Consider the following 115343-nt stretch of genomic DNA (forward strand, 5'->3'; position numbering starts at 1 on the left):
TGCGCGACAGCGTGGTGTCAGGGGCACCTGGGCGACTCCTACAAATCACTCATCTACTGCTCAGTGTCAGGGGCACGAGATGAACCCAGGTCGCTTTCACCCGCCACGTAAAGCCGGTAATGTCGGCGGGTTTTCCACCATTCGGAGGCTGCCATGCCTGCTCCCGCTCTCTCGGGCCCGCAATATCTGCGTGAAGGCCTGAAACTGGTGCTCAGCCCAGGCCTGCGTCTTTTTGTGCTGCTGCCGCTGACCATCAACTTGTTGCTGTTCGGTGGCCTTATCTATCTGGCCATGCATCAGTTCAGCATGTGGGTCGATACGCTCATGCCCGAACTGCCAGGCTGGCTGAGCTTCCTCAGCTATATTCTCTGGCCACTGTTCGTCGCCCTGGTGATATTCATGGTGTTCTTCACCTTCACCATGCTCGCCAACATCATTGCCGCACCATTCAACGGCTTCCTCTCGGAGAAGGTGGAAGTGGTCGTGCGCGGCACTGATGACTTTCCACCCTTCAGTTGGGGTGAACTGATTGCCATGGTGCCACGCACCTTCGGCCGGGAAATGCGCAAGCTGGGCTACTTCCTGCCTCGCGCCCTCGCCCTTTTCATTCTGTCGTTCATCCCCGTGGTCAACCTGATTGCCGCGCCATTGTGGCTGCTGTTCGGGGTCTGGATGATGGCGATCCAGTACATCGACTATCCGGCAGACAACCATAAGCTGGGCTGGAACGAAATGCTCGCCTGGCTGCGCGCCAAACGCTGGCAGAGCCTGAGCTTCGGCGGCATCGTTTATGTCGCGCTGCTGATCCCGGTAGTCAACATCCTGATGATGCCCGCGGCTGTCGCTGGCGCGACTTTATTCTGGGTCAGGGAACGAGGCGAAGAAGCGTTACTGACGCATAAATCCTGAAACTAATAAAAAGGCCCTTGATTGGGCCTTTTTATTATCGCCCCCAGAAGTCAAGCCCAACCAAACTTATCGGTAATTAATATAAAAAGAAACATCCCACACATCTATCCAACACTTCCTACAAACACCAAAAACGCCATTAAAACTTGACCGGCAAACCATTGCCTTTTAATGGCAAACGCCTGCCGACGCCCTACAAAACTCTTTCTGTAGGAAGTTTACGTAGGAGCATAATTCCGTTTTCCATCTCGCCCTTTTTCATTAGCTTTTATCACTGCTCTATTTCCTACACGAAAGAATCTGGCACTCCTGTTGCTAAGACAGTTATAAAACAAGGAGTGAGCAAAACATGGAAATCAAGGCAAATCCCGTCCACCCCAATGCTGCAACCGCGCCGAAGAAAAACCCACAGGAAGACTCCTCAGGGTTCGCGAAAATCCTGAATAACGTGACCCAATCAAAACCCGCTCAAAAAATCGAAGCACAGCCCGCCGCATTGTGCCGCCAGATCAAACCGCGTTCACACCTGCAACTGACCAGTCTCAACCCAGTAGGCACCCTGCACAAACCAAAGCCTGCGGCTCTGGAAACAATCGGCGAGTCGCGGATTTTACCGTTTGTTTTATCGACTACACGCTAGACATGCGGATCAGGAGCAGTAATGAACATCAACAATCCAGGATATATCGAACGGCGGCCTGTCTCTGACAGACTTAATGAAAGTATCAAACCAACCAACAGGTTTTCACAACGAAACAAACACAGTCTTGAAGAACCTCCATTCGCAAGAACACTTAAAGAAAAAACAGGCTCAGTGGAAACCCCGGTCTACGCCCGGAGCGTCTCAACAAAAACGGAATGCAATCGCTTAATGAATGAAATTTTGTCAAATCCTGAAGTCGCCGACATGCGGGTAAGGGATTACGCCCATGAATCACTCGGCGTAGTAGCCTACAGCATCGCGGAATACCCCATTCTCAGGCTTGTAACTACAGGAGAAATTTATACGCCAGAAGTACAAGCAGAATACGATAGCACTTGGAAAGAATGGCAATACGGCCGACTATCACTTTATGAAACTGAGCTTTCCAAAGGTACTCCAGCGGCGGAAATACTCAAAAAACTATGGCAGTACAATGACACGATGCCTGCTGATTTTCTAAAGCGTGCGGGCTGGTGACAGGACCATAAGAGACAGGGCTGAGATAATCATCAGCTAACGGTGGTGACATTTTTGAGCGGCTGCACCTCCCGGTCACAAATCCATCACCCCCCCGCCACATAACCGAAATCATTGCAGCCGACACTGGCTGTCATGAGCCAAATTCTTCACATCACGTTAATTACTGAAACCTTCGCCCCCGAGATCAATGGCGTTGCCAATACCCTGGGCCGTTTGTGCGATGGGCTGCGGCTGCGTGGGCACCGGGTCGAGCTGGTGCGGCCTCGTCAGTCTGGCGATGTCGGGCTGGCTGCAGATGATTTGATGCTGTGCCGCGGCTGGCCGATTCCGGGTTATCCGGGGCTGCAATGGGGGCAGTCGTCAATGCACAAGCTGTTGCGCCGTTGGCAGCGGCAGCGTCCGGATGTGCTGTATATCGCCACTGAGGGTCCGCTGGGGCTGTCGGCCTTGCGGGCGGCGCGACGTTTGGGAATTACCGTGATCAGCGGTTTCCACACCAACTTTGCCCAGTACACCCAGCAATACGGTATGGGCTTCATGAACCGCCTGCTGACTCATTACCTGCGCTGGTTTCACAATCGCTCCAAGATGACCCTGGTACCCAGTGTCAGTCAGAAAATAGCGCTTGAAAGACGGGGCTTCGAACGTATCGAGCTCTTGTCACGCGGGGTGGACAGCGCGCTGTTCCATCCTTCGAAACGCTCGCAGCCACTGCGCGAAAGCTGGGGGCTGAACACCGGTGATATCGCCGTATTGCATGTCGGAAGACTTGCGACCGAAAAAAACCTCTGCCTGCTCAAGTCCACCTTTGAAGCGCTGCGCAACAAATACCCGCAACGCCAGTTGAAACTGGTGATTGTCGGTGACGGCCCGCAACGCGCAGCGCTGCAACAGCAACTTCCGGAGGCTATTTTCTGCGGCACCCAGCGCGGAGAAACACTGGCTGAACACTACGCATCAGGGGATGTTTTTTTGTTCCCGAGCCTGACCGAGACCTTCGGTAACGTTGTGCTGGAGGCCCTGGCGTCGGGGCTGGGTGTCGTGGCTTATGACGAAGCCGCGGCAGGGCAGCATATTCGCCACGGCCATAATGGCGCGCTGGCCATGCCGGGCGACGAGGCCGCTTTCATTGATGCAGCCTGCTGGTTGCTGGAGGACAGCGAAACCTTGCGTCGCGTGCGCCTTAATGCGCGGCAACACGCCAGTCGCCAGGGTTGGGGAGCAATCATTGATCTGTTCGAGCGCAAAATGCTCAGTGCCTGCCCGACACCAGAACCGGCAAAGCCTGAACCGGTCCATGGTGCCGAGCTGAAGCTCAAACGCTAGACCAGCGTGGTCAGCGCGTCGCGACTGAAGGGCAGGATGTCCTGCTCGCGGCCTTCGCGGACTTTCACGGCCCAATCCGGATCCACCAGCAACGCACGTCCGACGGCGACCAGATCAAACTCTTCATCGCCAAGACGCTTGAGCAGGTTCTCCAGGCTGGCGGGCTGAGCGATCTTGTCGGTGTTGACCATGAACTGCAAGAACTCGCCATCCAGCCCGACACTGCCCACGGTAATGGTCGGTTTGCCGGTCAGTTTCCTCGTCCAGCCGGCCAGATTAAGGTCCGAGCCTTCGAACTCCGGCTCCCAGAAACGCCGCGTAGAGCAGTGGAAAATATCGATGCCAGCGTCAGACAATGGCTTTAGAAACTCATCAAGCGCCTCAGGCGTTTGCACGAGACGCGCGCTGTAATCCTGCTGCTTCCACTGTGAAAAACGAAAGATGATCGGGTAATCAGGGCCGACCGCGGCTCTGACGGCTTCAATCAATTCGATAGCGAAGCGCGATCTGTTGGCCAGGCTGCCGCCGTACTCGTCGTCACGTTGATTACTGCCCTCCCAAAAGAACTGATCCACCAGGTAGCCGTGGGCCCCATGGATCTCCACGCCGTCCATGCCGATGGTTTGAGCATCCTTGGCAGCCTGGGCAAATGCGGCGATGACTTCATCAATGTCCTGCTGGCTCATGCCATGCACGACGACCTGACCATCCTTGAGCTTTTCCATCGGACCGTAGGCCGGAACGCTGGCATCCGGCTCCGTTCCCAGACGGCGCACGGCACCCACATGCCACAGCTGCGGGACGATCTTGCCGCCCTCGGCATGAACCGCCTCGACCACTTTCTTCCAGCCAGCCAATGGCGCATCACCGAAGAACTGGGGCACATTCGGGTAACCGTTGGAGGCTTTGTGATTGACGGTGGTGCCTTCAGTGATGATCAGGCCGACACCTGCTGCAGCGCGGCGTCGGTAGTACTCGATCACTTTCGAATTGGGGACATGTCCGGGCGAGAAGGAGCGGGTCATTGGCGCCATGACCACCCGTGACGACAGCTCAAGGCTGCCCAGGTGGAAAGGTTTGAACAGGGCTTTGACCGGCATGCGAGGCTCCTTGGTGATCATTTCGAATCATCAAGGATAGGGCGCGGTTTCAGGCGGGTGACAGCACTATTGATTTGGGTGATCTGGATTGAGAAGCAACACGGAGGATGTAGGCAATTCAACTGTGCTGTAGGAGCGCACGGAGGTTAAGACGGCCGCGAAGCGGTGTATCAGGCAACCCCGCTATCGCTGCCTCGCTATGCTCGTAAGCGATTACAGGAGATGTGTGCCAAATGGAATGCTATCGCAGCCTTCGGCAGCTCTCATCAGACATGAAATAACTATCCGGACTGGACTGGAATGCTTTTCAACTGTAGGAGCGCGCTTGCCCGCGATTGCATCGGGTCAGGCAACACATTTTCGCTGACGCATCGCATCGACCCAGACCAAGCACGCTCCAGGGCCCCGTTTGCTGCGCGACAGCGCTCTGTCAGGGATACCGGGCGATCTCCTACAAGGATTAAATCAACTCAACGCTTTCTCAATCGCCAGAATCACAGCCGGATCATCCGGTGCTGTACGAGGAGAGAAACGCGCGAGCACTGCGCCATTCTTGCCCACCAGAAACTTTTCGAAATTCCAGGTGATGTCGCCTGGAAACTCTGCGCCTTCACCGGCCAGCAAGCGGTAAAGCTGGTGACGATGAGGATCATTCACCTCAAGCTTCTCGCCCAAAGGGAACGTCACGCCATAGTTGAGACTGCAGAACTCCTGGATTTCCTGCGCAGAACCTGGCTCCTGCCCGGCAAACTGGTTGCACGGCAGGCCCAGCACGCTGAAGCCCTGGTCCTTGTATTTCTGATAGAGATTCTCGAGCGCCGCGTACTGAGGCGTCAGCCCGCACTTTGAAGCGACATTGACGACCAGAACCACTCGCCCCTTGAAGGTCGCCAGCGACAACTCCTGACCATCCAGATCCTTCAATTTAATGTCGTGAAACGCACTCATGACCCACTCTCCCCTCAAATCCCGCGGACAAAAAAGGCGCCTGCCAGACTGCTTGAACCAAGTTGTTCGCGCAGAACCTGCCTGGGCGCCTTTTCAGCTACCTGAGCTTAGCAGCTCAAATCAATGGTGGTGACCACCTTCGCCATGCACGTGACCGTGGGCGATTTCTTCCTGGCTGGCATCACGAATATCAACGATCTTCACTTCGAAGTTCAAGCGCTGACCGGCCAACGGGTGGTTGCCGTCAACGGTAACGTCGTCGCCGTCCAGGTCGCGGATAGTCACGATCTGCATGCTGCCGTCCGGGCCGGAAGCGTGGAACTGCATGCCCACTTCCAGTTCGTCGACACCTTCGAACATGCTGCGGCTCAGGGTGCTGACCAGTTCGGCGGAGTATTCGCCGTAGGCGTCTTCCGGCTCGATAGCGACTTTCAGTTCGTCACCAACATTCTTGCCGTCCAGAGCCTTTTCCAGGCCAGGGATGATGTTACCTGCGCCTTGCAGGTAAACCAGCGGCGCGCCGCCAGCGGAACTGTCGATGACCTCACCAGCGTCATTGGTCAGGGTATAGTCAATGGAGACAGCCTTATTGGCGGCGATCGGCATGGGTCAAGACCTTTTGCTTAAGATTGAAGAACGAGCAAGTTTAACCAAGCCATCGCTCGAAAGCGAACGCAACACGGACAGACGCAGACAGACGGGCCCTATTGGATAACGCGACGGTTACAGATTTTCGGCAGGACGAAGAGGGCCATTGGGTGGTCATACTCTCGTGCGGACACACTCAGCACCTGCGTCATCAACCACCCTGGCAATCACGTGCCTGGGTACTTGATCCAAAACAACGGCTGCAAAAAATAGCTAAAGGCTTTCGCTGTGGCTGGTGTGCGCAGCCTACGGATAACGATAACCTTAGCCACCTCTGAGACGCTGCAATTCGACAGCGCCCTGTTTCCGGTCAGTTGGCTGTCCATCGCCGCCATGGCCCTTGTACTGCTCAAGCGAGAACCCTGAATGCAGACTTTCTTTATTGCCCCCACAGACTTTGGTGTGGGTCTGACATCCATCAGCCTTGGTCTGGTGCGCACCCTGGAGCGTGCCGGGCTGAAAGTCGGCTTCTTCAAACCCATCGCCCAGCCGCACCCCGGCGATCTGGGCCCGGAGCGCTCTACCGAGCTGGTCGCTCGCACTCATGGCCTCAATCCGCCACGACCACTGGCCTTGTCCCACGTAGAGCGGATGCTCGGCGATGGTCAGCTGGATGAGTTGCTGGAAGAAATCATCAGCCTCTATCAACAGGCCGCAGTCGGCAAAGACGTGTTGATCGTTGAAGGCATGGTGCCGACCCGACACGCTAGCTATGCGGCCCGGGTTAACCTGCACCTGGCCAAGAGTCTGGATGCCGATGTGATTCTGGTGTCCGCGCCGGAGAACGAAGTGCTGGCCGAACTCTCGGGCCGGGTCGAATTGCAGGCTCAACTATTCGGCGGCCCTAAAGACCCGAAAGTCCTGGGGGTGATTCTCAATAAAGTCCGCACCGATGAAAGCATGGAAGCCTTCGCCGCACGGCTCAAAGACCATTCGCCTTTGTTGCGCAGCGGTGACTTCCGGTTGCTGGGCTGCATTCCCTATCAGGCTGAACTGAACGCGCCGCGTACTCGTGATGTGGCCGAACTGCTCGGCGCGCAGGTTATCAATGCCGGCGATTACGATCAGCGGCGCATGTCGAAAATCATTATCTGCGCCCGCACCGTGCTCAATACCGTGCAGTTGCTCAAACCGGGCGTGCTGGTGGTAACGCCCGGTGATCGTGACGACATCATTCTTGCCGTCAGCCTTGCGGCCATGAACGGCGTGCCACTCGCAGGCTTGCTGCTGACCAGCGACACCGTGCCGGACCCACGCATCATGGAGCTGTGTCGCGGCGCCTTGCAGGCTGGCCTGCCGGTTCTGTCGGTCAGTACCGGTTCTTACGACACCGCCACCCAGCTCAATCAATTGAACAAGGAAATCCCTATTGATGACCGCGAGCGTGCCGAGATCATCACTGATTTCGTCGCCAGTCATCTGGACGCCAACTGGCTGCACCAACGCTGTGGGACCCCGCGAGAACTGCGCCTGTCCCCGGCGGTGTTCCGTTATCAATTGATCCAGCGCGCTCAGGCCGCCAACAAACGCATCGTGTTGCCGGAAGGCAGCGAGCCGCTGACCATTCAGGCCGCTGCGATCTGCCACGCACGCGGGATCGCCCGGTGCGTGCTACTCGCCAAGCCCGAAGAAGTCCATTCGGTAGCCAAGGCACAGGGCATCGAACTGCCGCCGGGCCTTGAGATTCTCGATCCGGATCTGATTCGCGAGCGTTACATCGCGCCCATGGTCGAGTTGCGTAAAAGCAAAAGCCTCAATGCGCCGATGGCTGAACAGCAGCTGGAAGACACGGTGGTGATCGGCACCATGATGTTGGCGCTGGACGAGGTCGACGGGCTGGTTTCCGGGGTCATCCACTCCACCGCCAATACCATTCGCCCAGCCTTGCAACTGATCAAGACCGCACCGGGCTGCACGCTGGTGTCATCGGTCTTTTTCATGCTGTTTCCGGATCAGGTACTGGTCTATGGCGACTGCATCATGAACCCGCACCCAAGCGCCAGCGAGCTGGCGGAAATTGCCCTGCAAAGTGCCGACTCCGCAGTGGCCTTCGGCATTACGCCCCGGGTCGCGATGATCAGTTACTCCAGCGGCAATTCGGCCAGTGGCGAAGAAGTGGAAAAGGTTCGTGAAGCGACCCAACTCGCCCAGGAAACGCAACGCGACCTGCTGATCGACGGGCCGCTGCAATATGATGCTGCCGCCAACGAGAACGTCGCCCGGCAACTGGCACCTGACAGCGCCGTAGCCGGTCGCGCCAATGTGTTCGTATTCCCCGATCTGAACACCGGCAATACCACCTACAAAGCCGTACAACGCAGCGCTGATTGCGTGAGCATCGGCCCTATGCTGCAAGGCCTGCGCAAGCCGGTAAACGATTTGCCACGTGGAGCACAGGTGGATGACATCGTCTATACCATCGCGTTGACCGCGATTCAGGCAGCCACTCTTTCCTGACACACTGCTGCGTCATACTTACACGATGCTGTCGCCTGCCAGGCGACAGCATCCGAATTCTCTTCTGGAGCCCTTCCGGTATGGATTTTCTGCCTGCCCCATTGCGCGGTTTCATCGCCTCGCTGCTGTTGGCGCTGAACACCATTGTTTGTTGTACGCCGCTGTTCGTCGTCGCCATCTTCAAGCTGTGCCTGCCCTTCCCTGCCGCTCAACGCGTGACGGACTGGCTGATGAGCCACATTCACGAAGCGTGGATCGCCAACAACAACCGCTGGATGAATCTGCTTGGGCATACCCGCTGGCATTTGAGCGGTCTGGAAGGCCTGGATTACGAACACTCGTATCTGGTCACTAGCAACCACCAGAGCTGGGTCGACATCATGGTGTTGCAGTACGTCTTGAACCGCCGGATTCGTCCGTTGAAGTTTTTCCTCAAACAAGAGTTGATCTGGGTGCCGGTCATAGGTCTGGCATGGTGGGCACTGGGTTTCCCGTTCATGAAGCGCTACTCCAAAGCGTATCTGGCGAAACACCCGGAGAAGCAAGGCAAGGACCTGGCGACCACACGCCGTACTTGCGCCAAATTCCGCAACAACCCGGTGGGTATTTTCAACTTCGCTGAAGGCACCCGTTTCACCAGCGGCAAACAGGCCGCGCAGTCATCACCGTTCCGCTACCTGCTCAAGCCCAAGGCAGGCGGAATCGCGTTTGTACTGGATGCGATGGGTGAACAGCTGGAGTCAATCATCAACGTCACGATTCATTACCCGCAGGGTCGGCCAGGTTACTGGGATCTGCTATGCGGCAATGTTCGCGAAGTGGTCGCGCATTTCGAAGAGATCAAGATTCCGCAGCACTTCATCGGCAAGAACTACGATCAGGACGGCGAATACCGCCTGGAATTCCAGCAGTGGATCAATAAGCTGTGGGAAGAGAAGGATCAACTGTTGGCCCGGCTGCATGCCGAATATCCGGGTAACGTAAGGCCGTGAAGCCCTGTAGGAGTGAGCTTGCTCGCGACAGCGGTCTGTCAGCTATATACCCAGTGACTGACAAACCGCTATCGCGAGCAAGCTCACTCCTACAGATCTAACGTATGCCCCGCGACAGCGCGGTGCCATTGGCACCGCAGCCCCTCGAATTACTGCTGATACTGCTCGTACTGCTGACCAGGAATCGGTTTGAGGTTGACCTCAACCCGACGGTTTTGAGCGCGGCCATTCACATCGGCGTTGCTGGCAATCGGCTGATCAGGACCTGCACCCCGCACCGACAGGCGGGCAGGATCAACGCCTTGAGACGTCAGATAGGTGCTCACGCTCTGCGCGCGTTGTTGGGACAGGTCCATATTGTGCTGACGCGAACCGGTACTGTCGGTGTAACCAACAATCTCGATGTTGTTCTGATTGAACTGTTTCAACGAACCGGCAAGGTTGTTCAGCGGTGAGTAGAAGCTGCTGGCGATAGCTGAGGAATCGGTCGCGAAGGTGATATTGCCCGGCATGATCAGCTTGATCTGATCGCCTTGACGCTGCACTTCGACGCCGGTGTTGGCCATGCTTTCGCGCAGCGCCTTTTCCTGTTTGTCAGCGTAGTAGCCGTAGCCGGCGGAAGCCGCACCCACTACCGCAGCACCAATCAAAGCCCCTTTGCCGCGATTATTGTGATCGATCGCTGCACCAGCCAAAGCCCCCGCCAGCGCACCCAGCCCGCCGTATTTGGCCGTTTTGCTGACACCGCCAGCGCTCTGCGCCTGGCCCTGATTGTCGTAAGGGTTTGGTGACGCACACCCGGAAAGCATAGCCACGGCAGTAGCGGCAATAATCAAACGACGCGAGGTAAACATGCAGATGCTCCTGAATTCTATGAACATCAAGTCCTCAGACTTGTGACGAAATTAGAGCATGGCAGCCCTGTTAAATTCCTTAACCCTGCCTGAACAGCGCTCAAGCCCGAACGAACGGATTATCACGCATTTCATCGCCCAGTCGGGTGTCAGGACCATGCCCTGTGACAACCGTAGCCTCTTCATCCAGTGTGTACAAACGCTGCTTGATGGAACGCACGATGGTCGGCTGGTCCCCGCCCCACAAATCCGTACGACCGATACCTCGACGAAATAAGGTGTCCCCGGCAATCAACAATCCTGCATCGGCAAACCAGAAGCTCATTGAGCCGGGCGTATGACCCGGTGTATGCAGCGCCACGCCACAGCCGCAAGTCAGTTCCTCATCATCGGCCAACCAACGGTCTGGCGGCGGCACCGGCGTATAAGGCACGCGAAAAACCTGACATTGCGTCTCAAGGTTGTCCCACAGGAACTGATCCTCTTTATGCAGGTGCAACGTCGCCCCGGTCTTCTCTTTCAAGAGCCCCGATGCCAGAAAATGATCGAGATGCGCATGGGTATGGATGATGCTCACGACCTTCAGATCCAGTGCTGCCAGGCGAGCCAGAATCAACTCATGGTTGCCACCCGGATCCACCACGATGGCTTTTCGGGTAATCGGATCGCCAATGATCGTGCAGTTGCACTGCAATGGGCCAACGGGGAATGTTTCTCGTATCAGCGTGGGCTTTGCCGCTTGCATAAGTGTTCCTGTGAATGTTTTTCCATAGCCATTTGCACTGGCTGAGATCACCGGTCTCTGCATCATAAAGCTGACCGCCCAAACAGCAAAATCCTCGCCAGTCAAACCACGAATGACCGCTCATCGGCCAGTTGATGGCTTATAGCCATAACCAGTAATGTTTTTGATACATATCCAGATACAAGCTGGATAGAATGTGCGCTTTTCTGGCGTCAGAAATCAGCAACCGCATTTGAGAGATGAGTTCCGGCTGGAATCACTCGATGTAGCGGTCACATTGGACAGACCGCGATTCATTCAGGAAGCAACAATGCCTACTCCAACGGGTTACACCATGAGCTATTCGGCCTATGCGAGCAGCAATTCTCAGCTCAATAGCTTGCTTTACGGCACCTCATGGAGTTGGAGCAGTGGGTTCACAGTCACCAATCTGACGTACAGCTTTTTCGAAGAGGGCACTTCGAAATACGCCCTCTCGTACAGCGCAAGTCAGGAATATCTAGACGCCTACGAGCTGGCCCCTGCACAGCAAACAGCAATCATCGACAGCCTCGCCAAGTGGTCCGCTGTATCCAATGTCAAATTCACCCAGGTGACTGACACCGATACCACTGTTGGCGATCTGCGTTTCGGTGGCTACGCCGGGATGGATGACAACACCGCGGCCTGGGCCTACCTCCCCGACAATACCCCTGTGGCGGGCGATGTATGGATAGGCCCCCAAACCAATGAACCTGCACCCGCTGAGGGCAGTTACGACTACATGACGTTCATGCATGAAATTGGTCATGCGCTGGGTCTCAAGCACCCATTCGAGCAGAGCTTTTACAACAGCACCACGTTGTCCCCGATGCTGGATGACGTGCGCTACACCATCATGAGCTACACCAACGGTTATTCTTACGAACCCACCACCCCCATGCTTTTAGACATCCTCGCCATCCAGAAGCTGTACGGGGCGAATGCACTCTGGGAAGCAGGCAACACAACCTACAGCTGGGGTGCCGATCAGTCAGTTTTCGAAACCATCTGGGACGGCGGCGGCGTCGATACCATCGACGCCAGCAATCAGGCCAGCAGCGTGTTCCTTAATCTCAATGAGGGCGAATTCAGCAATATTGGCAAAACCTTTTACGACTACCAGCAACAGAAATACATCAATGACGGCCTGGCCATCGCGTTCGGTGCAAAGATCGAAAACGCGACTGGCTCGGCCTTCAACGACACACTGGTTGGCAACGACCTGGCCAACGTACTTGATGGGCGCGCGGGTGCCGATTTCATGCTGGGCGGGGCGGGTAACGATACGTACATCGTCGACAACGTTGCCGATCTAGTGATTGAAACCAGTGTCCGGCCAAGCGAAATCGATACGGTCATCGCCTCGGTCAGCTACACCCTGGGTGCCAACCTGGAGAACCTGACCCTCACAGGTACTGCCAATCTGAGGGGTACTGGCAACACCCGTGACAATCTGCTGGTCGGTAATGATGGCGACAACAACCTCAATGGGGGCGCGGGCAGCGATGAACTGCGCGCAGGTGCAGGCAATGACGTGCTCGATGGTGGGGCAGGCATCGACAAACTGATTGGCGGAACCGGTGATGATACTTATATCGTCGACAACGTCAGCGACACGATCACAGAGCTGGACGGCGAAGGCTATGACGTCGTCAAAGCCTCGATCAGCTATACCCTCGCCGCCTTTGTCGAAGAAGGCCGACTGCAGGGCACCGAAGCTCTAAACCTGACGGGTAATAGCCAGGCCAACACCTTGATCGGCAACAACGGCGCCAACGTTCTCGACGGCAAAGCCGGTGCCGACAGCATGAGCGGTGGCCTGGGCAATGACACTTACATCGTGGATAACGTTGACGACGTGGTAGTTGAAACCAGCGCACTGCTCAGCGAAATCGATACCGTTCAGGCGTCGGTAAGCTACACCTTGGGTGCCAACCTGGAAGTGCTCACGCTCACCGGTCCTGACGCCATCAACGGCACGGGCAATACACTCAATAACCGGATCAACGGTAACGCTGTCGACAACACTCTCGACGGTGGTGCTGGTGCCGATATCATGACCGGCGGCCTCGGCAACGACACCTATGTGGTCGACAACACCCTCGACGTGATTGTTGAAACCAGCAACCTGATAACAGAAATCGACACAGTCAGAGCCTCCATAAACTGGACTCTGGGCGCCAATCTGGAAAACCTGACCCTCACCGGCAGCGCCAACCTGAGCGGCACCGGTAATGCGCTGAAAAATCTGCTGATCGGCAACGCAGGCAATAACGTTCTCAGCGGTGGCCTGGGTAATGATGAATTGCAAGGCGGTGCGGGCGATGATCGTCTCGATGGCGGTGCGGGCCTGGACGTGCTGATAGGCGGAACAGGCAACGATACGTACATCGTCGACAATGTTGCCGACCTCATCACCGAATTCGACGGCGAAGGCCGTGACTTGGTGCAAGCCTCGGTCAGCTACACCCTCAGCGATTTTGTCGAAGACGGACAAGCGCTGGGCACAGCAGCGATAAACCTCACCGGCAATGACGAAGCCAACACGCTGACCGGCAACAACGCCGCCAACATCCTTGATGGCAAGGCGGGAGCCGACACCTTGATCGGCGGACTGGGCAATGACACTTACATCGTGGATAACGTAGGCGACGTGGTCGTCGAAACCAGCGCACTGCTCAACGAGATCGATACCGTACAGGCCTCTATCAGCTACACGCTGGGCGCCAATGTCGAAAACCTGACCCTCACCGGCAGTGACAGCCTCGACGGCACCGGCAACGCACTGAACAACCGCATCACCGGTAACAGCGGCAACAACCGCCTCGATGGCGGTATAGGCATCGACACCCTGGTCGGCGGACTGGGCAATGACACCTATGTGGTAGACAACCTCCGTGACGTGGTCCTGGAGACCAGTACCCTGCCAGGCGAAATAGATACGGTTGAGTCGTCAATCAACTGGACCCTGGGCGCCAACCTGGAAAATCTGACCCTTACCGGAAGCGCCAACCTAAATGGCATCGGCAATGCCTTGGCTAACACCCTGACGGGTAATGATGGCGCCAACAGCCTGAGCGGCGCAGCGGGTGACGATATTCTGCGCGGCGGCGCGGGCAACGACCGTCTTGATGGCGGGCTTGGTATAGACACGCTGGTCGGTGGCACCGGGGATGATTTTTACATCGTCGATAACTCCGGCGACATCATCACCGAACTCGATAACGAAGGTTACGACGTGGTGCAGACCTCGGTCAGCTATACGCTCGGCAATTTCGTGGAAGAAGGCAGGTTACTCGGCAACGCTGCGCTAAGACTCACCGGCAATGACCAAGACAACCTGCTGCTTGGCAACGCATTGGCCAACACTCTTGAAGGCGGTGCAGGCGACGACACCCTTAACGGTGGCGCGGGCATCGATACCCTGATCGGTGGCACCGGCAACGATACGTACCTCGTCGATAACATCGGCGACAAGATTACCGAACTCGACGGCGAAGGCCACGACACCGTGCAAACCACGGTCAGCTACACCCTTAGCGATTTTGTTGAAGACGGTGTCTTGCTGGGCGCTGCGGCACTCAACCTGACCGGTAATAGCGAAGAGAACACCCTGACCGGTAATAACGCCGCCAATATCCTGGATGGCAAAGCGGGTGCCGACACCCTGATCGGTGGCCTGGGTAATGACACCTACATCGTCGACAACATCGGCGACGTGGTCGTCGAAACCAGCGCACTGCTCACGGAGATCGATACCGTACAGGCGTCCATCAGTTACGCTTTGGGCAACAACCTTGAGAACCTGACCCTCACCGGCAGTGACAGCCTCGACGGCACCGGCAACGCACTGAACAACCGCATTACCGGCAACAGCGGCAGCAACCGTCTGGACGGCGGCGCGGGCATCGACACCATGACCGGCGGCCTCGGTAACGACACCTACGTGGTCGATAACCTCAAAGACGTGATCGTGGAAACCACCACCCTGCCCGGCGAAATCGACACCGTCGAATCATCAGTCAACTGGGCTCTGGGTGCCAACCTGGAGAACCTGACCCTCACCGGCAGCGATAACCTCAACGGCACCGGCAACGCCCTGACCAACGTGTTGATTGGCAACGCCGGGAATAACATCCTCAACGGCGGTGCAGGCATCGACACTCTGAAAGGCGGCGATGGCAACGACACTTTCGTGCTCGACCAGTTTGCCGAACTGGCACTGCTCGAAGAGTTGAGCAATCAGGGCTCCGACACCCTGAACATCAGTTTCGCCGCCACAGCGATCAACAACACCGTGGACCTGAGCAATACCAACCTGCGTAACGTGGAAAATGTCACGCTGCTGGGTGCGGGCTTGTTCAGTGTGATCGGTAACGATCAGAACAACATCCTCGTCGGCAATGCCTTCGCCAACACCCTCAATGGCGGTGCAGACGACGACACTCTTAACGGTGGCGCGGGCGTTGATACCCTGATCGGCGGCACCGGCAACGATACGTACGTCGTCGATAACCTCGGCGACAAGATTACCGAACTCGACGGCGAAGGCCGTGACACCGTGCAAACCACGGTCAGCTACACCCTTAGCGATTTTGTAGAAGACGGTGTCTTGCTGGGCGCTGCGGCGATCAACCTGACTGGCAGCAATCAGGACAACACCCTCACCGGCAACAACGCCGCCAACATACTCGATGGCAAAACCGGTGCCGACACCTTGATCGGTGGGCTGGGCAACGACACCTACATCGTCGACAACATCGGCGATGTGGTCGTTGAAACCAGCGCACTGCTCAACGAGATCGATACCGTACAGGCATCTATCAGCTACACGCTGGGCGCTAATGTCGAAAACCTGACCCTCACCGGCAGTGCCAGCCTCGACGGCATTGGTAACGCACTGAACAACCGCATTACCGGTAACAGCGGCAGTAACCGTCTGGACGGTGGCCTTGGCATCGACACCTTGACCGGCGGCCTCGGTAACGACACCTACGTGGTCGACAACCTCAAGGACGTGGTCGTCGAAACAAGCACCCTGCCCACTGAAATCGACACTGTCGAGTCGTCGGTCAACTGGGCCCTGGGTGCCAACCTGGAAAACCTGACCCTCACCGGCAGCGATAACCTCAACGGCACTGGCAACGCTCTGGCCAACGTGTTGATCGGCAACGCCGGGAATAACGTCCTCAACGGCGGTGCAGGTATCGACACTCTGAAAGGCGGCGATGGCAACGACACTTTCGTGCTCGACCAGTTTGCCGAACTGGCACTGCTCGAAGAGTTGAGCAATCAGGGCTCCGACACCCTGAACATCAGTTTCGCCGCCACAGCGATCAACAACACTGTGGACCTGAGCAATACCAACCTGCGAAACGTGGAAAACGTCACGTTACTGGGTGCGGGGTTGTTCGGTGTGATCGGTAACGATCAGAACAACATCCTCGTCGGCAATGCCTTCGCCAACACCCTCAACGGCGGTGCAGGCGATGACACTCTTAACGGCGGCGCCGGGATCGACACGCTGATCGGTGGCACCGGCAACGATACGTACCTCGTCGATAACATCGGCGACAAGATTACCGAACTTGACGGCGAAGGCCACGACACCGTGCAAACCACGGTCAGCTACACACTAAGCGATTTTGTTGAAGACGGTGTCTTGCTGGGAGCTGCGGCGATCAACCTGACTGGCAGCAATCAGGACAACACCCTCACCGGCAACAACGCCGCCAATATCCTGGATGGCAAAGCCGGTGCCGACACCCTGATCGGTGGGCTGGGTAATGACACTTATATAGTCGACAACATCGGCGACGTAGTAGTTGAAAACAGCGCACTTGCAGCTGAAATCGACACCGTACAGGCATCTATCAGCTACACGCTGGGCGCTAATGTCGAAAACCTGACCCTCACCGGCAGCGACAGCCTCGAAGGCACCGGCAATGCACTGAACAACCGCATTACCGGCAACAGCGGTAGCAACCGTCTGGACGGCGGCGCGGGCATCGACACCATGACCGGCGGCCTCGGTAACGACACCTACGTGGTCGATAACCTCAAGGACGTGGTCGTTGAAACAAGCACCCTGCCCACTGAAATCGACACTGTCGAGTCGTCGGTCAACTGGGCCCTGGGTGCCAACCTGGAAAACCTGACCCTCACCGGCAGCGATAACCTCAACGGCACTGGCAACGCTCTTGCCAACGTCTTGATTGGCAACGCCGGGAATAACGTCCTCAACGGCGGTGCAGGTATCGACACTCTGAAAGGCGGCGATGGCAACGACACTTTCGTGCTCGACCAGTTTGCCGAACTGGCACTGCTCGAAGAGTTGAGCAATCAGGGCTCCGACACCCTGAACATCAGTTTCGCCGCCACAGCGATCAACAACACTGTGGACCTGAGCAATACCAACCTGCGAAACGTGGAAAACGTCACGTTACTGGGTGCGGGGTTGTTCGGTGTGATCGGTAACGATCAGAACAACATCCTCGTCGGCAATGCCTTCGCCAACACCCTCAACGGCGGTGCAGGCGATGACACTCTTAACGGCGGCGCCGGGATCGACACGCTGATCGGTGGCACCGGCAACGATACGTACCTCGTCGATAACATCGGCGACAAGATTACCGAACTTGACGGCGAAGGCCACGACACCGTGCAAACCACGGTCAGCTACACACTAAGCGATTTTGTTGAAGACGGTGTCTTGCTGGGAGCTGCGGCGATCAACCTGACTGGCAGCAATCAGGACAACACCCTCACCGGCAACAACGCCGCCAATATCCTGGATGGCAAAGCCGGTGCCGACACCCTGATCGGTGGGCTGGGTAATGACACTTATATAGTCGACAACATCGGCGACGTAGTAGTTGAAAACAGCGCACTTGCAGCTGAAATCGACACCGTACAGGCATCTATCAGCTACACGCTGGGCGCTAATGTCGAAAACCTGACCCTCACCGGCAGCGACAGCCTCGAAGGCACCGGCAATGCACTGAACAACCGCATTACCGGCAACAGCGGTAGCAACCGTCTGGACGGCGGCGCGGGCATCGACACCATGACCGGCGGCCTCGGTAACGACACCTACGTGGTCGATAACCTCAAGGACGTGGTCGTTGAAACAAGCACCCTGCCCACTGAAATCGACACTGTCGAGTCGTCGGTCAACTGGGCCCTGGGTGCCAACCTGGAAAACCTGACCCTCACCGGCAGCGATAACCTCAACGGCACTGGCAACGCTCTTGCCAACGTCTTGATTGGCAACGCCGGGAATAACGTCCTCAACGGCGGTGCAGGCATCGACACTCTGAAAGGCGGCGATGGCAACGACACTTTCGTGCTCGACCAGTTTGCCGAACTGGCACTGCTCGAAGAGTTGAGCAATCAGGGCTCCGACACCCTGAACATCAGCTTCGCCGCCACAGCGATCAACAACACCGTGGACCTGAGCAATACCAACCTGCGTAACGTGGAAAATGTCACGCTGCTGGGTGCGGGCTTGTTCAGTGTGATCGGTAACGATCAGAACAACATCCTTGTCGGCAATGCCTTCGCCAACACCCTCAATGGTGGTGCAGGCGATGACACCCTTAACGGCGGCGCCGGGATCGACACGCTGATCGGTGGCACTGGCAACGATACGTACCTCGTCGATAACATCGGCGACAAGATTACCGAGCTCGACGGTGAAGGCCGCGATACCGTGCAAACCACGGTCACCTATACCCTCAGCAATTTTGTCGAAGACGGACAGGCGCTAGGCGCGGCCGCCATCAACCTCACGGGTAATGACGAAGCCAACACACTCACCGGCAACAACGCCGCCAACGTTCTTGATGGTAAAGCGGGGGCCGACACCCTGATCGGTGGCCTGGGCAATGACACTTATATAGTCGACAACATCGGTGACGTGGTAGTTGAAACCAGCGCACTACTCACCGAGATCGACACCGTTCAGGCATCAATCAGCTACACGCTAGGCGCTAATGTCGAAAACCTGACCCTCACCGGCAGTGACAGCCTCGACGGCACCGGCAACGCACTGAACAACCGCATTACCGGCAACAGCGGTAGCAACCGTCTGGAGGGTGGCCTTGGCATCGACACCTTGACCGGCGGCTTGGGCAACGACACTTATGTGGTCGACAACCTCAAGGACGTGGTCGTCGAAACCAGCACCCTGGTCACTGAAATCGACACCGTCGAATCCTCGGTCAACTGGACTCTGGGCGCCAATCTGGAAAACCTGACCCTCACCGGCAGCGATAACCTGAACGGCACCGGCAACGCCCTGATCAACACCATGACCGGCAACTCGGGGAATAACATCCTCAACGGTGGCGCGGGCAACGACATGCTGGATGGAGGCGATGGCAACGATCATCTGATCGGCGGCCTGGGCACTGATACGCTCACGGGCGGATCAGGTGCAGACACATTCGTCTTCAATCTGTTGAGTGAGCTTGGATTGGGTGACAAACGTGACGCCATCACCGACTTCAACAGTGCTCAGGGGGACAAGATCGATCTGAGCAAACTGGACGCCAATGTCCTCTTGGGAGGTATCAACCCGTTTACCTTTATTGGTGCGGCAGAATTCACCGGCGCCGGGCAACTGCGTTTTGTCGATGAAGTGCTGTCAGGCAACATCAACGGCAACCTGAACAATGATTTTGAGATCCATCTGGTGGGCGTCACTGCCCTCGCGGCGAACGATTTCGTCTGATCCAGGCGCTCAGGAGCCCACACTGATCAATCCGGAGTAATCCTCAGGAACACGATACCCTCCTGAAAGTGAAAGCTCCGGATAGCACATTGATGAGTTGTGTATGAGTTACAGGATCGGAGCGTCGTCTAAACCTTAGCTCAACAGGCCAAGTTCCTGTGCCCGGGCTACGGCCTGGGTTCGGCGCTCGACCCTAAGTTTGCCATTGATGTGGCTGGCGTGGGTCTTGACGGTGTGCAGCGAAATAAAGAGCTGATCACTGATCTCCTGATTCGAGCAACCCTGGGCGATCAACTGCAGGACGCTTAACTCCCGTGCGCTCAGGGTGTCCCTGGCAGACAAGGTCTCAGTGCTTTCTTTGAGCTGGGTGCAGGCCAACATAGGCAGCCTTTCCAGGAGTGCATCGCGCACCGCACAAGGGGCGAACTGCAGCAGTTGCTCGCGTAACCAGCCAGGGTGATGCTCAATCAGCTCATGAAACGGCAACAACGCCCCGCCCGTTGCGGCGCGCAAACTCTGATCCAGTAAAGCGCGGGCCTTAGCCTCGTCGCCGGTGCCAATAAACAACAACATCTGCTGGATCAATGCCGTCAGGTTCAGAAGTTGACCATCGACGCTACGAGCATGAATCTCCAGTTGATTGAGGCGTTGCGCGCAAGCGTCGACCTTCCCCTGAACTCGCTCAAGTGCAGCGCACTGCAACTCGACATAATGCGGAAGTTGCGGATGGCACTCAGGTGAGGACGCTGGCGTATCGCCGCTGTAGGTCTGGGTCAACCGCAGCAACCAGGCTTCTGCCAGATCGAATCGGCCTTGCGCCAACCACAGCTCGCACTTGACCAGCGTGATCATCGCCAGATAGTAAATCGATGGCACATCCCAGATATGCATCAGCCGCTCAGCTTCGGAAAGCTCCGCAAATGCCTCGGCAAAACGCCCTTCTCGCCCCAACAACCCCGCAACCGCGCAATGGCCGATCAACACGCTGATGTCTCGACATGCCCGCGCTTCGGCAAGACCGGCCAGTAGCTGCACGCGTCCGGTCTCATCCTGCATGCGCAGGGTCAATAAATAACCTTCATAAAGCGTGAGTCGCGCACGAACGGCGTACAAGCGTTGCGCAGACAATCCCCTCAGACGGTGTAGCCCGTGGCGAACCTCATCAAGCGCACGCAAAATTTCACCCCGAGCCTGCAACGCACGGGCGCGATCATAATGGGCGAGGGCTTCGAACAGCGGATTGGCGACCCGCTGCGCCAGCTCAAGCGCGTCACGATTCAAGGCTCGAGCACGCCACAAGTCACCTTCGGCAATTGCCAGATTGGCCAGGGTCGACAAGCACATCAAGCGTTGGCCATAACGTTTGCGCGGCAGGCTGAGCAATGCCTCGCTGCAATAACGCTGAGTCTTTTCAGTATCACCTCGCCCGCGAGCAATGATCCCGCTCAGGGCCAGCCACTGCGCGAGCATTGATTCTTGCGCCGTGGCAGAAGGTGCCGGCAGAAAACGACTGAGATGTTCGGCCAATTCTTCGGCGGCATCAAGTTGACACGCCAGCCCCAGCGCCCAGGCGTACAACACAATCAGTCTCGGCGTACTGATCAGCAGGCTGTCGGGCAAATCCATCTTCCAGCGTAACAACATGCCGACGTTCTGCTCAGCCAGCAGTTGCTCTTCGGAAAGGTTCTGGACCAGATTGGCGGCGACGTCCAGGTGCCCGGCCCGCAGCGCCTGCTCGACAGCTTCATCCAATAAGCCCTGTTCGCTGAACCAGCGGCAGGCATTAAGGTGCAGACGGTTTTGTTGGGGGCCGTCCTGAGCCTTGGCGCGTAGCAAATCGGAAAACAGGTGGTGATAACGGTACCAACGACCGTGCTCATCCAGCGGTACCAGAAATACCTGATGCGCCTGCAAATAACCCAGCAATTGAGCGCTGTCATGGCTGTCCCTGACGGCGTCGCACAGCTCGACGCAAAAACGCTCCAGGCATGCAGTGTCATACAGAAAAGCCTGCACATCGTCGGGCAAGCTATCGATGACTTCTTCAAGCAAATAGTCGCGTATCAGCCCTTCACCGCCATGCAGCGCTTGTGACAACTCGTTATCAGTCCCCTCTCCAGATGCCGCCAGCAACCAGAAGCGCAGCCCGGCCACCCACCCCTCGCTGCGCTCGATGAGGCTCTGCAGCGCATCGGCCCCGAGCGAGTGGCTACGCGCACCCAACAGGGATAAAGATTCAGAATGCGTCAGACGCAAGTCGTGTTCGTTAAGCTCTACTAATTGCCGCGACAGCCGCAGACGCGCCAGATGCCACTCGGGGCGCTGGCGACTGGTGACCATGATGATCAATCCGGCAGGCAGGTGATTGAGGAAAAACTGCAGACAGCGATCCAGCACGGGCCCTTGGGCCAAATGGTAATCGTCCAGCACCAGCAATACTGGCTTGCCCAGCATCAGGTGCATCGACAGCTCATCAAGCAGACCATCGAGCCACTCTTCAAAAGCGAAGGGCTGATGACGCTGACGCATCTTCAATAAACCCAGGGCCTGAGCGCCCAGCTGTGGGAAGAACTGTTGCAGCGCTGCCAGCAAACGCTCCAGAAAACGCCCCGGATCGCTGTCACGCGGACTCAAACCCAACCATGCACTTTGCCAGTCCTCGGGTAGATTCTGGCAGAACTCGATAGCCACTGAGCTCTTGCCGAAACCGGCAGGCGCACTGATCAAGAGCAGCCGTCCGGATAAACCGGCAGCCAATCGTGTACAGAGACGGTTACGAGGTACGTAGCCGTCAGGCAAGGGTGGCCGGAAGAGTCGTCCTTCCAGCGCGGGGACCACGTTGCCTGCGAACGCTTGCAAACGGGACAAATCAGTCATGGCCGGCTCTTGATCGGCTAGGCGAATGCTCTGGAGACTAGCCGGTAAGTCAGCTGTTTTGAAGGTTGCGCAGGAAAAGACTGTAACAATTTCCCTACAATCATTGACTCGAATACACAGCCATAAAAAAGCCCCGGTGAAGGGGCTTCAGGTGCAAATGATCGGTGGGAGTTTGCCCGGTGTATGGACGCTGCGCTGTGGCACAGCAAATACCATCCCTGTAGGAGTGAGCTTGCTCGCGATAGCGTCAGGCCGGATGATAATTTCTCAACAGTTCGACCGCTATCGCGAGCAAGCTCACTCCTACAGGTCCAATATTGCGCTGTGCCAGAAAGAATACCTTCGCAGCCTTCAGCAGTTACTCGAAAAGATGGTAACTGAAGTTACCGAACACCCTCCTGACGCAACGCATTTGGTGTGAACTCACTGGTAGTCGCAGTAAAGCCGAAGTCGTAGGCCCTCTTCTCTTCGTTCTTCATGCCCAGCGCCAGATAGCGGCCCGATTGCAGGTCGTATATGGCTTCCAGGGCATACCACGGCACTTGCTTGTCGTAGTAGTTCTCGGCATGAGCTTCAGCAACACGCCACAGTTGACCACGACCGTCGTAGTGGTCAATGACCGCGGCTTGCCAGGTATCTTCATCAATGAAGAAATCACGCTTGGCGTAGATGTGACGCTGCCCTTCCTTCAGGGTTGCGGTGATGTGCCAGACGCGGCGCAACTCGTAGCGTGTCAGGTCCTGATTGATATGCCCTGCCTTGATGATGTCAGCGTACTTGAGCTTCGGATCGTCCAGTTTGTAGCTGTTGGCAGCGATGTACATTTCCTGCTTGCCGACCAGCTTCCAGTCATAGCGATCCGGTGCGCCGTTGAACATGTCCAGATTGTCGGATGTGCGCAAGCCATCAGCGGCGGTGCCCGGTCCGTCATAAGAAACCTGCGGAGCTCGGCGGACCCGACGTTGCCCTGCGTTATAGAGCCAGGCAGAACGCGGTTCGGCTACCTGATTGAGGGTTTCGTGGACCAGCAGCACGCTACCGGCCAGACGCGCTGGCGCAGTGACTTCCTGCTTGAAATAGAACAATACGTTGCCGGGATTCTTCGGATCGTAGTCCTTCATTTTGTCGCGGAATACAAACTGATCACTGAAATATACCAGGCTGTATGAACCGTTCGGCTGCGGCGTTGCCTGTGTCACCAGACGCTTCACGCTACCGCCACGATAACGCCCAATGTGGTTCCAGATGACTTCGGTAGCACTCTGAGGAATCGGGAACGGTACCGCTGTATCGAAGTTTTCCACACCATTGCCACCCCCTACGAGCTTGGCATTGGTGGCATTTCTCTTGATGGCAGCCGACACGTCATCCGGAACCGCCGCGCCGCGATGGGACGGGTAGACCGGCATTTTGAAGGTTTCCGGGTAACGTTTGAACATCGCATACTGGCCCGGCGCAAGGTTGGCCTTGTACTGCTCAACGTTAGCGGCGGTGATGGTGAACAGAGGTTTCTCGCTGGCATAGGGGTTGGCCAGGAAGCCTTTGCTGTCCACCGCCCCGGCATTCTTCGGCATCGGGCTCCAGGCAGGAATAGTGTTGCTGGCATTTCCGGCCTTTTCCGCGCCCATTGGCGTCAGCGTAGTGCCCAGCTTTGCAGCTTCGGATTCAGATACAGCAGCCATCACACCAGTCGCCAACAGCGACAAACCCAGCACACCGACCTGCAACAGATTTTTTGTTATTTTCATATTCATCGTCGTCCTGAAAATACCGGGCTCTTAGAAGTTCATGCCAAAGCTGAGCGACACAAAATCGCGATCATCAACCGTGGTGTACTTGCCATCAAAGAAGTTGGTGTACGCGAGAGCCGCTGTGTAAGTGTTCTGATACTCGGCATCCAGTCCCAGACTCACAGCTTTGCGGCCTTCCTCGAAGTTGCCGCCAGGCCCTGGCGAATAGCCTTTGACGTCATGAGACCAGGCGACGTTTGGACGCAGGTTTACTCCGGCAAATACGCTGTTGTAGTCCCAGATGGCGCGAGCGCGATAGCCCCAGGAGTTGGAGGTGGTGAAGCCGTCATCCTCGCAATAGCGGGTAAGGTTGTTTTGTGCTGCGCCAGTGAGCGTACCGGCGTTAAGTGAGGCGCAACGACCATTCGCCAGCGGCCCTGGCCCGTAACTTGGATCACGGCCATAACGAATTTTTGATGTGCTTTCCAGCCCACCGACGTGCGTCCAGCCAACTTCACCCACCAAAGTCAGACGCTCGGCGCCCATGACTTGGTCGAAGAACTGAGTGAATGTGGTCTGCAACTGAGTAATTTCTTTCCGGCGATAACCTTTTTGATCGGTATCGGCACTGCCCTGCAGCGGCGATACGGTAGGGTCCAGAGGGGTGATGCCCGAATACAGGATGTCCGTGGTGTTGATTTGCACCGGAGCATTTGGCCGGTAGCTGAGTTCTCCGCTCCATGCGGTGCCGGTAGGCAGCGTGGTGGAGAAGCTCAAGCCATAGAGATGAATGTCTTCGGGGTATTCGACGTAGTAGCTGGAGTTGGCAGCAACCACGAGCGGCATCAGTTGCTGGACCAGGCCAGGAACCCCGGCCAAAGGCCCAAGTGCAGCGATGAGCCTCGAAGGATCATATGCACCAGCCGGGGCGCCCCTCCCACTGAAAATGGGCGCACGGCTGTGGTAATTCATGAAGTAGGCACCAAACTCAGTGTCCAGAGGCTCGAAGTTATAGTGCATTGCAACGCCGAACTGCCCGCTATCGCGGGCATCGCGATCAGGGCCCCGTCGTACGACTGCACCTTCATCGGGGTTACCCCAGTTCACACCCTGTGAGGCCAATGCATTAAAGACCCCGGCACGCGGACCGGCGGGTAGACCTGCGTTTGCAAGCGAACTGTTCAGCCCGGCCTGACTGCGTAATACCGCAAGATTTCCGGAACATCCATCCGAAATCACATCCGGCTGCGAGAAGAACGTGCCGCAGTTATCGGTAACGGTCTGGTCCCACTCAAGCTGGTAGAAACCTTCTGCCGAGAGGTTCTCAGTGATGCTCTGCGACAGGTAAAACATGTTGACCGGAATCAGGCCTTCCTTGATTTCGGCGCCTGGACGACGGAACGCGGACACGTCGACCGGGTTGATGCTGTTGATGCCGCCCTGGATGAAAGTACTTTCACCCCAACTGACCACTTGCTTACCGAAACGCACCGAACCTGGCTCATCGCCGATGCTGTAGTTGTGATAAACGAAAGCGTCGAGAATCTGCCCACCGGAAGACTTGGCGCCTTCCTTGCGGTTGGAATCGCTGATGTCCTTGAACTCCCGGTTCTCATCTTTGAGTTCAAAGTCATACCAGTATTTGCCGCGCACAAACACGCCGGTGTCGCCGTACTTCAACTCAAGATCGTGAATGCCCTTGAAGATTTTCGAGAACGTTTCACCGCGTTTGAAGTTCAAGTGGCCGTCATCGGATGTCTGCGACAGACCATGCCCGCCGTTGTTCGAACCGATGAGATTCTTGTTGGCATTTTCGGTAGACCAACTGGCGCCCACGGAGAGCGAAGAGTCGAACTTGCCTTCGATTTCGCCGATGTTGAAGCTGACGCCGAAAGCAGGACCGGCGAGCGTAGAAGCGAGACTGACGGCCAAAGGCAGTTTTGCCCGGCGCCAGAACTGGTTTGCTGATGTCATCAACGCTACTCCATGTGTTTTTTATTGTTTTGGCAGTGGTACTGCTAAAAACGGGCAGCCGATCTTTCGAAAGACAGCCCAGCGCTCATCGGGTAACCCGGAAGGTTACAACGATTCGCCTTGTTATTGGTTTTTACGCAGCCCCTGTATCGACTATAGCCAGCCCAACGCACTGCTTGATCCCTCTAAAGTGTGATTTGTACCTTCAAACGCTCTGGGAAGCACTTGTCGGAGGATTCTTTATTGGCCTGCAAGCACTTGCCGATTCCTTGCTCTTGCAGGACCGGCGTTAGCCGGGAGGGCGGCATTGCTGACGGAAGAAATGTAGCGCCCCCATGTCCTCCCGGCTAAAGCCGGTCCTGCAGGATTGCGTAGAAGTTGTCAGAGCGTCGACAAAAAGGCGCTATTGGTACTCTGCCATTCGGCGATGTCCAGGCGCATTCGCTTCTTGTCGAGCTTGCCGACGCTGGTCTTGGGAATTTCAGTAACAACCGCAATCTGATGCGGGATTGCCCACTTGTTGATGTGCCCCAGTTCAACGAAAGGCTTGAGATGCTCTTTCAAATCCCTGGCCTCAACGCTATGCCCTTCACGCAATACCAGCAATGCAAAGGGTCGCTCCCCCCACTGCGGATCCGCGATGCCCACTACCGCGACTTCGCGAACCCCCGGATGGCGACTGCACAAATCCTCCAGCGCCAAAGATGAAATCCATTCACCACCGGTCTTGATCACATCCTTGATTCGGTCGCGGATGTCGATGACACCCATGCTGTCGAGCGTCGCCACATCACCTGTGTGCAACCAGCCGCCGGCCCACATCTCGGCGCCTTTCTGCGGCTCCCGGCAATAACCCTCACTCAACCAGGGCGCACGCAGCACCAACTCACCCATGGTTTCACCGTCAGCCGGGAGGAAATTGCCGTCTTCGTCAACGATTGCTGCGTCTACCAATACGCCAGGCACGCCGGCCTTGATGCGGTAGGTGATGCGCTCGTCTTCGCTACCCGCACGCAATTCGTCATTCAAATGAGCAACCGAAATCAGCGGGCCTGTTTCCGACATGCCATAAGCAGCCGTCAATTGAATACCCCGCGCTTTGGCCGCCTCATAGAGTGTCCGGTTCAGTGAGCTGCCGCCGATGATGATTTTCCAGCCAGCAAAGTCGACGCCCTGCGCGCTTTTCGCGTTGAGTACCATCTGCATGATGGTCGGCACGCAGTGGGAAAAAGTCACCTTCTCCTTGCGCCACAACTCGACCAGAAACTCCGGGTCGTAACGGCCAGGATAAACCTGCTTGACCCCCAGCATGGTCGCCGCATAAGGCATGCCCCAGGCGTGAACGTGAAACATTGGCGTGATAGGCATGTAAACGTCACCGGTATTCAGCAATCCCTCGATGCTGCCTAAACCGGTGGCAAGTCCCAAGGTATGCAGCACCAACTGACGATGGCTGAAGTACACGCCTTTGGGGTTGCCCGTAGTGCCGGTGGTGTAAAAAGTGGTGGCGACAGAGTTTTCGTCAAAGTCTTCGAATTCATACTGGTCGCTCGCCTGGGCCAGCAGCGTCTCGTACTCGCCGATCAGGTTCGGCAACTCGGCGGTCTTCTCGGGCAAGTCCGTCAGCAGCAGGGTTTTCTCGACCGTGGTCAGATGCCCGGCCATTGCTTGATACAGGCCGACGAACTCACTGTTGACCAGCACAAACTTATCGTCGGCGTGGTTCATGGTGTAGGCGATTTGATCAGGCGAGAGCCGCACGTTGATGGTGTGAACCACCGCACCAATCATCGGAATGGCGAACATGCACTCAAGGTAACGGTGGCTGTCCCAGTCCATTACAGCAACTGTATCTCCGGCTTTCACCCCCGCCGCGCTGAGTACGTTTGCCAGCCGACAGACGCGCTCAATCAACACTGGATAGGTGTAGCGGACTGAGTCGCGGTAGACAATTTCCCGGGTTTTTTCGTATCGACTGCCTGACATCAATAGCCGCTTGATCAACAGAGGATATTGGTAGGCACCGTCGGCTGGCGGAATAACGCGGGTCTGTAGCATAAGAGTTCCTTTTCAAAGTACACAGGCGTGGCTTGAAATATGGACTCTAGAGCGGTACCTCGCCAGTCAAATCAGCCGAAGGGATGATTTGCGACCCGGATACTGCCTGCTCCGATCTGTAAGAGGGACGGTATTTCTGACACCACGCTGTCTGGCAGCAAACATTGGATCTGTAGGAGCTGCCGAAGGCTGCGATGGCGGTGTGTCAGCATAAATGCCTCGCAGCCTTAGGCAGCTCCTACCGTTGTATCGCATAGGGCAAGAATTTGTATCAATGACTTTCAGTCAGCGCCAGCTTCACCCCCAACGCCACCAGCACACCGCCCATCGCCCGATCAAACCAGTGGCCCATGCGTGCAAAGCCTGCGCGTACGCGCTCCTGACTGAACAGCCGCGCGACCAGGCAGAACCAGAGGCCTGTTGCAACCGCCAGATAAACGCCATAACCGGCTTGTACCCACATCGGTGTGTGCGGGTTGATCACCACGGTAAACAACGAGAGGAAAAATAGCGTTGCCTTGGGGTTCAAGCCATTGGTGATGAACCCACTGGTGAATGCACCACGGGCCGTGCGCTCGCCTGCAACAACATTGACCGGCGCATCACCGGCGCTGGCAGGTTTGGCCCGGAGCGCTTTGATGCCGATGTACAGCAAATAAGCCGCAGCAGCCCACTTGAGGGCGTTGAACAATACGATGGACTGCGACACGATCAAGCCAATCCCAAGCAATGAATAGCCGACGTGCAGAAAGATCGCCGTACCCACACCCATGGCGGTATAGGTGCCGGCCTTGCGTCCATGGGCAACGCTTTCACGTACAACCACAGCAAAATCGGGGCCGGGGCTTGCGACAGCGAGCAAGTGAATCAAGGCAACGGTAAGAAACTCAGGCCAGTACATGGGGACACTCCGAAAAATAATCTGGCCAAAAGGCAAACTGGCCAGGAATGTAAGCAGACGTTTCGCTCTGGTAGGCTAGCCACATTAAGGCTTCGATACGTCCATTAACAGGTACAGCTGATGAACAATCACGTTAAGGCAGTTTTTCTCGATTACACGTCGTTGGATCTTGGCGATCTGGACTTCAGCGAGCTGCGTGAATGCTTCAGTGAACTGACGCTGCACGCCAGCACCAGCGCAGATGAGGTAATCGAGCGCCTGCAAGGCGCACAAGTGGCAATCAGTAACAAGATCGTGATCGATTCCAACACGTTCGCAGCATGCCCTGAGCTGAAGCTGGTACTGGTGACGGCCACCGGGACCAATAACATTGATCTTGTGGCGGCCCGTCATCACGGAGTTACCGTATGCAATTGCCATGGTTACGGCACGCCGTCAGTGGCGCAGCACACCTTGATGCTGCTGTTGGCCCTGGCGACCAGCCTGCCCGATTATCAGAAAGCGGTGCAGCAAGGCCTGTGGCAAAAGTCGAAACAGTTCTGCCTGCTGGACTTTCCCATCGTCGAACTGGAAGGCAAAACCCTGGGTTTGCTGGGGCATGGCGAACTGGGTAGCGCCGTCGCGAAACTGGCCGAAGCTTTTGGCATGCGCGTACTGCTGGGACAAATCCCTGGTCGCCCTGCCCGCCCGGATCGTTTACCGCTGGAAGAACTGTTGCCGCGGGTCGACGCGCTCACGCTGCACTGCCCGCTCAACGACGACACCCGCGACATGCTGGGGGCTCACGAGCTCAGCTTGCTCAAGCCTCACGCCTATGTGATCAATACCGCCCGCGGCGGACTGATCAACGAGCAGGCACTGGCTGATGCCCTGCGTGAGGGTCACCTGGGCGGCGCCGCCACCGACGTGCTCACGGTCGAACCGCCTACCGCGGATAATCCGCTGCTGTCAGGTGACATTCCCCGCCTGATCATCACGCCTCACAGTGCCTGGGGCGCTCATGAGGCACGGCAGCGGATCGTCAGTCAGGTGACTGAGAATGCGCTGGGGTTCTTCGCTGGCAAGCCGGTTCGGGTGGTGAGTTGATGTCACGATAAAGCCCTGCCATGTGGGAGTGATCGGGGTGGCGCTCCACTTCATTCGCGAATACGGTGCTTCAGCCGACGGGCATACATTGGATGCACCGGCCCTTTCGCGAATGAATTCGCTCCCACAGGTTTGTGTTTGCAGGCCAACATAGAATCTCCACAATTCTTAACAACTCCGACTGGCAACCCAAACTGTTAGACTCCGCGCTTTTTCGAGGAGCCCACCATGGACCCGCGCAGTGAAGTGTTACTCCGTCAGGCCGAATTGTTTCAGGGCTCCCTGCTGCTGGCGGGCCTGCCTGCAGACGATTTGCTGGGTCGCCTGCCAAACGCGCAGGGATGGTGCTGGCATGCGGGCGATCAAGCCGCGCTGGACGCTCGCTTCGAAGGTCGCAGCCATTTCGGAGTAACAGCCCCCGAGCAGCCATTCGAGGCCGCCGTAGTGTTTTTGCCCAAGGCGCGAGAACTGACCAACTACTTGCTCAATGCCCTCGCCTCGCGTCTGGCGGGACGTGAATTGTTTCTGGTCGGTGAAAAACGCAGCGGTATCGAAGCTGCGGCCAAACAGCTGAGTCCGTTTGGCCGAGCCCGCAAACTCGACAGCGCCCGCCATTGTCAGCTGTGGCAAGTCACCGTTGAAGATGCTCCGAAAGCGGCAACGCTGGAAAGCCTCGCCCAGCACTACGAAGTCGAAATGGAGGATGGCCCACTCAAGGTTGTCAGCCTGCCGGGCGTTTTCAGTCAGGGTCGACTGGATCGTGGCTCGGCATTGTTGCTGCAGAATATCGACAAGCTGCCCAGCGGCAATTTGCTCGACTTCGGCTGCGGCGCAGGCGTGCTGGGCGCTGCGGTAAAACGTCGCTACCCGCACAACAACGTGATCATGCTTGATGTGGACGCCTTCGCCACTGCCAGTACGCGTCTGACCCTTGCTGCAAACGGCCTTGAGGCCGAAGTCCTGACGGGCGATGGTATCGATGCAGCTCCCATGGGTTTGAGCACGATTCTGAGCAATCCGCCGTTCCACGTCGGGGTTCATACCGACTATAAAGCGACCGAGAATCTGCTGAGAAAAGCACGCCAACATCTGAAATCAGGCGGCGAACTGCGGCTAGTTGCCAATAGCTTCCTGAAGTACCAACCGATCATTGAGGAGCATTTTGGCGTGTGTGCGATCAAGGCTGAGGGCAACGGCTTCCGGATCTATCGTGCCAAGCGGGCTTGAAAATAAGCACTTGCCGAAAGCGAAAGCTGAAGGCAGAATCCGCTCCGTCCTAGGGGAGTAGTCTCCCACGAGCGCCATGCTCGTCCGGTACGCATCAACATACTTGGTCCTCAGACCATGGTGCGTACGACCCCGAATCCGCTCAGACGGATCGGTGGTTTGACAAGACCTATGACACGAACACCTTACCCGGGGCGGGGAGGCTGTACGTGTCATAGCCGTGTCGACCCGCCCCTTAGGAAAACCTGATGCTGGAATCCCTGTTGGTCCCCACCGCTGTTGTCGCGCTTGCCGAAATAGGTGACAAGACCCAACTTCTTGCCCTTATTCTGGCAGCTCGCTTTCGCAAGCCATGGCCAATCATCGCTGGCATCGTTGCCGCAACCCTGGCTAACCACGCCGCCGCCGGTGCCGTTGGCGCCTGGTTTGGCAGCTTCTTCTCCGACGCCACCCTGCACTGGATTCTCGCCGCGAGCTTCACGGCGACGGCGCTATGGACGCTGGTTCCAGACAAAATGGATGACGACGAGGCCAATACCGCACGCAAGTTTGGCCCGTTCATGACCACGCTAATCGCGTTCTTCATCGCCGAGATCGGCGACAAGACGCAAATCGCCACGGTCATGCTCGCCGCGCAATATTCCTACCTGTGGCTGGTCATTCTGGGTACGACGCTGGGTATGTTGCTGGCCAACGTGCCAGTGGTACTGGCAGGTAATTTCGCGGCCGAAAAACTCCCGCTGACCTTGATCCGCCGTCTGGCGGCTGGCGCCTTCTTCGTGCTCGCGCTGGTTGCGGTTTACAAGGCAATGCAGGTGAGTGGCTGGGTTTAGAAACTGCAAAGCGTTGTTCGTTGAACCCGTAGGACCGGCTTCAGCCGGGAGGACATTCTTCCAGATAACAATATGCAACGAGTGTACTGGCATCCTCCCGGCTAAAGCCGGTCCTACAGAAAGCGCTTCAACTCAGGATTTTGGGGCAGCGTTATACAACGGCATCACCTTGGGAATTGCGGCTTGCAACGAAGCAATACGGCTTTCCGAAGCCGGGTGAGTGCTCATGAATTCAGGTTGTGAACCGCCTGAGTTCTGGGTCATTTTCTGCCAAAGGGTGATAGCGGCATTCGGGTTGTAACCCGCACGGGCTGCCAGCTCCAGGCCGAGCAGATCTGCTTCATTTTCGTTACCGCGACTGTTAGGCAGCGTCAGACTGTAATTCACCACGGTATCGGCCAGCGCCATGCTGTCCTGCCCCAGGCCCAGAATGGCACCCGCCCCTTGCTTGGCCATCGCAACGCCGTAGGCCTTGGACATCGACTCGCGTCCATGCTCGCGCAGGGCGTGGGCGATTTCGTGGCCCATCACGGCCGCGATCTCATCGTCAGTCAGCTTCAACTTGTCGATCAGACCGGTGTAGAAAATGATCTTGCCGCCGGGTCCGCAGTTGGCATTCAACTCATCACTTTTGATCAGATTCACTTCCCACTGCCACTGCGCAGAATCCGGGCGCAACTTGGGTGCCTGACCGATCAGGCGGTCGGCAATGGCATGCACGCGCTTGGCATTGGCGCTGGTCGTGTCCAGCACGCCTTTGGTCGACGCCTCGCCAACGGTTTCTTTATAGGACTGGGCATACATCTGATTGACCTCATCGGTCGAGAGCATGCTGAACATGTATTGCTTGCGCTCTACACCGACCGAATCGCCACTGGTGGTATTCACGGCCTGACACCCGCCAAGCAGCAAGGCGGCACTCAAGGCACATAGAGCAAATTTCTGACGCATGATGGATCTCCCTTTGAACATGGCGCTCATCCTAGGCGGTGAACGACGGATGCGCCAGATGCTGGCTGACAGCGGCTTTGTCCGCGCGGACCCATTATGGTTCCCGCTTGCCTCATACCCGTAAACGACACATCGGCACGATCCACGCCATTTGTCGGACCGTTACTCATGAATCCAGAAATAAATGCCGATAGCGATAGATAGCGTTAAGCCATGCATGGAGCTCTCATGAAGTTCAAATCGATCCAGTCTTCCATCGCAGCGCTGGCGGGTGCGATTGTCCTTTCTGTCGTCGCCGCCCTGGTGCTCTACTCGGTTTTCGCTAACGAACGCACTCAGGAACTGATGGATGAGCGAACTCAGTCCCTCTTCGAACATGTCATGGAACAGCGTCTCAGCGCACTGGTTCAAACCCAGGCCAGCGAGATAAAACGCGAGCTGGAAGCGCCGTTGCTGATCACCGCAGGCCTGGCCCAAGTCAACGCATTGCTGGGCGTTACCGACAAAGCAGGCGAACCACAGCTGAAAGCCAGCCGTGAGCAACTGCTCAACATGCTGCGCCACACCGTAGAACAGAATCCGAAAGTGCTGGGTGCTTACATCGGCTGGGAGCCGAAAGCGCTAAATAATGATGATGCTGCCTACGTTGGCTCATCCACCACCGGCGCCGACCCGGCAACCGGTCGCTTCATGCCATGGTGGTATCGCAATACCGATGGATCGCTGGCCCTGGAAAAACTGGCCAGCCTGGAAGACACCAAATTGCTCTCCACCGGTGTGCGCGCCAGCGAGTACTACATGTGCTCGCGCGATACCAAAAAGCCCTGCGTCATTGACCCTGCGCCCTACAAAGTCGGTGACAAGATGGTGATGCTGTCCTCTTTCATTGAACCCATCATGGTCAACGGAACATTTCAAGGCATCGTCGGCGCGGACCTGTCGGTCAACTTCATCCAGGACATGCTGACTACCGCTGACAAAAAACTGTACGACGGCGCAGGTGAGATGGCATTGATCTCCACTGGCGGTTCGCTGGTGGCTTACACCAAAGACGCCAGCAAGCTGGGAGATAAAGCGACGACCATCCTTGATGCCAACGAAGTCGAGAACCTGAAGAAGATTGCTGCAGGCGAGGTGCTTTACGACATCGACCGGGACCACGGCCACATTGAGGTCTACATGCCCTTCAGTATCGGCACGACCGAGGCGCGCTGGACCTTGATGATTCAGGTGCCTCTTGAGGCCGTCATGACGGACGTGAAGAAGCTTCACGATGACCTGGAAGAGCAACGCAAAGACGACGTGTTCGGTATGGCCTTGGTCGGTCTTCTTATTGCTGCACTGGGACTGGTGGTGATTTGGCTGGTGTCCCGCGGTATCGCGAAACCGCTCAAACAAATGGTGCTGATGCTGGACGATATCGCCCAGGGCGAAGGCGATCTGACCCGCCGTCTGAAAAGTGACCGGGTGGATGAAGTCGGCCAGATCGCGATTCGCTTCAATACGTTCCTGAGCAAGCTGCAGGCCATGATCACTCAGGTGGTCGCCTCTGTGCAGAAGGTCAGCGACTCCTCGGAACACACTGCCGACATCGCCATACGCACCAATCAGGGCGTGCATAAGCAAATGTCGGAAATCGAACTGGTTGCCACCGCTGTTCACCAGATGACAGCCACCGCGCAGGACGTCGCCCGTAACGCTACCCAGGCGGCGCAAGCGGCGAGCCATGCCGACGGCGCTGCCAGCCAGGGGATGAAAATCGTACAGAACACCTCGAACTCCATCAGCGCCCTTGCGTCGGAGATCGGCCGCGCTGTAGGGGTGGTTCAGACACTCGCTGCCGACAGTGAAAACATCAACGCGATCCTGACTACCATTCGCGGCATTGCCGAGCAGACCAACCTGCTGGCTCTGAACGCCGCCATCGAAGCCGCGCGCGCAGGTGAGCAGGGTCGAGGCTTTGCCGTGGTTGCCGATGAAGTGCGCAATCTGGCGCAGAAGACGCAGCAGGCGACTCAGGAAATCCAGTCCATGATCCAGCAACTGCAAAACGGCACTCGCCAGGTGGTGCAGGTGATGGAGCAAAGCCAGGGCAAGACAGAAGAAAGTGTCGGCCATGCGGCTGAAGCCGCGCAGGCACTGGAAACCATCACCAAAGCGGTCTCGGTCATCAACGACATGAACACCCAGATCGCCAGCGCCGCCGAAGAGCAGAGCTCGGTCGCCGAGGACATCAACCGTAACGTGACAAACATTGGCGAGGTGGCCAACGAAGTTGCGAGCGGCGCGGACGAATCCAGCCAGGCCAGTGCGGAACTGACCAAACTGGCCGAGCAACAGCGGCGGTTAATCAACCAGTTCAAGGTGTAAGGGCCCGCGCGGCAAATGGCTTTAATCTTCCGGATTGAACCCAATCCTGTAACCTCGGTGAGCGCCCGCAAGTCCTGTGTTTGTTCCTGCAGCAACCATCACAACGGCGTCAAACACTCCGGCGCGTTTAACTTCGGGTCGTTGACAAGATTTGCCAACGGGCGCTCGCGCAGAGAGGTTTGCGGGGCGGCGAGCAAGGCTTGCAAGGTCGGCAGCGGCGTGTCGGCCGCCAGCCAGTCCTTCTGCCCTTGCGCGTCCAGAATCAACGGACGCCGCTGACTCGCGGCCAGTTGCGTAACCACCGCGACACTCAGGTACGTATGGCCCTGCACCGGATAAGCTTCCCAGATCGCTGCAAAAAACAGCGCTGAGCCCTCCCCCGGCGTCAACCAGAATGGGCGTTTGCGCGTCGTGCCGCGCCATTCATAAAAGCCATTGGCGGGCAGCAGGCAGCGGCGCAAGCGAAAGGCCTCGCGAAACATGGGTTGCTCGGCAATGGTTTCAGCACGGGCATGGGCCGGGGTTCGCGATAGATCAGTCAGCCAGGGTGGCGTCAGACCCCAACGCGCCCGGGCCAGTTCCAGATCGCCGTCAGTTCCAGCGATGGCGCGCAACATGAGCACCGAATCCGCTGGTGAGATATTCCATTGCGCCTGTTGGTCAACCGGAAAACCGGGCAAGGCCGCGAAAGCGGGCGTCCAACGAAACAGCGCATAACGTCCACACATGGGGCAACAAAACTCGTTTGGACGTGCCGAGCGGTGAAGAAAAGGCGCTTACGCCACTCAACACACCAGCACATCAGGGAAATTGTCCGGCTCATCACCGGGCTCGCCTCCAGAGAAGGGCAGCGCCGCATTGTACTCAGTGATCAACTGCCGCGCCCGCTCGACCTCATCGTTATCCACCAGCAGGCCCAATAGCCCGAGGGCCGGCAACTCGCCAAGGGCACCCAGCAAGTGCCCACCGGTCAGGTGCGCTTCAATTCCCTCGCTGGCGAGCATGCCTTGCAACAGCTCGCCTTCCATCAGATTTTCAGGCTCGTAGACTTTCTGCATCACTCGTTCTCGCTGCGAACATCCAGATTCCAGTCTTCACCATCGGTTTGCAGGTCGAATACGATGGGCCGACAGCATACCGGGCAATCCTCAATGTACTGCTGATCACCGCCGGACAGATCCAGCACGGCCTCAACAGGCTCACCGCAGTAAGGGCAGTCGTAACTCTGAATTTCCTGCATCGAGGTCTCCGGGTTCAGTTGTGCGTATAATCGCGCTCTTTGAAGGCTCCGATAGAGTCTGGACGCAATTTCCAGACCCGGCCTCCCCTATTTTTGTCACCCTTAACAAGAGAGCATGATGGGCGAATTTGATGCCATCCGACCTTACAACGACGCTGAAGTCTCAGCGGTACTTGAGCGTTTGCTCAGCGACAAAGAATTTCTATCGATCCTGACCCGCTTCCGCTTCCCTAAACTGGCGGGCGCTTTGGGCTGGGCATTACAACCGATCATTGCCCGCAAACTGCGCCGTCAGTTCGTTGGTATCAATTCGGTCGCTACTTTGCAGGACAAGGTCGAGTACTACGTCGATCACACCATTGAGCGCGCTACCGACGGTGTGACCTACACCGGTGTCGAGCAGTTCAAATCCGGCAGCGCCTATCTGTTTCTGGCCAACCACCGCGACATCGTGATGGACCCGGCCTTCGTCAATTACGCGGTTTACCACGCTGGCCTGCCAACACCGCGCATCGCGATTGGCGACAACCTGCTGCAAAAACCGTTTGTCAGCGACCTGATGCGCCTGAACAAAAGCTTCATCGTGCATCGCTCTATCGCCGGGCGTCGGGAAAAGATGGCGGCTTATCAGTTGTTATCGGCTTACATCAACCACTCGATTCGCAATGACTGCCAGTCGATCTGGATTGCCCAGGCCGAAGGCCGTGCCAAGGACGGTGATGACCGTACCGAGTCGGCGATCCTCAAGATGTTCCATATGAGCCGCAAGGACGAGCCGTTCGCCGAGGTGATCAAGTCACTGAACCTGACGCCAGTGTCGATCAGCTATGAGTACGATCCTTGCGACCAGGCCAAGGCCCGGGAGCTTTACATTCGCGCGACGACCGGCAGTTACACCAAAGTGCCGGGCGAAGATGATGTCAGCATCGCCTTGGGTATTACCGGCTATAAAGGCCGTGTCCACGTGAACTTCGCACCGCCCATTACCGAGCTGTTCGAAGACACCAAGGCGCTGGCGACGGAAATGGACCGGCAGATTCTCGGCGGATACCGCCTGTTCCCGGTGCATTACCTGGCGTATGCACAATGGGCCGATGCGGATTCGTCGCTCAACGTGCCATTGGCCAAGGATGTATTTGCCGCGCCGGAGCTGGCAAAGGCTCAGGAAGAATGGCAACGCCGTCTCGACGAGTGCCCGGCAGAGCATCGTCCTTACCTTATCCAGCAATACGCGACGCCGGTGCGCAATCAGTATCGCGTCAAGGCTGGTATCCCGCTCTGATCCTGCTGATGGTAAAAGGCGCTGATATTCAGCGCCTTTTTTATGCCCGAAACTTGTCAGACAATTTTCATTATCGTCATGTGAACGTAACCTGATCCGGGCACTGTATGGCTCCTTCGAGGAAGAACTTCGACCCAATGGAGCTTCACATGCTGCACGCCAAAAACCAGGACCGCCTTTATCTGATTGCCCCTAGCGATGAACAGGAAGCCCTGATCGATGCCTGGTCCTTCAATGTTCAGGATCGTCACTGGCTCGTGTATTGCGCCCTTGGTGGTCACCAGCACCACGACCTGCCAGACATGGATCTGCAGACGGGATTCAGCTTTCTGGATTTTTATCAGCAGGCGGCTTGAGCCTGAACGAAGATCATAGAAAGGAAAAACTCTAACTGCGGGAGCCGAGCTTGCTCGCGATAAGGCTGGACGCGGTTTACGTTAAATCGTGTACAGCTTTATCGCGAGCAAGCTCGGCTCCTACTGAAGACTGAGTTCAGACATGCAAAAAAAGCCCGGCATCTCGCGAGAGAGCCGGGCTTTTTTACAACAGCGCAGGTTTTACTGAGCCAGCGTGTTGCCGATGGTCTGATCCTGGAACAGACGCGTCAGGGCATCGCTCAACACGTCACTGACCAGACGGGTATTGGTTTCCTGATTCGGCGCCATGCCGAAACGCTGATCAAGCGAAGCGGCATAACGACCGGCGTAAGCGCGGCCATTGTTCTTCACTTCGGCACGGAATGTAGTGCTGATAGTCGCTTCAGTCACATACAGGCCTTCTTTCGGCGATTGGTACTTAAGATCCGCCAGAGTAATAGTCAGCTGTGGACCGCCGCCGTTAGGCGACGGGGTGAAGCCCAGCAACCGCACGGCAGCTTCTGCCTGAGCCTGCAACTTGGGCAAGACGTCAGCACTGGATACGCTAACGGCGCTGGTTTCCGGATACATACCACCGCGAGTACCCAGGGTCGGGCTTGGACGACCATCGACCACACGCACCATCACAGGCTGACCACGACCTACCGGCGCTAGCTGGGCGTTCAGCTTGGGCTGCGGGCTAAGTTGTTGCGGGCTGTGGGCACAGCCAACCAGAGTCAGACTCGTTACAGCAAGCAAACCAAACAAAATGCGACGCAGCATGCTCATCTCTCCAATGGGCCAGGCACTAAATGTGCCGCAGTATAGCGGCCTCCCAGCACCGCCAACCAGTGAAAATCGGACCGCGCCAGACATGCAATGGTTCAGCAACACCTACGTCACGATGGTGTCATGTGCGGTGTGCAGAATTGCGCCTAAACCAATCGGGAGCCGCCCCATGGACTTTATCTGGTCACTCTTCACTACTCGCCCCAAGTACCGCAACTACGCGCGCATCGATCAACGTGGCGTTTGCTGCGCTTTCAAGCAGTGCACCCAGCCACCAGCCGGTCAGGACTGGGTCGAAGTCACCGAGCAGAATTTGTCCTGGCTGAACAAGCCACTGCCCCTCAATGCCCGCATCACCCGCCGCGCCGGACAACCTGCAGCCCGCCAGTTGCGCATGGCCTGACTGCAAACCGAATAAAAGTCACTTAATACGATCAATTCCTGTCGTTTCATCGCTATAATCTTCCCCCGATTATAAGGACGTCTCCTGATCGGGCCTCGCAGCATGGCTAATCTCCGGATTAGCGCCTTCGTAATGCCCACAGAGAGCCGCCCACACAGGTCACGATTACGCAGATGCGCGTGTTGATCGGTGCTGACGGGGTCGAATATTTTGAATCCGTATCGCTCGCCAACACGCCGGAACGTACGTCTCTGACCTGCCGGTGCTGCCATCGCGCAGCCCTTTTGAGGTTGAGGTTCGCGTCTCCAAAAGAGCGCGGAAAAACGGGTTTCACTACTTCACAAGAGTGTGGCGAGCAAATGAACAGGTACGCGTTTGTAAATGCACCATTAGCATCTGACCCAGCCATTTTGAACAGGATCGATTGCTGCTGCGCAGCCTCCACGACTGGAGTCTGAAGCCTGTCCGCTACGGATTTGGTTGCACAACGGATGCCTTGACGATAGTCGAATGGCTGACCGGGCTGAAAAATGCGTTCATGCTGACTTGATGAATTCAAGCCCGTTTGGTGGCCTCCGTTGATGATGCGAAGAATTGCGAAGAATCGGACATGCAGATCCTGGCCAGGATTATCGGGACACAACTTTGAACAAAGTCCCGCTACCAGGCATCTGACCTCAGGATCGTATGCCGTCAATTTGGTGCTGCAGATTTTGGAGACGCGTTAATGGCGCATAACGAAGCAGTCGATGTGGTATTGGTTGGGGCGGGCATCATGAGTGCCACCCTCGCCGTGCTGCTCAAGGAGCTCGACCCCGGCCTCAAGCTGGAAGTCGTTGAGCTGATGGACTCTGGCGCTGCGGAGAGTTCCAACCCGTGGAATAACGCCGGTACCGGCCATGCGGGTCTGTGCGAACTCAATTACACCCCGCCGGCAGCTGATGGCTCCATCGACATCAAGAAAGCCGTGCAAATCAATACCCAGTTCGAGGTTTCCAAACAGTTCTGGGCTTACCTGACGCAAAAAGGCACCTTCGGCTCCTCGAAGAGCTTCATCAGTGCAGTGCCGCACCTGAGCTTCGTGCAGGGCGAGAAAGGCATCGCTTTCCTCAAGACCCGTTTTGAAGCCATGCGCACGCACCATGCGTTCTCGTCCATGGAGTACACCGAAGACAAGGCGACCCTGGCCGAGTGGATGCCGCTGATGATGCCCGGCCGCCCTGCCGATGAGCAGATCGCCGCAACGCGAGTCATGAACGGTACTGACGTCAACTTCGGCAACCTGACCAATCAACTGCTCAAGCACCTGAGCAGCGGTCCGGATGCACAGGTCAAGTACAGCAAGCGGGTCACCGGCCTGAGCCGCAAAGGCGCGGGCTGGAGCGTCAGCATCAAGGACGTGAACAGCGGCAGTACCCGTGATATCGACGCGAAATTCGTGTTCCTGGGCGCAGGTGGCGCGGCGTTGCCGTTGCTGCAGATGTCAGGCATCGAAGAAAGCAAAGGTTTCGGCGGCTTCCCGGTCAGCGGCCAGTGGCTGCGCTGCGACAATCCTGAAGTGGTCAAACACCACCAGGCCAAGGTATACAGCCAGGCAGCGGTTGGCTCGCCGCCAATGTCTGTGCCGCACCTGGACACCCGCGTCGTCGACGGCAAGAAATCCCTGCTGTTCGGACCTTACGCCGGTTTCACCACCAAATTCCTCAAACACGGCTCGTTCCTCGACCTGCCGCTGTCGGTACGTCTCGCCAACATCAAACCGATGCTGGCCGTGGCCCGCGACAACATGGACCTGACTAAATACCTGGTCAGCGAAGTCATGCAGTCCATGGAGCAGCGTCTTGAATCCCTGCGCCGCTTTTATCCCGAGGCGAAAGCCGAAGACTGGCGCCTGGAAATCGCAGGCCAGCGCGTGCAGATCATCAAGAAAGACCCCAAGAAAGGCGGCGTTCTGCAATTCGGTACCGAACTGGTCTCGGCCAAGGACGGTTCCCTTGCCGCACTGCTGGGTGCTTCGCCAGGGGCTTCGGTCACCGTTTCGATCATGCTGGACCTGATCGAGCGCTGCTTCCCGGAAAAAGCCCGCGGTGAGTGGGCAAGCAAACTGAATGAGATCTTCCCGGCCCGGGAAAAAGCTCTGGAAACCGACGCGCAGCTTTATGAGCGCGTGAGCACCCAGAACAACGAGCGCCTGGAACTGGTCGAGAAGCACAGCGAAGCACACAGCATCGCCTGATTCTGCCGGTAAAAAAGAAACGCCCCTCGGGGCGTTTTTTTTTACCGAAAAAAAACCTCAACCGCGAGCTTTTTCGATCAGCTCAATGTACTCGTCGGCGTTACGCTGGTCCTTGATCGTCGCAATGAAATCATTGCCGTGCTCGTCCTTGCCGTCCAGGTCGTAACCGGCTTCAAGGAAGAACACCAGAAAGCGCTCGAAATCATTGACCCGCAAACCGCGGTAAGCCTTGATCAGCTTGTGCAAGGATGGCGAAGTAGCGTCAACCGGTTCGAAGAGCAGGAACGCTTTAACCTGCTCGTCACCGATCTCATCACCAATCAACTGCTTTTTATCTTTACGCATTGCGTACTCCAACTGGATCGCTGACTTGTTAACCGGCGGGCAGTTTACCCCTCGCCCGGCAAAAGCCTCAACGAGTACGCACCGCACCGGTGTGCAGGTCGGCCCAGATGTGGCCGTTGGCATAGCTCAGGAACTGGCAGTAAAGCTTCTCGTTGCGCAGCAGATCCATCAGCGTTCGATATTGCGCGACCGGGTAATAGAGATTCAGCACCCGGCTCTTGTCATCAAAGACCGGTTTCTTCAGGCTTTTGCTCTCGCCATCGAAATGAATCAGCACCTCATTAATCGTAGCGCCCTTGTTCATTGGCTTGCCTTTGAGACGCAGCAGTACCGGGGCTGTTACGGGGATCGGTGTTTGATTGGACTGACGTTGATTACCCACCACGACCGAGTATTCGGTGATCTGCAGCAATTGCTGCTGCTCGGGCTCCCCTTCACGCAGATTCAGGTCGTCTGGCGGCAGGTATTGGGCGTGCATGGGTTCAGCTGAAACAGGCGCTGCAACTGGCAGGCAGCACAACAGCGCGAGTGTTGCGCTACGGATCAAAAGCTTCATTTCGACTTCCCGCAAGGACAGGGCTGGCACTTTAGCATGCGGAAAGTCTGATCTCCGCGGGCAGGAGATCCTGTGGGAGCGAATTCATTCGCGAATGCGTTATCAAAGCCGGCCACTGTGCGTTGAATGTACCGGCCTCTTCGCGAATGAATTCGCTCCCACAAAAACACGTCCGCTATTACATCCCTTTAACCGCATAAATCCCGGCAGCATTGCGCCAGTAACCCTTGTAATCCATGCCATAACCGAAGATGTAACGGTCAATGCATGGCAAGCCTACGAAATCGGCTTTCAGGTCAGGACGCGCTTTGCGGTCATGGTCTTTGTCGATCAAAACGGCGGTGTGCACCGCTCGGGCACCGGCATGTTTGCAGAAGTCGATGATCGCGCCCAAGGTGTGACCTTCGTCGAGGATGTCGTCGATGATCAGCACGTCGCGGTCGATGAACGAAACTTCGGGCTTGGCCTTCCAGAACAGATCGCCGCCGCTGGTTTCATTGCGGTAGCGGGTAGCGTGCAGGTAGGACGCTTCCAGCGGGAAGTTCAGGTGCGTCAGCAGCTTGCCGGAGAAAATCAGGCCGCCATTCATCACGCAGAATACGACCGGATTGCGGTCAGCTAGCTCGGCATTGATATGCGCACCGACGCGAGCAATGGCCGCCTCGACTTCAGCTTCTGTGTACAGGCAGTCGGCTTCGCGCATGATTTGACGGATATGCTCGAGATCAGCGGACATGACGCTCTCCTGGGGGGCAGTGTAAGAAAAGCGGGCAAAGGTACGCATCCGCTCCAGTCAGGGCAAGCAATTCTGGACTAACGTGTCAGGAATTGTCTGAAAACACCGCAAGGCACGTAGGACAGTAACAGCTGAATAGATTAACCTAGGCCGTTTTTTTGCCCACGCCGGAGCTTTTTCCTATGCCTATTCGTGAGATCCGCCATCCGCTGATCCGCCACAAGCTCGGCCTGATGCGCCGCGCCGATATCAGCACCAAGAACTTCCGTGAGCTGGCTCAGGAAGTCGGTGCCCTGCTCACCTATGAAGCCACCTCCGATCTGCCGCTGGAGACCTACGATATCCAGGGTTGGGCCGGTACTGTCCCGGTCGAGAAGATCGCGGGCAAGAAGATCACCGTAGTGCCGATTCTGCGTGCTGGCATCGGTATGCTCGACGGCGTGCTCAGCCTGATTCCGGGCGCCAAAGTCAGCGCCGTGGGTGTCGCACGCAACGAGGAAACCCTCGAAGCCCATACTTATCTGGAGAAACTGGTTCCGGAAATCGACGAACGTCTGGCCATGATCATTGACCCGATGCTCGCTACCGGCGGATCGATGGTTGCCACGATCAACCTGTTGAAAAAAGCCGGCTGCAAGGAAATCCGTGCGATGGTGCTGGTTGCTGCGCCGGAAGGTATTGCAGTGGTTGAAGCCGCTCACCCGGACGTCATGATCTACACCGCCTCCATTGACGAACGACTCAATGAACACGGCTACATCATCCCGGGCCTTGGCGATGCCGGTGACAAGATTTTCGGCACCAAGCAAAAGGACGCGTGATGAGGCAGGACGAGTTCAACGATCCACTGTGGCGCACCGTGCTGTCCGGTGCGCAGATGCTCTTCGTGGCATTCGGCGCGCTGGTATTGATGCCGCTGATCACAGGGCTGGATCCTAACGTCGCGTTGTTCACCGCTGGACTGGGTACATTGCTGTTTCAAATCGTCACTGGCCGTCAGGTGCCAGTGTTCCTGGCGTCGAGCTTCGCGTTCATCACCCCTATTATTCTTGCCAAAGGCCAGTTCGGTCTTGCGGCAACCATGGGTGGGGTCATGGCGGCAGGTTTCGTTTATACCTTCCTCGGCCTGGCCGTGAAGATCAAAGGCACTGGCTTCATTGACCGACTGCTGCCGCCGGTGGTTATCGGTCCGGTGATCATCTCCATCGGCCTGGCGATGGCACCGATTGCCGCGAATATGGCCATGGGTAAAAGTGGCGACGGCGCCGAGTTGATCCCGTACAGCACGGCGATGCTGATCTCGATGCCTGCGCTGCTGACCACGTTGATCGTGGCCGTGTTCGGCAAGGGCATTTTCCGTCTGGTGCCGATTATCTCCGGCGTACTGGTGGGCTTTGCCCTGTCGTTCTACTTTGGCGTCGTCGACACAGCAAAGATCGCCGGCGCGCCATGGCTGGCGTTGCCTGCGTTCACCGCTCCGGAGTTCAACTGGCAGGCGATTCTGTTCATCGTCCCTGTGGCGCTGGCGCCCGCCATTGAGCACATCGGCGGTGTGATCGCAGTGGGCAGCGTGACGGGCCGTGATTACCTGAAGAAGCCTGGCCTGCATCGCACGCTGTTCGGGGACGGCATTGCTACCACCGCGGCGGGCCTGTTTGGCGGCCCACCCAACACCACCTACGCCGAAGTCACGGGCGCAGTGATGCTGACCAAGAACTACAACCCGAAGATCATGACCTGGGCGGCTGTGTTTGCGATCACTCTGGCATTCATCGGCAAGTTCGGTGCGCTGCTGCAAAGCATTCCGGTGCCGGTGATGGGCGGGATTCTCTGCCTGCTGTTCGGTTCGATTGCGGCGGTGGGCATGAACACCCTGATACGCCACAAGGTCGACCTGGCCGAAGCCCGCAACCTGGTGATCGTATCGGTGACGCTGGTGTTTGGTATCGGCGGCGTGTTGATCGGAACGGGCAACGGCCCGGACGATTTCGGCCTGAAGGGTATTGCCCTCTGTGCGGTAACAGCTATCGCGCTGAACCTGCTGTTGCCGGGCAATGACGGGTGGAAGAACAAGCATCTGGATGATCAGTTGCCATAACGATCCGGTTACCTGCGGGATGTGGTCAGGTGGGAGCGAATTCATTCGCGAGTGCGGCAGAACAGACGATAGAAATATGTCGAATGTACCGGCCTCTTCGCGAATGAATTCGCTCCCACAATTGGGCACCGCATTTCAGGTCCCGAAATCCTCTTACAACATCAATGGCGCCCGCTCGCACAGTTTGTTCAATGCCGCGGCCCAGTTCGGGTCATCGTTCAGGCACGGTATCAAGGTCAACTCCTCTCCCCCGGCAGCCTTGAACTGCTCCGCACCGCGATCACCGATTTCTTCCAGCGTTTCGATGCAGTCCGCAACAAATGCCGGGCACATCACCAGCAACTTCTTCACGCCCTGAGCAGCCAGTTCTTCCAGCCGCGCCTCGGTGTAAGGTTCGATCCACTTGGCCCGGCCCAGTCGCGACTGGAACGACACCGACCACTTGCCATCGGCAATGCCCATCTGCTTCGCAAACACGGCTGCCGAACGCAGACATTGTGCGCGATAGCAGGTAGCAAGTACTTCTGGTGAAGCGTTCTTGCAGCAGTCGGCATCCTTGAAGCAGTGATTGCCGGTTGGATCAAGTTTGGTCAGGTGTCGCTCGGGCAAACCGTGGAAGCTCAGCAGCAGGTGATCATGGGGCTGCTCAAGATGAGGTTTTACGCTTGCAACCAAAGCGTCGATATATTCCGGCTGATCATAAAACGCCTGCAGTACAGAGAACTTCACGTTCAGTGACTTGGCCTTCACAACCCGTTTGGCCTCCTCGATCACCGTAGTCACCGTACTGTCGGCAAACTGCGGGTAAAGCGGAGCCAGGGTGATTTTGCTGATGCCCTGAGCTGCCAATCGGGTCAGCACGGTTTCAATGGACGGCTCACCGTAACGCATGGCCAGCTCAACCGGGCCTTGTGTCCATTCTTTAGTCATGGTCTGGTGCAAACGCTTGCTCAGTACCACCAGCGGTGAGCCTTCGTCCCACCAGATAGAGGCATAGGCATGGGCGGACTGCTCAGGTCGCTTGATCAGAATCAGCGACACCAGCAGCCGACGAACCGGCCACGGCAAATCAATGACGTAGGGGTCCATCAGGAACTGGTTGAGATAACGGCGAACATCAGCCACAGACGTGGAGGCTGGTGAACCCAGATTGACCAGCAACAGCGCGTGATCGGTCATGCAACATCCTATTTCAGTGGCGGCCGAGGAAATCGTCCAGGGCGGCGTGCAGTTCAGTAAATTTGAATGTGAAACCGGCTTCTTCCAGTCGGGCAGGTCGAGCGCGTTGACCGCCCAATAGCAAAACAGACAATTCGCCTAACAGGATTTTCAAGGCCAGTGCAGGCAACGGCATGAAAGCAGGACGGTGCAGGACACCGGCAAGTGTTTTGGCAAACTCATGATTGCGGACCGGGTGGGGAGCGCAAAGATTATAGGGGCCCTGCGCGTCACTCTTGTGCAACAGAAAATCAATCGCGGCGATTTGGTCTTTGATGTGTATCCACGGCATCCACTGCCGACCGTTGCCGATGGGCCCGCCCATGCCGAATTTGAAGGGCGGCAGCAGCCGCTGCAACATACCGCCATCACTGGAGAGCACAAGGCCGGTCCGAATGATCACCACTCGCACGCCCAGGGCCTCGGCTCGCTGCGCGGTTTCCTCCCAGGCGTCGCACAGATGACTGGCGAAATCTTCTTTCACCGGCAGAGAAGTTTCGTCCAGCTCACGCTCGCCACCGTCGCCGTACCAACCCACTGCCGAGCCACTGATCAGCAGCTGTGGCTTCTGCGAACGTTGCTCCATCCAGCTCAGCAATTGCTCGGTCAAACCAATACGGCTGTCCCACAATTGGGTTCTGCGCTTGCGCGTCCAGGGCCGGTCAGCAATGGGCGCGCCTGCAAGATTGACCACCGCGTCCAGCGGTTGATCATTCAACTCACTGAGTTGGGCGATACCTCGCACTCCGCTGCCACACAATCGCGGTACTTCATCAGGCCTGCGGCTCCAGACCGTGATCTGATGACCCTGTTGAGTCCAGAACTGGCAGAGTTGTCGTCCTATCAGACCTGTACCGCCGGTCAGCAATATGTGCATGGCAGGTTTCCTTGCGTGGCGTTCACGAGCTTTCGGTAGTCTATTTTTTTATGCGTCAACAGATGGCTTATGAACCATAGGCCAAACATTGCCATGAAGCGTCCGGACTGTCCGTATGGATAGTTGCCTGTCGCCTTCAAGTATCAGATTTTAGATCTCGAGCCGTACGAGACAGGCTATGCAGGCCCCAGGCTGTAATCGAAGCAAGTTATACCAAAAAACAATATTGTACAGGTTTTAACTACGGCGTAGTCTGTGCAGACAAGGTAACGAGGCCCCTATGACTGTACCTATCGCAATCATCGGTACCGGCATCGCCGGACTCTCCGCAGCCCAAGCGCTCCATGCTGCCGGGCACTCGGTTCATCTTTTCGACAAAAGCCGCGGCAGTGGCGGAAGGATGTCCAGCAAACGCAGTGATGCAGGCTCGCTCGATATGGGCGCGCAATATTTCACTGCTCGCGACCGGCGCTTCATGGCCGCGGTGCAGCAGTGGCAACTTCAGGGTTGCGCGGCTCAATGGACGCCATCACTTTACAACTCCCACGTTGGACAGCTCAGCCCGTCACCCGACGAACAGGTTCGCTGGGTCGGCCAACCCGGCATGAGCGCCATCACTCGCGCCATGCTGGGCGACTTGCCGGTGTCGTTCTCCTGCCGGATCACCGAAGTCTTTCGTGGCGAGCAGCACTGGAGTCTGCAAGACGCAGAGGGCCAGAGTCACGGCCCATTCAGTCATGTGATCATCGCCACGCCCGCTCCCCAGGCAACGGCATTACTGGCCAGCGCGCCAAAGCTTGCGGGTGCTGCCGCCAGCGTGAAAATGGACCCTACCTGGGCCGTGGCGCTGGGGTTCAACAGCCCGTTGCAAACGCCTTTGGAAGGCTGCTTCGTACAGGACAGCCCCATTGACTGGCTTGCTCGAAATCGCAGCAAACCCGGGCGCGATACCACTCTGGACACTTGGGTGCTGCACGCTACCAGCGCCTGGAGCCGACAGCACATCGACATGCCCAAGGAAGAAGTCATCGAGCATTTACACGGCGCGTTTGCCGAACTGATTGGCTGCGCAGTGCCTGCACCGACATTCAGCCTGACGCACCGCTGGCTCTATGCCCGCCCTGCCACGGCTCACGAATGGGGTGCGCTTTCAGATCCTGATCAAGGCATTTATGTGTGCGGCGACTGGTGCTTGTCAGGCCGCGTCGAAGGTGCCTGGCTCAGCGGCCAGGAGGCAGCGCGTCGCTTGCTGGAACACCTCAATTGAACCGCCTCAATCCGCGCAAGCTGCTGCTGTCGAAATGGACAGCCGCTCAACCGGTCAACCGCGAAAAGCATTTTCTGGTCACGGAGTTGTTTCGCGACGACGAAGGCACAGTCCTCGAGATCGAGCTGCAAGCGGTGCTGACACAACGCAGTGAACGCTTGCCCTGGCAGACGTTGCAGGACGCTGACACCTGGAAGATGGGTTGGAAGTAATGCAACTCGGGGAGCCGGTGCGGAGAAACAGGCACTCCGCGTTATCGTTCATCGCGAGCAAGCTCGGCTCCCACAGGTTCTGCACCATCCAGTGAAACCGCATGCCCCCGTACAAACCCTATACAAAATATTTGACTTGTACAGCATTGAACCTATGATGAACCGAAGTTGTACAGCGAATAACCTCTGTACAATTATGTTCCGAGGTTTGCATGCTTTCTCCTGCAGTCCATAAACCGAAACTCGGCATCAGTGCCTGCCTCATGGGCGACGAGGTACGGTTCAATGGTGGTCATAAAGAATCCCATTTGTGCACCCGCGAGCTGAGTCAATATTTCGAGTTCGTCACCGCCTGCCCGGAAGTGGCCATCGGCATGGGGATCCCCCGCGAGCCCATCCGTCTGGTAGGCGACGCGCAAAGCCCTCAAGCTGTCGGAACGGTGAACAAAGCGCTGAACGTTACCCAGCCTCTGGCCGACTACGGGGTAAAGATGGCCGAGGAGCTGGGGGATATCTGCGGCTATATCTTCATGCAGAAGTCTCCGTCCTGTGGGCTTGAGCGAGTCAAGGTCTACACGGAAAACGGCGCTCCCGTTGAGGGAGGTGGACGCGGGATTTATGCTCAGGCGTTTTGCGAACTGCACCCCAATCTCCCGGTAGAAGAAGACGGCCGCCTCAACGACGCGGTGTTGCGCGAAAACTTCATCACCCGCGTGTTTGCCTATGCCGCGTGGCAAGATTTGCTTAAGGCAGGTATCACCCGCCGCAGTCTGACCGAATTTCACTCGCGTTATAAATATCAGCTCATGGCCAACGACCCGGTGCAGTACAAAGTACTGGGCAATTTTCTGGGCAGCATGGGCCGCAGCGATCCCAACGAGATCGCACCGCGCTATTTCAGCGACTTGATGGCGGCCCTGAAAAAACCCGCTACCCGCCGCACCCATACCAATGTCCTGCAGCACATCAGCGGCTATCTGAAACAGACCCTGAGCGCGGCGGACAAGCAGGAAATGCAGCAAATCATCGCCCAATACCATCAAGGCATCGTGCCGTTGATCGTGCCCTTGACGCTGCTCAAACACCACTTCCGCCAACATCCTGATCCTTACGTGGCCTTGCAGGTTTACATGCAGCCGCACCCGGAAAACCTCAGCCTGCGGAATGCGATCTGAACATGAACAACACACTGCATGTGATCCCTGCGCCCGAGCCAACCGATGAAGACCCGGGGGTTGAAGGCGGCTGGTTGCCGATACGGGAAGTCGCCCGTCAGACCGGAGTCAACGCAGTCACGTTGCGTGCGTGGGAACGTCGCTATGGGCTGATCGTGCCGCACCGTACGCCGAAAGGGCATCGACTGTATTCCGGCGAGCATGTCCAACGGGTGATGAACATTCTCACCTGGCTCAATCGTGGCGTATCGGTCAGCCAGGTAAAAAACCTCATCGACAGCCGCCAACCGGACACCAGCGTCGCCGGTAACGATTGGGACGATTTGCGTCACAACCTGATCAAGGCCATCAGCGAACTGGCAGAGCGCAGGGTTGACGACCTGTTCAACCAGGCCATGTCGCTTTACCCACCGCGAACTGTCTGCGAACAACTGTTGATGCCGTTGCTGACAGAGCTTGAATTTCGCTGGCAGGGACACTTCGGCGGGCAAATGGAGCAGGTGTTCTTCTACTCCTGGCTGCGCAGCAAATTCGGTGCCCGGATTTACCACAATAACCGTCAGCTCAGCGGTAAGCCGTTATTGCTGGTCAACCATTCTGATTCACCGCTGGAGCCGCACCTGTGGCTCAGCGCGTGGCTGATCAGCAGCGCCGATTGCCCGGTTGAGGTTTTCGATTGGCCGCTGCCCAACGGTGAACTTTCGCTGGCTGCCGAGTTGCTTAAACCGCGAGCGGTATTGCTGTATTCCAGCAAAGCATTGAATCCCGGCCAGCTCCCAAAATTGCTCAGTAACGTTCAGTGCCCCACCGTACTTGCCGGTGCCTGTGTCCGTATACATTGCGACGACCTCGCCATGACGATCAACAAGATAGAAGGCCTGCACCTGGCCGAAGACCCGCTAGGCGCCCTCGCTGCTTTGCAGCTACTGGATCTTATCTAAGGAATAAACATGCAACTGCTATGGCTGCGCAGCGATTTGCGCATTCACGACAATACCGCCCTGACCGCTGCCATAGAGCAGGGTCCGGTGGTGGCTGTTTACCTGATCAGCCCCACGCAATGGCGCAGCCACGACGACGCCCCCTGCAAAGTAGATTTCTGGCTGCGCAATCTGGTCGAGCTGCAAAAAGCCTTGGGCGAATTGAACGTGCCATTGCTGATCCGCGAGGCCGACAGCTGGGATGAAGCACCACGAGTGCTGCTGGAACTGTGTCGCGAGCACAATATCCAGTCCGTACATGCCAACGAAGAATACGGTATCAACGAAACCCGCCGGGACGCCGCCGTCGCCGATGCGCTTGAGGACGCCGACATTCAGTGGCGCAGCTATCTGGATCAGCTGTTTTTCAAACCTGGCACGGTGCTGACCAAGACCGGCACCTACTTCCAGGTGTTCAGCCAGTTCCGCAAAGTCTGCTACGCCCGCATGCACCAAGCCATGCCGCCGCTGATTCACTTGCCGAAACCTCAGGCAGCGCTGGATATAAAAAGTGATCGCGTCCCCGAACAGGTAGAGGGATTCGCCACGCCTCCTCAGGCACTGCAAGCCTTGTGGCCTGCTGGTGAGGACGAAGCGCGTCGGCGACTGGCCGCCTTCAGCGATGAGCAGATTGATTACTATCGCTCCGAGCGTGACTTTCCGGCCAAACCCGGCACCAGTCAGTTGTCGGCTTACCTGGCTGCTGGCGTGATATCGCCGCGCCAATGTCTGCATGCGGCCTTGAGCAGCAATCAGGGTGAGTTCGAGACAGGTAGCGTCGGCGCAGTCACCTGGATCAACGAGTTGCTCTGGCGTGAATTCTATAAACACATTCTGGTGGGCTTCCCTCGAGTATCGCGGTATCGCGCTTTTCGCCCGGAAACCGAAGCCCTGAAATGGCGTGATGCCCCCGAGGAGCTGGCCGCCTGGAAAGAAGCGCGCACAGGCCTGCCGATCATTGACGCCGCCATGCGCCAGTTGCTGGAAACCGGCTGGATGCATAACCGCCTGCGCATGGTCGTGGCGATGTTCCTGACCAAGAATCTGCTGATTGACTGGCGCGAAGGCGAACGCTTTTTCATGCAGCACCTGATCGACGGCGATCTGGCCGCCAATAACGGTGGCTGGCAGTGGAGTTCGTCGACGGGTACCGATTCATCGCCGTATTTCCGGATATTCAATCCGTTGTCGCAATCCGAGAAGTTCGACCCCGAAGGTCTGTTCCTGAAGAAGTGGTTGCCCGAACTGGCCGACCTCAACAAAAAGGAAGTGCATAACCCGGCGGCGTCTGGCGGCCTGTTTGGTGTGGCTAGTTATCCCAAACCGATTGTCGACCTGAGTAGCAGCCGCGCCCGCGCGTTGGCTGCGTTCAAGGCTTTGCCTCATCGCCAGCCCGCGGCAGAGGTTACCGATGACTGATTTCCTGCGGCGCTTTGCTCATGAATTTGCAGCTCTGGACAAGAACAGTCTGGACCGCCTCGGCGACCTGTACAGCGACGATGTGCAGTTCACCGACCCGTTGCACCAGATTCATGGGCTGCCGCAGATGCGTCGTTATTTCGCCGAGTTGTACGCCAATGTCAGTGATCTGCGTTTCGACTTTCATGGGTTTGACCAAGTCAGCGAGGGCAACGGTTATCTGCGCTGGACAATGAGCTACTCCCATCCGCGCCTTGTCAGAGGAAAGACGATCCGGGTTGAGGGCTGCTCGCATCTGCTCTGGCGCGACAAGGTTTATCAACATCGTGACTATTTCGATGCAGGCGCTTTGCTGTACGAGCACTTGCCGATCATGGGCCAGCTGATTGCCTGGCTGAAAAGGAGATTGGGATGAGTGATTCGAACGTGCGACGTATCTGGTTGACCGGTGCCAGCAGCGGCATTGGCCTGGCGCTCGCCGAAGAGCTGCTCGTCGCCGGTCACAAGCTGGCGCTGACGGCTCGAACTCTGGGCCCGCTCGAAGAGCTGGACCGACGTTTTCCCGGGCAAGTCCTGCTCGTACCAGGGGATTTGACCGATGGCGAACAAATCACCGCAATCGGTGATCGCATTGGCCAGACGTGGGGGGCCCTGGACAGCGCGATCATCAACGCTGGCACGTGCGAATACATTGACACCAACCATTTCGATGCAGCGCTGCTTGAGCGAGTGGTTCGTACCAATCTGCTGGCCAGTTCCTACTGCGTGCAAGAAGCATTATTGCTGCTGCGCAAAGGCAACAAGCCGCATCTGGTGGGCGTGTGCAGTTCGGTGACCTATCTGCCGCTCACCCGCAGTGAGGCTTACGGCGCATCCAAGGCTGGCATGCGTTATTTGTTCGAATCCCTGCGAATCGATCTGGCCCACGAAAATATCGACGTCACCGTCGTCAGCCCAGGCTTTGTCGATACCCCGCTGACCGCTAAAAACGACTTCGCCATGCCCATGCGCTGGCCGGTCAAAAAAGCCGCGAAATACATCTCCGAGCGCTTGCAGCGGACGCGTCGCCCGATGGAAATCGCATTCCCCGGGCTGTTCATCCTGACCCTGCGGTTATTGGCGCTGCTTCCTACCCGTGTGCAGCTTGCGTTAGGCAAACGCATGGCCCGCTCAGCGGCTCAACACAAGGACGCCCAATGAAGATCGCCATCATCGGCAGTGGTATCGCGGGCCTGACCAGCGCTTATCTGCTCAACCGTTCTCACGACATCACGGTGTTCGAGGCGGCAGACTGGATTGGCGGGCATACCCATACCGTTGATGTAAACGTGAATGGCCGCGATTACGCCATTGATACCGGCTTTATCGTGTTCAACGACTGGACCTATCCAAATTTCATCCGCTTGCTCGGCCAACTGGGCGTTACCTTCAAGCCCACCGAAATGAGCTTCTCCGTCACCGATCCTAAGACCCGGACCGAATACAACGGTAATAACCTCAACAGCCTGTTTGCCCAGCGCAGCAACCTCTTGTCTCTGAGTTTCTGGGGAATGCTGCGCGACATTCTGCGTTTTAACCGCGAAGCGCTGGCCGATCTGGAAAGCCAGCGGATCGCTCAAGACACCACCCTGGGTGAGTACCTGCGCAGCCGCGGTTACGGCGAGCGCTTTATTGATCACTACATCGTGCCCATGGGCGCGGCGATCTGGTCCATGTCCCTGGCAGACATGCTCGCCTTCCCGCTGCAATTCTTCGTGCGGTTCTTCAAGAATCATGGCTTGTTATCCGTCAGCAATCGGCCGCAATGGTGCGTCATCGAAGGCGGTTCCAGCCGTTACATCGAGCCGTTGACAGCGTCGTTTGCCGAGCGGATTCGTTTGTCGTGCCCGGTCAATCGCGTTGAGCGGGATGCAGAAGGCGTGACCGTTCACAGCGCCGCAGGCAGTGAGCGCTTTGACAAAGTCGTGTTTGCCTGCCACAGCGATCAGGCCCTGAAAATGCTTGCGCAGCCGAGCGCCGCCGAGCAGGAAATCCTGGGTGCCCTGCCCTACGCCGAAAATGACGTGGTGCTACACACAGACACCCGCCTGTTGCCCAAGCGACCGCTGGCCTGGGCCAGCTGGAACTATCGACTCGGCGGCGGCAAGCAACAATTGGCCGCTGTGACCTATGACATGAACATCCTGCAGGGCATCGACAGCGACACGACCTTTTGCGTCAGCCTCAATCAGACCGAAGCCATCGACCCGAACAAAATTCTTGCCCGCTATACCTACTCCCATCCGCAGTACAGCCTGGCAGGCGTAGACGCTCAGGCGCGCTGGCCTGAACTGGATGGCGTTAACCATACCTGGTTTTGCGGCGCTTACTGGGCCAATGGCTTTCATGAAGACGGCGTGGTCAGCGGCCTTCGGGTTGCCTCGGCGTTGGGCGAATCATTGTGAACAGCGCCCTGTACAGCGGCTGGATAGCCCACCGGCGCTTTGCGCCGCGGGCTCATGACTTTCGTTATCGGATCGGCCTGCTGTATCTGGATCTGGATGAACAGCGCGAGGTATTGAAAGCCTCTCCCCTCGCAGGCAAAAGTCGCTGGTCGCCGTTTTCATTCCGGGAGACGGATTACCTGCGTGAATTTACGCGCAAAGGCATACCGCTGACAGACGCCGTCCGTGAACGCGTCGGCCAAGCCATAGGTCATGTTCCGCAGGGCAAAATCTGCCTGCTGACTCAAGCGCGCAGTTGGGGCCTGGCCTTTAATCCAGTGAGTTTTTTTTATTGCTTTGAAGAGGATGGCGCGCTGGCGGCTATTCTCTGTGAAGTCAGCAATACACCGTGGCGCGAGCGCTACCACTATGTATTGCCTGCCGACGGTGAAGGTCATCAGCACTTCGCCGTAGCCAAGGCCTTCCACGTTTCGCCGTTCCTGCCCCGCGATCTTGAATACCGGATGAGTTTCAGTCCGCCCGGCGAGCGTCTCGGCGTTCACATGGCAGACTGGCAAGGCGATCTGAAAATGTTCGACGCCACGCTTAACCTGCAACGCCGGGACCTGACAAGAAGCAATCTGCATCGTTATTTACTGGCTTTTCCATGGATGACCGCCAAGACCTGCCTGGCGATTTACTGGCAAGCATTACGTCTATTTTTGAAACGTGTTCCACTTTTTTCTCATCAGGCCGCTGACGGCGACTACCGCACTGCCGCCACGCAATTGAAGGGTAAACCCCATGAAAAGCAGTAGCAGTTTTTCGGCCAATCTGGGCACCAACAGCCTGACTGCCAACATCCTGCGGCGCGGCGTGCTACGCCAGCTTGCCCGGTTGCGCAGCGGCCAACTGGTCGTCAATGAAGGCGATGAGCGCCATGTATTCGGCGTGGCAGGGGCCGTTGTCCAGGGCGAGATCCAGATTCTCGACTCAGCCACCTGGGGCATGGTCGCCAGTAATGGCTCCATTGGCGCAGGCGAAGCCTACATCCATGGCTACTGGACCTCGCCGGACCTGACTGCCGTCATCAGGGTTTTCGTCAGCAACCTGGATGTGCTGGACGCGATGGAAGGCGGAATAGCACGGCTGGGCCGCCCCTTCATTCAGGCGTTGCACTGGCTGAATCGCAATACCCGTGAAGGCTCGCAGAAAAATATCGCCGCCCATTACGATCTGGGCAACGAGCTGTTCAAGCAGTTTCTTGACCCCACCATGATGTATTCGGCGGCGCAGTTCCTGACGCCTGAAGACACCCTGGAACAGGCGCAGTTGAACAAGCTGGAACGAATTTGTCAGAAGCTGGCGTTGAAACCCGAGGACCACCTGCTGGAAATCGGTACCGGCTGGGGCAGCATGGCGATTTACGCTGCGCAGCACTATGGCTGCAAAGTCACAACGACGACGCTGTCCCAAGAGCAGTTCGCCTACACCGAGGAGCGAATTGCGACGCTGGGCCTGAAAGATCAGATCACCCTGCTGCTCAAGGACTATCGGGACCTTACGGGACAGTTCGACAAGCTGGTCTCGATTGAAATGATTGAAGCGGTCGGCCACCGGTTTCTGCCGACTTACTTCAAGCAATGCGCCCACCTGCTCAAGGACGACGGCCTGATGTTGCTGCAAGCCATCACCATCCGCGAGCAGCGTTACGAGCAGGCCAAAGGCAGTGTCGACTTCATCCAGCGCTATATTTTTCCCGGTGGTGCGCTGCCGTCGGTGCACAAAATGCTGGAAATTGTCGGTCGCGACACTGACATGAACCTGCTGCACATGGAGGATTTTGGCCTGCATTACGCGCGCACCCTGCGCATCTGGCATGACAACTTTCGACACGCTCATGGTTACCTCGCAGAGCTGGGCTACGACGATTACTTCCTGCGGCTGTGGGAGTTTTACCTGTGCTACTGCGAGGGTGGTTTCCTGGAACGTACCATCGGCACCGCGCAGTTGCTGCTGGCCAAACCCTGCGCATCGCCACAGCCGCTGTTGGGCCGTTTCAATGCTTAAGCAGATCGCCAATGCTGTGCTATTCCAGCTCGGCTGGTTTGCCTGCGTGCTGGGCGGTAATAGTTATTGGCTGTTGATTCCGGTTGGCGTCCTGCTCATTCATCTGCTGTGGATAAGTTCGTGGACGGCCGAAGGTAAATTATTGCTGTGGATAACCGGTCTGGGCACCTTGCTGGACAGCGGACTGATGCTGCTCGGCGTCTTCGACTTCGGCAGCAACGGCTTGCTGATCCCGCTGTGGCTGATTCTGCTGTGGGCAGTATTGGGCACTACGCTCAGGCATTGCCTGGCCTGGACTGCAAAACCGTGGTGGCGCGCAAGTATCCTTGGAGCGATTGGCGGGCCGATGTCGTATTACGCAGGCTCGCAACTCGCTGGGGTGCAGTTGCCTCTGGGTTTGTGGCCGAGCATGGCACTGCTGGCGATGCTATGGGCCGTAGTGTTTGCGCTGCTGCAATGGCTGTCCGGTCGATTGCTCGCCGGTCATTCAGTCAACATGCCCGCCTCGCGCTGACATACACTGCGCGCCTATGACTGCCACCCTGATCCCGACCCGCCCGATTCCCACCGAAACCGCCATCACCTGCTCAACCTGCGCAGCCTGTTGCTGCCAGCTTGAAGTGATGCTGATTACGGATACCGGCGTACCTGAACGCTTTATCGATACCGACGACTGGGGCGGCGAAGTCATGCTGCGTCTCGACGACGGCTGGTGCGCCGCGCTGGATCGCAACACGATGATGTGCACCATCTATGAGAAACGTCCCCTGATCTGCCGGGAGTTCGAGACCGGTTCAGAGGAGTGCATGCATGAAAGGCTGGGGATTGAAGGGGCTTATTTGTAGCGGTATTGCCAAGGCCGTATTTGCGGCGCTCTTATCGCGAGCAAGCTCAGCTCCCACAGGGGAACACGGTTAGCTGTAGGAGCCGAGCTTGCTCACGATGGCGTCAGAGCGGCATCGTGTAATGCAATGCGTAGCTCTCAATACCGTCGTTTGGCTCTTTGATACCAGCGTTCGAGTAGTGGGTCGCACGGATGCCAATTTCATGACCGCCGTTGAACCGCACGCCGAAGCCGATACGGTCTTCAAAGTTGAAAGCCGACCCCAGCTTGTTGTCTTCGATTTGCGTATTGGAGAATACAGCGACACCGATACCGGCTTCGATGTAAGGCTTCACGTTCTGGCCAGCGAATTCGTAAACGAATACCGGGGAAAACGAAAGGCTGTTGTTGCTGGAACGCTTGTCGCCATCCCAGTAAGTGTAAGCGCCATCCCAGTAGCCGGTCAGGCGACCTACGTCGCTCTGTAACCAGCTTTTATCCCAATCAAACTTCATGCCCAGGCGGTAAGTCTGGGTCGTCTGGCCCGTCTGACCGACCGAAAACTCAACGCCAGCGGCTTGAGTAAGTGAAGTTTGCCCCATCAACGCAGCCGCAATCGCAGCCAAGCACAACAGACGCTTCATCAGAAACTTCCTATTTCGAATGCATTATTAAGTGTATTTGCAGATAACCGACTTGCTATAGAAATCTGGCGTGGAACGTTAGTTCCAATGCCAAGCAAAGCTTTTCACGATTTTTTTACAAATCGAAGAATCGCACATTGTCAGATTTTTTCCATAGTGTAGGTAGGATGTTTCCGAAATTATACAAATCAGCGCTGGTCCAGAACTGCGTTTCCTGGGCGTGTCCATCGTGCAGAAGGCCGTGCTGAGTCAATAATCGCTGGAGCTGGCGAGCCACGGCGTGACCGGTGTCGATCAAAATGACCGATTCCGGAATCATTTCCCGCAGCAGAGGTTTGAGGAAGGGATAGTGGGTACAGCCGAGGATGATCGTGTCACAGCCCTCGGCGAGAAGCGGTTCGACATAGCCCCGCAGCAAGGCACGAATGGTCGGGCTGAACAGGTCGCCCGCTTCGATCAGTTCCACCAGGCCGGGGCACGGCTGCGTCACGACCCGTACATCACCCGCGAAACGGTCGAGCAAGGCGGCGAACTTCGCGCTTTGCAAAGTACCGGTGGTAGCGAGCACCCCAACCACACCACTGCGGGTCGCAGCCGCCGCCGGTTTGACCGCAGGCTCCATACCGATAATCGGCCAGTCAGGATAATGTTCACGCAATTGAGCGGCGGCAGCGGCAGTCGCGGTGTTGCAGGCCAGCACCAGTGCCTTGGCCCCTTGCTCGCGAAAGAATTGCGCGATGATCATGCAGCGTTCGCGGATGAACTCCGGGGTTTTCTCTCCGTAAGGGATATGCCCGCAGTCCGCGACGTACAGCAGCGACTCGTTGGGTAACAGGTTGTGAATCTCGCCCAGCACCGACAAGCCACCTACGCCGGAATCAAATACGCCCACCGGCGCATCGCTGGCTTTACTCATGCTGCCCTGCACCGCAGACGCTACACCCCGGATCACGCTTGACTTTCAATTCACGAAAGCGGGTGCTCAGCGCGTCAATCAACAACAAACGCCCCACCAGCGGCTCACCGAAACCGACTAGTACTTTGAGTGCTTCAAGGGCCTGCAGGCTGCCGACCAATCCCACGAGAGGCCCGATCACACCGGCTTCGCTACAGGTCAGCTCGGCTTCGCTGCCGTGACCATATAAGCAGTGATAGCAAGGGCTTTCAGGTCGACGTGGATCGAACACCGACAACTGCCCTTCCAGGCGAATGGCCGCACCGCTGACCAAGGGGGTTCTGGCCGCCACACAGGCGGCATTGACCGCACCACGAGTCGCGAAATTGTCTGAGCAATCGAGCACCAGATCGACGCCCTCGACAACTGTCGCCAGGGAATCGACATTCAGCGCGGCGCGATGAGGGACAAGAGATATCTCAGGATTGATCGCGGTCAGACGGGCAATAGCCGAATCCACTTTGCTCTGCCCGACTGTATGGCTGTCGTGAATAATCTGGCGTTGCAGGTTGGTCAGGTCAACGGTATCGAAGTCGGCCAGGTGCAATTCGCCAACACCTGCGGCGGCCAGATACAAAGCAACGGGAGAGCCCAGGCCACCGAGGCCCACGATCAGCACCCGGCTTTGCTTGAGTTTGAACTGACCTTCGATATCGACGTGCTGCAACAGAATCTGTCGGCTATAGCGCAACAGTTCCTGATCACTCAGCACGGCAGACGCCCAAAGGTAATGCGCTCATGGTCGCCCAGGTCGCGGCGGGTCTGAATCTTCTCAAAACCATGGCGGCTCAACAGCTCGCGGACCGCTGCGCCCTGATCGTAGCCGTGTTCCAGCAGCAACCAGCCATCGTCGTTCAAGTAGTTGGGGGCCTGCTCGATGATCATGCGCAGATCATCCAGACCATCCGACCCTGCCACCAGCGCGCTGCTGGGCTCGAAACGCACGTCGCCCGCCGCCAGATGCGGATCTTCGGCAGCGATGTACGGCGGGTTACTGATGATCAGATCGAAACGCTGACCCTCAAGAGAGCTGAACCAGTGACTGCTCAGCACCCTGGCGTTGTCCAGATGCAGACGTTGACGATTGCGCTCGGCCAACGCCACGGCTTCAAGCACCCGATCCACCGCCGTCACTTGCCAGACCGGCCGCTCGCTGGCCAGAGCCAACGCAATAGCGCCAGTACCGGTGCCCAGGTCGAGCACACGAGTGGGCGCAAAGGCAGGCACCAGTTCCAGCGCGGCCTCAACCAGCATTTCGGTTTCCGGACGTGGAATCAATGTATGAGGCGCGACGTCAAGATCCAGCTTCCAGAACCCCTGCTGCCCCAGAATGTAGGCCACGGGTTCACCGGTACGACGGCGCTGCAGATGGGAAGCAAAGGTCAGTGCGGCTTCGCTGCTGACAATTCGCTCCGGCCAGGTATGCAGGAAACTGCGCGGTTTACCCAGCGCAGCCGCCAGAAGCAGCTCAGCATCAAGACGGGCAGTTGGTGAATCAGGAAGCTCGGCGCTTCTTAACAGGCTGGCGATGATGGTCATTTACTCACCCAGTGCCGCTAGTTGGTCTGCCTGATATTCGGCAAGTAGCGGCTCTATCACTGCATCGACACCACCGGCTAAAACTTCATCCAGCGAATACAAGGTCAAATTCACGCGGTGATCCGTTACTCGCCCCTGAGGGAAGTTATAAGTCCGGATACGCTCGGATCGATCACCCGAGCCCACCAGCAGTTTACGCTCACTGGCAATTGCATTGGCAGCAGCGCTGGTTTGCTGGTCGTTCAGTTTGGCAGATAGCCAGGACATCGCACGGGCACGGTTCTTGTGCTGCGAGCGCTCTTCCTGGCACTCGACGACAATACCCGACGGAAGGTGAGTAATGCGAATCGCCGAGTCGGTCTTGTTGACGTGCTGACCACCCGCGCCCGATGAGCGATAGGTGTCAACACGCAGGTCCGCAGGATTGATTTCGATTGCCTGTTGCTCGTCCGGCTCAGGCAGAACGGCTACTGTGCAGGCGGAAGTATGGATACGACCCTGGGATTCTGTTTCCGGAACCCGCTGCACGCGATGCGCACCGGACTCGAATTTGAGCTTGCCGTAAACGTTCTCGCCTTCAACCCGGGCAATCACCTCTTTATAGCCGCCATGCTCGCCTTCGTTTTCGGACAGAATCTCTACCCGCCAACCACGGCGCTCGGCATAACGCGAATACATGCGGAACAGATCGCCGGAAAAAATCGCCGCCTCATCGCCACCGGTCCCGGCGCGAATTTCGAGGAAAACGTTACGCCCGTCATTCGGGTCCTTGGGCAGCAGCATGCGTTGCAGCTGGCTTTCCAGATCGGCGAGCAACTGCTTGGTCTCGCGGACTTCCTCCACCGCCATTTCACGCATGTCCGGATCGCTGTCCTTGAGCAGTGCCTGAGCACCGTCCAGATCAGCCAAGGCCTTGAGCAGCTGTTTATAAGCAGCAACGATTGGCTCTACTTCAGCGTATTCCCTGGAGTACGCACGAAACCTGGTCTGATCCGAAATAATCTCGGCATCGCCAAGCAACGCGGTCAGTTCCTCGAAACGATCGCTGAGGATATCGAGTTTGTTGAGCAGTGAGGCTTTCATTGCGGGGGTTTATCCGTCGAGCCCTCACCGAGGGCAAAAAGTTCCTGGGCCATGGCCAGCGCGTCGAGGCGGCCTTCGGCAGAGAGTTTTTTCAACTGCACGCTCGGCGCGTGCAATAACTTGTTGGTCAACCCGCGCGCCAGCTGCACCAGCACGTCTTCGGCGTTGCCGCCGTTGGCCAGCATACGCTGAGCCTTGAGTAATTCTTCGTCGCGCAATCGCTCGCTTTGCTGGCGATACGCCCTGAGCACGTCCACTGCGGCCAGTTCACGCAGACGGAACATGAATTCATTGGCGCCCGTCGAAACCAGCTCTTCGGCTGCCATGGCAGCGCCCTGGCGACTCTTGAGGTTCTCGGCGACCACTTCATGCAAGTCGTCAACGGTGTACAGATACACGTCGTCCAGCTCGCCGACCTCGGGCTCGATGTCCCGTGGCACAGCGATATCGACCATGAAGATCGGCTTATGTTTGCGCAGCTTCAGGGCACTTTCAACTGCGCCCTTACCAAGAATCGGCAGCTGGCTGGCCGTCGAGCTGATCACAATGTCGCTATTGACCAGCTCTGCCGGGATGTCAGAGAGCAATACCGCATGAGCGCCAAATTCGGCAGCCAGAATACTCGCCCGCTCAAGGGTCCGGTTGGCAACCACGATGCGCTTGACGCCAAGGTCATGCAAATGACGCGCAACCAACGTGATGGTTTCACCCGCGCCGATCAGCAAAGCCTGGCTGCGTTGCAAATCACTGAAAATCTGTTTCGCCAGACTGACAGCGGCAAAAGCCACGGAAACCGGGTTTTCACCAATAGCCGTATCGGTGCGTACCTGCTTGGCAGCGCTGAACGTGGCCTGAAACAGTCGGCCCAGCAACGGACCGATGGTGCCGGCTTCCCGGGCCACGGCGTAGGCGGACTTCATCTGACCGAGAATCTGCGGCTCACCCAATACCAGCGAGTCGAGCCCGGAGGCGACTCGCATCATGTGACGAACAGCCGCATCGTCGGCGTGCACATAAGCACTCGCGCGCAGCTCATCCAGGCTCAAATGGTGATATTCGGCCAGCCAGGCGAGCACCGTCTCAGAACCGATCTGGTCCTGTTCGATGTACAACTCGCTACGGTTACACGTAGAAAGGATCGCAGCTTCGCGGCTATTGGTAAGGCGGCAAAGCTGCTGCAAGGCCTCAACCAGCTGCTCTGGCGTAAATGCCACGCGCTCGCGGACGTCTACTGAGGCAGTCTTATGGTTGATACCAAGTGCAAGGAAGGCCATTCAAGGTCGCTGATGGTGACGTGAAGCCGACAATTGTCCTACTTCAATAGACTCAGAACAACCACCGTTGACTATTGTCCTAATAGTCTCACGCTGCAAACGCCCCGAAATGGCGCTTACGGCATAAACAAATATGCGTTCCGGCAGTTTTCCAACCGGCTGTGGGTTTGCTCCCAGCCTTGTGTCATGATGCTCAAAACCGCAGGTAAGTCGTCCCTTCTTATATATGAATAGATCCTCCGCGCTGTTTCTCGCCCTCGTCTTTCTCAGCGGTTGCCAGTCAATGGCCCCGGTTCAGCCGCAGACTACTCCTGCGCCGAAAGACACCGCCCCCGCACCTGAAGCCAAGCCTCAGGTATATGGCTCGTTCACTCAGGAAACCCTCGTCAGCCTGCTGAGCGCGGAACTGGCTGGCCAGCGCAATCGTTTCGACATTGCCTTGGACAACTACGTGACCCAGGCGATCAACACTCAGGATCCGGGTGTTTCCGAGCGCGCCTTCCGCATTGCCGAGTACCTGGGTGCCGATCAGGCGGCGCTGGACACTTCGCTGATCTGGGCCAGAAACGACCGGGACAACCTTGAAGCACAGCGCGCAGCAGCCATTCAACTGGCTCGCGCGGGACGCTATGACGACTCCATGGTGTACATGGAAAAAGTCCTGCAAGGTCAAGGCGACACGCATTTCGACTTCCTGGCACTGTCAGCGGCGGAGACCAATCCGGAAACCCGCAACGCGCTGCTTACCAGCTTTGACCGACTGCTGGTCAAATACCCGAACAACGGACAGCTGATTTTTGGCAAGGCACTGCTGCTTCAACAGAACGGTGACGCACAAGCCTCATTGAAGCTGCTGGAAGATAATCCGCCTAAAGAAGGTGAAATTGCTCCGATACTACTCCGCGCTCGCCTGCTGCAAGGCTTGAACCGTGGCAAGGAAGCATTGCCGATCCTCGAAAAAAGCATCAAGAAATACCCGGACGACAAGCGCCTGCGCCTGACTTACGCCCGCATGCTGGTTGAACAGAACCGCATGGAAGACGCCAAGGTGCAGTTCTCCAGCCTTGTACAGCAGTATCCAGATGACGATGAACTGCGTTTCTCCCTGGCATTGGTCTGCCTTGAAGCCAAGGCATGGGATGAAGCAGCAGGTTATCTGGAAGAGCTAATAGCCCGCGGCGCTCATGAGGACTCCGCGCACCTGAATCTGGGTCGCATCCATGAAGAGCGTAACGATCAACAAAGCGCACTTGCCGAATATGCCCAGGTTGGCCCCGGCCCGGACTACCTGTCCGCACAGCTACGCCAAGCCGATATCCTGATGAGTAACGGTAGCGCTGCCGAAGCCTCCAAACGCTTGTCCGAGGCTCGCGATTCACAACCTGACTATGCGATCCAGCTATACCTGATCGAAGCCGAAACCCTGTCCAGCAACAATCAGGTGGATCGCGCCTGGCAGTTGCTGAATCAAGCGCTTAAGCAGTATCCAGATGACCTGAATCTGCTGTACACCCGCTCGATGATGGCGGAAAAACGCGGTGATCTGGCCCAGATGGAAAAGGACCTGCGCTCGATTCTCAAGCGTGAGCCGGAAAACGCCATGGCGTTGAATGCGCTGGGCTACACCCTTTCCGACCGCACCACGCGCTATGCAGAAGCCAAGGAGCTGATCGAAAGAGCCCACAAACTCAATCCGGAAGATCCTGCAGTCCTCGATAGCCTTGGCTGGGTAAACTACCGCCTGGGTAATCTGGACGAAGCCGAGCGCCTGCTGCGCCTGGCACTTGAACGCTTCCCCGATCATGAAGTGGCCGCCCACCTGGGCGAAGTGCTGTGGGCCAAAGGCGAGCAGCGCGAAGCCCGCAAAGTCTGGGGTAAAGCCCTCGAAGAACAACCTGACAGCCCTATTCTGCGCAGCACTCTGTTGCGCCTGACCGGATCCGAGACTCTTTAATTTTATGTTTTTGCGCCATGTAGTCGTATTCAGCCTCATCGCCCTGCTCGCCGGTTGCGCCGGCCTCACTTCCCGGGAAGCCGTCGAAGGCAAAGGAGACCCGGCGCAGTGGCGTCAGCACAAAGAACAACTGACCGCTCTCGACGGCTGGCAGATCAACGGCAAGGTCGGCATTCGCGCGCCAAAGGATTCAGGAAGTGGCACGCTGTTCTGGCTGCAACGCCAGGACTACTACGACATTCGTTTGTCCGGTCCACTGGGACGCGGCGCCGCACGCTTGACCGGTCGTCCCGGCAGCGTTGCGCTGGAAGTCGCCAACCAGGGTCGCTACGAGGCCCCCACTCCGGAGACACTGCTTGAAGACCAGCTCGGCTGGAAACTGCCCGTGTCGCATCTGGTCTGGTGGGTCCGCGGCCTGCCCGCTCCCGACAGCAAGAGTCGCCTGACACTTGATGGTGACAGTCGTCTGGCAAACCTTGAACAGGATGGCTGGCAGGTTGAATACCTGAGTTATGTCGAACAGAACGGTTATTGGTTGCCCGAGCGCGTCAAGCTGCACGGCCAGGACCTTGATGTCACGCTGGTGATCAAGGACTGGCAGCCACGCAAACTGGGCCAATAAGCATGAGCGATGCACGCCTGACCCTGCCCGCCCCTGCCAAACTGAATCTGATGCTGCACATTCTCGGCCGTCGACCCGATGGCTATCACGAACTGCAAACCCTGTTTCAGTTCGTCGACTACGGCGATGACCTCAGCTTCGCCGTTCGCCAGGACGGTGAAATCCGCCTGCAGACCGATGTTCCCGGTGTTCCCCATGACAGCAACCTGATCGTCAAGGCAGCCCGGGCACTGCAACAACAATCGGGTTGCCCCCTTGGCATGGACATCTGGCTGGAAAAGCGCTTGCCCATGGGCGGCGGAATCGGCGGCGGCAGCTCCGATGCAGCGACGACATTGCTGGGGTTGAACCATCTGTGGAATCTTGGCTGGGACGAAAATCGTCTCGCCGCGCTGGGCCTGACTCTCGGGGCAGACGTTCCGGTTTTCGTACGCGGACATGCCGCATTTGCTGAGGGTGTAGGGGAAAAACTCACCCCTGTAGACCCGGAAGAACCGTGGTATCTGGTACTCGTGCCGCAAGTATCTGTAAGTACAGCAGAAATTTTTTCAGATCCACTGTTGACACGTAACACTCCTCCCATTAAAGTGCGCCCCGTTCCCAAGGGAAACAGTCGAAATGACTGCTTACCGGTTGTAGCAAGGCGTTATCCAGAGGTACGTAACGCTTTGAATTTGTTAGGTAAATTTACCGAAGCAAAATTAACCGGAACTGGAAGTTGTGTGTTTGGGGCCTTCCCAAACAAAGCTGAAGCTGATAAAGTCTCGGCCCTTCTTACAGAGACCTTTACGGGGTTTGTAGCAAAAGGAAGCAACGTTTCGATGTTGCATCGCAAGCTGCAAAGTCTGCTCTAAAAAGGAACCGGGTACTGGGTACTCGTTGCAACAAATACAGGGGCGTCGCCAAGCGGTAAGGCAGCAGGTTTTGATCCTGCCATGCGTTGGTTCGAATCCAGCCGCCCCTGCCATTTTCCTATACTCATCCAGGTTACCCTCAGCCTTCAGGTACTGCGCGTGTCCAAGATGATGGTCTTTACGGGGAACGCTAACCCCGATCTGGCTCGACGTGTCGTACGTCAGCTGCATATCCCACTAGGTGATGTTTCTGTCGGCAAGTTTTCCGACGGCGAAATTTCTACTGAGATTAATGAAAACGTCCGCGGTAAAGACGTATTTATCATTCAGCCGACTTGCGCACCGACCAACGATAACCTGATGGAACTGGTTGTGATGGCTGATGCCTTCCGCCGCTCCTCAGCGTCCCGAATCACTGCTGTGATTCCTTACTTTGGTTATGCCCGTCAGGATCGCCGTCCGCGTTCCGCACGTGTGGCTATCAGCGCGAAAGTCGTTGCTGACATGCTTACCGTAGTCGGGATCGATCGTGTTCTCACGGTTGATCTGCATGCTGACCAAATCCAGGGTTTCTTCGATATTCCAGTAGATAACATCTACGGCTCCCCGGTTCTGGTGGATGACATTGAAGATCAACGTTTCGAAAACCTGATGATCGTTTCCCCGGATATCGGCGGCGTCGTGCGTGCACGTGCTGTTGCGAAGTCTCTGGGTGTTGATCTCGGAATCATCGACAAGCGCCGTGAGAAAGCCAATCACTCTGAAGTGATGCATATCATCGGTGATGTCGAAGGGCGTACCTGTATTCTGGTTGATGACATGGTCGATACCGCCGGCACACTGTGCCATGCGGCCAAGGCCCTGAAAGAGCATGGCGCTGCCAAGGTCTTTGCCTACTGCACACACCCTGTGCTGTCGGGTCGGGCGATCGAAAACATTGAAAATTCCGTGCTGGACGAACTGGTGGTGACTAACACCATCCCGTTGTCCGCTGCAGCACAAGCCTGTAGCCGTATCCGTCAACTGGATATCGCTCCGGTAGTCGCTGAGGCGGTCCGCCGCATCAGCAACGAAGAATCGATCAGCGCGATGTTCCGCTAAGGGGTTTCCCTAAGCTGACACCCTGTTGACGAAAAGCGCCCCGCCCTGACATTCGGTCAGGGCGGGGCTTTTTTGCCCATATCGTCCTGACGTCGGTCGCAAACGTCAGGTCGAATGTGGCTAATTTGGAGATACAAAATGAACGATTTTACTTTGAATGCTGAACTGCGTTCCGACCTGGGGAAAGGTGCGAGCCGCCGCCTGCGTCGTCTCGCAAGCCTGGTTCCAGCTGTAGTTTACGGTGGCGACAAAGCCCCTGAATCCATCAGCCTGCTGGCCAAAGAAGTTGCAAAACTGCTGGAAAACGAAGCTTCGTACAGCCACATCATCGCGCTGACCGTTGATGGCAAAAAGCAAAACGTGATCATCAAAGCTCTGCAACGTCACCCGGCCAAAGGCCACGTGATGCACGCTGACTTCGTACGCGTTGTAGCTGGCCAGAAACTGACCGCTATCGTGCCTGTGCACTTCATCGGTGAAGAAGTTCCAGTCAAGAAAGGCGGCGAAGTTTCGCACGTTACTTCCGAGCTGGAAGTAAGCTGCCTGCCGAAAGATCTGCCTGAGTTCATCGAAGTAGACGTGTCTGCTCTGGAAATCGGTTCGATCGTTCACTTGTCCGACGTTAAAGCACCTAAAGGTGTTGAGTTCGTTGCTCTGGCGCACGGTAACGACCTGGCTGTTGCCAACGTCCACGCCCCACGCATTGCACCGACCGAAGACGAAGCAGAAGAAGGTACTGCCGAGTAATTCATTACTTGGTCATACCGGAGTTGCTCGGGAAACCGCTGTAAAAGTAAGGCAAAACGGGCAGGATCGCGGAGTTTACATCATGGTAAATGAGCAGTTTTCTTCCAGTTTTGCCGCTGTCTGCAGCGGCTTCAACCACAACTCCATAAAAGGGCCCCTGTCGTGACTGCCATACAACTGATCGTTGGCCTGGGAAATCCAGGCGCTGAATACGAACAGACCCGGCACAACGCAGGGGCTCTTTTTGTTGAGCGTATCGCTGACGCGCAACGAGTCAATCTCGTCGCCGAGCGCAAATTTTTTGGCCTGACCGCACGCTTCACTCATCAGGGTCAGGATGTTCGTCTGCTGATTCCCACCACCTATATGAACCGCAGCGGTCAGTCCGTGGCGGCGCTCGCTGGTTTCTACCGGATTCCGGTTGATGCCATCCTGGTGGCGCATGACGAACTCGATCTACCACCGGGTGTTGCCAAGTTCAAACAGGGCGGCGGCCATGGCGGACATAACGGGTTGCGGGACATCATCGCGCAGCTCGGCAATCAGAATACATTTCACCGCTTGCGGCTTGGCATCGGCCACCCGGGCGACGCCAATAAGGTCTCCGGTTTTGTTCTGGGTCGAGCGCCACGCGCCGAACAGGAGAAACTGGACGCCAGCATCGACTTTGCCCTCGGCGTGCTGCCGGATATCTTCGCCGGTGAATGGAACCGGGCGATGAAAAACCTGCACAGCCAGAAGGCCTGACATCACTCGAGGGGAAACACCATGGGCTTCAATTGCGGCATCGTCGGCCTGCCCAACGTCGGCAAATCCACTCTGTTCAACGCCCTGACCAAGTCCGGTATTGCAGCGGAGAACTTCCCCTTCTGCACCATCGAACCGAACAGCGGCATCGTGGCCATGCCCGACCCACGCCTTGCGGCATTGGCGGCCATCGTCAATCCCAAGCGCATCCTGCCGACCACCATGGAGTTCGTCGATATCGCGGGCCTGGTAGCCGGTGCGTCCAAAGGTGAAGGCCTGGGCAACAAGTTCCTCGCCAACATCCGCGAGACCGACGCCATCGCTCACGTGGTTCGCTGCTTCGAAGACGACAACGTGATTCACGTTTCCAACAGCGTCGACCCGAAGCGCGATATCGAAATCATCGATCTGGAACTGATCTTTGCTGACCTCGACAGCTGTGAAAAACAGCTGCAGAAAGTCACGCGCAACGCCAAGGGCGGCGACAAGGATGCAGTGGTTCAGAAAGGCCTGCTGGAGCAGTTGATCGCTCACTTCACCGAAGGCAAGCCAGCCCGCAGCCTGATGAAGAACATGAACGCTGACGAAAAAGCAGTGATTCGTGGCTTCCACCTGCTGACCACCAAGCCGGTCATGTACATTGCCAACGTTGCCGAAGACGGTTTCGAGAACAACCCGCTGCTGGACGTCGTTCGCGCCATCGCCGAAGAAGAAGGCGCAATGCTGGTGCCAGTCTGCAACAAGATCGAAGCGGAAATCGCCGAGCTTGATGATGGCGAAGAAAAGGATATGTTCCTCGAAGCCCTGGGCTTTGAAGAGCCAGGCCTGAACCGCGTGATCCGTGCAGGCTACGAAATGCTGCACCTGCAGACCTACTTCACAGCTGGCGTTGAAGAAGTCCGCGCCTGGACCGTACGTGTCGGTGCCACAGCACCACAAGCCGCTGGCGTGATTCACACCGACTTCGAAAAAGGCTTCATCCGCGCCGAGTGCATCGCCTACAACGACTTCATCCAGTACAAGGGTGAAGCTGGTGCCAAGGAAGCCGGCAAATGGCGTCTGGAAGGCAAGGACTACATCGTCAAAGACGGCGACGTGCTGCACTTCCGTTTCAACGTCTGATGGCTTGCGTGGCTCACCACGCGTTCAGCTAAAAAAAACGGGATGCTTTGCATCCCGTTTTTTTGCCTGTGAGTTTCCCGACCCTACTTTTGCAACCGCCCCAGAAGATCTCGATCATATGGAACGGATTCGCCAACCCGGCGATTGAAAAATACTGTATTGGACGGAATGCTTTTATTGACGAAAGAGCAGGCTCCCACAACCACGTTGTCACCCAGCTGGATGTCATCCGAAATAATGCAGGAATGCGCTTGAATCCTGACCCCGTCGCCAATAACCAAACGCACCTCTTCGGCGTTACCCTTGACACCAATGGTGCAGCCTTGCCAGATTCTGAAGTCTTTACCTATTACGGCATAGGAAGTGATCACAATGCCGCTGAGGTGGGCGATCCACAAACCCTCATCTATCTGAGCGCCAAGCATGATTTCCACGTTGTACTGACGGCTCAGCTTTTCATTCAGCAATTTTGCACGGCGTCGCCAGAACTTTGATCCCGAGGTATTGAAAACGTAAGCCAGGCGAAACCAGAACAGGTAACTCGACCTGTTACTCCGCCGACACTTCACATATAAACGCTTCCAGCTGAAGGGCTTATCGAGCCCGCCCAGTACCTCAATGTGCCAATAGCGCATCGCACTTTTAAGTAGCTCAATCATGCCGGGCGCGCCTCTGAACGCTTCCTTGTCAGCTGTGACCCCATGGAAAGCACCAACCCCACCGGCATCCAGAAAACCAGCCAGTAAACGCCTGGACGATTCATGACCGTGTGGTAGTTGAATAGAGCAGTCAGGACAGCAAACACAATAAGTGGGAATCCAACTGATCCGAGCGGGGAGCCCCAGCTATCTCTATTGAGAGACCGCGCGAGCACACAACCGATCATGATCAACAGCAGCAGTGCGCCGCCTACCCCGAACTCATAAAAGAACTGCAAATACAGATTGTGCGCCTGCGTCCAGCAATGCCCACTATCAACGCAGACATTAAATTTGTTGCCTGCACCTGCGCCCACCAACCAAAAATCGGGAAGCCGCTCTAGCCAGTCATGCCAAATCAAATCCCTGTAACTGAAACCGCGGTCGGTCTGCTCCAGCAACATCGGTGATAACCAGAGCAAAACAAGCACGCCAGCAACGGCTGCACCCGCCAACCATTTTCTTGAGCGCTCGTCATTGTGGAATGCGATAGATGCTCCAATGGCGGCCCCATACCCCAGCCATACACCTCGTGACAGGGTGCAGTACAGATAGAGCGATAACGCCAGCACACAAACGCCGTAGACAAGCGCCACAAAACGGCTATACCGCTTGGTCAACAACTGGTGAACACCGTACACGCCGAAGAAACCGTAATAAAGCGCAGCAATAATAGGGTTCTTGAAATCGGCGTAGTCCTTATAGCCTAATTTCTGAATGCGCTGACCATCGAGAAACATATTTGAATCTACGGCAAAAAAAGTGTAGATCAAACTGACCAACGCAAAGATGCCCGCAATCAAAAACGCTGCATCCAGGCTTTTCTCCATCAAGTTCTTATCAACCAGAATCTTGATAGCGCAGACGTACAAGAGAATATAGAAACCTGTCTTGAGCTGATCCGAGGCCGATAAATCCGACGTCGGGTTAAGCAAAGCGACCAGCACGGTAAACCCCAATAAAACCAGGAGAGGTAAATAACGCTTACTGCACAAGGATTCACGCACTTCACGGTCAAGAAAAAGCAGAATCAACGCCGGTAAAAACAGAGTCAGGTTTGAGATGGTCGTAAATCTACTGCCATCTGAGATGTAAAGCATTCCACTGATGTGAACAGTAAATCCCGCCACCAAAAGATAAAGAAAAAATCTGGATACAGCCGCTACCATATAAACCTCTTCACACTGCTCATGCGCCTGCTCGCGCCCATCAGAGGGCGACCCATAATGGTGGTCTGGATAAAACCATTGGGTCTTTGGCATCTCAGTGCGCTAAAACCTGACGATGCCTGACTAATCAACCAAGGAGCTCGAATCAATAAGACGTCACTTGCCTCTACTTCTTTGGGCGCATAGGCGAATTTTTTTGCGAAGCCACCGCCCATTGTCGAGGACAGGTTGCGCGGGCTGGACGACAATCGCCGTTGATGCGGCGAACGCTTGGGATCGGTCATTGCCAGTGACAAGAGCCTTAAGCGATGAACGTCTCCGGTGAAATATTGAAATATGGACTTTGCAGGCATGCAGCAATACTCCATACGACGCTCAAGATTGGCTGCGCATTCTAGTCAGATGTGTCAACCCTGTGAAGGCGTGAATCTGATGGCCAGGCTTGAGAGTATCTTGATAATGATAATCTCTCTCATGTACAGTCACAGCCTTCCTTGTTACCTGCCTGTGCAAAGAGCGTCACGCTGTGGATGAGTCACCCCAAAAACTCGCTCTGTACCTGGCCCATCGTGCTGCGCTGGTAGATTACGCAGCCCCTATCGTCGGTTGTCGCTCCAGGGCTGAAGACGTCGTTCAGGAAGCCTGGCTGCGTTTTGACACTCGCAAGGGCGAATACCTCGACCTGAGCCATCCACTGGGTTACCTGTACCGCATCGTCCGCAACCTGGCCCTGGACCTGACCCGCAGCATGGCCACCGAAAAGCGCCAGCCGGACAGCCAGGCGATTCTCGATGAAATGCCCTCAAACACCGCCTCGCCTGAACGCGAAGCCGCCAGCCACGACGAATTACGGCTGATCAGCGACGCCCTTGGCGAGCTGCCGGAACGCACACGCACCGCGTTCGAAATGCACCGTCTGGGCGGCTATACCTTGCAGCAGGTCGCGAGCGCATTGGGTATCTCAATGGGGCTGGCCCATCAGTTGGTTCATGACGCCCTGAGCCACTGCGCCTACCGGCTGGAACAAGCCGATGCCTGAGCACGATAATCCAACGCCTTTTGCCCAAAGCAGCCCCTCTATGCGACCCTTGCATACTTTTGAAGCCGAGGGAGATCGGTCCGCGATGCCCGAAACAGGACCTCGACAGCCACATATGGACATAGCTCTGGACTGGCTGTTGCGCCTTCAGCAATCGCCCGAAAACGCTGCGCTGAAAGCTGAAGTCAGTGAATGGGAGCAGGCTGCCCCGGAAAACGCCCAGGCCATGCGCAAGGCTCAAAGGCTATGGCGCCTCACCGGCCAACTGCCCGCGACCACCGCACAAAACTGGCCTCCAGTGACACCACAAGCATCGCCCGTCCCGTCACCTGTATCAGCCGTAGCGCCTGCGCGACCCTCCAGACGTAGACCGCGTCTTCACTATTTCGCCGTGGGCATCGCAGCCTGTTTGCTGGTGGCACTGGCGCCACGGTTATGGCTGCAGATTGAAGCGGACTATCAAAGCCCATCTGGGGCGCGCAGTAGCGTCAACCTGGCAGACGGCAGTCGAGTGATCCTGGACAGTAACAGCGCGCTGGCCGTGGACTTCACAGGAGCCGAACGCCATGTACGGTTGCTGGCCGGGCAGGCTTATTTCGACGTTGCACCAGACGCTAACAAACCCTTTCATGTTAAAGCCGGGGATGTAGAAGTCAGAGTGACGGGCACCGCATTCAACGTCGATCTGGAAGACAAGCAGATCGACGTTGCGGTTACCCATGGCTCGGTAAAGGTCTCGGATAAAACCTCGGGCCAACCGCTTAGCCAGCCACTGACTGCAGGCCAGCGCCTGACCTATGACAGGGATCTGCATCAGGCAAACCTGCAATCCATGCCGGTCAACCAGATTTCGCCGTGGCGCAATGGACAATTGATTGCCAACAACGCCCGCCTGGGTGACGTCGTTGCACAGATGCGCCGCTATTTGCCGGGGCTGATCATGCTTGGCGATGACGATCTGGCAAACAAGCGCGTGACCGGTGTGTACGACATCGACCAGCCCGAAGCTGCACTCGCTGCCTTGGCAAAAGCCCATGGCGCAACCGTCAGCTACCGCACACCTTGGGTCAGAATCGTCTCCAGATAAAGACGTCCTTATTCCCCCGAAGCTAACACTGTATCTGTAGGAGCTGCCAAAGGCTGCGAAGCATTTATCCTGACACACCGCGATCGCAGCCTTCGCCAGCTTCTCTAGGTCTACCTTTCCCACCCCGCCCCCCTCCCCTTGAATTTATTTTTATTATTTTCTGAAAATTTCCAGAGCTGTCCCGTCCTTGGTCTCGAACGGTAACTGCAAGCAATTCGCATTCAAGTTTTTGAGCTTTTTTTGGCTCATCCGGGGACATGACATGGCTAAGGATTTTTCACACAACCCGCACCTGGGCGTTAACAGGCAGTGGGCTGGGTTGGCTGGGATTGGCGCGCTGACTTTATGCTGCGCCCTCACCACCCTGCCCGCTTTCGCCGTGTCACCCTCGGGGACCGAACAAGCCGCCATGCAGGCTCAGCACAACTTTGATATTCCGGCGCAGAGCCTGGCATCGGCCTTGATCAGTTTCGGTCAACAAAGCGGGCTGCAAGTGAGCGTTGATTCCGCCCTGCTGGAAAACCGCACGTCGCGCTCGGTCAGCGGTTCGCTGAGCAGCGCCAAGGCTCTGGACAATCTCCTGAAAGGCTCCGGCGTCGGCTGGACGTACAGCTACGGCAACCTGTTGCTGTACCGCGATGAGCCGCTTGCCGGAGAAGACACGGCGATGGAAATCGGCACCACCGTTGTACTCGGTAGCACCGAGGAAAAAAGTTACATGGGCGAAACCGTGATCGGCGAGAAGGCTATCAAGGCATTCCCCGGCGCCAATGGCGACATCACTACATTGCTGCGCATGCACCCGAGTGTGCAGTTCAGCAACACGCAGCAAAGTTCCAACACTCCTGGCGAGCTGAACCCCGCCAACATCAGCATCAATGGCGCGAAGTATTACCAGAACAACTTCATGATTGATGGCATCTCGATCAATAACGATCTGGACCCAGGGGCTCAGAGCTATGGTGCAACCCGAAACTTCGAGTCCGCTCCGAGCAACTCTCATGGCATCGCGCTGGATGCCGATTTGCTGCAAGAGGTAAAGGTTTACGATAGCAACGTCCCGGCGGAATACGGTGGATTCAACGGTGGGGTCGTCGACGCGATCACTCGCAAACCAACCGAAGCGTTGCATGGCAAGATATCTGCTTCCATGACCCGCTCGGAATGGATGAGGTACCACATCTCGGAAGGTGATGAGGTGGACTTCGCTACTGCATCTAATGAGCAGTACCAGCCTGAATTTGAAAAGCTGACCGTGCGAGGGTCGCTTGAGGGGCATTTCACTGAAGACTTCGGCGCAATGGTCGCTTTCTCGCAAAAGCGCTCGGATATTGCCTTGCATGGTTACGCAGGGGGCTATAACTCTCCGGACGGTGAGAGCAACAGCCGCAACCAAAGCAGGCAAATCGATAACTATCTGGTCAAGACTTACTGGAACATCAACGACCGTCTGACTCTGGACAGCTCGTTCACCTACGCACCGCAGGAAGGCAAGTACTTCACTGCCGACCGTCGGAACGCAGACTTCACCACCCTCAACGGCGGCTCTCAGGCCACATTCAAAGCAGTCTGGTCTGGCGACAAGGCCACGTGGACCCACAAGCTGGCACTTACTGATGTCACCAGTTCAAGAGAAACCGACGCCACTGAAATGGTCTCCTGGTACTACTCTCAGGAAAAAAACTGGGGTAATCCGAACAGTGCCAGCGCGCGTAGCATCGACGGTGCTGTGACCAGCCTTGATCAGCGCCAGCGCAGCCTCACTTACGGGCTTAAATCAGAGTGGGTTCCCCTGCAATTCGCGGGAATGGAACATACCTTCACTGCCGGTATGGATCTGTCCCACACAGTGGCCGAATGGGAGCGTGCGGAGGACTACAACAGTGTCACGACCTTCAGACGTGACAACGGCAATACCTGTCTGGCAACCGAACGCTGGTGCTCGGTAAGCCCGCTGCTCAATGGCCAAAGTCGACAATGGGCCAGCCTTTACACCGAGTACGGTGCAGGCAAAATCGAAATGACAGAAAACAAATATGCCTTCTACCTGCAAGACAGTCTGCAATTCGGAAAGCTCGGTCTGCGCCCGGGTGTGCGTATCGAAGGCGATGACTATATGGAGCAGAAAACCGTCGCGCCGCGCTTCGCTGGCGACTATGACTTTTTCGGTGATCGCAGCACCGTGGCTGTATTCGGCGCTAACCGCTACTACGGACGAAACCTGTTCAAATATCGTCTGGCCGATGGCCGACAAGGCTTGAACACCACCTATCGCCGTACCACCTACGGAGCCGCGTTTACAGGCACACGGCAACTGAACAGCAACCGTTTTTCTACCTTGAACATCCCTTACGATGATGAGTTGATGGCGGGCGTCGAGCAGCGCTGGTTCGATACCGAATTCAAACTCAAATACGTACACCGACTGGGCAAGGACAAGATCGTTCGAGCATCATCCAGCACTCAAAACCTCCCCGATGCTGATGGTTACGTCAACAACTACTACACGTATACCAATCAAGGCCGCAGCGAGAGCGACAATATCAGCCTGACCATAACGCCGCTTCAAGACCTTGAATGGATGGGTACCAAGACCAGTCTGCAGTGGGCCTTTGACTGGTCGCGTACCAAGGATGCTTCGGTCGACTATGAAAGCCTGCTCACACTCGACAAGTTTGAAGACGACAATGTGGTGTACGACGGCAAATTCACCAAGTACAGCGAATTACCCGCCTCGGATTTCAATCGGCCATGGACCGCACGCATGACCGCCATCACCGAGATCCCACAGTGGCATCTGACGGTGAGTAACTTCCTGCGCTATCGCGGGGCTTACGACCAAATCTACAACCTCAATGAAAAAGTGGTGGTCGATGGCGAGAGCCTGGATGTTTACCGGACCGTCCGGGTCAACGCAGCCCCGACCTGGGACATGCGTGTTGATTGGGAAGTGCCTACCGGCAAAGACCAGGCAGCGTTTATTGCGGTCGACGTCACCAACGTTGCCGACCGCGTGAACAGCATCAAAAGCAGCGCCACCACCACAACCTACGAAACAGGCCGCCAATTCTGGCTCGAAGTCGGCTACCGCTTCTAACCCCTGATCGCCCCTTCTAACACTCGCTGAGAACGCTGATGAAATTATTCATTGTGGGCCTGTTCGCTCCACTATTCCTGTGCGCCTGCGCCTCGATTACCCCCGACCAACAGACCATGCCCTGGGACGCAGCCGTGGTGCGCGGCACGCTGGATAACGGCCTGGAATATCGACTGGTGCGTGACACCCGACAGAAGTCGCGACTCGATATTCGTCTGACGGTCAAAGCCGGTTCGGTGGATGAAGAAGAAGATCAGATCGGCGTCGCCCACATGCTTGAACATCTGGTGTTCTACAGCCACGGCGGCCAGCCGCTGGATGCCCGCAGCCGGATGATTGCCGAAGGCTGGATTCAAGGCCGTAACTTCAACGCCATGACCGCCTACGACCGCACTCAATACCTGATGAGCCCGCCACGTGGCGCGGCTGAAGCCGATATTGCGCTGCAAAACCTTTCGACCATGCTCTTTGCCGGTGACTTCAGCGCGGATGATCTGGACCACGAACGAAACGTCGTCATCGAAGAGTGGCGCGGCGGCCTTGGCGTGGCGCAGCGCATGAATCAGCAGCGTACGGCATCCCAGCGCGTTGGCTCCCGTTATCCGGAACACCGCACCATCGGCAACGAAGGCGCAATTCGCAGCGCCCGCCTCGAAGCATTGCGCGCCTATCAAGAGCGTTGGTATCAGCCGGACAACATGATCCTGTCGGTGGTCGGCGATATTGAGCCAGAACAGTTAATCAAGCACATCGAACGCTGGTTCGGACCACAACCCGGCAAACCGTTACCAGAGCGTCACGCCCATGATCTGCCGCTGGACAACACACTGAAGATCTTTCAATTACAGGACAGCCAGAGTGGTACCAGTCAGGTTGCTTTGCTGTTGCGCATGCATGAACCGCTGAGCCGTCCGGCAACCATGGCCGCGCTACGCGAGCGGATGATCGACCGCTTCACGCTTGATGCGCTGTTCACCCAACTCAAGCGTCAACCACTGATGCCAGGTGTGCGCAGCCTCACCGCGCAAAAGACCCAGATCGGTGACTACTCCAGCGTGCTCGGGATTGCCGCTGCGGTGGATGGCAATGGACATCAAGCTGCCCTGCGTCAGTTGCTCGAAGAGCTGCAACGCCTGCAACAATACGGCGTGTACCAGGCCGATCTGGACGAGGAGAAAAGCCAGTTGCGCGGTCTGATCGAACGCACGCTGGCCAAGCCTGAATCGCGCACCTTCGAGCAATGGGTCAACGCCCTCAACGATGCCGCCGTGATCGGCAAAGTGCCGCAAAACGCCCATGCCGTCGCCAAGGCCAACCTGCACTGGATTGACGACATCACGCTTGAGGACATCAACCAGCGCCTGAACCGCTGGGTCTCAAGCCCCGATCAGGTCCTGCAACTCAGCGCTCCACGGCTAACGCCACTGACCTTGCCGAGCGTTGCCGAGGTTGAGCAACTGCGCGAAGGCATCCGTCATATGTCGCTGACGCCACCGCAGCCGCGCCCGCTTCCAAAGGCGAACAAAACGGCTGAGATACGAGAAGCGCCAGCAGCCGAGAGCAGCGGCGAGATACTCGCCCGCCGTGAGTTCGCCAAAGAAAAAGTCACGCACTGGCAGTTGAGCAACGGCGACCGGTTGGTCTGGCTGAAGCGTAACGGCGAGGCGGGTCGCTTTGTACTGGAAACCGAATCCAGTGCAGGCTTCATGGCCAAAGGCATGCTGCCGTGGCGGGTGCAAATGGCCGCGCAACTGGCTGGCGAAGGTGGCCCAGAGGGCTGGTCGGCAGACGATACCAGCGCATGGCGCAAAGCACTCAAGGTTAATGTTTCGCTGGATCAGCAAGCCGAGCGGTTGCGCCTGAGCCTGTCGGCAATCGCGAAGCCAATCGAACAGACTTCGACACAGCGGCTGGAAAACCTGCTGCAAGCCTATAGGATGACTCAGGATTCGGTGCGCATTGATCGCGACGCATTGGATAAGGTGCGGGAAGACCTGCTCAGCCGTCTCGCTCGCCCCGGTGACGATATCAGTACGCGCAAAGAAGCCGCGTCAAGGGCCTTGCTGCACGGCAAGGACAACTGGCAGCCTCCGGTCAGTGCCGATCTGGAGACGCTGACCTCAGAGCAACTGGACGCTGACTGGCAGCAACTCGCCCGCGCTCCCGTGACCTACTACCTGATGGCCGATGTGCCCGACGCCGAACTGGAACCCTTGGTACGCCGCGAACTGGCAGGCATCCCGCGAGGTACCGGGCTGGTGGCGCAATCTACCGGGCAAGCACCCGGTAAACGCCGAACCGATCTGGCAATCGCCATTGAGCCACGCGCTACGTTGCAGGCGCAAAGCTTCACCGAGCAACCCTGGACTCCCGCTCAGGCCGCACGCGTTGCGGCACTTCGGGAGATGGCGCGCAGCCATTTGAAGGACGCGCTACGCCGCGACGCAGCCGGGATCTATCAACTGAACTTCGACAGCCAGTTGAACCCGGCCAGCCAGCGTATCGAGAGCAAGCTGGTGTTCAGTACCGACCCGGCCCGGGTCGAAGAACTGTGGCAACTGGCACGCAAAACCCTCGCTGCCCTGCCCGCCAGCGTGACCGAAGCCAACATCGTCAGCCTGCGTGTCACGCTGCGTAAACAGGAGGCCGAGCGCCGCAAGGATCCAGCAACCCAGTTGCAACGCTTGATTCTGAGCGAGCGCCAGTGGGGTGATCCACGTTACCTGAGCGAGCAACACCAGCTAGTGGAAGCCATTCAGATTGCGCCGATGAAAACACTGGCCGGGCGATTGGTAAATTCTGAAAACCTGACCCAACTGCGCCTGCTACCCGCCGAGCCAGCACAATGAAGACCCTGCGGACCTTTCTGGCCCTGGCCAGCCCATACTGGCGTGATCGCAAGCAGTGGCTGGAGTGGGTAATGCTACTCAGCGTGATCGCCATGGGCCTGATGCTGGTGCAGATCAACGTGCTGATTAACACCTGGAGCAAGACCTTCTACGACACGCTCGCCGAGTTCGATACCCAGGGTGTCATCGCCCTGATGGGCGAATACGCGCTGTACATCGGCGCCTATGTTTTGGTGTACGTGTATCTGGACTGGTTGCGTAAAGCGCTGGAATTGCGCTGGCGGCGGGCCCTTACGGCCAGCGTCATTGAGCGCTGGTTCAGTGGTCAGGCATTTTATCGTATTGGGCTGGGCGCGGAACCGGACAACCCTGACCAACGTATCGCTGAAGATGTGGATCTGATGGTCAAGCGCAGCATCGAGCTGCTGGTCTCGTTCATCGCCAACCTGGCTCAGGTTGGAGCATTTCTGACGATTCTGTGGAATCTGTCGGGCACGCAGACCTTCGACATTGCGGGCCATAGCTTCACGATCGAAGGCTATCTGGTGTGGATCGTGGTGGTCTACAGCGTTGCGGGCACCCTCATCACTCACCTGATTGGTCGTCCGCTGCAAAGCCTTAACTACGAGCGGCAACGACATGAAGCCAACTTTCGCGCCGACCTGCTGCGCAAGCGCGACAACGCCGAGCAAATAGCGCTGTATCGCGGCGAAGCAGTCGAATCCCGCAAACTCTCAGGCCTCTTCGAAGCCATTGGCGACAACTGGCATCAACTGATGGACAAGCAGCGTAACCTGTCGCTGTTTACCGTTAGCTACAACCGCGTCAGCCTGATTATCCCGGTGTTCGCTGCACTGCCCTTGTTCCTGGCAAAAACCATTACCCTTGGCGGGCTGATGCAGATCCGCAATGCGTTCAACTCGGTACATGGTTCATTAAGCTGGTTCATCAACGTGTACCAGCGACTGATTGAATGGAGCGCGACGGTTGAGCGGTTGGGGCAGTTTGTCGAGGCGATTGAAGCCAGTCGCACCTCGGAGCACGATGCACCTGTGGGTAAAACCCTGTCGCTACAAAACCTGCATGTACTGCTGCCCAATGGCGACGCACTGCTGGGGCCACTGGATACCCAAGTCAACAGCGGCGAATGGCTACGGATTGATGCCGCCAGCGGGCTGGGCAAATCTACTTTGCTGCGTACGTTGCATGGCCTGTGGCCGTTTTATACAGGCCGCTGGCAATTGCCTGACGGGAGCAGTTTGCTGTTGCCACAAAGGCCCTATCTGGCCAGCGTCACACTGCGCGAGCTGTTGGCGTACCCGGCACTGGAAATGCCCCACGATCATCGCCTGGACGGGGTGCTCAAGCAGGTCGGACTGGCTCGGCTTGGCCAGCAGCTCGATGAACAGCGGGAATGGAGCCGGGAGTTATCCGGCGGCGAACAACAACGCCTGGGCATCGCCCGCGCCCTGCTGTACCGCCCGCAAACCTTGTATCTGGATGAAGCCACCAGCCAGCTCGACAGCCAGAGCGCCGTTGCCCTGCTGACCCTGCTCAAGCGGGAGTTGCCTGAAAGCACCGTGATCGGAATCAGCCACCAGCAGGAAGTGGCCAAGCTGTTTGATCGCAAACTGGAGCTGAACAGAGTGGAAGCGGTTTTGGCGTGAGGTTAGGCTGATCGCCGGCCAACCATAGAATCCCCCAAGGCGACCGCGTTCCCCTGTTGGAGCGAGGCTTGCCCGCGAATCAGTCGATGAGGTGAGTCAGGTACGCCGCGTCGCCTTCTTCGCGGGCAAGCCTCGCTCCAACAGGATTTGTGCCATCCAGTGGGACAGGCCGGGCGACACTACGTTTTAGCCAGGAGGACGTAGGGACATTCGCTAGATCTCCGTCTGCAGAAATAGCACCCTCCCGGCTAATGCCATTCCCACGTCGCGCATCTACTTGTGGAAGCGACTTCAATCACTTCCCGTTAAACGCCGTCATGTCCTGCTGCAACAGTCCCAGCAATCGGCTCGAACCAACGCTCAACTGCCTGCCCAACCGGCTGATGATATGCACCTGTGACTCGCTGAACACTTGGGATTCCAATGGCAATGCTATGAGCTTGCCGCTCGCCAGTTCGTCCACCACCACGAACGTCGGCAACAGGGTTACACCGCCGCTCATGGCAAAGCGTTTGAGCATGGCGAAGGTGTTGCAGGTCAGGGTTGGCATCAGGGAAACGCCGCACTGCTGTTCGGCCTGAGTCAGGATCTGACGGATGCCGTAGGAAACCCCGAGTAGACCCAATCGGTAGCTGTCCAGATCTTTCAAGGGGATCGGCCCGTCATACTGCGCCAAAGGATGGTCGGGGCTGACCATCACGCAGACCGGCTGTTTCTGGTGGGCGTGGGAGCGAATCTTCGGGTCTGCGGGTGGGTTGAACACCAGGCCGATGTGCGCCTCGTCTTCTACTACCTGACGGATTACTTCATTGGTGCCACACACGTTCACTTGCAGTTCGACCTTGGGGTACAGCGTCGAGAATTTTGTCAGCGGCTCGGTCAGGCCATCGATAAACCCTTCACCAATCGCCAACACCACCGAACCACTCTGCAAACCGCGTAACGCTTGCAGCGATTCCAGCAAAACCTCCTGCTGGGAAAGTCGCTGCCGGTAGTAAGCCAGCACGCGATCCCCCGCCTCAGTCGGCTTCACCCCACGGCGATGGCGCTCCAGCAACGGTGCGCCCAGCTCATGCTCCAGCTGGGCGATCTGTCGGCTGACCGCAGACGGCGCAACATCGAGAAAATCCGCCGCTGCACGAACACTGCCCAGTCGTACGGCCTCGAAGAAATAAAGAATGCGTCGATCCTGAACCAGACTCATGGGCCACCTGCGTTGCTTTCAACGCAACAAAAATGAATTTGGTGATTATTGCTGTGTGTGCAGAGCGGTGTCCATACTCGGTTCATCTGCCGATAACCATTGACGGTGCGACGTAGCCTGTCAAACAGCTGAGCGAGCATTCTGAATGACTTTAAAAGTAGGCGTGATTGGATTGGGCAACATGGGCGGCGGCATGGCTGCAACCCTGGCCAGCAAAGGCTTCGATGTAAGCGGCTTTGACCTGTCGCAGGCTGCACTGGAAATCGCCGAGAGCAAAGGCGTTAAACCGGTGACTGACCGCACCGCACTGATCAAACAGGTCGACGTGCTGATCCTGTCATTACCAAAAGCAGAACACGTTGAACTGGTTTGCCTGGGCGCTGAAGGCGTACTGCAACACGGCAACGCTGGCCTGATCGTGGTCGACACCACCACTTCTACACCGGAAGCCAGCCGCAAGGTGGCTGCCGCCCTGCTGCAAAAGAGCATTGGTTTCATCGACGCACCGGTTTCTGGCGGCCCTAAAGGTGCAGCCACCGGCACTATGTCCATGGTCATCGGCGCAGAAGACGCAGACCTGGAAAAAGTATTGCCAGTACTCGAAGGCATGAGCGGCACACGGGTTCACGTCGGCAAATGCGGCGCGGGCAACGTGGCGAAGATCGCCAACAACATGCTCGCCGCCTGCCACCTGATCAGCACCGCAGAAGCCGTGAGCATGGCTGCCAAAGCGGGCGTCGATCCGGAAAAACTGATGCTCGGCCTTAATGCCGGTTCCGGCCGCAGTGGCGCCACCCAAGTGATGTTCCCGACCTGGGTACTGAACAAAACCTACAACTCCGGCTTCACCATGGGTTTGATGCGCAAGGACGTCGGCCTGGCCAGCGATCTGGCTGATAGCCTGGATATGGACCTGCCATTGGCGCGCATCGTCGCCCAACTGTGGGCCGCCAGCAGCGAAACGCTGCCGGACGGTGAAGACTTCAACTGCATCGTCCAGCGGACCGATGCCCAGCTGTTCGGCAAAGGGGAATAACCGATGAGCACGCAAAAACTGCTGGACTTGATGCGCCCGTACTGGGGCGAACGCAACACAGTAGCCAGCTACGTTGGCGGCGAATTCGTAGAAGGCCATGGCGAGCCGGTGGAAGTGCGCAACGCCCACGACGACAGCCTGATGTTGAGCTTTCCCGATGCCGACGCATCACTGGTGGCAACTATCGATGCCGCGGCGAAAACCGCCCAGTCCCAATGGGCAGCCCTGACTGCTCAGGCCCGTGGCCGCTTGATGTATCAGGTCGGCGCGCTGATTCGTGAGGAAGCCGCCAATCTGGCGCAGATCGAATCCATCACCGCCAACAAGCCAATCCGCGATGCCAACGTTGAAGTGGCGAAAGTCGCCGAAATGTTCGAGTACTACGCCGGTTGGGCCGACAAGCTGCATGGCGAAGTCATCCCGGTGCCGACCTCGCACCTCAACTACGTAACCTACGAGCCGCTGGGCACGGTGCTGCAAATCACCCCATGGAACGCGCCGATTTTCACCTGCGGCTGGCAGATCGCTCCGGCGATCACTGCTGGCAACGCCGTGATCCTCAAGCCGTCCGAGCTGACTGCTTTGTCTTCGCTGGTGGTCGCGGTGCTGATCGAGCGCGCCGGTGTGCCAAAAGGTCTGGTCAACGTCGTGGCCGGTTTCGGTCACACCATTGGCCAAGCGCTGATCGCCAAGGCTGATATCCGCAAAGTAGTCTTCGTAGGCTCCCCCGCCACCGGTCGTCACATCGCGACTGCCGCCGCGCAACGTTGCATTCCTTGCGTGCTGGAGCTGGGTGGCAAGTCAGCGAACATCGTCTTTGAAGACGCTGATCTGGAGGTTGCCCTGCGCGGCGCTCAGGCCGCGATTTTCTCCGGCGCGGGTCAAAGCTGCGTATCCGGTTCACGCCTGCTGGTGCAGGAATCGATCTTCGAACGCTTCACGACTGCGCTAGCCGCAGCAGGTAAGCAATTCAAGGTTGGCGATCCAAGCGATCCGGAAACCCAGATCGGCCCGATCAATAACGCCAAGCAATATGCACACGTAAAGAGCATGGTTGAAAACGCGCTTCAGGATGGTGCGAAGCTGGTGGGTGTTGATGCTGACCCGCTGCCGAACGTGCCCGGCTATTACGTCAACCCAACCGTGCTGGCGGGTGACAACGCACTGAACTGCGCGCAGGACGAAATCTTCGGTCCGGTGGTCGTGGCAATTCCGTTCAAAGATGAAGCAGAAGCGATCCGTATTGCCAACGACAGCCGCTTCGGTCTGGCAGGCGCGGTATGGACGCGCGATGTTGGCCGCGCTCACCGCGTCGCCAAACAAGTGCGCGCCGGGACCTTCTGGGTCAACGGTTACAAGACCATCCACGTCAGCTCGCCTTTCGGCGGCTACGGCGACAGCGGCTACGGTCGTTCGTCGGGCCTCGACGCACTGCGCGAATACAGCGAAGTCAAAAGCGTCTGGGTCGAAACGGCTGCCGTACCTGCGGTCAGCTTCGGTTACGGCGCGAGCCTGGAGTGAATCTGATGAAGCTATCCCAAACGTTGATCGAAGACGCCACGGTATGGCGTCGCGACTTCCACTCGGCCCCGGAACTGGGCTTTGAAGAACTGCGCACCTCCGAGCGGGTTGCGCAGTTGCTCGAAAGCTTTGGCATTGAAGTGCATCGCGGCCTGGGCGGCACGGGCGTCGTGGGTACCTTGCGCACCGGCGAAGGCCCAAGTATCGGCATTCGTGCCGACATGGATGCCTTGCCGATTCAGGAGCTGGGTACCCACTCCCACGCGTCGACGCACAAAGGCTGCATGCATGCCTGTGGTCACGACGGCCATACCGCGATTCTGCTGGCCACCGCTCGCCACCTGAGCGAGACCCGCAACTTCAAAGGCACCGTGTATTTCGTGTTCCAACCCGCGGAAGAAAACCTCGGCGGCGCAGGCAAAATGATTGATGACGGCTTGTTCGAGCGCTTCCCGATGGAAGCTATTTACGGTCTACATAACTGGCCGGGCGCTCCTGCCGGGCAGGTGATCATCAATCCGGGGCCAATGATGGCTTCGCTGGACACCTTCGAAATCACCCTGACCGGCAAAGGCAGTCATGCTGCCATGCCGGATAAAGGCGCCGACCCGATTGTTGCCGCTGCGCAGTTGGTGCTGGGCCTGCAGACCATCGTATCCCGCCGCCTTTCGCCACTGGACTCAGCAGTGGTCAGCATCACTCAGTTCAACGCCGGTGAAGCGATCAACGTGATCCCGGAAACGGCGGTGCTGCGCGGTACGGTGCGCTGCCTGCAAACCCCGGTGCGTGACAAGGTCGAGAAGTTGATTGGCGAGTTCGTCGAGCAACTGCCAGTCGCCTTTGGCGTGACAGGCAAGCTGGCTTACAAAGTGGGCTATCCGGTCACCGAGAACAACGTCGATGCAGCGGCCACGATTCGTCGTGCAGCCATCACGGCGGTGGGTGAGGAAAACGTGCAGTGGGGTTGTAACCCGTCCATGGCGTCCGAAGATTTCGCCTACATGCTCCAGGCTCGCCCCGGCGCTTACATCTGGCTGGGCGTGGACGGTGAAAAACCATCAGCGGCGTTGCACAACCCGTACTACGACTTCAACGATCAAGTGATCGGCTCGGGCGTGGCGGTGTGGACGAAGCTGGTGGAGCAGGAATTGGCTGCGGGCTGATCAGGAACTGATTGTCAGAAACCCTGTGGGAGCGAATTCATTCGCGAAAGCGTAGGTACATCCGATAAACACTCATCGGATGTACCGGCCTCTTCGCGAATGAATTCGCTCCCACAGGAGATCGCATTTCAAAACAAGGTTTGGGCAAGCTGCTTTAGCACTCCACCCACTTCACCGCCAACCCACCCCGTGACGTTTCCTTGTATTTATCAAGCATGTCCGCGCCGGTGTCGCGCATGGTGCGGATGGCCTGGTCCAGGGAGATGAAATGCTCGCCGTCGCCACGCATGGCCATTTGTGCGGCGTTGATCGCTTTCACAGCAGCAATCGCGTTGCGCTCGATACACGGTACTTGTACCAGACCGCCAACCGGGTCGCAGGTCAGGCCCAGGTTATGTTCCAGCCCGATCTCCGCAGCGTTTTCCACCTGCTCAGGCGTCGCGCCAAGAATCTCTGCCAAGCCCGCAGCCGCCATGGCACAAGCAGAACCCACCTCGCCCTGACACCCCACTTCCGCACCGGAAATCGAAGCGTTCTTCTTGCACAGAATGCCCACCGACGCCGCGCTCAAAAAGAACCGGACGATGTCATCTTCATTGGCATCAGGATTGAATTTCATGAAGTAGTGCAGGACAGCCGGGATGATCCCCGCAGCGCCATTGGTAGGCGCCGTCACCATACGCCCGCCTGCCGCATTCTCTTCGTTGACCGCCAGGGCGAACAGGTTGACCCATTCCATCGCGCTGAGGGTCGAGCTGATCACGTTGGGCTTGCCCAGCTCCTGCAAACTGCGATGCAGCCGGAATGCACGACGCCGCACATTCAGGCCACCGGGCAGGATGCCCTCTTCTCTCAGGCCTTTGTTCACGCAGTCCTGCATGGCGGCCCAGATGTGCAGGATCCGCGAGCGGATTTCCGCTTCGGTGCGCCAGACTTTCTCGTTCTCCATCATCAGCGCAGAAATACTCAGGCCGTGCTTTTTGCACAGACGCAGCAACTGGGCACCGCTGGAGAAGTCGTATGGCAGCTCGGTGGTATCGCTGTCCAGAATGCCGCTGGCGGCTTGCTCGGCATCAACGACAAACCCACCGCCGACCGAATAATAAGTCTGCTCATACACTTCACCAGTGGCACCATAGGCGCAGAGCGTCATGCCGTTGGGGTGATAAGGCAGGCTCTCTTCCAGCAGACGCATGTCGCGCTGCCATTCGAAGGTAATGCGCTGTTCGCCGCCGAGCAGCAGAACCTGTTGCTCCAGCACAGCGTCTACACGAGGTGCGACCAGCGCCGGGTCCACCTGATCAGGCCACTCGCCCATCAGGCCGATCACCGTCGCACGGTCACTGCCGTGACCAATGCCGGTGGCCGACAACGAACCATACAAACGTACCTCGACGCGCTCGACCTTGTTCAGCAGATCCAGCTCGCGCAACTGCACGGTGAAGATCGCAGCAGCACGCATGGGTCCGACCGTATGCGAACTGGAGGGGCCGATGCCGATTTTGAACATGTCGAAGACGCTGATAGCCATACGGTTTGCTCGATTCGTGAGAGGCTGTCGCCTCGAAAGACACTTTGTTATGTGCTGGTATTTTTAGGCTCCAGCCAAGCGATCCACAAACGAAACTTCCTAAGCCATGGTTAAGCAGAACTGATAGATGAGCAAAATCCTCAACGCGCAAATGCACGCATGGCTTCAGGTCTTCGCCTGTGCTGCCCGGCACCTGTCGTTTACCCGCTGCGCGGACGAACTGCATGTAACGCCCGGTGCGATCAGCCAACAGATGCGTCAGCTCGAAGAGCGACTGGGGTTTGCGCTGTTCCATCGGGTCGGTCGTGGTCTTGAACTGACCGCCGAAGGGCAGCGGCTGGCCATCGTTGCCAACGAGGTTCACAGCCGTATTGATGATGAGTTGAGGCTGTTGCACTCGGGCCGCATCGGCGGCGTGTTCAAGCTGCGCTGCATCCCTTCCTTTCTGAGCAAATGGCTGATGCCGCGCCTGCCGCAACTGGAACAGGCGTTTCCGGACATTCAGCTACGAATCATTGCCGAGGACAGCAGCGGCTCCTTGCGCGATGACGATTTCGACCTGGCCATCGACCTCAACGACGGCAGTTACCCGGGGCTGATGACGACTTCTTTATTGGAGGAAGAGCTATTCCCGGTCTGCTCGCCCGCGCTGCAAGCCGGCAAGCCACCGCTGGATACCCCTAGCCAGTTGGTGCATTACCCGTTGCTGCACGACATCACTGCCTGGCGCGGCAGCTATGAATACGCCGAGTGGGAGTTTTATCTGAATGCTATCGGGGCCTCGGGCATCGACGTGCGCCGAGGTCACACATTCAATCGCAACCACCTTACGATTGAAGCCGCGATCATGGGCATGGGCGTGGCGATTGCGCGCAAGGCGCTGATCACCAACGAACTGGAAGAAGGCTCGCTGATTATCCCGTTCGGCCACCCGATTGCGGCGCGCAAGAAGTATGTATTGGTCTACCGCGAAGGCGCTCTGCAAACCCCGGCACGCCGGGCGGTGCATGACTGGCTGGTGGAGCAGGCGTTGGGGATGTGATGGGGTAATGCTTTTTCTGCATTATTGACCTGTGGGAGCAGGGCTTGCCCGCGATAAACGATAACGCGGTATGCCTACTGGCTGCGTCTCATGCATCGCGGGCAAGCCCAGCTCCCACAGGATCTCGACCATGCAGTGGGAGCGGATTTTACCGCACAGTCCTGCTCCCACAGTGATCATTCACAACTCAAGAGTCAGTGAAAAAACTCTGCAATCAGCACAGCACCAATGAACGTACCGAAGTTGGCCAGGAACGACACCAGCACAATGCGCCAGCCCAACAGGCGGAACGCTGGCAGGTCTTTGGCCACCGACAAACCGGCGAACGCCAGCATCGGCGTGATGACCGCAAGCATGTTGATCGAGCCAACCATCTGCGCGATTTGCGGAGCCCAAGGGCACGCTGGCGATGTCATGAACATGGCAACCAGAGACACGGTGCACACCGCCGGGATCTTGCGGCGCAGGGCAACACAGATCATTTCGCCAATGAACACCGCCAGGATCATCACCGCGATACCACCGAAGGCCGCTGGCGACAGCGTCTTGTAGCCGACATAGTTGGCGATCAATGCCAGGGCACCGGCTGCCAGCCAAGCGCTGATCCGACCGCCCCAACCCAGTTCCTTGACCTCAAGGGACACCTGGTCATGCTTCAGACCCGTGCTCATCACCGAAGCCTTGGTCGTACGACCGATGATCGGCTCAAGCACACGGTAGCCCCAGACCGCCAGCGGCAAGGAGATAAACAGCGTGAAGTAAGTGCCAATGGTCGTGGTGATCAGGTTCGACGCGGCGGCAAGCGCCATGACTTCCTTGGCCACTTCCGGGGTCTGCTGCGCCGCAATCGCGCCCGCTGCCGCCGCCATCATGCTGCCGGAACCGATGCCTGAGCCCATCGCCAGCGAGTTGGGATGGAAGATCCCGAGGCTGGTAATGAAGCCTGCAACAACGGCAATGAACAACGCGCCGAACAATGTCCCGGTCAGATACTCGGCCAATACACCGCGACCTTCCGGGGAGTCCATGCCGTAGCGCTCGCCAATGATCGCCAGGCTTGGCTCACGACCGACAGAGAACGTCGCACCAATGGCTTCTCGCTTGATACCCAGCATCAGCGCCACTGGCAGACCGAGAATCACGGTGCCAACAAAGTGGCCAAACTCCTGGAACAACAGCGCCCAGCCCGAAGCAAACACCAGCGGCAAAGAACCGCCGACGACCATGCCCAGTTTGGCGATGAACACCAAAAGCGCCGGTTGCAGGATGGAAGCAGAACGCACCTGATCGCCGAGGCTCAGGCCGATCGGGCCCGGCATACGGCGGCTGAAAATGCCGATGCCCGCGCCGATCAACAGCGCCCAGACCATCGGCAGCAGAACGACTTTGCCAGGGCCGAGGGGAATACTGATCGCACCGATTGCCTCGGCCACCACGAGAATGACCGCTGCCCAGATATACAGTTTTACGGTCGATGAAACGGCACGATTTTCGCCCAGCGTCGCAGCGTGAGAATGTTGCATGGTTGTCCCCTCACCTGTTGACCAATCGTCATGCGACTGGCCAATAGTTGTTGTTTTTTCAGGAGGTGCCGACGGCACCCAGGGCAGATTCAAAAGTCCATGTCAGGCATGGAGACTCGCGTGCTGCGAGCGGAAAAACTTGATGCTCTCGCCTGCTTTATGACGCCCCTTGTGAGGGTTGCTCCGTCAGCAGATCCGGCCTTTCGCCCCCGGCTGGTGGCGTCGGGGTGCAGTTCGAGTATGGGTAGGGAGAGGACACGCACCAATATTACAGAATGAATTTATTGTTGCCTAAAAGAGAACACCAAATGAGGCGTGCGCTCTGTTGAAAACTAGATGCCCGCCCGCGAACTGATATGCGACGCAAACCCTGTGGGAGATTCCATGTTTGCTTGCAATCCCGTAGGACCGGCTTCAGCCGGGAGAGCGGTATTTCTGACGAGGAATATGTAGTGAATGTCCCGACGCCCTCCCGGCTAAAGCCGGTCCTATGTATGGACTCGCCCCTACTTTCAACCCGCTTTTTGAACACTGCTACCCGGTTGCATCTATGTATAAGGCCTATTCGAGGAAGCATCGTTAGCTTCTGGCCAACATTGGGTGAGCTCGCGGTATGCCAATTACGATAAGGCCTCAAAAGGGCCAGTAGGACCGTAGGCATCTATCCACGACGGTCTGACCAAGGGTCAATGTTCTTAAGCAGCGGTTGAGGTGACCCAGCACCCCGGTGGCAGAACTCTGTTTTTTCAATGATTCATCGTCGCCTCCTGGCAACCCGCTGGCTGGCGACTATAGGTCTGATCGTTTTGCAGCAGCACCCAGACGATTCGCAGGTTTCGGTTGGCCAATCTGACGGCGGCTCCCTTTTGACCATGCTGGCTTAACCAGCGTCTCAAACGGCGATCATCCGGATGTTCAGAGTCAGGCCGCACCTGCCTTAACACAGCGTGCGCTCCCTGAATTGAAAGGCTGCGAATGTAGCCATCACCGCGTTTGCAAATTTTGCCCAGCCGAACTTTTTGTCCGCTGCTGTTTTGCTCAGGAACCGTACCGAAGTAGGCTGCGAACATTCGTGCATTGGCGAAGCGCCCAGGTTCAGTTTGCTTGGCCAGTAGCGCTGTAGCGATGACAGGACCGATGCCACGTACTGTCATCAGGCGCTTTGCTGTCTTGTCTTCGCGCGCGGCAGCTTCCAGACGCCCCGTCAGCACGTCGATACGTTCACCCAGCTGACTCCATTCGCCCAGCAGTTCGTCGACCAACTCGCGCAACATATCTGGCAATGGCTGGGTTGCGTCTTCCAGTATGCGTGGGACATTTCGGCTTAGGGCCACCGCCCCTTGCGCCATGGCAATGCCTTGTTCCAGCAGCAACCCACGTATCTGATTACCCATTGCGGTGCGCCGCTTTACATACCCTTGCCGAACACGATGCAGGGCCTGCATGGCCAATTGCGCGTTACTTTTGACGGGCACTGAAGCAATGTTTACATCTCGTCCCGAGCGCAATATCGCCAGGACATCGTTGCGGTCATTCTTGGCGCCGCTGCGATGATTGGCGACATGTTGCGCCGGTAAAATTCGCGCCTGATTGCCCTGAGCTTGCAGCAACTGCGCCCAAGCCTGTGCGCCAGGGCCGGTTTCCATCAGCACCGTCACGCTTGACGGCAGTTTTTGTAAAAAGGCTACAAAGGCTTCGCGTGACTTGATTCGCTCTTCGTAAATGACCTGACCAAGGGCGTCTTCTCCGGCTATCTGGAATACGTTCTTGGCAAGATCTACAGCCACTGTTGAACAAGCCGACACATCGGCTGAAGACAAAGCGTTACTTTTGATCGTATGCTTTTTCATGGACTCGCCCTCGCTGTCGTTGGCTTCTTAAGAATGCCACCGTGGCGCTACTGACGCCTCGGCTTGGGCGAGTCCATCCAATTACGGAAGAGCGCAATTTCATGTGGGAGCTGGGCTTGCCCGCGATGCATGAGACGCAGCTTTAAGACACACCGCATTATCGTTTATCGTCGGAATGCCGCCCAGACCAAGCCCTGCTCCCACAAGGGAAAGCATTCCAATGCAAGGAAGGATTAACTGAATTGAATGGGTAATTTTACAGGACAACCCCCGAATTGCTCGGGGGGGCGGGTCTCACTCAACCCTCAATCCAGCTGAAAGCGCGACGTGTTATCGCTCAACGCACGGCTGCCTTTGCTCAACGTGTCAGCAGCCTGATTCACAGCCCGCGCACCTTCAAGCAAACGTCCGGCAGCCTGATCGACCTGCTGAATGTTGCCACTGACTTCATCAGCGGTACTGGCCTGCTCTTCAACCGCAGTGGAAATCTGCGCCAGGGTGTCGGTAACGCCCTGCACAGCGCTGGCGATCTCAACCAGACGCTGACCCAGATCAGTTACCGACTGCGCGTCGTTGACCGCCTGACCGCACGCCGACTCCATCAAGCCCACCGCTTGGCTCACTGTGGAGCGCAGGCTATCGACAGTGCTGGCAATTTCCGCTGTAGACACCTGAGTCCGTTGCGACAGGCTGCGAACCTCATCGGCAACCACCGCAAAACCACGGCCCTGCTCACCCGCTCGCGCCGCTTCGATGGCTGCGTTAAGCGCCAACAGGTTGGTCTGCTCGGCGATACCACGAATCGCATCGACTACCGACTGAATCTGTTGCCCTTGCTCACTGACTCGGCCCAACGCCGCAGCGGTGTCCGTCAGGCGTTGATTAAGCTGCTGAATGCTAGTCGTCGTGCGCTGGCTGTCACGGCTGCTTTCCTCAGCGATCTTGCGGGTCTGCCGGGCGCTGTCGGAAGCCTGCTCACAACTTTTCGCCACGCCTTGTGAAGTTGCCGCCAGCTCAGTTGCCGCCGCTGCGATCTGGCTGATCTGGTATTGCTGCTCTTCAACTTCATTCAAGGTGCCGCTGGATTGGGTGTTGAGGGTCAACACCGCACTGCCCAGTTGCTTGGTCTCATGATTCACGCCCAGCAGACTGGTGCGCAACTGCACCACCGCCACGTTAAGCGCCGTGCTGATCGCCGCCAGTTCATCGCGACCTTGCACTTCAACCTGAACACAGAGATTACCGTCACGCAGCGACTCGGCAAGCGTGGTAATGCCGCGAGCACTGCGACGGATCGAGGCTTGCAGGCAGGCGAACAGATACATCGCGGCCAGCAACAAGACGCCAAAGCAGATGCCCATCGGAATGAACTGCATGTTGGATTTCTGGTGGTAATACGCGAGACGGGCGTCCAGCGACTGCAAAGACTGATTACGCAAGTTCGTCAGATCGTTGAGCAACGCATCGACGCTGCGCTCGTACGCAGGGGCATCAAGCTTGATCGTCGCGCCGAACACTCCGTCATCCAGTACCTTCAACTCGTCAGTGAGCCGCTGCATGGTGGCGTTGTAGTTTTCGGCCCACGGTTTCATTTCGGCAGGAAGCTTGGCCTGCAGGAAGTCGCCAGTCTTGATCAGTTGATCCCTGGCATCGCTAATCCGCCCGCGCAGCTCACGCATCTGCAAACGGCTTTGCAGGCTGAACTGCCCGGTGACCACTGACGTCTGGCCAATACTCGCCATACGACCGATACGCTCGATCAGATCAGGGATTTGCTGGGTAGACATCTGCATCAACAGATACGTCTCCAGCCACGGGTCAAGGATAAGGCCGCTGTCCGTTGCAATCTGCTCGCGCAAGGCCTGCACATTGCCCAAGGCATTGGTGAAGCGGTCATAGCCATCCGGCCACCAGCCGACGGTGCGCAGGGAGGCGATGTCCATGCCGGTGACTGAAGCTTTAAGCGTTTCATAGCGCTTGAATGCATCAGCACCGGCTTCTTCTTTTCTGAGCGAGGCCTCGAGCGACTCAAGTGCCTGCGCGATACGCGGGCCTGCGGCATCCATCGCCGTCATCGCGGCTTTAGCGGCGGGCGTCGGCTCTTTAAGAATGTCAGAGGCCTTCCAGCGCGCAGCATTATCCCGCTGATGGGAAAGCTCGCTATCGAGTTGATCCAGTGCCAGCAACTGAGTGACTCCCGAGCGTTCGCCCGCGATCGTCGCGAGTTTGCTGAGATAGTCCTGGCCGATCATCCAGAGGCTGCCCACCAGCGGCAGCATGAACAGAAGAAACAGCATCTGAAACTTACGCGCGAAACCAAAACGGCTAAGCATGCGCATACCCGGCGACAAAATACTGTACATGACCGACCTACTCCCCCAGAACACCCGGCAGAAACGGCAGGAGCCATCGCAGATGTCTTCGAAAAACTACTACCGGCAAAATGCCATGTTATTGATTGAATTACGATAGCCGCCGAGCGCTTCTTGATTGGCGCCATTGCAGAAACCGTCAACTTTACGATCACCTAGCAATATTCAGACCGTGTAGGCGATTGCTGTTTTCACGAGTAGGAAGCTTCCCGCTTGGTGGACAGCCCCTACAAAAGTACGTCACCAATGGTTACGCTTTATCATTTCCCGGAGGAGAGACCCCAAATGGTCGGCAAACACCCCCAGCTGAGCGTGGCGCCCCAACCCGCCGGAGCCAAACCCAATCCTCAGCAAAAACGCTTTAATAGCCTGCTGAAAAAGATCGAAACCCACCGAAGCACGCTGGAAGGCTGGAGCACCGCTGAACAGGCGTACACGCAACTCTGGGCTGAAGAGTTCACGCCAGCCGTTGAGCAGCTCAGTGCTGTGCAGCTGGAGTTGCTGCGCACGGTGGACGCCGCCAGCTCGCAGATAAAACTCAGCAAACAAGACCGGGCAACCTTGACTGACATCGTCTGTGGCCTGGTCGAAGACCTCATGGACGAATCGCATCCTGACAGCCAGGAACTCAAGGAGATTTTTGCCAGGCATTCCGGCGAAGACTTCGACGACGTTCAGCAAGAGGAACTGGCGCACTTCAAAGCGCATATGGAGCATAAGTTTGATCTCGACCTCTCGGACGGTGATCACATCACCTCTGAACATGAGTTTGTCGAATTCCTGCAAGAGAAACTGTCGAGCTACGCCGATGCCGCCGACCGCGATGAGCAGCTCTCAGAACCGCCGAAAAAGTCAGCCCATGAACGACGCAAAGAAGAGGACCAGGCCAAGAGTAGCCAATCCGTACGTGAGGTCTATCGCAAACTCGCCAGCGCCCTCCATCCCGACCGGGAAACGGACGAACACGAGCGTGCGCGCAAAACCGACCTCATGCAGCGAGTCAACAAGGCCTATGCCGAGAAAGACTTGCTGAGCCTGCTGCAACTGCAACTTGAGATCGAACAGATCGACACGGACCATATCAGCAACCTGCCACTGGAACGCATCAAGCACTACAACCGGGTGCTGGCCGAGCAGGTCAAGGATCTCGAGGAAGAGATCCACGTGCAGAACATGATCTTCAACGGCCGATTCGCCCTCCCTCCGTATGAGACCACCAAGCCCGCGCAGGTACCACGCAAGTGCAACAAAGTGCTGAACGAGCTGGATGCCGAGCTTTTCGATATGGAACAGGAGGTCGCCTTCCTGCAAGAGTCGCCGAAAAACATCAAAGTCTGGCTGCGCGCGCAACGAAATCAGCTTGACGATATGCTGGACTCAGGCCTGCTGGACGATCTTTTTCGCTAGCGGCAACCGGGTTTCGTCCTTGCATACCGGGGACGAGACCCTAACCGCTTGATCACACGCATAAATTTTTCAGAGCAAGGGTTGACACATATCCCTTATACGCGAATAATGCGCGCCACTTGGCTACATAGCTCAGTTGGTTAGAGCATAGCATTCATAATGCTGGGGTCCGGGGTTCAAGTCCCTGTGTAGCCACCAAGTACCTGCTTCATGACATCATCGATGCTCATGAAGCAACAAGAAGCCCGCCTAGTGCGGGCTTTATTGTTTCTGGGATTGCTCCTTTTTATCACCCAGATACCTTCCCTCCGCCCTCCTTTCTGACACCTGAGCATTACTCACTTTTGAGTTAGCTCAAGACTGAATTCAAGATAATTTTTAGAGCATGCTGAGCGCATACCCTTTAAATACGCTGATCTCCGGTATTTTTTTCAAGATAACCTTTCTGCCGGTTCGAGATATTTTCTATATGCCCACGTTTACCCATCAAGACCTTGGTCTTCTCAATCCGTCCTTTGACTCGGACCTTGTCGATGTATTGAGCGATCTGGAACATCTGCGCCGCCCAAGGCTTGAAGGCGATACGCAGCCGCAGGTGTTCTATCAAATCAAATCGCTTTTCCATGCACTGGAAAGCCTTGGTTCTGCCCGCATAGAGGGCAATCACACTACTTTGGCGGGCTACATAGATAGCAAGGTAGAAGGCAAGGCTCAGGACACGGACCAACTGCGCGAGGTTGCCAATATTGAAAAGGCGATGGATTACATTGAGGAGATCATGGCTCCCGGCGCGGCGCTGACGAGCAGACGATTCGAGAGCTACACCCGATGACCGTAGACGATCTGGTACGTGAGGGCGACAACGCCCGAAGCCTATCGCATGAAGGTCTGGTGCATGACGGCTTTGGAATATGACTGGCGGCACACCGGTTGAACCAAGACAAATTCCACTGCCTTGGCATTCGCCATGGTTATGAACAACTGGTTGTCACTACGAACAGACTGGCAGGCTATTACAACTCGTTGACGGACCAGACCATAACTCAAGACATTTGGATTATTATGCCAAAGGACACAGAGGAAGAAAAACCTGGGGCGGCGGTTTTACTTGCAGATAAACCTTTGGAGATGTGATGAATAGCTACAGATCAATACACGAATTATTTAAGAATCTTTCCCTGTTAGATTCGGGGGAGTGGATTTATGCAAAGATAGCTACCTGGAAGAGCAATCCAGAAAATACAGACTTTTACTACATCCCATGCGACTACATCCAAAACCTGGACGATGACGAAATATATCTGGATGAAGAAGGCATGGAGATGCCTTTGGCAGTCAGAGGATTAGAGTTGAGAGGCTGGATGTTGGTGAGCTCGCTGAATTATATAGCCAGCAACAATCCACACAGTGGAAAAGACAGCAAATGGATTGTCGAAGAGATCAATTACTATAGGGACAATGATACATATAGAACCTAAAACTTACAGCGCGGAGCAACAAGAATCTTCCATACTCTCCAGACGAGTGTTTAAAATCTGGATTCCGATGACACATTTCTTATTTTTGCAACGTTGGAAGAGGCATCAAGCTAGAAGCAGATATACCGCAAAATCGAGTTGCCGAATGCTCAACTGCGCGCCAAGGTTGAGCATACGTTTCGAGTGATCAACCGCCAGCTTGGTGATACGGAAGTACGCTCCCGAGTGTAGCTGAAAAACGCTGCACAGCAGACCCCGCTGTTTGCTCCGTCCAATCTGTGGAGGGTGCGAAAGCGATTACTGAATGCAGGAGAGGTGCGCCCGTAATACGCACAATGAGCGCTGAAAAGCGCTTGTTCGCAGGGAGGGGGATCATTTTTTCGGTATCGATCTTTCAAGTTGATCACCGATGCAGTGGTCAAGGTTCGGGCCGATATAAATAAATCCGGCAATGACTTTCGGTATGGTTTTATCTCCCCAGTATAGAGTCCCACTTGCGGATTCCAAGTCATAGATGTGACTTTCTCCGATCAACTCTCCACTGCGGTTGTCATACAAACGATAAAAACCTGGGTGGCTCCACGATGGCAACATTTTGGGTGGTATATCGTTATTTGGATCAGGTTTTCTATGAAGCATCATGGGTAGCACCCAGAATGGCGCAAAGGTTTCAACTCTATAGCACCCATTGGGGCTAATGTGAGCGTGGCCCAACTTTTTGGCTAACCCTTTTTCCCACCACTCCGATGCAGTCCAGAGACCGCCTGCAATGGACAGATAAGTGAGAAAAAGAGCCCAGCGACGTGACGTTGGTTTCATTTCGGTTTCTCATGGGTGGGTCGATCACGCATGCAATCAGGAACGTTCGGGCCTATAGGGATCAGCCCTGAATACACGAAACCCGAGACTTCCCCCCAGTCCATTCCCCATGCCCCGGATTCACGATCATAAATCTCGGTCTCTGAAATCAATTGACCGTTTCGATGATCGTACAGTTTGTAAAAACCGGGGCTGCCCCACCAAGAAAACCATTTCTATGATCTAACTCCGTTAAGGTCCGGTTGTGGGTGGAGGATGTCAGGCAGCACCCAAAAGGGCTTGAAAACTTCCAGTCGATAGCACCCACCGGGGCTGATTAGCGGGGTTCCTGATCTTTTGGCTAGCGCTCTTTCCCACCACTCGGAGGCGGCCCATAGACTGCCAGCTACAATGATAAATTATTCGTTTTTGTGATGTTTTCAAGGCCGCATACCTAGATCAATAGTGATCAAATTTCTTCCACACTGTGTCCGCCAGAAATTGGGCGAAGCAAAACCTGATTTTCGATTGAATCGACGCTTTTTGAAAGCCTGAAGCGTAGCAGCCAGATCAAGCCGCATCAGATATAACACCTGTACTTTGAGAAAATTATGAAACTTAAATACTTCAAGCACACCACACCACCGTGAGTGACCTTGCTTTAAAAGATAATAAAAAACGTGAACACCCAGCTACCAGACAACCGCTGGGCAGATAACTTTTTCAAACCAATTTTGCGGAGTGGCACGCCTCACCCAATAGTCCGCCTGACAACACATTCAAAAAGCTCGAGACATTTGATTTCTTCAAGCGAAATTACTATTGTACTGCTGCCGAAAATGCAATTTCACGATTGCACACCCATTCGTTTTTCACTGGTAGGGATACCCGATGCGCTGCCTTTTAGCACTGAGCTTGTTGTTTTTCCCATTCCTGGCCTCTGCCGCCTCTCCGAACTGCGAAACATACCTGTCGGGCTGGGCTAAAAAATTGCATCCGACGCTAGCCTTTGACAAGCAGCGTTCCGCGTGTAAAACGGCCAATGATGATCCCGACCAGACACTGGCAGTTCTGGTTGTTGAAGAAGAAAGAGTTAAGGTAGAAGACGAGCCTGAAGATTGGGTCACCTATGGCCTTGAGATCATTAGCGCTAAAAAAGGGGTGATAGAGAGCCATGTTTACGAGAGCAATGCTATCGATATTTCTCTGTTCAAGTTTTCCGGACTTAGTCTTGATACGGCCAGCTATCAGCTCACCCCGGGCGCTCATACTTTTGGAGTCATTTTAAAACATGATATGGCGATTGAGCCTCTCACCCGCTCCATAACACTACTTTATCTGTATACCGATGAAGGAAAAAGGATGCGAAAAATTCTTGAATTGGAAAAAGACATAGCGTCCGCCGAACAAAATCCAGATAGCTGCGCGGGCAGTTTTTCAAAGGCGCACCTTACTCTAAGTATTGGCAACAACAGCAATCACGGGTATGCCGATCTGGAGGTGGCGGAAAAAGTAATCGCTACCGAAAAAACGGATACGGGTAATGGCTGCACTAAAGAAGAAAAGCCTACCTCGAACGAATACGTACTGATCTATAACGGCGAACGCTACAACCCAAAGTATTGATAGATAACTCTCAGCACCGCGGCGGGTTGCGGGCTTTCTTGTTTTTGGCGTTCGCCAATCTCAACACTGCCTCATCCTGCGTGCTGATACATACCGTATCCATGCAGGTCCAGCCGGGCAGCAGTACGTCTTAGGCGGAAGTGCTTTTTCAGTGAAGCAAGTTGCCCAAGACGTTTGACGCAAACTGATCACACATAACGCGGTGCATCCATTCGGTCATGCAAAATACGAATGATCGCAATCCCGTACGCCGAGATTCGGAAGTAGATTACGTGTCGCTCTACGGTGCGGCGGCGATAGCCCGGCCGAATAAAATCGCAAGCCGGTGCGATTTTAGGTGACTGCGCCAGCTCCGCGAGAGCTGTCGTGATGATGTCGATGTAACGATTAGCCTGCGCCACGTCCCATTCTTGAAACGTGTGGGTCCAGATCCCTTCCAGGTCACGCTCAGCAGCAGGCGTAAGACGATATTCAGTCATGCGCTCTCAACATTCTCTGCTTGAATTCATCAGCACTGAATGGACGAGCTTCGCCGCTCGATTCGCCTTCAATAAGTGCAAGGCGGATTCCCTCGATCTGAGCACTGCGCTCCTGCTCGCGCCGAATCAAATCGCGGATATATTCGCTGTCATTCGTGTAGCGGCCTGCCTCAATCTGCGATTTGATCCAAGTATCTTGCTGGTCAGTGACAGTGATGGTTTTGCGTACGGTTCCCATGACGAGCCCCCTGATTCGATTATAGATGGTGGTTAGTTTGTCATACTATTGATGCAAAAATGCGCACCGCTGGGCGGTAAGGCGTAGATCAAAATCAACGGCGACGAGGGCGTCCGAGCTCAACACGATCTAACTATGTGAAAGATATACCTTTATGAGAGCTGTGCTTGCCCGCGATCAATGATTACCCGCTATACCTGATGCCCGGGGAACCTGAATCGCAGACAAGCATGCGCGCTCTATCAGGCGCTCAGTTTATCCAGCCGGACTTCCATCAACTCCAGCACATCACAGCTGTCTTGCAGCAACAGAAAAGCGGCCTCAGCGACGTGAGCCAACTGGTTCTCATCGGAGTCTTTGGTCGTGGTGCTAGCCAGGCAGCTCATCAGATTTTTGACTGCGCGCAAGCGTTGTGTGGCGCAGAGGTGCAGGTCGGCCATTGGGGCTTCGGGATTTATGAAGAGGACGGTATTGGGAAATTGATTCAGCGGAGTATGTTGGGTCATTAAGGAATCCAGAGGGTAATGGCTAAACGCGCCACCTGTCTCGTCGCCAAACGAAATCAGGTGGCAACTGTGCGCAGGTTGGCGAACCGGTCATACCCACCCGGCAGACCCGAAGGTCTCCCGCGCACAGCCGCCATAAATGTCGCCCGCACGAAGTGAAGACAACCAGCAACTGAAGCTGTTGAAAAGGTATGAGCCGGATCGCCAAATCCGGTCGCTGATGTGCAGCGACGGGGCGAATGATAGGTGCGGGGTTTGCCTGGTGCAACCGCTGTTAAATCGATGTTCAGACTGAGTGAAATCGCTTCATTGATAAGCCTGGATCTGAACCCACATGATGCTGGTCTAGAATCAGCACTGACGCTTGATGGCTTACAGGAGCACCACCGTGAAAACTCACAACGTCCATGGAGACAAGAAACACCTGACCCAGCCTGTCGTTGCGGCTGCGGATGGTGAAACAATCATCATTGCCAAGACTGAATCTCCAGTCACTAAACTGATGCCTACAACCTCTAAGCGACGCGGAATGCTGCCCGATATGAGGTTTAATGCTGAGGCTTTCGAAGCCATGGATTCAGAAATTGCTGATTTGTTTAAGTAAAAAATGAAGCTGCTGCTCAACACTTACGGGACGATCACACAGACCAGCCCTCATCTTTCCGAGCAAGAGGGGCCGTCCCGTCTTCGACGCTGCGTTGTCGCGTGGCAACAGGCTCCTACAGTCGAAAAGTATTCCATCAGATGGTTAAATTTTGTTTGATGAGGCCCCGGCAACGCGGGCTTGATCCCACCCGCTCAATAACCGCAAATTACTCAAGTAAATGCCCGACCTGCGGACATTCTGTGAACGCAAGCTTTCGTTCAATCAGCTGAGGCAGCAAATCCCGATGGCCTTTGTATTAGTTTTCATTGGTTTTCTGGCCTTTGTGTCGGGCTACATTGTGTCGCTTGAAGACCGGCTTCAGCGCGACGGAAAATTTTGCCCGTTCAGTGTGCGCACGAACCTCAAGGCATCTGTGCGAGCACGCAAAACCCTGACCTGGCTGGGAATGCTGATCTGGGTGATAGCGGGTGCATGCTACCTCTGGGGACCGCCAATTGAGGTCGCGCCTGATGAGCAACTCGGTGGGCTGGGCGTTATCGGGCTTATCTTCGCGTTCATGTATTGGGGCCGTGCAAGAGAACATGAATTCCAGAAAACCGGAGCCTCGACCGACTCATATGCTTATCAGGATGCAATCGAGCCTCATGAATGGTGGCCGATTACGTTCCGGGCTTTGATTGATGTCGCGAAAATCCTGCTTTTTCTGATCTTGATGTACGGGATTAAGCGGCTGATCAATCTCTAGTTCAGAGCAGTAAGAAAGGGCGACTCTCACACACGCTTGACCTCAACCTAACTAGAGGTCTGAGACTGCCGACTCTTTCATCAGGAGTCAGCCTATGTCCAAACTCGATATCGCCCCTGCTTTCCACTTATCCAATCCACCGGGCCTATACGATCCGAGTCCGAATGGTTATTCCCACGTGGCCCAATTGCAGCCGCAGGCGAAGCTTCTGTACATCGCCGGGCAAGGTGGTGAAGACCAACAGGGTCAACTGTCTTCAGTGTTTGCCGAGCAGGCCAGACAGGCGCTCGCCAATCTCGCCATTGCGCTGCAATCCAAAGGCGCCAGCCTGAATGACGTATTCAAACTGACGCTGCTGATCGTCGATCACGACCAGGAAAAACTGCGCATTTGGGTTGAAGAAGCTGATCGAGCGTGGGGAACATCGATGAAGCCCGTGTGCACATTGATTCCGGTGCCGCGTCTGGCGCTGGACGGGATGCAGATTGAAATTGATGCTATTGCGGCGTTACTGCCAATGCAGCAGTAAGAACTGACCAGGGTCTCGCAGCAAACGCAAGACGCTGTGGGAGCAGAGCTTGCTCGCGATGCAGGTGACTCGGTGTGCAGCCTTGGACCGAGCCATCGTTCATCGTGAGCAAGCTCTGCTCCCACAGAAAATAACGCGACGCGGCCTGAAAATCATCAGGATGATCCCCATCGTCGCCAATCTGGCCGATATGCGGCATGGAAATACCGAAAGCGTCCCGGATGCGACACCGCAACACCTTGACAAAAATCGGAAATAATTTGTCGCATCTTTTTCAAACCTGATAGCATCCTGCTACCCGTGATGAGCAGACGATACTTGAGTATCGCGCCTCAATGCTGTGCTGGATGAATGTTGTTCATGCAGTCGCACCTACGCAAACGATCACAATTAGAGCAACCCTTGAGGTCTGCCAGCCCTGTTTCAGATTGCGCGCTAGCGCTTGAGATGATCGCGAGTTGTACGTTGACTGGTAACGTATGCCTTTTACGTTAACCATCGCAGGTTGGAAAGAACCACCAACCATCGCGTTTCGTTGAAACGATCCGGAACCTGAAAACGTCGCCGTCAATGTCCTTCAATCGAAGGCGCATCCGGCTGCGCGCTATTTACGTTGGCTAAAGGGGTTGCACAGCAGGTCGAGGCTTTCGATTTCCGATAGCACCGTCCGGGGTTTTCTTGTGAGCATTCATAGGGGCCTCACCATGTTGTTGAATAAACCAACGTCACGAAGGAAGTTTCTGCTTTCTTCCTTGATTGCACTACCTGCGATAGGCGTCGCCATTAAAGGCCTGAGCGCTGCGGAAGCAGCGGAGATGGTTGCGCCAAAACTTGAAGAATATCGCCCGACTTTTTTCAGCGCATCTGAATGGGCTTTCATCATGGCGGCCTGTGACCGCCTGATCCCGGCCGGTGGCCGTGGGCCTGGCGCGCTGGAAACCAACGTCCCGGTGTTTATCGATCAGCAACTGGCCAGCGATCTGGGCAGCGAGATCTATCTGGAAGGTCCTTTCAAACTCGATGCGCCGGCGGAAATGGGTTATCAGATTCCGTACCGTCCGCAAGAGATCTATCAAAAAGGCATCAAGAGCGTTGACGCCTTTTGTCAGGAGAAGCACCAGAAGAACTTCGCGTCTCTGGATGCAGCCAAGCAAGAAGACGTCTTGAAGCAGCTGCAGAAAGGCGAAGTGAGCTTCAAAGCGTTTGGCGAGGACGTGCTCAAGTCCAAGCAGTTCTTTGGCGAACTGTTGAACCACACCAAGCAGGGTTACCTCTCGGACCCGATCTATGGCGGCAACAAGGGCATGAAAGCCTGGATCGCCATCGGTTTCCCCGGAGCCCGCGCCAGTTACGTGGAGTGGGTGACACAGCACAACGTCAAGTACCCCCTCGGCCCGGTCAGCATCAGCGGCCAGCGCGGTTGATCTCCCTTCGCCAAGCATTTCCAGGATAGATTTCTCATGGCAAATATTACTAACGACGAAGTCGACGTAGTCGTCGTCGGCCTCGGCTGGGCTGGCTCGTTGATGAGCATTGAACTGGCTCAGGCAGGTTTGAAAGTACGCGCTCTGGAGCGCGGTGAAGATCGCAACAACACCGACTTCGCCTATCCAAAACCAGCGGATCAATACGCCTACGGCATCCGCAACAAGATCATGGCCACGCCAAAAGCGGCGGCCATGACTGTTCGCCACACCGCCAACGACGTTGCTCTGCCTACCCGTAAATGGGGCGCTTTCGAGCCAGGTACTGGCGTGGGGGGCTCGGGCCTGCACTGGACCGGCGTATTGATTCGTCCGACCCCGACCGACATCAAGCTCAAGACCTATGCAGACCAGGCTTACAAGCCGGGCATCCTGCAAGAAGACATGCGCATCGGCGATTACCCGTTCACATGGGACGAAATCGAACCGTTCCTGGACAAGTTCGACAAGATCTGTGGCCTGTCGGGCAATACCGGCAACCTGCAAGGTCGCATCATCGAAGGCGGTGACCCGTTCGAAGGGCCGCGCTCCAGCGCCTTCCCGCTGCCGCCCCTTGAAGACACCCTGAACTGCAAGATGTTTGCAGACGTGGCGCGCAAGATGGGCTACCACCCGTTCCCGAACCCGTCGGCGAACGTGTCACAAGCGTGGACCAACCCGTACGGTAATCAGATCGCCCCGTGCAACTACTGCGGTTATTGCAGCAAGTACCCGTGCCTGAACTACTCGAAAGCCTCGCCGCAAACCGCGGTGCTGGATTCGCTCAAGCGCATGGAAAACTTCTCGTACCGGGTTAACGCCAACGTACTCAAAGTTGAGCTGCACCCGGACGGCAAGACCGCCAAAGGCGTGACCTACGCCGACGCCGACGGCAACCTGGTATTCCAGCCTGCTGGCATCGTTGTGTTGGCGGGCTTCCAGTTCGTCAACGTGCGCCTGATGCTGTTGTCCGGTATCGGCAAGCCTTACGACCCGATCACCGAAACCGGTACCGTTGGCCGTAACTACGCGTTCCTGAGCAACGGCGGTTCCACGCTGTTCTTCAAGGACAAGGAGTTCAACCCGTTCGCCACCGCTGGTGCTACCGGGCAGATGTTCAACGACGTTTCGCCGGGCAACTACGACGGCGCAGCACTGGGCTTCATTGGCGGCGCGAAGATTCACAGTTCTCAAGCCACCGGTGCACCTATCGGTACAGCGCTGCCAAGCGGCACGCCGGATTGGGGCCAGGGCTGGAAAGATGGCATGCAGGACTGGTACGGCCACTCGATGAAAGTGAGCATCACCACCAGTTGCCAGTCTTATCGTGGTCACTACGTGGACCTGGACCCGACGTACAAGGATCCATGGGGCTTGCCACTGCTGCGTATCACCTTCGACTGGAAACAGAACGAGCTGAAACTGCAGCAGCACTTGCGCAAAATCGTGCTGGATATCACCAAGGAACTGGGTCCGGACAGCTACAGCGAAAGCTTCCTGGCGATGGACTCTCATTGGGATATCACCAAGTACGTATCCACCCACAACGTGGGCGGCGCGGTCATGGGCGACGATCCGAAAACCACGGCACTCAATCGCTATCTGCAGAGCTGGGACGTGCATAACGTCTTCGTACCGGGCGGCAACGCCTTCCCGCAGAACTTCCAGGCCAACCCGACGGCTTTGATCGGCGCATTGACCCTGTTCTCGGCTCAGGCCATCAAAGACCACTACATCAAAAACCCTGGCCCACTGGTTCAGGTGTGAGGAGCGAGAACATGAAATCCAGATCCCGCTCCCCGCTGCTGGTACTTCTGGCAGTTTGTGTAGTGCTTGCCCTGCTGGCCTGGCTGGTCAGTGTGTTCCTCAACAAATCGGGTGACGCATCTGCGCAGATGACTCAGGAAGTGACGCCTGAACTCATCAGCAAAGGCGCTTACCTGGCACGCGCTGGCGATTGCGTGGCGTGCCACACCGCTCACGATGGCAAAACCTTCGCGGGCGGTCGTGGTATCGAGTCGCCAATCGGTACGATCTACGCCACCAACATCACGCCGGATAAAGACACCGGTATCGGTGGCTGGACCTATGGCGACTTCGAGCGCGCGGTACGTCGCGGTGTGGGTCACGATGGCAGCGCGCTGTACCCGGCGATGCCGTTCCCGTCGTATGCCAAGGTCTCGGATGAAGACACGCAAGCGTTGTATGCGTACTTCATGAAAGGCGTTGAGCCAGTCAAGCAAGCCAATCAGGCCAACGATATTCCGTGGCCACTGTCGATTCGCTGGCCGCTGGCTTACTGGCGCACGTTCTTCTCGCCGACACCTGAGTCCACTGTTACATCTGTTGCGGGCACCGATCCACAGCTCGTTCGTGGCGCGTATCTGGTACAGGGCCTGGGCCACTGCGGTTCTTGCCACACACCGCGTGCGCTGACCATGCAGGAAAAAGGCCTCGACGAGAAAAGCAGCGACTACCTGACGGGCGCTCTGCTTAACGACTGGGCGGTGCCTTCGATCCGTGGCGTTGCTCACTGGTCGCAAGACGAAATCGTCGACTACCTCGGTTCTGGCCGTAACGCCAAAGCGTCGGTTGCTGGTGAAATGACTGACGTTGTAGCCAACAGCACGTCGCACATGACCGATGAAGACCTGCATGCGATGGCGGCTTATTTGAAGTCGTTGTCCGGTGAAGCTGGCAAGAATGGCGAAACTGTTTATCAGCACAACGCTGAACGCAGTGCAGCAACGGCCAGCAAACTGACCGCAGCCAAAGACCTGACACTGGGCGAACGTCTGTACCTGGATAACTGTGGCGCCTGCCACTTTGTCAAAGGTGAAGGCGCTTCACGGATCTTCCCGCGTCTTGACGGTGCTTCGATCATCAACGCCGAAAACCCGACCGCGCTGGTTCACGTGATTCTCGCTGGCGCAAAAACGCCATCCACCGCGAGAGGCCCGTCGATCCTGCCGATGCCAGGCTTTGCCGAGCGCATGAACGACGCAGAAGTTGCCGAACTGGCCACCTTCCTGCGCCAGGGCTGGTCCAACCAGGCGCCTGCGGTGTCTGCGAAACTGGTTCAGGAAGTCCGCACGGCCTTGGCCGAAGGACATCCGAAGCAACAGAAAAAGCTTGAGGCCAGTAACGAGAAGTAAGTTTTACTCGTTGTAGTCAGAGCTGTTCAGAGAGCCCGCCTTGTGCGGGCTTTTTGTTGGTGGGCAAACCAACCGTGAACACCCGTAGGAGCGGCTTTAGCCGCGAGGCTCTCCCGCCTGAAACCGGTCCTGCGAGCTCAATTGGGCGTATAAGGTAATTGGTCTGGGCGGCAACATTATGCAAGGGTGTGATCATTGGCAAATTCAGACTTATAAGTAAATATGCGAGAATTACTTATAAAAGACCTATATATTGCCTGTGAATACCATTAACTGGACCCGTAAGGCCGTTAAGCAACTCCTGAAATTGCACACGCCACATCAGGTTCAGATTCGCGATGCGGTGACCATGCTCACGGTTATGCCGGACGTAGCCAACGTCAAGATGCTGGTCCGACATGAACACGGATACCGGTTGAGAGTTGGTAACTACCGAGTCCTGTTCGATTGGGATGGCACAGTCAAAATCGTCAGCATACAAGAGGTCAAGAAACGTGACGGACGCACCTACTGACGTTCAAATCATCAACGGTCCGGATGGAAAACCGGCATTCGTGGTGATCCCGTACGCGCAATACGTGGCTCAACACAAAAATCAAAGCGACTTGATCCCCCATGAGGTGGTCAGTCGCATCGTCGATGGAGCCTCCCCTATTCGCGCTTGGCGTGAGCACTTGGGACTGACTCAAGAAGATGTCGCCCAGCGACTGGCCATCACCCAACCGGCTTACGCGCAACAGGAAACTGTCGCCAGGCCGCGCAAAGTTACCCGAGAAAAAATTGCGCTGGCATTTGGTATCAGTGCAGATCAACTGGAGCTTTGAGAGTGTGATCCAAATAAAGCAGTGAAATACTGTTTTGTTGAAATCGCGCCCGGTGCGACAACAGGATGCAAGTCCAGGCAAAGCTCACAAATATTGGTACTCACCTGTAGGAGTGAGCTTGCTCGCGATGAACGGTGACGAGGTGCAGTTGACAAACCGAGTCGCCTGCATCGCGGGCAAGCCTCGCTCCCACAGATTGCAGGCCAACATAGAATCTCCTACGGGGCCGCAATATCAGGACTACTTACGCCGCGGCCGCGACACCACCGATTCGATATTCTTGCGCCCGATCAGCATCGGCTTTTGCGGCGCGTCTTCGGTCAGCCACTTGAACATCACCAGACAATCCACCAACCCCAACCGCGCATGCTGGTAAGCACGTGGCAGTCGGCCGACGACGTCGAAACCGAGCTTCTGCCACAACGCCACCGCCACTTCATTACTCGCAACCACTGAGTTGAATTGCATGGCGAGGAAACCGCTTTCAATGGCTACCTTCTGTGAGTGCTCGCACATCAACCGCGCAACCCCACGCCCGCGCGCCGCTTCGGTGACCATGTAGCCGCAATTGCACACGTGGCTGCCGGGACCTGCGGCGTTGGCTTTGAGGTAGTAGCTGCCGAGCAGTACGCCCTCCTCTTCGGCGATGAAGGTGTGCAGCGGCATTTCCAGCCATAGGTGCAGGGCCTGCTCACGGGTCAGTTGCGGATCGTAGGCGTAGGTTTCCCGGGCAGCGATCACGCTCTGAAAAGTGGGCCAGAAAAGCTCGAAGTCTTCGGCGGTCATGGGCCGGATGTTGATCATGGGACAACCTTGAAGATGTGGGTCAAAGGGGAAGTTTCAGGCCTGGCGCGCAATGTGCCAAGAGGCGAACTCGCTGGACACACCACTGTAGGAGCTGCCGCAGGCTGCGAATAGCGGTGTGTCAGGTATAACTGATCGCAGCCTTCGGCAGCTCCTACAAGGGCAGCCTATCAGTTGAAACTACCCCAACAGATGCCTGGATATCAGCCTGGAAATCTCGACCATGGAAGTCTTCCCGGTGAACTCGAACTTCACTTTGCCCAGTGCGGAAAAGTAGATTTCCAGCTCCGAGTCCAGGTCGAAGGTGCCGGAGGTTTCGATGGAATACGCGACGATATTTTTATACGGCAATGAGGTGAAGTCTTTCTTGCTGCCGGTCAGACCTTGCACGTTGACGGCGATGATGCGCTTGTTGGTAAACACCACGCCGTCGCGCATGGACTTGTATGAATCAATGACCTGCTCACCTTCCAGCAAAAGCGCCGTCACACGCTCGGCGTATTCATCGTTCTGCTTGAGTTTGAAGAAGCCTTTGTTATTGAAATCGATCATCCACCGCGCCTCGCCTGTAAAGTAATCTTCCCGGATTGCTGCGGGCATGTTCAGGCAGTGCCGCATCGGTTTCAACAAGAGAATATCTGTATGGTAAAAAGCACTACCGATCTGACGGCCCGCGACGTCTATCAACTCCTGAAAGACATCGCCCTCGAAACGCGAACGTTGCACGCGGTGAAAAGCCGAAAAGGGCAAATCGAAATCGAGGTGGATGGCTGGCAGCTCACACTGGTCAGTGAGGAGAACAAGCTGAGCCATTGCCAGGCCTGCCGGTCACCCGAAGGCAGTCACGGGACCGCAGACAGTTGGCAGCGCTACGGCACCGACCCGGTCAAGCTGCTGAGTATCTGGGAACATGAACAACTGCAGCGCCTGCTGAAGTTGTCCACAACTCAGGAATAAGCCCCAACGACACGGTTCACCGTTTTCAGTGCAGTACGTAGCGTGGGCATGTCTACAGAGCCGAGTGCCAGGCGGATCGCATGCGGCACGTGTACGGACACCGCGAAAGGCTCGGCAGTGGACACCGAAATGTTCTCGCGCATCAGCGCCGCCGCAACCTGATCCGCTCGTGCATCTTCGGCCAATGGCAGCCAGGTGAAATAGGAAGAGGGATGACGAACGCAATTCACTCCCCCCAACAGCTCATCCGCCAGCAATTGTCTGGCTTTGGCATCCGCACGCTTTTGCGCCTCCAGCCTGCTGACACTGCCGTCATCCAGCCAGCCGGTAGCAATCGCCGTCATCACCCCGGCAGTGTTCCAGCTTGTGGCTCTGATCGCGCGTTCGAGCGCACTGACGCGGGAGGCCGGGGCAGCAATGAATCCAAACCGCAGCCCGGTGGCGACGCTCTTCGACAGGCCGGAAACATACACTGTGCGCTCCGGAGCCAGGTGCGCCAAAGGCGGTGGCGGATTGGGCGCAAGAAAAGCGTAAGCCGCGTCTTCGATGATAGACAGCGCATGTTGTCGCGCAATCTGCACCAGCCGCTCGCGCTGCTCGATACCCATCACCCAGCCCATGGGGTTATGCAAGGTCGGCATGCTGTAGACCCCCCGCACTGTTCTGCGTCGGCAGAGTTCCTCCAGTGCATCCAGATCAGGCCCTGAATCCGTCACAGGAACAGGCAAAACTTCCAGGCTCAGGGACTCAGCCAACACCTTGAAACCAGGATAGGTCAACGCATCAGCCGCCACCACATCACCGGGTTTGAACAGCGCCATCATCGCCACCGTCAAACCATGCTGAGCGCCATTGACCAACAACACCTGACCGGCCTCGACGGTCAGCCCACGACTGCGTAGATGACGCGCCACGGACGCCCGCTCATGGCTTCGCCCGGCATGAGGCTGGTAGCGCAACAGCGATTCCAGATCACCGGACAATGCCAACTGGCGCAGCGCAGTGCGCAACAGCTCGGCCTGCCCCGGCAATGACGGATAGTTGAAATTGAGGTCGATAACGCCGGTTGCGACGTCAGGCTGATCAATGCCATGCCCCGCCGGCAATGAGGTCTCCCGAACGAACGTGCCCCGCCCTGCTTCCCCACTCACCAGTCCCATGGCCTCCAGCTCGGCATAGACCCTGGACGCCGTAGCCAGCGCCAACCCCTCAGCCGTGGCCAGGGTTCGGTGTGTGGGTAAGCGCGTTCCCGGCGGCAAGCGCCCCGAACGAATATCCGCGGCGAACGCATCCACCAGTGATTTGTAGCGGGCGTGTGGCATGTCGAACTGTATCCATGACAATTTTTTGATTGTACTGATACTCGGTCCTAGGATGCCTTTACGCAACCCGACTTGAGAGTGGCCCGCATGGAACAAGCATCTGCCCCAAAAATCGTTCCAATGGAAAATGCCACCCGAGGCTGGATCAACGGCTTTATCGGCGTCGTGATTTTCAGTGGCTCGCTGCCTGCTACTCGGGTTGCAGTCCTGGAATTCGACCCGGTGTTTTTGACCGTCGCCCGGGCAACCCTGGCAGGCGTGCTTGCGCTGTGCGTGTTGTTGCTGTTCAAAGAGCAGCGTCCGGCACGCCACCAATTACTGTCTTTATTGATCGTCGCCATTGGCGTCGTCGTCGGCTTTCCACTATTGACCGCGCTGGCGTTGCAGCACGTGACGTCAGCGCACTCCATCGTCTTCCTCGGCTTATTACCACTGGCCACGGCAATATTCGGCGTGCTGCGCGGAGGCGAACGGCCCCGTGCAGCCTTCTGGTTATTCTCGGTGCTGGGCAGCCTGACGGTGGTCGGCTTCGCCCTCTCTCAGGGCCTGAAGGCCTCGGCCACCGGCGATGTCCTGATGCTATTGGCGATTCTGGTCTGCGGCCTGGGTTATGCCGAAGGGGCCAGACTCTCCAGAACACTGGGTGGCTGGCAGGTGATCAGTTGGGCGTTGGTGCTGTCGCTGCCGTTCATGGCGGTGCTCAGCGTTTTGCTGAGTCCACCGTCGTTTTCGAGTATCAGCCCGCCCGCCTGGCTGAGTCTGGGCTACGTATCGCTGTTCAGCATGCTGATCGGTTTCGTGTTCTGGTACCGCGGCCTCGCACAAGGCGGGATCGCTGCAGTTGGGCAACTGCAATTGCTACAACCGTTTTTCGGGCTGGCGCTGGCGGCGACGTTGCTGCATGAACAGGTCAGCGCGGGGATGCTCGGGGTAACGGTTGCGGTGATTATTTGTGTGGTGGGTGCGAGGAGGTTTGCCCGGTAGCGGGTAGAAATTGCCCTGCACCCTGGCACGGCGCCAAACCGGTAGGAGCGAACTTGTTCGCGAGGCGTCAGGCCTGAACCAACGCGTAAAGCCTCTCGCCAACAAGTTGCCTCCTACCTGGAGCGGCGCTATCTGATCGCCCTGCACCCTTGCGCGGCGCCAAACGGTAGGAGCGAACTTGTTCGCGAGGCGTCAGGCCTGAACCAACGCGTAAAGCCTCTCGCCAACAAGTTGCCTCCTACCTGGAGCGGCGCTATCTGATTACCCTGATCGCCCGCTGCTTGATAACAGAAAGCCGACCGAATCAATCCAGCACGATAATCCTGCCTTCGAGCGTGAGGCTGTCAGCACGCATTTCATCGGGTTCTAGTTTGCTTTGGTACTCAGTCACCTCAACTTTTTTACCCACCGCAAGTTTGGCTGCGGAACACGGTGAAAACGTTGAGCATCGAACGCATTCACTCCTCCGGGGCATTCATGCTTTGCGTCTGCCAAAGCGTTCGAAATATCCCGCCCTGACTGCGCAGCTCATTCGGCGAACCGTCCTGCACCACACGACCACTCTGCAGCACCAGAACCCGGTCAAAGCTGGCAATGGTCGATAATCGGTGGGCGATGGCCAGCACCGTGCGCCCGCGCATCAGATTAGCCAGCGCCATCTGGATAACCTTCTCGGATTCCGAGTCCAGCGCAGACGTAGCCTCGTCCAGAATCAGGATCGGAGAGTTGCGTAGAAACGCCCGTGCCAGGCCAAGCCGTTGCCGCTGGCCGCCTGACAACATCACGCCGCGCTCGCCCACTTGCGTACCGTAGCCACTGGGCAGCGCGTTGATGAAATCTTCGCAATAGGCTTGCCGCGCCGCATCGATCACCTGTTGCTCAGTAGCCTTGGGTTGGCTGTAAGCAATGTTCTCATAGATGCTGCGATTGAACAGGGCGGTCTCCTGGGGGACCACTGATATCTGTCGGCGCAGGCTATCCTGACTGACCGAGCGGATGTCGCGGTCGTCGATCAGGATGATGCCGCTGCGCACGTCGTCCAGGCGTTGCAACAGACTGATCAGGGTCGATTTACCTGCACCCGACACGCCAACAATGCCGACGCTTTGCCCCGCCGGTATCTCCAGAAAGAAATGCTTGAACACCGAACGCCCGTCCGGGTAGCTGTAGCTCACGTCGATGAAGCGAATATTGCCACGCGTCGGAGCCAGTTCTTCGTGGGTATCGCTCAAGCCATGGGGCTGGGCAATAATGCTGAGCGTCTCAGCGATCACGCCCATTTGTTGGGAGGTATCCACCAGAGCCAGGGCCAGATCCCGCGAGCCGTGAAGGATGCGAAAGGTCAATGCGCTGACCATCACCACATCACCCGCTGTCACCAGACCGTCGACCCACAAGTCTATGGCCCAACCGAGCATGCCCCCGGCCATCACCGACAGGCAGACGTCATGCAACACGCGGGCTTTTTCCAGATAAATCCAGCTGCGGCTTTGGGCCTTCGC

Annotated in this window: 100 protein-coding genes, 2 tRNA genes, 5 pseudogenes and 1 riboswitch (1 of these 108 only partly in view); of the genes and pseudogenes, 65 read left to right on the forward strand and 42 right to left on the reverse strand. The window is 56.8% G+C overall.

The window, feature by feature from the left end:
- Positions 1–153: 153 nt before the first annotated feature.
- From cysZ to K3169_RS24100, 4 genes are all read left to right on the forward strand, one after another.
- A complete protein-coding gene (cysZ, locus tag K3169_RS24085) occupies positions 154–909 on the forward strand; it encodes a sulfate transporter CysZ (protein ID WP_027899560.1) in 756 nt (251 codons plus the stop codon).
- Between the two features lie 349 nt (positions 910–1258).
- Positions 1259–1549: a hypothetical protein gene (locus tag K3169_RS24090; protein WP_263268339.1), complete on the forward strand. Its 291-nt coding sequence runs from the start codon at positions 1259–1261 to the stop codon at positions 1547–1549.
- Positions 1550–1570: 21 nt separating this feature from the next.
- Positions 1571–2089, forward strand: coding sequence for a hypothetical protein (locus tag K3169_RS24095; protein WP_263268341.1), 519 nt, complete (start codon positions 1571–1573; stop codon positions 2087–2089).
- 135 nt (positions 2090–2224) lie between these two features.
- Positions 2225–3418, forward strand: a complete 1194-nt coding sequence (locus K3169_RS24100) for a glycosyltransferase family 4 protein (RefSeq protein WP_027899557.1) — start codon at positions 2225–2227, stop codon at positions 3416–3418.
- Here the strand turns inward: K3169_RS24100 and K3169_RS24105 are convergent.
- The 3 genes from K3169_RS24105 to K3169_RS24115 all read right to left on the reverse strand — a co-directional run bounded on the left by K3169_RS24105 (position 3415) and on the right by K3169_RS24115 (position 6072).
- On the reverse strand, positions 3415–4518 hold the full coding sequence (locus K3169_RS24105) for an NADH:flavin oxidoreductase (RefSeq protein WP_231677631.1): 1104 nt from the start codon (positions 4516–4518) through the stop codon (positions 3415–3417). The genes K3169_RS24100 and K3169_RS24105 overlap by 4 nt on opposite strands.
- A 465-nt stretch (positions 4519–4983) precedes the next feature.
- Positions 4984–5466, reverse strand: coding sequence for a glutathione peroxidase (locus K3169_RS24110; protein WP_027899555.1), 483 nt, complete (start codon positions 5464–5466; stop codon positions 4984–4986).
- Positions 5467–5586: 120 nt separating this feature from the next.
- A complete protein-coding gene (locus K3169_RS24115; protein WP_027899554.1) occupies positions 5587–6072 on the reverse strand; it encodes a peptidylprolyl isomerase in 486 nt (161 codons plus the stop codon).
- Here K3169_RS24115 and K3169_RS24120 point away from each other — a divergent pair.
- The 3 genes and pseudogenes from K3169_RS24120 (at position 6041) to K3169_RS24130 (ending at position 9563) form a co-directional block, all read left to right on the forward strand.
- A pseudogene (locus K3169_RS24120) lies at positions 6041–6392 on the forward strand (DUF3565 domain-containing protein). The gene K3169_RS24115 and the pseudogene K3169_RS24120 sit on opposite strands and share 32 nt — an antisense overlap.
- A gap of 88 nt (positions 6393–6480) precedes the next feature.
- Positions 6481–8571, forward strand: a complete 2091-nt coding sequence (gene pta / locus K3169_RS24125) for a phosphate acetyltransferase (protein ID WP_027899552.1) — start codon at positions 6481–6483, stop codon at positions 8569–8571.
- Positions 8572–8651: 80 nt separating this feature from the next.
- A complete protein-coding gene (locus K3169_RS24130; RefSeq protein WP_231677630.1) occupies positions 8652–9563 on the forward strand; it encodes an acyltransferase in 912 nt (303 codons plus the stop codon).
- Between the two features lie 149 nt (positions 9564–9712).
- Here K3169_RS24130 and K3169_RS24135 read toward each other — a convergent pair whose 3' ends face one another.
- Together K3169_RS24135 and K3169_RS24140 are read right to left on the reverse strand one after the other, a co-directional pair.
- Positions 9713–10417, reverse strand: coding sequence for an OmpA family lipoprotein (locus K3169_RS24135; protein ID WP_027899547.1), 705 nt, complete (start codon positions 10415–10417; stop codon positions 9713–9715).
- A 100-nt stretch (positions 10418–10517) separates the two neighbouring features.
- Positions 10518–11162, reverse strand: coding sequence for an MBL fold metallo-hydrolase (locus tag K3169_RS24140; RefSeq protein ID WP_263268343.1), 645 nt, complete (start codon positions 11160–11162; stop codon positions 10518–10520).
- Between the two features lie 310 nt (positions 11163–11472).
- On the opposite strand from K3169_RS24140, the gene K3169_RS24160 reads away from it, so the two are divergent.
- A complete protein-coding gene (locus K3169_RS24160) occupies positions 11473–19917 on the forward strand; it encodes a M10 family metallopeptidase C-terminal domain-containing protein (RefSeq protein WP_317633745.1) in 8445 nt (2814 codons plus the stop codon).
- A gap of 135 nt (positions 19918–20052) precedes the next feature.
- On the opposite strand, the gene K3169_RS24165 is transcribed toward K3169_RS24160, so the two are convergent.
- The 5 genes from K3169_RS24165 to K3169_RS24185 all read right to left on the reverse strand — a co-directional run bounded on the left by K3169_RS24165 (position 20053) and on the right by K3169_RS24185 (position 29457).
- Positions 20053–22794 carry a LuxR C-terminal-related transcriptional regulator gene (locus K3169_RS24165; protein WP_263268344.1) on the reverse strand — a complete coding sequence of 914 codons (2742 nt, stop codon included), beginning with the start codon at positions 22792–22794 and terminating at the stop codon, positions 20053–20055.
- A gap of 383 nt (positions 22795–23177) precedes the next feature.
- Positions 23178–24542, reverse strand: coding sequence for a DUF1329 domain-containing protein (locus tag K3169_RS24170; protein ID WP_027899543.1), 1365 nt, complete (start codon positions 24540–24542; stop codon positions 23178–23180).
- A gap of 30 nt (positions 24543–24572) precedes the next feature.
- On the reverse strand, positions 24573–26498 hold the full coding sequence (locus K3169_RS24175) for a DUF1302 domain-containing protein (RefSeq protein ID WP_122705658.1): 1926 nt from the start codon (positions 26496–26498) through the stop codon (positions 24573–24575).
- Between the two features lie 381 nt (positions 26499–26879).
- A complete protein-coding gene (locus tag K3169_RS24180) occupies positions 26880–28556 on the reverse strand; it encodes a fatty acid--CoA ligase (protein ID WP_231675321.1) in 1677 nt (558 codons plus the stop codon).
- Positions 28557–28827: 271 nt separating this feature from the next.
- Positions 28828–29457, reverse strand: a complete 630-nt coding sequence (locus tag K3169_RS24185; RefSeq protein WP_122705654.1) for a LysE family transporter — start codon at positions 29455–29457, stop codon at positions 28828–28830.
- A 120-nt stretch (positions 29458–29577) separates the two neighbouring features.
- Here K3169_RS24185 and K3169_RS24190 point away from each other — a divergent pair, with 120 nt between their 5' ends.
- The 3 genes from K3169_RS24190 to K3169_RS24200 all read left to right on the forward strand — a co-directional run bounded on the left by K3169_RS24190 (position 29578) and on the right by K3169_RS24200 (position 32603).
- On the forward strand, positions 29578–30543 hold the full coding sequence (locus K3169_RS24190; RefSeq protein ID WP_263268348.1) for a 2-hydroxyacid dehydrogenase: 966 nt from the start codon (positions 29578–29580) through the stop codon (positions 30541–30543).
- 228 nt (positions 30544–30771) lie between these two features.
- Positions 30772–31770, forward strand: a complete 999-nt coding sequence (locus tag K3169_RS24195) for a class I SAM-dependent methyltransferase (protein WP_122808038.1) — start codon at positions 30772–30774, stop codon at positions 31768–31770.
- Positions 31771–31810: 40 nt separating this feature from the next.
- Positions 31811–31930, forward strand: a riboswitch (yybP-ykoY riboswitch).
- An 88-nt stretch (positions 31931–32018) separates the two neighbouring features.
- Positions 32019–32603 carry a TMEM165/GDT1 family protein gene (locus tag K3169_RS24200; RefSeq protein WP_099270482.1) on the forward strand — a complete coding sequence of 195 codons (585 nt, stop codon included), beginning with the start codon at positions 32019–32021 and terminating at the stop codon, positions 32601–32603.
- A gap of 132 nt (positions 32604–32735) precedes the next feature.
- Here K3169_RS24200 and K3169_RS24205 read toward each other — a convergent pair whose 3' ends face one another.
- Positions 32736–33554 carry a M48 family metallopeptidase gene (locus tag K3169_RS24205; protein WP_263268351.1) on the reverse strand — a complete coding sequence of 273 codons (819 nt, stop codon included), beginning with the start codon at positions 33552–33554 and terminating at the stop codon, positions 32736–32738.
- Positions 33555–34865: 1311 nt separating this feature from the next.
- On the opposite strand from K3169_RS24205, the pseudogene K3169_RS29880 reads away from it, so the two are divergent.
- Positions 34866–35069: pseudogene (locus K3169_RS29880) on the forward strand (HAMP domain-containing protein); the annotation flags it as partial.
- Between the two features lie 111 nt (positions 35070–35180).
- Positions 35181–35924: a methyl-accepting chemotaxis protein gene (locus tag K3169_RS29885; protein ID WP_410478180.1), complete on the forward strand. Its 744-nt coding sequence runs from the start codon at positions 35181–35183 to the stop codon at positions 35922–35924.
- Positions 35925–36022: 98 nt separating this feature from the next.
- Here K3169_RS29885 and K3169_RS24215 read toward each other — a convergent pair whose 3' ends face one another.
- Genes K3169_RS24215 through K3169_RS24225 form a run of 3 tightly spaced genes read right to left on the reverse strand, consistent with a single transcriptional unit; the run spans position 36023 to position 37164 of the window.
- Positions 36023–36652 carry an SOS response-associated peptidase gene (locus K3169_RS24215; protein ID WP_263268353.1) on the reverse strand — a complete coding sequence of 210 codons (630 nt, stop codon included), beginning with the start codon at positions 36650–36652 and terminating at the stop codon, positions 36023–36025.
- A gap of 57 nt (positions 36653–36709) precedes the next feature.
- Positions 36710–36982 carry a putative signal transducing protein gene (locus K3169_RS24220; RefSeq protein ID WP_027899533.1) on the reverse strand — a complete coding sequence of 91 codons (273 nt, stop codon included), beginning with the start codon at positions 36980–36982 and terminating at the stop codon, positions 36710–36712.
- On the reverse strand, positions 36982–37164 hold the full coding sequence (locus K3169_RS24225) for a CPXCG motif-containing cysteine-rich protein (RefSeq protein ID WP_027899532.1): 183 nt from the start codon (positions 37162–37164) through the stop codon (positions 36982–36984). The genes K3169_RS24220 and K3169_RS24225 overlap by 1 nt, the downstream gene beginning before the upstream one ends.
- A gap of 118 nt (positions 37165–37282) precedes the next feature.
- On the opposite strand from K3169_RS24225, the gene K3169_RS24230 reads away from it, so the two are divergent.
- Positions 37283–38446, forward strand: a complete 1164-nt coding sequence (locus K3169_RS24230; RefSeq protein WP_099270487.1) for a 1-acyl-sn-glycerol-3-phosphate acyltransferase — start codon at positions 37283–37285, stop codon at positions 38444–38446.
- A gap of 149 nt (positions 38447–38595) precedes the next feature.
- A complete protein-coding gene (locus K3169_RS24235; protein ID WP_027899530.1) occupies positions 38596–38802 on the forward strand; it encodes a hypothetical protein in 207 nt (68 codons plus the stop codon).
- Positions 38803–39003: 201 nt separating this feature from the next.
- Here the strand turns inward: K3169_RS24235 and K3169_RS24240 are convergent, their stop codons facing one another.
- Positions 39004–39585, reverse strand: a complete 582-nt coding sequence (locus K3169_RS24240) for a YajG family lipoprotein (RefSeq protein WP_027899529.1) — start codon at positions 39583–39585, stop codon at positions 39004–39006.
- Between the two features lie 175 nt (positions 39586–39760).
- On the opposite strand from K3169_RS24240, the gene K3169_RS24245 reads away from it, so the two are divergent.
- A complete protein-coding gene (locus K3169_RS24245; protein ID WP_263268358.1) occupies positions 39761–39994 on the forward strand; it encodes a hypothetical protein in 234 nt (77 codons plus the stop codon).
- Between the two features lie 727 nt (positions 39995–40721).
- Entirely contained in the window at positions 40722–42230 is a 1509-nt protein-coding gene (gene mqo, locus K3169_RS24250) for a malate dehydrogenase (quinone) (RefSeq protein ID WP_263268360.1), read from the forward strand.
- A gap of 57 nt (positions 42231–42287) precedes the next feature.
- On the opposite strand, the gene K3169_RS24255 is transcribed toward mqo, so the two are convergent.
- The 3 genes from K3169_RS24255 to K3169_RS24265 all read right to left on the reverse strand — a co-directional run bounded on the left by K3169_RS24255 (position 42288) and on the right by K3169_RS24265 (position 43867).
- On the reverse strand, positions 42288–42575 hold the full coding sequence (locus tag K3169_RS24255) for a PA4642 family protein (RefSeq protein WP_027899526.1): 288 nt from the start codon (positions 42573–42575) through the stop codon (positions 42288–42290).
- Between the two features lie 67 nt (positions 42576–42642).
- On the reverse strand, positions 42643–43131 hold the full coding sequence (locus tag K3169_RS24260) for a hypothetical protein (RefSeq protein WP_027899525.1): 489 nt from the start codon (positions 43129–43131) through the stop codon (positions 42643–42645).
- A 178-nt stretch (positions 43132–43309) separates the two neighbouring features.
- Positions 43310–43867, reverse strand: coding sequence for a hypoxanthine-guanine phosphoribosyltransferase (locus K3169_RS24265; protein WP_027902893.1), 558 nt, complete (start codon positions 43865–43867; stop codon positions 43310–43312).
- Positions 43868–44049: 182 nt separating this feature from the next.
- Here K3169_RS24265 and upp point away from each other — a divergent pair, with 182 nt between their 5' ends.
- Together upp and K3169_RS24275 are read left to right on the forward strand one after the other, a co-directional pair.
- Positions 44050–44688, forward strand: a complete 639-nt coding sequence (gene upp, locus K3169_RS24270; RefSeq protein WP_027902892.1) for a uracil phosphoribosyltransferase — start codon at positions 44050–44052, stop codon at positions 44686–44688.
- Complete coding sequence (locus K3169_RS24275; protein WP_122395490.1) at positions 44688–45965, forward strand: uracil-xanthine permease family protein; 1278 nt, start codon at positions 44688–44690, stop codon at positions 45963–45965. The genes upp and K3169_RS24275 overlap by 1 nt, the downstream gene beginning before the upstream one ends.
- 153 nt (positions 45966–46118) lie before the next feature.
- Here K3169_RS24275 and hemH read toward each other — a convergent pair whose 3' ends face one another.
- Positions 46119–47144 (reverse strand): ferrochelatase, encoded by a 1026-nt coding sequence (hemH, locus tag K3169_RS24280; RefSeq protein ID WP_231675317.1) that lies wholly within the window; start codon positions 47142–47144, stop codon positions 46119–46121.
- A gap of 13 nt (positions 47145–47157) precedes the next feature.
- Positions 47158–48060, reverse strand: coding sequence for a TIGR01777 family oxidoreductase (locus K3169_RS24285; protein ID WP_027902889.1), 903 nt, complete (start codon positions 48058–48060; stop codon positions 47158–47160).
- Positions 48061–48340: 280 nt separating this feature from the next.
- Between K3169_RS24285 and K3169_RS24290 the strand changes: the two genes are divergently transcribed.
- From K3169_RS24290 to K3169_RS24345, 12 genes are all read left to right on the forward strand, one after another.
- Entirely contained in the window at positions 48341–49327 is a 987-nt protein-coding gene (locus K3169_RS24290; RefSeq protein WP_231675316.1) for an NAD(P)/FAD-dependent oxidoreductase, read from the forward strand.
- Positions 49324–49539, forward strand: a complete 216-nt coding sequence (locus K3169_RS24295) for a TIGR02450 family Trp-rich protein (protein ID WP_027902887.1) — start codon at positions 49324–49326, stop codon at positions 49537–49539. The genes K3169_RS24290 and K3169_RS24295 overlap by 4 nt, the downstream gene beginning before the upstream one ends.
- Before the next feature lie 212 nt (positions 49540–49751).
- Positions 49752–50714 carry a YbgA family protein gene (locus K3169_RS24300; RefSeq protein WP_263268365.1) on the forward strand — a complete coding sequence of 321 codons (963 nt, stop codon included), beginning with the start codon at positions 49752–49754 and terminating at the stop codon, positions 50712–50714.
- A 2-nt stretch (positions 50715–50716) separates the two neighbouring features.
- Positions 50717–51655: a MerR family transcriptional regulator gene (locus K3169_RS24305; protein ID WP_263268367.1), complete on the forward strand. Its 939-nt coding sequence runs from the start codon at positions 50717–50719 to the stop codon at positions 51653–51655.
- 9 nt (positions 51656–51664) lie between these two features.
- Positions 51665–53113 carry a deoxyribodipyrimidine photo-lyase gene (gene phrB, locus K3169_RS24310; protein ID WP_263268369.1) on the forward strand — a complete coding sequence of 483 codons (1449 nt, stop codon included), beginning with the start codon at positions 51665–51667 and terminating at the stop codon, positions 53111–53113.
- Positions 53106–53528, forward strand: coding sequence for a nuclear transport factor 2 family protein (locus K3169_RS24315; RefSeq protein ID WP_231666515.1), 423 nt, complete (start codon positions 53106–53108; stop codon positions 53526–53528). The genes phrB and K3169_RS24315 overlap by 8 nt, the downstream gene beginning before the upstream one ends.
- The gene (locus tag K3169_RS24320; RefSeq protein WP_027902882.1) at positions 53525–54313 is read left to right on the forward strand and encodes an SDR family NAD(P)-dependent oxidoreductase; all 789 of its coding nucleotides are present in this window, start codon (positions 53525–53527) and stop codon (positions 54311–54313) included. The genes K3169_RS24315 and K3169_RS24320 overlap by 4 nt, the downstream gene beginning before the upstream one ends.
- A complete protein-coding gene (locus K3169_RS24325) occupies positions 54310–55557 on the forward strand; it encodes an NAD(P)/FAD-dependent oxidoreductase (RefSeq protein WP_122705638.1) in 1248 nt (415 codons plus the stop codon). The genes K3169_RS24320 and K3169_RS24325 overlap by 4 nt, the downstream gene beginning before the upstream one ends.
- The gene (locus K3169_RS24330) at positions 55554–56354 is read left to right on the forward strand and encodes a DUF1365 domain-containing protein (RefSeq protein ID WP_027902880.1); all 801 of its coding nucleotides are present in this window, start codon (positions 55554–55556) and stop codon (positions 56352–56354) included. Before K3169_RS24325 ends, K3169_RS24330 begins: the two co-directional genes overlap by 4 nt.
- Positions 56341–57606 (forward strand): SAM-dependent methyltransferase, encoded by a 1266-nt coding sequence (locus tag K3169_RS24335; protein WP_231666514.1) that lies wholly within the window; start codon positions 56341–56343, stop codon positions 57604–57606. Before K3169_RS24330 ends, K3169_RS24335 begins: the two co-directional genes overlap by 14 nt.
- On the forward strand, positions 57599–58120 hold the full coding sequence (locus K3169_RS24340; protein WP_263268373.1) for a DUF2878 domain-containing protein: 522 nt from the start codon (positions 57599–57601) through the stop codon (positions 58118–58120). Before K3169_RS24335 ends, K3169_RS24340 begins: the two co-directional genes overlap by 8 nt.
- Before the next feature lie 16 nt (positions 58121–58136).
- Positions 58137–58451, forward strand: coding sequence for a YkgJ family cysteine cluster protein (locus K3169_RS24345; RefSeq protein WP_049827204.1), 315 nt, complete (start codon positions 58137–58139; stop codon positions 58449–58451).
- Between the two features lie 103 nt (positions 58452–58554).
- On the opposite strand, the gene K3169_RS24350 is transcribed toward K3169_RS24345, so the two are convergent.
- The 6 genes from K3169_RS24350 to hemA form a co-directional block, all read right to left on the reverse strand.
- On the reverse strand, positions 58555–59073 hold the full coding sequence (locus K3169_RS24350) for an acyloxyacyl hydrolase (RefSeq protein ID WP_122395502.1): 519 nt from the start codon (positions 59071–59073) through the stop codon (positions 58555–58557).
- A 115-nt stretch (positions 59074–59188) separates the two neighbouring features.
- Positions 59189–59989 carry a glutamate racemase gene (gene murI / locus K3169_RS24355; RefSeq protein WP_255878629.1) on the reverse strand — a complete coding sequence of 267 codons (801 nt, stop codon included), beginning with the start codon at positions 59987–59989 and terminating at the stop codon, positions 59189–59191.
- Positions 59982–60740 carry a molybdopterin-synthase adenylyltransferase MoeB gene (locus K3169_RS24360; RefSeq protein ID WP_263268376.1) on the reverse strand — a complete coding sequence of 253 codons (759 nt, stop codon included), beginning with the start codon at positions 60738–60740 and terminating at the stop codon, positions 59982–59984. The genes murI and K3169_RS24360 overlap by 8 nt, the downstream gene beginning before the upstream one ends.
- Positions 60734–61567 (reverse strand): peptide chain release factor N(5)-glutamine methyltransferase, encoded by an 834-nt coding sequence (gene prmC, locus K3169_RS24365; protein WP_027902873.1) that lies wholly within the window; start codon positions 61565–61567, stop codon positions 60734–60736. The genes K3169_RS24360 and prmC overlap by 7 nt, the downstream gene beginning before the upstream one ends.
- Entirely contained in the window at positions 61568–62650 is a 1083-nt protein-coding gene (prfA, locus tag K3169_RS24370) for a peptide chain release factor 1 (RefSeq protein ID WP_263268378.1), read from the reverse strand.
- Complete coding sequence (hemA, locus tag K3169_RS24375; protein WP_027902871.1) at positions 62647–63924, reverse strand: glutamyl-tRNA reductase; 1278 nt, start codon at positions 63922–63924, stop codon at positions 62647–62649. Before hemA ends, prfA begins: the two co-directional genes overlap by 4 nt.
- Before the next feature lie 226 nt (positions 63925–64150).
- Here hemA and K3169_RS24380 point away from each other — a divergent pair, with 226 nt between their 5' ends.
- The 8 genes from K3169_RS24380 (at position 64151) to ychF (ending at position 71071) form a co-directional block, all read left to right on the forward strand.
- Positions 64151–65878 carry a tetratricopeptide repeat protein gene (locus tag K3169_RS24380; RefSeq protein ID WP_122395507.1) on the forward strand — a complete coding sequence of 576 codons (1728 nt, stop codon included), beginning with the start codon at positions 64151–64153 and terminating at the stop codon, positions 65876–65878.
- Between the two features lie 4 nt (positions 65879–65882).
- A complete protein-coding gene (gene lolB, locus K3169_RS24385; RefSeq protein WP_122395508.1) occupies positions 65883–66500 on the forward strand; it encodes a lipoprotein insertase outer membrane protein LolB in 618 nt (205 codons plus the stop codon).
- A 2-nt stretch (positions 66501–66502) separates the two neighbouring features.
- Positions 66503–67354, forward strand: a complete 852-nt coding sequence (gene ispE / locus K3169_RS24390; RefSeq protein ID WP_122705620.1) for a 4-(cytidine 5'-diphospho)-2-C-methyl-D-erythritol kinase — start codon at positions 66503–66505, stop codon at positions 67352–67354.
- A 38-nt stretch (positions 67355–67392) separates the two neighbouring features.
- Positions 67393–67467, forward strand: a tRNA-Gln gene (locus tag K3169_RS24395).
- A gap of 46 nt (positions 67468–67513) precedes the next feature.
- On the forward strand, positions 67514–68455 hold the full coding sequence (locus K3169_RS24400) for a ribose-phosphate pyrophosphokinase (RefSeq protein ID WP_002552145.1): 942 nt from the start codon (positions 67514–67516) through the stop codon (positions 68453–68455).
- A 138-nt stretch (positions 68456–68593) separates the two neighbouring features.
- Entirely contained in the window at positions 68594–69202 is a 609-nt protein-coding gene (locus K3169_RS24405) for a 50S ribosomal protein L25/general stress protein Ctc (protein ID WP_027902867.1), read from the forward strand.
- A 162-nt stretch (positions 69203–69364) separates the two neighbouring features.
- Positions 69365–69949 (forward strand): aminoacyl-tRNA hydrolase, encoded by a 585-nt coding sequence (pth, locus tag K3169_RS24410; RefSeq protein ID WP_027902866.1) that lies wholly within the window; start codon positions 69365–69367, stop codon positions 69947–69949.
- A 21-nt stretch (positions 69950–69970) separates the two neighbouring features.
- Entirely contained in the window at positions 69971–71071 is a 1101-nt protein-coding gene (gene ychF, locus K3169_RS24415) for a redox-regulated ATPase YchF (RefSeq protein ID WP_099270509.1), read from the forward strand.
- Positions 71072–71154: 83 nt separating this feature from the next.
- On the opposite strand, the gene K3169_RS24420 is transcribed toward ychF, so the two are convergent.
- Complete coding sequence (locus tag K3169_RS24420) at positions 71155–71730, reverse strand: serine acetyltransferase (protein ID WP_231675310.1); 576 nt, start codon at positions 71728–71730, stop codon at positions 71155–71157.
- Positions 71727–73031 carry an O-antigen ligase family protein gene (locus K3169_RS24425; protein WP_263268407.1) on the reverse strand — a complete coding sequence of 435 codons (1305 nt, stop codon included), beginning with the start codon at positions 73029–73031 and terminating at the stop codon, positions 71727–71729. The genes K3169_RS24420 and K3169_RS24425 overlap by 4 nt, the downstream gene beginning before the upstream one ends.
- Before the next feature lie 433 nt (positions 73032–73464).
- Here K3169_RS24425 and K3169_RS24430 point away from each other — a divergent pair, with 433 nt between their 5' ends.
- From K3169_RS24430 to K3169_RS24450, 5 genes are all read left to right on the forward strand, one after another.
- Complete coding sequence (locus K3169_RS24430; RefSeq protein ID WP_122808014.1) at positions 73465–73977, forward strand: sigma-70 family RNA polymerase sigma factor; 513 nt, start codon at positions 73465–73467, stop codon at positions 73975–73977.
- 115 nt (positions 73978–74092) lie between these two features.
- On the forward strand, positions 74093–75064 hold the full coding sequence (locus K3169_RS24435; RefSeq protein ID WP_263268409.1) for a FecR family protein: 972 nt from the start codon (positions 74093–74095) through the stop codon (positions 75062–75064).
- Between the two features lie 262 nt (positions 75065–75326).
- On the forward strand, positions 75327–78161 hold the full coding sequence (locus K3169_RS24440; protein ID WP_263268411.1) for a TonB-dependent receptor plug domain-containing protein: 2835 nt from the start codon (positions 75327–75329) through the stop codon (positions 78159–78161).
- Between the two features lie 38 nt (positions 78162–78199).
- Positions 78200–81010, forward strand: a complete 2811-nt coding sequence (locus K3169_RS24445) for a M16 family metallopeptidase (protein WP_263268413.1) — start codon at positions 78200–78202, stop codon at positions 81008–81010.
- Positions 81007–82677 carry an ABC transporter ATP-binding protein/permease gene (locus K3169_RS24450; protein WP_263268415.1) on the forward strand — a complete coding sequence of 557 codons (1671 nt, stop codon included), beginning with the start codon at positions 81007–81009 and terminating at the stop codon, positions 82675–82677. The genes K3169_RS24445 and K3169_RS24450 overlap by 4 nt, the downstream gene beginning before the upstream one ends.
- Positions 82678–82972: 295 nt before the next feature.
- On the opposite strand, the gene K3169_RS24455 is transcribed toward K3169_RS24450, so the two are convergent.
- The gene (locus tag K3169_RS24455) at positions 82973–83881 is read right to left on the reverse strand and encodes a LysR family transcriptional regulator (RefSeq protein WP_122705616.1); all 909 of its coding nucleotides are present in this window, start codon (positions 83879–83881) and stop codon (positions 82973–82975) included.
- Between the two features lie 145 nt (positions 83882–84026).
- Between K3169_RS24455 and K3169_RS24460 the strand changes: the two genes are divergently transcribed.
- The 3 genes from K3169_RS24460 to K3169_RS24470 are packed head-to-tail and all read left to right on the forward strand — an operon-like array spanning position 84027 to position 87601.
- Positions 84027–84917: an NAD(P)-dependent oxidoreductase gene (locus K3169_RS24460; RefSeq protein WP_263268416.1), complete on the forward strand. Its 891-nt coding sequence runs from the start codon at positions 84027–84029 to the stop codon at positions 84915–84917.
- Between the two features lie 3 nt (positions 84918–84920).
- Positions 84921–86438: an aldehyde dehydrogenase family protein gene (locus tag K3169_RS24465; RefSeq protein WP_263268417.1), complete on the forward strand. Its 1518-nt coding sequence runs from the start codon at positions 84921–84923 to the stop codon at positions 86436–86438.
- Positions 86439–86443: 5 nt separating this feature from the next.
- Entirely contained in the window at positions 86444–87601 is a 1158-nt protein-coding gene (locus K3169_RS24470; RefSeq protein WP_231675303.1) for a M20 aminoacylase family protein, read from the forward strand.
- 154 nt (positions 87602–87755) lie between these two features.
- Here K3169_RS24470 and K3169_RS24475 read toward each other — a convergent pair whose 3' ends face one another.
- The gene (locus K3169_RS24475) at positions 87756–89132 is read right to left on the reverse strand and encodes an L-serine ammonia-lyase (protein WP_231675302.1); all 1377 of its coding nucleotides are present in this window, start codon (positions 89130–89132) and stop codon (positions 87756–87758) included.
- 127 nt (positions 89133–89259) lie between these two features.
- Between K3169_RS24475 and K3169_RS24480 the strand changes: the two genes are divergently transcribed.
- Entirely contained in the window at positions 89260–90174 is a 915-nt protein-coding gene (locus K3169_RS24480) for a LysR substrate-binding domain-containing protein (RefSeq protein ID WP_027902858.1), read from the forward strand.
- Positions 90175–90368: 194 nt separating this feature from the next.
- On the opposite strand, the gene K3169_RS24485 is transcribed toward K3169_RS24480, so the two are convergent.
- The 3 genes from K3169_RS24485 to K3169_RS24495 all read right to left on the reverse strand — a co-directional run bounded on the left by K3169_RS24485 (position 90369) and on the right by K3169_RS24495 (position 95910).
- A complete protein-coding gene (locus K3169_RS24485) occupies positions 90369–91697 on the reverse strand; it encodes a DUF3100 domain-containing protein (protein WP_231675301.1) in 1329 nt (442 codons plus the stop codon).
- A gap of 746 nt (positions 91698–92443) precedes the next feature.
- On the reverse strand, positions 92444–93502 hold the full coding sequence (locus K3169_RS24490) for an IS110 family transposase (RefSeq protein ID WP_231678247.1): 1059 nt from the start codon (positions 93500–93502) through the stop codon (positions 92444–92446).
- Between the two features lie 350 nt (positions 93503–93852).
- Positions 93853–95910, reverse strand: a complete 2058-nt coding sequence (locus tag K3169_RS24495; RefSeq protein ID WP_122398479.1) for a methyl-accepting chemotaxis protein — start codon at positions 95908–95910, stop codon at positions 93853–93855.
- A 294-nt stretch (positions 95911–96204) separates the two neighbouring features.
- Here K3169_RS24495 and K3169_RS24500 point away from each other — a divergent pair, with 294 nt between their 5' ends.
- The 6 genes and pseudogenes from K3169_RS24500 to K3169_RS24525 form a co-directional block, all read left to right on the forward strand.
- The gene (locus K3169_RS24500; RefSeq protein WP_099270518.1) at positions 96205–97326 is read left to right on the forward strand and encodes a J domain-containing protein; all 1122 of its coding nucleotides are present in this window, start codon (positions 96205–96207) and stop codon (positions 97324–97326) included.
- A gap of 121 nt (positions 97327–97447) precedes the next feature.
- Positions 97448–97524 (forward strand) — tRNA-Met (locus K3169_RS24505).
- A gap of 271 nt (positions 97525–97795) precedes the next feature.
- Positions 97796–98206: pseudogene (locus tag K3169_RS24510) on the forward strand (Fic family protein); the annotation flags it as partial.
- Between the two features lie 50 nt (positions 98207–98256).
- The gene (locus tag K3169_RS24515; RefSeq protein WP_263268421.1) at positions 98257–98460 is read left to right on the forward strand and encodes a hypothetical protein; all 204 of its coding nucleotides are present in this window, start codon (positions 98257–98259) and stop codon (positions 98458–98460) included.
- The gene (locus K3169_RS24520; RefSeq protein WP_263268423.1) at positions 98460–98804 is read left to right on the forward strand and encodes a hypothetical protein; all 345 of its coding nucleotides are present in this window, start codon (positions 98460–98462) and stop codon (positions 98802–98804) included. The genes K3169_RS24515 and K3169_RS24520 overlap by 1 nt, the downstream gene beginning before the upstream one ends.
- A 126-nt stretch (positions 98805–98930) precedes the next feature.
- Positions 98931–99131: pseudogene (locus K3169_RS24525) on the forward strand (IS5/IS1182 family transposase); the annotation flags it as partial.
- A 45-nt stretch (positions 99132–99176) separates the two neighbouring features.
- Here K3169_RS24525 and K3169_RS24530 read toward each other — a convergent pair.
- Entirely contained in the window at positions 99177–99623 is a 447-nt protein-coding gene (locus K3169_RS24530) for a hypothetical protein (RefSeq protein ID WP_263268425.1), read from the reverse strand.
- A pseudogene (locus K3169_RS24535) lies at positions 99620–100018 on the reverse strand (hypothetical protein). Before K3169_RS24535 ends, K3169_RS24530 begins: the two are co-directional and overlap by 4 nt.
- A 475-nt stretch (positions 100019–100493) precedes the next feature.
- On the opposite strand from K3169_RS24535, the gene K3169_RS24540 reads away from it, so the two are divergent.
- The gene (locus tag K3169_RS24540; protein WP_231675298.1) at positions 100494–101228 is read left to right on the forward strand and encodes a hypothetical protein; all 735 of its coding nucleotides are present in this window, start codon (positions 100494–100496) and stop codon (positions 101226–101228) included.
- A 188-nt stretch (positions 101229–101416) separates the two neighbouring features.
- On the opposite strand, the gene K3169_RS24545 is transcribed toward K3169_RS24540, so the two are convergent.
- From K3169_RS24545 to K3169_RS24555, 3 genes are all read right to left on the reverse strand, one after another.
- Positions 101417–101707, reverse strand: coding sequence for a type II toxin-antitoxin system RelE/ParE family toxin (locus K3169_RS24545; protein ID WP_027901252.1), 291 nt, complete (start codon positions 101705–101707; stop codon positions 101417–101419).
- The gene (locus K3169_RS24550; RefSeq protein WP_027901253.1) at positions 101700–101945 is read right to left on the reverse strand and encodes a type II toxin-antitoxin system ParD family antitoxin; all 246 of its coding nucleotides are present in this window, start codon (positions 101943–101945) and stop codon (positions 101700–101702) included. The genes K3169_RS24545 and K3169_RS24550 overlap by 8 nt, the downstream gene beginning before the upstream one ends.
- 242 nt (positions 101946–102187) lie before the next feature.
- Positions 102188–102451: a hypothetical protein gene (locus tag K3169_RS24555; RefSeq protein ID WP_027901254.1), complete on the reverse strand. Its 264-nt coding sequence runs from the start codon at positions 102449–102451 to the stop codon at positions 102188–102190.
- Positions 102452–102839: 388 nt separating this feature from the next.
- Between K3169_RS24555 and K3169_RS24560 the strand changes: the two genes are divergently transcribed.
- The 8 genes from K3169_RS24560 (at position 102840) to K3169_RS24595 (ending at position 109774) form a co-directional block, all read left to right on the forward strand.
- Complete coding sequence (locus K3169_RS24560; protein WP_095100015.1) at positions 102840–103055, forward strand: type II toxin-antitoxin system prevent-host-death family antitoxin; 216 nt, start codon at positions 102840–102842, stop codon at positions 103053–103055.
- A 220-nt stretch (positions 103056–103275) separates the two neighbouring features.
- Positions 103276–103803 (forward strand): hypothetical protein, encoded by a 528-nt coding sequence (locus K3169_RS24565; RefSeq protein ID WP_263268429.1) that lies wholly within the window; start codon positions 103276–103278, stop codon positions 103801–103803.
- Between the two features lie 94 nt (positions 103804–103897).
- Positions 103898–104332 (forward strand): RidA family protein, encoded by a 435-nt coding sequence (locus K3169_RS24570; protein ID WP_263268431.1) that lies wholly within the window; start codon positions 103898–103900, stop codon positions 104330–104332.
- 815 nt (positions 104333–105147) lie between these two features.
- The gene (locus K3169_RS24575) at positions 105148–105756 is read left to right on the forward strand and encodes a gluconate 2-dehydrogenase subunit 3 family protein (RefSeq protein ID WP_235149980.1); all 609 of its coding nucleotides are present in this window, start codon (positions 105148–105150) and stop codon (positions 105754–105756) included.
- A 36-nt stretch (positions 105757–105792) separates the two neighbouring features.
- A complete protein-coding gene (locus tag K3169_RS24580) occupies positions 105793–107562 on the forward strand; it encodes a GMC family oxidoreductase (RefSeq protein ID WP_122398488.1) in 1770 nt (589 codons plus the stop codon).
- Positions 107563–107573: 11 nt separating this feature from the next.
- Positions 107574–108950, forward strand: coding sequence for a c-type cytochrome (locus tag K3169_RS24585; protein ID WP_263268436.1), 1377 nt, complete (start codon positions 107574–107576; stop codon positions 108948–108950).
- 259 nt (positions 108951–109209) lie between these two features.
- On the forward strand, positions 109210–109464 hold the full coding sequence (locus K3169_RS24590; protein ID WP_027899648.1) for a type II toxin-antitoxin system RelE family toxin: 255 nt from the start codon (positions 109210–109212) through the stop codon (positions 109462–109464).
- Positions 109403–109774: a helix-turn-helix domain-containing protein gene (locus K3169_RS24595; protein WP_049826857.1), complete on the forward strand. Its 372-nt coding sequence runs from the start codon at positions 109403–109405 to the stop codon at positions 109772–109774. The genes K3169_RS24590 and K3169_RS24595 overlap by 62 nt, the downstream gene beginning before the upstream one ends.
- Positions 109775–110014: 240 nt before the next feature.
- On the opposite strand, the gene K3169_RS24600 is transcribed toward K3169_RS24595, so the two are convergent.
- Together K3169_RS24600 and K3169_RS24605 are read right to left on the reverse strand one after the other, a co-directional pair.
- The gene (locus K3169_RS24600; protein ID WP_099270530.1) at positions 110015–110578 is read right to left on the reverse strand and encodes a GNAT family N-acetyltransferase; all 564 of its coding nucleotides are present in this window, start codon (positions 110576–110578) and stop codon (positions 110015–110017) included.
- Positions 110579–110758: 180 nt separating this feature from the next.
- Positions 110759–111130, reverse strand: coding sequence for a PH domain-containing protein (locus K3169_RS24605; RefSeq protein ID WP_027899651.1), 372 nt, complete (start codon positions 111128–111130; stop codon positions 110759–110761).
- 90 nt (positions 111131–111220) lie between these two features.
- Between K3169_RS24605 and K3169_RS24610 the strand changes: the two genes are divergently transcribed.
- Positions 111221–111535, forward strand: a complete 315-nt coding sequence (locus K3169_RS24610) for a hypothetical protein (RefSeq protein ID WP_263268438.1) — start codon at positions 111221–111223, stop codon at positions 111533–111535.
- Here the strand turns inward: K3169_RS24610 and K3169_RS24615 are convergent.
- Positions 111526–112857, reverse strand: a complete 1332-nt coding sequence (locus tag K3169_RS24615) for a PLP-dependent aminotransferase family protein (protein WP_263268439.1) — start codon at positions 112855–112857, stop codon at positions 111526–111528. The two genes, K3169_RS24610 and K3169_RS24615, sit on opposite strands and share 10 nt — an antisense overlap.
- Before the next feature lie 87 nt (positions 112858–112944).
- On the opposite strand from K3169_RS24615, the gene K3169_RS24620 reads away from it, so the two are divergent.
- Positions 112945–113841, forward strand: coding sequence for a DMT family transporter (locus tag K3169_RS24620; protein WP_231675294.1), 897 nt, complete (start codon positions 112945–112947; stop codon positions 113839–113841).
- Between the two features lie 458 nt (positions 113842–114299).
- Here the strand turns inward: K3169_RS24620 and K3169_RS24625 are convergent, their stop codons facing one another.
- Positions 114300–115343, reverse strand: the 3' portion of a protein-coding gene (locus K3169_RS24625; RefSeq protein WP_263268442.1) for an ABC transporter ATP-binding protein. Its footprint extends 723 nt past the window's final position; only the last 1044 of its 1767 coding nucleotides appear in the window; its start codon lies off the right edge, out of view; its stop codon occupies positions 114300–114302.

Origin of the sequence: Pseudomonas phytophila, assembly GCF_025643095.1 — a bacterium.
Lineage (GTDB): Bacteria > Pseudomonadota > Gammaproteobacteria > Pseudomonadales > Pseudomonadaceae > Aquipseudomonas > Aquipseudomonas quasicaspiana.

Coding starts and splice junctions, on each gene's coding strand:
- K3169_RS24345 (WP_049827204.1), top strand. CDS start 58,137: ATGACTGCCACCCTGATCCCGACCCGCCCGATTCCCACCGAAACCGCC.
- K3169_RS24240 (WP_027899529.1), bottom strand. CDS start 39,585: ATGCTGCGTCGCATTTTGTTTGGTTTGCTTGCTGTAACGAGTCTGACT.
- K3169_RS24130 (WP_231677630.1), top strand. CDS start 8,652: ATGGATTTTCTGCCTGCCCCATTGCGCGGTTTCATCGCCTCGCTGCTG.
- K3169_RS24455 (WP_122705616.1), bottom strand. CDS start 83,881: ATGAGTCTGGTTCAGGATCGACGCATTCTTTATTTCTTCGAGGCCGTA.
- K3169_RS24500 (WP_099270518.1), top strand. CDS start 96,205: ATGGTCGGCAAACACCCCCAGCTGAGCGTGGCGCCCCAACCCGCCGGA.
- K3169_RS24555 (WP_027901254.1), bottom strand. CDS start 102,451: ATGACCCAACATACTCCGCTGAATCAATTTCCCAATACCGTCCTCTTC.
- K3169_RS24570 (WP_263268431.1), top strand. CDS start 103,898: ATGTCCAAACTCGATATCGCCCCTGCTTTCCACTTATCCAATCCACCG.
- K3169_RS24480 (WP_027902858.1), top strand. CDS start 89,260: ATGAGCAAAATCCTCAACGCGCAAATGCACGCATGGCTTCAGGTCTTC.
- K3169_RS24175 (WP_122705658.1), bottom strand. CDS start 26,498: ATGACATCAGCAAACCAGTTCTGGCGCCGGGCAAAACTGCCTTTGGCC.
- mqo (WP_263268360.1), top strand. CDS start 40,722: ATGGCGCATAACGAAGCAGTCGATGTGGTATTGGTTGGGGCGGGCATC.
- K3169_RS24550 (WP_027901253.1), bottom strand. CDS start 101,945: ATGGGAACCGTACGCAAAACCATCACTGTCACTGACCAGCAAGATACT.
- K3169_RS24450 (WP_263268415.1), top strand. CDS start 81,007: ATGAAGACCCTGCGGACCTTTCTGGCCCTGGCCAGCCCATACTGGCGT.
- K3169_RS29885 (WP_410478180.1), top strand. CDS start 35,181: ATGTCGGAAATCGAACTGGTTGCCACCGCTGTTCACCAGATGACAGCC.
- K3169_RS24245 (WP_263268358.1), top strand. CDS start 39,761: ATGGACTTTATCTGGTCACTCTTCACTACTCGCCCCAAGTACCGCAAC.
- K3169_RS24265 (WP_027902893.1), bottom strand. CDS start 43,867: ATGTCCGCTGATCTCGAGCATATCCGTCAAATCATGCGCGAAGCCGAC.
- K3169_RS24260 (WP_027899525.1), bottom strand. CDS start 43,131: ATGAAGCTTTTGATCCGTAGCGCAACACTCGCGCTGTTGTGCTGCCTG.
- K3169_RS24095 (WP_263268341.1), top strand. CDS start 1,571: ATGAACATCAACAATCCAGGATATATCGAACGGCGGCCTGTCTCTGAC.
- K3169_RS24200 (WP_099270482.1), top strand. CDS start 32,019: ATGCTGGAATCCCTGTTGGTCCCCACCGCTGTTGTCGCGCTTGCCGAA.
- ispE (WP_122705620.1), top strand. CDS start 66,503: ATGAGCGATGCACGCCTGACCCTGCCCGCCCCTGCCAAACTGAATCTG.
- K3169_RS24185 (WP_122705654.1), bottom strand. CDS start 29,457: ATGTACTGGCCTGAGTTTCTTACCGTTGCCTTGATTCACTTGCTCGCT.
- K3169_RS24105 (WP_231677631.1), bottom strand. CDS start 4,518: ATGCCGGTCAAAGCCCTGTTCAAACCTTTCCACCTGGGCAGCCTTGAG.
- K3169_RS24380 (WP_122395507.1), top strand. CDS start 64,151: ATGAATAGATCCTCCGCGCTGTTTCTCGCCCTCGTCTTTCTCAGCGGT.
- K3169_RS24230 (WP_099270487.1), top strand. CDS start 37,283: ATGGGCGAATTTGATGCCATCCGACCTTACAACGACGCTGAAGTCTCA.
- phrB (WP_263268369.1), top strand. CDS start 51,665: ATGCAACTGCTATGGCTGCGCAGCGATTTGCGCATTCACGACAATACC.
- K3169_RS24205 (WP_263268351.1), bottom strand. CDS start 33,554: ATGCGTCAGAAATTTGCTCTATGTGCCTTGAGTGCCGCCTTGCTGCTT.
- hemA (WP_027902871.1), bottom strand. CDS start 63,924: ATGGCCTTCCTTGCACTTGGTATCAACCATAAGACTGCCTCAGTAGAC.
- K3169_RS24605 (WP_027899651.1), bottom strand. CDS start 111,130: ATGATCGATTTCAATAACAAAGGCTTCTTCAAACTCAAGCAGAACGAT.
- K3169_RS24290 (WP_231675316.1), top strand. CDS start 48,341: ATGACTGTACCTATCGCAATCATCGGTACCGGCATCGCCGGACTCTCC.
- ychF (WP_099270509.1), top strand. CDS start 69,971: ATGGGCTTCAATTGCGGCATCGTCGGCCTGCCCAACGTCGGCAAATCC.
- K3169_RS24580 (WP_122398488.1), top strand. CDS start 105,793: ATGGCAAATATTACTAACGACGAAGTCGACGTAGTCGTCGTCGGCCTC.
- K3169_RS24180 (WP_231675321.1), bottom strand. CDS start 28,556: ATGCTACAGACCCGCGTTATTCCGCCAGCCGACGGTGCCTACCAATAT.
- K3169_RS24610 (WP_263268438.1), top strand. CDS start 111,221: ATGGTAAAAAGCACTACCGATCTGACGGCCCGCGACGTCTATCAACTC.
- K3169_RS24100 (WP_027899557.1), top strand. CDS start 2,225: ATGAGCCAAATTCTTCACATCACGTTAATTACTGAAACCTTCGCCCCC.
- K3169_RS24585 (WP_263268436.1), top strand. CDS start 107,574: ATGAAATCCAGATCCCGCTCCCCGCTGCTGGTACTTCTGGCAGTTTGT.
- K3169_RS24110 (WP_027899555.1), bottom strand. CDS start 5,466: ATGAGTGCGTTTCACGACATTAAATTGAAGGATCTGGATGGTCAGGAG.
- K3169_RS24620 (WP_231675294.1), top strand. CDS start 112,945: ATGGAACAAGCATCTGCCCCAAAAATCGTTCCAATGGAAAATGCCACC.
- K3169_RS24325 (WP_122705638.1), top strand. CDS start 54,310: ATGAAGATCGCCATCATCGGCAGTGGTATCGCGGGCCTGACCAGCGCT.
- lolB (WP_122395508.1), top strand. CDS start 65,883: ATGTTTTTGCGCCATGTAGTCGTATTCAGCCTCATCGCCCTGCTCGCC.
- K3169_RS24235 (WP_027899530.1), top strand. CDS start 38,596: ATGCTGCACGCCAAAAACCAGGACCGCCTTTATCTGATTGCCCCTAGC.
- K3169_RS24520 (WP_263268423.1), top strand. CDS start 98,460: ATGAATAGCTACAGATCAATACACGAATTATTTAAGAATCTTTCCCTG.
- K3169_RS24575 (WP_235149980.1), top strand. CDS start 105,148: ATGGTTGCGCCAAAACTTGAAGAATATCGCCCGACTTTTTTCAGCGCA.
- K3169_RS24545 (WP_027901252.1), bottom strand. CDS start 101,707: ATGACTGAATATCGTCTTACGCCTGCTGCTGAGCGTGACCTGGAAGGG.
- upp (WP_027902892.1), top strand. CDS start 44,050: ATGCCTATTCGTGAGATCCGCCATCCGCTGATCCGCCACAAGCTCGGC.
- K3169_RS24460 (WP_263268416.1), top strand. CDS start 84,027: ATGACTTTAAAAGTAGGCGTGATTGGATTGGGCAACATGGGCGGCGGC.
- K3169_RS24540 (WP_231675298.1), top strand. CDS start 100,494: ATGCGCTGCCTTTTAGCACTGAGCTTGTTGTTTTTCCCATTCCTGGCC.
- K3169_RS24495 (WP_122398479.1), bottom strand. CDS start 95,910: ATGTACAGTATTTTGTCGCCGGGTATGCGCATGCTTAGCCGTTTTGGT.
- K3169_RS24565 (WP_263268429.1), top strand. CDS start 103,276: ATGCCCGACCTGCGGACATTCTGTGAACGCAAGCTTTCGTTCAATCAG.
- K3169_RS24285 (WP_027902889.1), bottom strand. CDS start 48,060: ATGCACATATTGCTGACCGGCGGTACAGGTCTGATAGGACGACAACTC.
- K3169_RS24420 (WP_231675310.1), bottom strand. CDS start 71,730: ATGATTGAGCTACTTAAAAGTGCGATGCGCTATTGGCACATTGAGGTA.
- K3169_RS24340 (WP_263268373.1), top strand. CDS start 57,599: ATGCTTAAGCAGATCGCCAATGCTGTGCTATTCCAGCTCGGCTGGTTT.
- prfA (WP_263268378.1), bottom strand. CDS start 62,650: ATGAAAGCCTCACTGCTCAACAAACTCGATATCCTCAGCGATCGTTTC.
- K3169_RS24595 (WP_049826857.1), top strand. CDS start 109,403: ATGGCACAGTCAAAATCGTCAGCATACAAGAGGTCAAGAAACGTGACG.
- K3169_RS24275 (WP_122395490.1), top strand. CDS start 44,688: ATGAGGCAGGACGAGTTCAACGATCCACTGTGGCGCACCGTGCTGTCC.
- prmC (WP_027902873.1), bottom strand. CDS start 61,567: ATGACCATCATCGCCAGCCTGTTAAGAAGCGCCGAGCTTCCTGATTCA.
- murI (WP_255878629.1), bottom strand. CDS start 59,989: ATGAGTAAAGCCAGCGATGCGCCGGTGGGCGTATTTGATTCCGGCGTA.
- K3169_RS24435 (WP_263268409.1), top strand. CDS start 74,093: ATGGACATAGCTCTGGACTGGCTGTTGCGCCTTCAGCAATCGCCCGAA.
- K3169_RS24305 (WP_263268367.1), top strand. CDS start 50,717: ATGAACAACACACTGCATGTGATCCCTGCGCCCGAGCCAACCGATGAA.
- K3169_RS24090 (WP_263268339.1), top strand. CDS start 1,259: ATGGAAATCAAGGCAAATCCCGTCCACCCCAATGCTGCAACCGCGCCG.
- pta (WP_027899552.1), top strand. CDS start 6,481: ATGCAGACTTTCTTTATTGCCCCCACAGACTTTGGTGTGGGTCTGACA.
- K3169_RS24315 (WP_231666515.1), top strand. CDS start 53,106: ATGACTGATTTCCTGCGGCGCTTTGCTCATGAATTTGCAGCTCTGGAC.
- K3169_RS24425 (WP_263268407.1), bottom strand. CDS start 73,031: ATGCCAAAGACCCAATGGTTTTATCCAGACCACCATTATGGGTCGCCC.
- K3169_RS24475 (WP_231675302.1), bottom strand. CDS start 89,132: ATGGCTATCAGCGTCTTCGACATGTTCAAAATCGGCATCGGCCCCTCC.
- K3169_RS24140 (WP_263268343.1), bottom strand. CDS start 11,162: ATGCAAGCGGCAAAGCCCACGCTGATACGAGAAACATTCCCCGTTGGC.
- hemH (WP_231675317.1), bottom strand. CDS start 47,144: ATGACCGATCACGCGCTGTTGCTGGTCAATCTGGGTTCACCAGCCTCC.
- K3169_RS24195 (WP_122808038.1), top strand. CDS start 30,772: ATGGACCCGCGCAGTGAAGTGTTACTCCGTCAGGCCGAATTGTTTCAG.
- K3169_RS24445 (WP_263268413.1), top strand. CDS start 78,200: ATGAAATTATTCATTGTGGGCCTGTTCGCTCCACTATTCCTGTGCGCC.
- K3169_RS24135 (WP_027899547.1), bottom strand. CDS start 10,417: ATGTTTACCTCGCGTCGTTTGATTATTGCCGCTACTGCCGTGGCTATG.
- K3169_RS24350 (WP_122395502.1), bottom strand. CDS start 59,073: ATGAAGCGTCTGTTGTGCTTGGCTGCGATTGCGGCTGCGTTGATGGGG.
- K3169_RS24160 (WP_317633745.1), top strand. CDS start 11,473: ATGCCTACTCCAACGGGTTACACCATGAGCTATTCGGCCTATGCGAGC.
- K3169_RS24255 (WP_027899526.1), bottom strand. CDS start 42,575: ATGCGTAAAGATAAAAAGCAGTTGATTGGTGATGAGATCGGTGACGAG.
- K3169_RS24225 (WP_027899532.1), bottom strand. CDS start 37,164: ATGCAGGAAATTCAGAGTTACGACTGCCCTTACTGCGGTGAGCCTGTT.
- K3169_RS24485 (WP_231675301.1), bottom strand. CDS start 91,697: ATGCAACATTCTCACGCTGCGACGCTGGGCGAAAATCGTGCCGTTTCA.
- K3169_RS24170 (WP_027899543.1), bottom strand. CDS start 24,542: ATGAAAATAACAAAAAATCTGTTGCAGGTCGGTGTGCTGGGTTTGTCG.
- K3169_RS24115 (WP_027899554.1), bottom strand. CDS start 6,072: ATGCCGATCGCCGCCAATAAGGCTGTCTCCATTGACTATACCCTGACC.
- K3169_RS24320 (WP_027902882.1), top strand. CDS start 53,525: ATGAGTGATTCGAACGTGCGACGTATCTGGTTGACCGGTGCCAGCAGC.
- K3169_RS24215 (WP_263268353.1), bottom strand. CDS start 36,652: ATGTGTGGACGTTATGCGCTGTTTCGTTGGACGCCCGCTTTCGCGGCC.
- K3169_RS24190 (WP_263268348.1), top strand. CDS start 29,578: ATGAACAATCACGTTAAGGCAGTTTTTCTCGATTACACGTCGTTGGAT.
- K3169_RS24335 (WP_231666514.1), top strand. CDS start 56,341: ATGAAAAGCAGTAGCAGTTTTTCGGCCAATCTGGGCACCAACAGCCTG.
- K3169_RS24405 (WP_027902867.1), top strand. CDS start 68,594: ATGAACGATTTTACTTTGAATGCTGAACTGCGTTCCGACCTGGGGAAA.
- K3169_RS24220 (WP_027899533.1), bottom strand. CDS start 36,982: ATGCAGAAAGTCTACGAGCCTGAAAATCTGATGGAAGGCGAGCTGTTG.
- K3169_RS24165 (WP_263268344.1), bottom strand. CDS start 22,794: ATGACTGATTTGTCCCGTTTGCAAGCGTTCGCAGGCAACGTGGTCCCC.
- K3169_RS24470 (WP_231675303.1), top strand. CDS start 86,444: ATGAAGCTATCCCAAACGTTGATCGAAGACGCCACGGTATGGCGTCGC.
- K3169_RS24600 (WP_099270530.1), bottom strand. CDS start 110,578: ATGATCAACATCCGGCCCATGACCGCCGAAGACTTCGAGCTTTTCTGG.
- K3169_RS24440 (WP_263268411.1), top strand. CDS start 75,327: ATGGCTAAGGATTTTTCACACAACCCGCACCTGGGCGTTAACAGGCAG.
- K3169_RS24465 (WP_263268417.1), top strand. CDS start 84,921: ATGAGCACGCAAAAACTGCTGGACTTGATGCGCCCGTACTGGGGCGAA.
- K3169_RS24300 (WP_263268365.1), top strand. CDS start 49,752: ATGCTTTCTCCTGCAGTCCATAAACCGAAACTCGGCATCAGTGCCTGC.
- cysZ (WP_027899560.1), top strand. CDS start 154: ATGCCTGCTCCCGCTCTCTCGGGCCCGCAATATCTGCGTGAAGGCCTG.
- K3169_RS24615 (WP_263268439.1), bottom strand. CDS start 112,857: ATGCCACACGCCCGCTACAAATCACTGGTGGATGCGTTCGCCGCGGAT.
- K3169_RS24530 (WP_263268425.1), bottom strand. CDS start 99,623: ATGAAACCAACGTCACGTCGCTGGGCTCTTTTTCTCACTTATCTGTCC.